The 112,883-nt window shown below is 73.5% G+C and carries 98 protein-coding genes and 2 pseudogenes (1 of these 100 running past the window's edge); 48 read left to right on the top strand and 52 right to left on the bottom strand.

The features are described 5' to 3' along the window. The 3 genes from ABD385_RS08395 to ABD385_RS08385 all read right to left on the bottom strand — a co-directional run. A protein-coding gene (locus ABD385_RS08395) for a DegT/DnrJ/EryC1/StrS family aminotransferase (protein ID WP_344574406.1) crosses the window boundary here: on the bottom strand, positions 1-603 show its 5' portion. It extends 456 nt beyond the left edge of the window; only the first 603 of its 1,059 coding nucleotides appear in the window; it begins with the start codon at positions 601-603; the stop codon falls past the left edge of the window. Between the two features lie 56 nt (positions 604-659). Further along, positions 660-2,048 (bottom strand): glycosyltransferase, encoded by a 1,389-nt coding sequence (locus tag ABD385_RS08390; protein WP_344574405.1) that lies wholly within the window; start codon positions 2,046-2,048, stop codon positions 660-662. A 181-nt stretch (positions 2,049-2,229) separates the two neighbouring features. Beyond that, positions 2,230-3,891 carry a GMC oxidoreductase gene (locus ABD385_RS08385; protein WP_344574404.1) on the bottom strand — a complete coding sequence of 554 codons (1,662 nt, stop codon included), beginning with the start codon at positions 3,889-3,891 and terminating at the stop codon, positions 2,230-2,232. 374 nt (positions 3,892-4,265) lie between these two features. Here ABD385_RS08385 and ABD385_RS08380 point away from each other — a divergent pair, with 374 nt between their 5' ends. After that, a complete protein-coding gene (locus ABD385_RS08380) occupies positions 4,266-4,982 on the top strand; it encodes an HNH endonuclease family protein (protein WP_425585377.1) in 717 nt (238 codons plus the stop codon). After that, positions 4,979-5,272 carry a hypothetical protein gene (locus tag ABD385_RS08375; RefSeq protein ID WP_425585369.1) on the top strand — a complete coding sequence of 98 codons (294 nt, stop codon included), beginning with the start codon at positions 4,979-4,981 and terminating at the stop codon, positions 5,270-5,272. Before ABD385_RS08380 ends, ABD385_RS08375 begins: the two co-directional genes overlap by 4 nt. 74 nt (positions 5,273-5,346) lie before the next feature. Here ABD385_RS08375 and ABD385_RS08370 read toward each other — a convergent pair whose 3' ends face one another. Then, positions 5,347-5,748 (bottom strand): DUF4345 domain-containing protein, encoded by a 402-nt coding sequence (locus tag ABD385_RS08370; protein ID WP_344574402.1) that lies wholly within the window; start codon positions 5,746-5,748, stop codon positions 5,347-5,349. Between the two features lie 897 nt (positions 5,749-6,645). Between ABD385_RS08370 and ABD385_RS08365 the strand changes: the two genes are divergently transcribed. The 4 genes from ABD385_RS08365 to ABD385_RS08350 all read left to right on the top strand — a co-directional run bounded on the left by ABD385_RS08365 (position 6,646) and on the right by ABD385_RS08350 (position 11,172). Then, complete coding sequence (locus tag ABD385_RS08365; protein WP_344574401.1) at positions 6,646-6,849, top strand: hypothetical protein; 204 nt, start codon at positions 6,646-6,648, stop codon at positions 6,847-6,849. A gap of 243 nt (positions 6,850-7,092) precedes the next feature. Continuing rightward, the gene (locus ABD385_RS08360; RefSeq protein WP_344574400.1) at positions 7,093-8,337 is read left to right on the top strand and encodes a helix-turn-helix domain-containing protein; all 1,245 of its coding nucleotides are present in this window, start codon (positions 7,093-7,095) and stop codon (positions 8,335-8,337) included. Further along, complete coding sequence (locus ABD385_RS08355; protein WP_344574399.1) at positions 8,334-8,879, top strand: sigma-70 family RNA polymerase sigma factor family protein; 546 nt, start codon at positions 8,334-8,336, stop codon at positions 8,877-8,879. Before ABD385_RS08360 ends, ABD385_RS08355 begins: the two co-directional genes overlap by 4 nt. Positions 8,880-9,231: 352 nt before the next feature. Beyond that, positions 9,232-11,172, top strand: a complete 1,941-nt coding sequence (locus tag ABD385_RS08350; protein ID WP_425585368.1) for an ABC transporter ATP-binding protein — start codon at positions 9,232-9,234, stop codon at positions 11,170-11,172. Positions 11,173-11,320: 148 nt separating this feature from the next. Here the strand turns inward: ABD385_RS08350 and ABD385_RS08345 are convergent, their stop codons facing one another. Continuing rightward, the gene (locus ABD385_RS08345) at positions 11,321-11,479 is read right to left on the bottom strand and encodes a hypothetical protein (RefSeq protein WP_344574397.1); all 159 of its coding nucleotides are present in this window, start codon (positions 11,477-11,479) and stop codon (positions 11,321-11,323) included. 145 nt (positions 11,480-11,624) lie between these two features. Between ABD385_RS08345 and ABD385_RS08340 the strand changes: the two genes are divergently transcribed. Continuing rightward, the gene (locus tag ABD385_RS08340; RefSeq protein ID WP_344574396.1) at positions 11,625-12,263 is read left to right on the top strand and encodes a GNAT family N-acetyltransferase; all 639 of its coding nucleotides are present in this window, start codon (positions 11,625-11,627) and stop codon (positions 12,261-12,263) included. 28 nt (positions 12,264-12,291) lie between these two features. On the opposite strand, the gene ABD385_RS08335 is transcribed toward ABD385_RS08340, so the two are convergent. After that, on the bottom strand, positions 12,292-13,686 hold the full coding sequence (locus ABD385_RS08335; RefSeq protein WP_344574629.1) for an MFS transporter: 1,395 nt from the start codon (positions 13,684-13,686) through the stop codon (positions 12,292-12,294). A gap of 250 nt (positions 13,687-13,936) precedes the next feature. Here ABD385_RS08335 and cynR point away from each other — a divergent pair, with 250 nt between their 5' ends. From cynR to ABD385_RS08320, 3 genes are all read left to right on the top strand, one after another. Next, a complete protein-coding gene (cynR, locus tag ABD385_RS08330) occupies positions 13,937-14,827 on the top strand; it encodes a transcriptional regulator CynR (RefSeq protein WP_344574395.1) in 891 nt (296 codons plus the stop codon). A 57-nt stretch (positions 14,828-14,884) separates the two neighbouring features. Continuing rightward, a complete protein-coding gene (locus tag ABD385_RS08325) occupies positions 14,885-16,519 on the top strand; it encodes a peptide-N4-asparagine amidase (RefSeq protein WP_344574394.1) in 1,635 nt (544 codons plus the stop codon). 211 nt (positions 16,520-16,730) lie between these two features. Next, the gene (locus ABD385_RS08320) at positions 16,731-16,907 is read left to right on the top strand and encodes a hypothetical protein (RefSeq protein WP_275465992.1); all 177 of its coding nucleotides are present in this window, start codon (positions 16,731-16,733) and stop codon (positions 16,905-16,907) included. 200 nt (positions 16,908-17,107) lie between these two features. Here the strand turns inward: ABD385_RS08320 and ABD385_RS08315 are convergent, their stop codons facing one another. From ABD385_RS08315 to ABD385_RS08305, 3 genes are all read right to left on the bottom strand, one after another. Then, complete coding sequence (locus ABD385_RS08315; protein WP_344574393.1) at positions 17,108-17,704, bottom strand: AAA family ATPase; 597 nt, start codon at positions 17,702-17,704, stop codon at positions 17,108-17,110. Between the two features lie 97 nt (positions 17,705-17,801). Then, positions 17,802-19,004, bottom strand: a complete 1,203-nt coding sequence (locus ABD385_RS08310) for an NAD(P)/FAD-dependent oxidoreductase (protein ID WP_344574392.1) — start codon at positions 19,002-19,004, stop codon at positions 17,802-17,804. Beyond that, positions 19,001-19,321 carry a bifunctional 3-phenylpropionate/cinnamic acid dioxygenase ferredoxin subunit gene (locus tag ABD385_RS08305; RefSeq protein WP_275465995.1) on the bottom strand — a complete coding sequence of 107 codons (321 nt, stop codon included), beginning with the start codon at positions 19,319-19,321 and terminating at the stop codon, positions 19,001-19,003. The genes ABD385_RS08310 and ABD385_RS08305 overlap by 4 nt, the downstream gene beginning before the upstream one ends. Positions 19,322-19,490: 169 nt before the next feature. Between ABD385_RS08305 and ABD385_RS08300 the strand changes: the two genes are divergently transcribed. From ABD385_RS08300 to ABD385_RS08280, 5 genes are all read left to right on the top strand, one after another. Further along, complete coding sequence (locus ABD385_RS08300) at positions 19,491-20,348, top strand: IclR family transcriptional regulator (protein WP_425585367.1); 858 nt, start codon at positions 19,491-19,493, stop codon at positions 20,346-20,348. Positions 20,349-20,603: 255 nt separating this feature from the next. Continuing rightward, a complete protein-coding gene (locus ABD385_RS08295) occupies positions 20,604-21,689 on the top strand; it encodes an S-(hydroxymethyl)mycothiol dehydrogenase (RefSeq protein WP_344574391.1) in 1,086 nt (361 codons plus the stop codon). Continuing rightward, positions 21,686-24,181, top strand: a complete 2,496-nt coding sequence (locus tag ABD385_RS08290) for a GcvT family protein (protein ID WP_344574390.1) — start codon at positions 21,686-21,688, stop codon at positions 24,179-24,181. The genes ABD385_RS08295 and ABD385_RS08290 overlap by 4 nt, the downstream gene beginning before the upstream one ends. Before the next feature lie 87 nt (positions 24,182-24,268). Then, on the top strand, positions 24,269-25,456 hold the full coding sequence (gene solA / locus ABD385_RS08285) for an N-methyl-L-tryptophan oxidase (RefSeq protein ID WP_344574389.1): 1,188 nt from the start codon (positions 24,269-24,271) through the stop codon (positions 25,454-25,456). A gap of 11 nt (positions 25,457-25,467) precedes the next feature. After that, complete coding sequence (locus ABD385_RS08280) at positions 25,468-26,628, top strand: aromatic ring-hydroxylating oxygenase subunit alpha (RefSeq protein ID WP_344574388.1); 1,161 nt, start codon at positions 25,468-25,470, stop codon at positions 26,626-26,628. Between the two features lie 61 nt (positions 26,629-26,689). Here the strand turns inward: ABD385_RS08280 and ABD385_RS08275 are convergent, their stop codons facing one another. Then, entirely contained in the window at positions 26,690-28,660 is a 1,971-nt protein-coding gene (locus tag ABD385_RS08275; protein WP_344574387.1) for a heavy metal translocating P-type ATPase, read from the bottom strand. Positions 28,661-28,767: 107 nt separating this feature from the next. On the opposite strand from ABD385_RS08275, the gene ABD385_RS08270 reads away from it, so the two are divergent. Then, positions 28,768-29,151 (top strand): ArsR/SmtB family transcription factor, encoded by a 384-nt coding sequence (locus ABD385_RS08270; protein ID WP_344574386.1) that lies wholly within the window; start codon positions 28,768-28,770, stop codon positions 29,149-29,151. A gap of 49 nt (positions 29,152-29,200) precedes the next feature. Here the strand turns inward: ABD385_RS08270 and ABD385_RS08265 are convergent, their stop codons facing one another. The 3 genes from ABD385_RS08265 to ABD385_RS08255 form a co-directional block, all read right to left on the bottom strand. Beyond that, positions 29,201-29,995 (bottom strand): carbon-nitrogen hydrolase family protein, encoded by a 795-nt coding sequence (locus tag ABD385_RS08265; RefSeq protein WP_344574385.1) that lies wholly within the window; start codon positions 29,993-29,995, stop codon positions 29,201-29,203. A 173-nt stretch (positions 29,996-30,168) separates the two neighbouring features. Continuing rightward, positions 30,169-31,578, bottom strand: coding sequence for an aspartate ammonia-lyase (gene aspA / locus ABD385_RS08260; RefSeq protein WP_344574384.1), 1,410 nt, complete (start codon positions 31,576-31,578; stop codon positions 30,169-30,171). A 76-nt stretch (positions 31,579-31,654) separates the two neighbouring features. Continuing rightward, entirely contained in the window at positions 31,655-32,395 is a 741-nt protein-coding gene (locus ABD385_RS08255; RefSeq protein WP_344574382.1) for a FadR/GntR family transcriptional regulator, read from the bottom strand. 301 nt (positions 32,396-32,696) lie between these two features. On the opposite strand from ABD385_RS08255, the gene ABD385_RS08250 reads away from it, so the two are divergent. Then, positions 32,697-34,151: a glyceraldehyde-3-phosphate dehydrogenase gene (locus ABD385_RS08250; protein WP_344574379.1), complete on the top strand. Its 1,455-nt coding sequence runs from the start codon at positions 32,697-32,699 to the stop codon at positions 34,149-34,151. Between the two features lie 508 nt (positions 34,152-34,659). Further along, a complete protein-coding gene (locus ABD385_RS08245) occupies positions 34,660-36,273 on the top strand; it encodes an adenosine deaminase family protein (RefSeq protein ID WP_344574378.1) in 1,614 nt (537 codons plus the stop codon). Positions 36,274-36,351: 78 nt separating this feature from the next. Here the strand turns inward: ABD385_RS08245 and ABD385_RS08240 are convergent, their stop codons facing one another. The 3 genes from ABD385_RS08240 to ABD385_RS08230 all read right to left on the bottom strand — a co-directional run bounded on the left by ABD385_RS08240 (position 36,352) and on the right by ABD385_RS08230 (position 39,670). Beyond that, complete coding sequence (locus ABD385_RS08240; RefSeq protein WP_344574377.1) at positions 36,352-37,743, bottom strand: pyridoxal phosphate-dependent decarboxylase family protein; 1,392 nt, start codon at positions 37,741-37,743, stop codon at positions 36,352-36,354. Positions 37,744-37,906: 163 nt separating this feature from the next. Further along, a complete protein-coding gene (locus tag ABD385_RS08235) occupies positions 37,907-38,779 on the bottom strand; it encodes an alpha/beta fold hydrolase (RefSeq protein ID WP_344574376.1) in 873 nt (290 codons plus the stop codon). Positions 38,780-38,878: 99 nt separating this feature from the next. Next, entirely contained in the window at positions 38,879-39,670 is a 792-nt protein-coding gene (locus tag ABD385_RS08230; RefSeq protein WP_344574375.1) for an alpha/beta fold hydrolase, read from the bottom strand. 150 nt (positions 39,671-39,820) lie between these two features. Here ABD385_RS08230 and ABD385_RS08225 point away from each other — a divergent pair, with 150 nt between their 5' ends. Continuing rightward, positions 39,821-40,747: a LysR family transcriptional regulator gene (locus ABD385_RS08225; protein WP_344574374.1), complete on the top strand. Its 927-nt coding sequence runs from the start codon at positions 39,821-39,823 to the stop codon at positions 40,745-40,747. 22 nt (positions 40,748-40,769) lie between these two features. On the opposite strand, the gene ABD385_RS08220 is transcribed toward ABD385_RS08225, so the two are convergent. The 9 genes from ABD385_RS08220 to ABD385_RS08180 all read right to left on the bottom strand — a co-directional run bounded on the left by ABD385_RS08220 (position 40,770) and on the right by ABD385_RS08180 (position 51,068). Beyond that, on the bottom strand, positions 40,770-41,423 hold the full coding sequence (locus ABD385_RS08220) for a LysR substrate-binding domain-containing protein (protein WP_344574373.1): 654 nt from the start codon (positions 41,421-41,423) through the stop codon (positions 40,770-40,772). Next, a complete protein-coding gene (locus ABD385_RS08215) occupies positions 41,416-42,159 on the bottom strand; it encodes a DUF6182 family protein (RefSeq protein WP_344574372.1) in 744 nt (247 codons plus the stop codon). The genes ABD385_RS08220 and ABD385_RS08215 overlap by 8 nt, the downstream gene beginning before the upstream one ends. Next, a complete protein-coding gene (locus ABD385_RS08210; RefSeq protein ID WP_344574371.1) occupies positions 42,156-43,343 on the bottom strand; it encodes a hypothetical protein in 1,188 nt (395 codons plus the stop codon). Before ABD385_RS08210 ends, ABD385_RS08215 begins: the two co-directional genes overlap by 4 nt. Next, complete coding sequence (locus ABD385_RS08205; protein WP_344574370.1) at positions 43,343-44,782, bottom strand: FAD-dependent oxidoreductase; 1,440 nt, start codon at positions 44,780-44,782, stop codon at positions 43,343-43,345. Before ABD385_RS08205 ends, ABD385_RS08210 begins: the two co-directional genes overlap by 1 nt. A 4-nt stretch (positions 44,783-44,786) precedes the next feature. Then, entirely contained in the window at positions 44,787-45,644 is an 858-nt protein-coding gene (locus tag ABD385_RS08200; protein WP_344574369.1) for a class I SAM-dependent methyltransferase, read from the bottom strand. Beyond that, positions 45,641-47,344, bottom strand: coding sequence for a GH3 family acyl-acid amido synthetase (locus ABD385_RS08195; protein WP_344574368.1), 1,704 nt, complete (start codon positions 47,342-47,344; stop codon positions 45,641-45,643). The genes ABD385_RS08200 and ABD385_RS08195 overlap by 4 nt, the downstream gene beginning before the upstream one ends. After that, on the bottom strand, positions 47,331-48,026 hold the full coding sequence (locus ABD385_RS08190) for a hypothetical protein (RefSeq protein ID WP_344574367.1): 696 nt from the start codon (positions 48,024-48,026) through the stop codon (positions 47,331-47,333). The genes ABD385_RS08195 and ABD385_RS08190 overlap by 14 nt, the downstream gene beginning before the upstream one ends. Positions 48,027-48,672: 646 nt before the next feature. Next, positions 48,673-49,365: a response regulator gene (locus ABD385_RS08185; RefSeq protein WP_344574366.1), complete on the bottom strand. Its 693-nt coding sequence runs from the start codon at positions 49,363-49,365 to the stop codon at positions 48,673-48,675. After that, positions 49,362-51,068 carry a sensor histidine kinase gene (locus tag ABD385_RS08180; protein WP_344574365.1) on the bottom strand — a complete coding sequence of 569 codons (1,707 nt, stop codon included), beginning with the start codon at positions 51,066-51,068 and terminating at the stop codon, positions 49,362-49,364. Before ABD385_RS08180 ends, ABD385_RS08185 begins: the two co-directional genes overlap by 4 nt. A gap of 258 nt (positions 51,069-51,326) precedes the next feature. Between ABD385_RS08180 and ABD385_RS08175 the strand changes: the two genes are divergently transcribed. From ABD385_RS08175 to ABD385_RS08165, 3 genes are read left to right on the top strand one after another with little or no spacing between them, the layout of a single operon-like run. Next, positions 51,327-52,142 carry an ABC transporter ATP-binding protein gene (locus ABD385_RS08175; RefSeq protein ID WP_344574364.1) on the top strand — a complete coding sequence of 272 codons (816 nt, stop codon included), beginning with the start codon at positions 51,327-51,329 and terminating at the stop codon, positions 52,140-52,142. Continuing rightward, the gene (locus ABD385_RS08170; RefSeq protein ID WP_344574362.1) at positions 52,132-53,004 is read left to right on the top strand and encodes an ABC transporter permease; all 873 of its coding nucleotides are present in this window, start codon (positions 52,132-52,134) and stop codon (positions 53,002-53,004) included. Before ABD385_RS08175 ends, ABD385_RS08170 begins: the two co-directional genes overlap by 11 nt. A 55-nt stretch (positions 53,005-53,059) precedes the next feature. Then, positions 53,060-54,091, top strand: a complete 1,032-nt coding sequence (locus ABD385_RS08165) for an ABC transporter substrate-binding protein (RefSeq protein WP_344574361.1) — start codon at positions 53,060-53,062, stop codon at positions 54,089-54,091. Between the two features lie 108 nt (positions 54,092-54,199). Here ABD385_RS08165 and ABD385_RS08160 read toward each other — a convergent pair whose 3' ends face one another. Beyond that, a complete protein-coding gene (locus ABD385_RS08160; RefSeq protein WP_344574360.1) occupies positions 54,200-55,270 on the bottom strand; it encodes a trypsin-like serine peptidase in 1,071 nt (356 codons plus the stop codon). 104 nt (positions 55,271-55,374) lie between these two features. Continuing rightward, the gene (locus ABD385_RS08155) at positions 55,375-55,563 is read right to left on the bottom strand and encodes a DUF6381 family protein (RefSeq protein ID WP_344574359.1); all 189 of its coding nucleotides are present in this window, start codon (positions 55,561-55,563) and stop codon (positions 55,375-55,377) included. Between the two features lie 224 nt (positions 55,564-55,787). On the opposite strand from ABD385_RS08155, the gene ABD385_RS08150 reads away from it, so the two are divergent. The 3 genes from ABD385_RS08150 to ABD385_RS08140 all read left to right on the top strand — a co-directional run bounded on the left by ABD385_RS08150 (position 55,788) and on the right by ABD385_RS08140 (position 58,125). Further along, the gene (locus ABD385_RS08150; protein WP_344574358.1) at positions 55,788-55,961 is read left to right on the top strand and encodes a hypothetical protein; all 174 of its coding nucleotides are present in this window, start codon (positions 55,788-55,790) and stop codon (positions 55,959-55,961) included. Between the two features lie 10 nt (positions 55,962-55,971). Further along, a complete protein-coding gene (locus ABD385_RS08145; RefSeq protein WP_344574356.1) occupies positions 55,972-56,796 on the top strand; it encodes a VOC family protein in 825 nt (274 codons plus the stop codon). A 237-nt stretch (positions 56,797-57,033) separates the two neighbouring features. Then, entirely contained in the window at positions 57,034-58,125 is a 1,092-nt protein-coding gene (locus ABD385_RS08140) for a hypothetical protein (RefSeq protein WP_344574355.1), read from the top strand. Between the two features lie 88 nt (positions 58,126-58,213). Here the strand turns inward: ABD385_RS08140 and ABD385_RS08135 are convergent, their stop codons facing one another. Next, complete coding sequence (locus ABD385_RS08135; RefSeq protein ID WP_344574354.1) at positions 58,214-58,966, bottom strand: TetR/AcrR family transcriptional regulator C-terminal domain-containing protein; 753 nt, start codon at positions 58,964-58,966, stop codon at positions 58,214-58,216. A gap of 168 nt (positions 58,967-59,134) precedes the next feature. Here ABD385_RS08135 and ABD385_RS08130 point away from each other — a divergent pair, with 168 nt between their 5' ends. Beyond that, entirely contained in the window at positions 59,135-60,586 is a 1,452-nt protein-coding gene (locus ABD385_RS08130) for a serine hydrolase domain-containing protein (RefSeq protein ID WP_344574353.1), read from the top strand. A gap of 116 nt (positions 60,587-60,702) precedes the next feature. Here the strand turns inward: ABD385_RS08130 and ABD385_RS08125 are convergent, their stop codons facing one another. After that, a complete protein-coding gene (locus ABD385_RS08125) occupies positions 60,703-63,285 on the bottom strand; it encodes an ATP-dependent Clp protease ATP-binding subunit (protein ID WP_344574352.1) in 2,583 nt (860 codons plus the stop codon). A 574-nt stretch (positions 63,286-63,859) separates the two neighbouring features. Between ABD385_RS08125 and ABD385_RS08120 the strand changes: the two genes are divergently transcribed. Beyond that, positions 63,860-64,036 carry a hypothetical protein gene (locus ABD385_RS08120; RefSeq protein ID WP_344574351.1) on the top strand — a complete coding sequence of 59 codons (177 nt, stop codon included), beginning with the start codon at positions 63,860-63,862 and terminating at the stop codon, positions 64,034-64,036. Between the two features lie 508 nt (positions 64,037-64,544). Beyond that, positions 64,545-65,915 carry a cytochrome P450 gene (locus tag ABD385_RS08115; RefSeq protein WP_344574350.1) on the top strand — a complete coding sequence of 457 codons (1,371 nt, stop codon included), beginning with the start codon at positions 64,545-64,547 and terminating at the stop codon, positions 65,913-65,915. Here the strand turns inward: ABD385_RS08115 and ABD385_RS08110 are convergent. Then, positions 65,893-66,714: an N-acetyltransferase gene (locus ABD385_RS08110; RefSeq protein ID WP_344574349.1), complete on the bottom strand. Its 822-nt coding sequence runs from the start codon at positions 66,712-66,714 to the stop codon at positions 65,893-65,895. The two genes, ABD385_RS08115 and ABD385_RS08110, sit on opposite strands and share 23 nt — an antisense overlap. A gap of 314 nt (positions 66,715-67,028) precedes the next feature. On the opposite strand from ABD385_RS08110, the gene ABD385_RS08105 reads away from it, so the two are divergent. After that, entirely contained in the window at positions 67,029-68,438 is a 1,410-nt protein-coding gene (locus ABD385_RS08105) for a M64 family metallopeptidase (protein WP_344574348.1), read from the top strand. Here the strand turns inward: ABD385_RS08105 and ABD385_RS08100 are convergent. Further along, positions 68,416-69,123, bottom strand: coding sequence for an SDR family NAD(P)-dependent oxidoreductase (locus ABD385_RS08100; protein ID WP_344574347.1), 708 nt, complete (start codon positions 69,121-69,123; stop codon positions 68,416-68,418). The genes ABD385_RS08105 and ABD385_RS08100 overlap by 23 nt on opposite strands. Before the next feature lie 103 nt (positions 69,124-69,226). Between ABD385_RS08100 and ABD385_RS08095 the strand changes: the two genes are divergently transcribed. Continuing rightward, positions 69,227-70,066 (top strand): helix-turn-helix transcriptional regulator, encoded by an 840-nt coding sequence (locus ABD385_RS08095; protein ID WP_344574345.1) that lies wholly within the window; start codon positions 69,227-69,229, stop codon positions 70,064-70,066. Between the two features lie 43 nt (positions 70,067-70,109). On the opposite strand, the gene ABD385_RS08090 is transcribed toward ABD385_RS08095, so the two are convergent. Continuing rightward, complete coding sequence (locus ABD385_RS08090) at positions 70,110-70,430, bottom strand: NIPSNAP family protein (protein WP_016574943.1); 321 nt, start codon at positions 70,428-70,430, stop codon at positions 70,110-70,112. Between the two features lie 106 nt (positions 70,431-70,536). Here ABD385_RS08090 and ABD385_RS08085 point away from each other — a divergent pair, with 106 nt between their 5' ends. After that, positions 70,537-70,851 carry an ArsR/SmtB family transcription factor gene (locus tag ABD385_RS08085; RefSeq protein WP_344574344.1) on the top strand — a complete coding sequence of 105 codons (315 nt, stop codon included), beginning with the start codon at positions 70,537-70,539 and terminating at the stop codon, positions 70,849-70,851. Positions 70,852-70,983: 132 nt separating this feature from the next. Then, a complete protein-coding gene (locus tag ABD385_RS08080; RefSeq protein WP_344574343.1) occupies positions 70,984-71,961 on the top strand; it encodes an ATP-grasp domain-containing protein in 978 nt (325 codons plus the stop codon). A 69-nt stretch (positions 71,962-72,030) separates the two neighbouring features. On the opposite strand, the gene ABD385_RS08075 is transcribed toward ABD385_RS08080, so the two are convergent. Then, positions 72,031-72,822, bottom strand: coding sequence for an SDR family NAD(P)-dependent oxidoreductase (locus tag ABD385_RS08075; protein WP_344574342.1), 792 nt, complete (start codon positions 72,820-72,822; stop codon positions 72,031-72,033). A gap of 264 nt (positions 72,823-73,086) precedes the next feature. Between ABD385_RS08075 and ABD385_RS08070 the strand changes: the two genes are divergently transcribed. After that, positions 73,087-73,551: an SRPBCC family protein gene (locus ABD385_RS08070; RefSeq protein WP_344574341.1), complete on the top strand. Its 465-nt coding sequence runs from the start codon at positions 73,087-73,089 to the stop codon at positions 73,549-73,551. A gap of 53 nt (positions 73,552-73,604) precedes the next feature. On the opposite strand, the gene ABD385_RS08065 is transcribed toward ABD385_RS08070, so the two are convergent. Beyond that, positions 73,605-74,219, bottom strand: coding sequence for a GOLPH3/VPS74 family protein (locus ABD385_RS08065; RefSeq protein ID WP_344574340.1), 615 nt, complete (start codon positions 74,217-74,219; stop codon positions 73,605-73,607). Between the two features lie 228 nt (positions 74,220-74,447). On the opposite strand from ABD385_RS08065, the gene ABD385_RS08060 reads away from it, so the two are divergent. After that, positions 74,448-75,566 carry a baeRF2 domain-containing protein gene (locus ABD385_RS08060; protein WP_344574339.1) on the top strand — a complete coding sequence of 373 codons (1,119 nt, stop codon included), beginning with the start codon at positions 74,448-74,450 and terminating at the stop codon, positions 75,564-75,566. Positions 75,567-75,600: 34 nt separating this feature from the next. Here the strand turns inward: ABD385_RS08060 and ABD385_RS08055 are convergent, their stop codons facing one another. Further along, positions 75,601-76,011 (bottom strand): SHOCT domain-containing protein, encoded by a 411-nt coding sequence (locus ABD385_RS08055; protein WP_344574337.1) that lies wholly within the window; start codon positions 76,009-76,011, stop codon positions 75,601-75,603. Between the two features lie 252 nt (positions 76,012-76,263). Here ABD385_RS08055 and ABD385_RS08050 point away from each other — a divergent pair, with 252 nt between their 5' ends. Together ABD385_RS08050 and ABD385_RS08045 are read left to right on the top strand one after the other, a co-directional pair. Next, positions 76,264-76,974 (top strand): hypothetical protein, encoded by a 711-nt coding sequence (locus tag ABD385_RS08050; RefSeq protein WP_344574336.1) that lies wholly within the window; start codon positions 76,264-76,266, stop codon positions 76,972-76,974. A 93-nt stretch (positions 76,975-77,067) separates the two neighbouring features. Then, positions 77,068-78,930, top strand: a complete 1,863-nt coding sequence (locus ABD385_RS08045) for a glycoside hydrolase family 15 protein (RefSeq protein ID WP_344574335.1) — start codon at positions 77,068-77,070, stop codon at positions 78,928-78,930. Here ABD385_RS08045 and ABD385_RS08040 read toward each other — a convergent pair. The 5 genes from ABD385_RS08040 to ABD385_RS08020 form a co-directional block, all read right to left on the bottom strand. Beyond that, a complete protein-coding gene (locus ABD385_RS08040; RefSeq protein ID WP_344574334.1) occupies positions 78,920-80,155 on the bottom strand; it encodes a cytochrome P450 in 1,236 nt (411 codons plus the stop codon). The two genes, ABD385_RS08045 and ABD385_RS08040, sit on opposite strands and share 11 nt — an antisense overlap. A 53-nt stretch (positions 80,156-80,208) precedes the next feature. After that, a complete protein-coding gene (locus tag ABD385_RS08035; protein WP_344574333.1) occupies positions 80,209-81,603 on the bottom strand; it encodes an NAD(P)/FAD-dependent oxidoreductase in 1,395 nt (464 codons plus the stop codon). Next, positions 81,593-81,826 (bottom strand): ferredoxin, encoded by a 234-nt coding sequence (locus tag ABD385_RS08030; protein ID WP_344574332.1) that lies wholly within the window; start codon positions 81,824-81,826, stop codon positions 81,593-81,595. Before ABD385_RS08030 ends, ABD385_RS08035 begins: the two co-directional genes overlap by 11 nt. Before the next feature lie 198 nt (positions 81,827-82,024). Beyond that, positions 82,025-84,748 carry a SpoIIE family protein phosphatase gene (locus tag ABD385_RS08025; protein ID WP_344574331.1) on the bottom strand — a complete coding sequence of 908 codons (2,724 nt, stop codon included), beginning with the start codon at positions 84,746-84,748 and terminating at the stop codon, positions 82,025-82,027. Positions 84,749-85,100: 352 nt separating this feature from the next. Beyond that, the gene (locus ABD385_RS08020) at positions 85,101-86,624 is read right to left on the bottom strand and encodes a glycoside hydrolase family 3 N-terminal domain-containing protein (protein WP_344574330.1); all 1,524 of its coding nucleotides are present in this window, start codon (positions 86,622-86,624) and stop codon (positions 85,101-85,103) included. Between the two features lie 570 nt (positions 86,625-87,194). On the opposite strand from ABD385_RS08020, the gene ABD385_RS08015 reads away from it, so the two are divergent. Genes ABD385_RS08015 through ABD385_RS07995 form a run of 5 tightly spaced genes read left to right on the top strand, consistent with a single transcriptional unit; the run spans position 87,195 to position 92,570 of the window. Continuing rightward, positions 87,195-88,259: a phytanoyl-CoA dioxygenase family protein gene (locus ABD385_RS08015; protein ID WP_344574329.1), complete on the top strand. Its 1,065-nt coding sequence runs from the start codon at positions 87,195-87,197 to the stop codon at positions 88,257-88,259. After that, positions 88,241-89,572 (top strand): DUF6271 family protein, encoded by a 1,332-nt coding sequence (locus ABD385_RS08010; RefSeq protein WP_344574328.1) that lies wholly within the window; start codon positions 88,241-88,243, stop codon positions 89,570-89,572. Before ABD385_RS08015 ends, ABD385_RS08010 begins: the two co-directional genes overlap by 19 nt. Beyond that, positions 89,569-90,771: a type III PLP-dependent enzyme gene (locus tag ABD385_RS08005; protein WP_344574327.1), complete on the top strand. Its 1,203-nt coding sequence runs from the start codon at positions 89,569-89,571 to the stop codon at positions 90,769-90,771. Before ABD385_RS08010 ends, ABD385_RS08005 begins: the two co-directional genes overlap by 4 nt. Then, positions 90,768-91,376, top strand: a complete 609-nt coding sequence (locus ABD385_RS08000) for a GNAT family N-acetyltransferase (protein WP_344574326.1) — start codon at positions 90,768-90,770, stop codon at positions 91,374-91,376. Before ABD385_RS08005 ends, ABD385_RS08000 begins: the two co-directional genes overlap by 4 nt. A 6-nt stretch (positions 91,377-91,382) precedes the next feature. Then, a complete protein-coding gene (locus ABD385_RS07995; protein ID WP_344574325.1) occupies positions 91,383-92,570 on the top strand; it encodes an MFS transporter in 1,188 nt (395 codons plus the stop codon). Between the two features lie 87 nt (positions 92,571-92,657). Here ABD385_RS07995 and ABD385_RS07990 read toward each other — a convergent pair whose 3' ends face one another. The 4 genes from ABD385_RS07990 to ABD385_RS07975 all read right to left on the bottom strand — a co-directional run bounded on the left by ABD385_RS07990 (position 92,658) and on the right by ABD385_RS07975 (position 99,357). Then, the gene (locus tag ABD385_RS07990; protein ID WP_344574324.1) at positions 92,658-94,181 is read right to left on the bottom strand and encodes a glycosyl hydrolase family 18 protein; all 1,524 of its coding nucleotides are present in this window, start codon (positions 94,179-94,181) and stop codon (positions 92,658-92,660) included. Positions 94,182-94,459: 278 nt separating this feature from the next. Continuing rightward, positions 94,460-95,695: a cytochrome P450 family protein gene (locus ABD385_RS07985; RefSeq protein ID WP_344574323.1), complete on the bottom strand. Its 1,236-nt coding sequence runs from the start codon at positions 95,693-95,695 to the stop codon at positions 94,460-94,462. A gap of 412 nt (positions 95,696-96,107) precedes the next feature. Beyond that, on the bottom strand, positions 96,108-97,745 hold the full coding sequence (locus ABD385_RS07980) for an amidohydrolase (RefSeq protein WP_344574322.1): 1,638 nt from the start codon (positions 97,743-97,745) through the stop codon (positions 96,108-96,110). Positions 97,746-97,848: 103 nt separating this feature from the next. Further along, positions 97,849-99,357, bottom strand: a complete 1,509-nt coding sequence (locus ABD385_RS07975; RefSeq protein WP_425585366.1) for an APC family permease — start codon at positions 99,355-99,357, stop codon at positions 97,849-97,851. Positions 99,358-99,465: 108 nt separating this feature from the next. Here ABD385_RS07975 and ABD385_RS07970 point away from each other — a divergent pair, with 108 nt between their 5' ends. Further along, complete coding sequence (locus ABD385_RS07970; protein ID WP_344574321.1) at positions 99,466-100,188, top strand: TetR/AcrR family transcriptional regulator; 723 nt, start codon at positions 99,466-99,468, stop codon at positions 100,186-100,188. Positions 100,189-100,216: 28 nt separating this feature from the next. Here ABD385_RS07970 and ABD385_RS07965 read toward each other — a convergent pair whose 3' ends face one another. Together ABD385_RS07965 and ABD385_RS07960 are read right to left on the bottom strand one after the other, a co-directional pair. Then, positions 100,217-101,653, bottom strand: coding sequence for a S53 family peptidase (locus ABD385_RS07965; RefSeq protein ID WP_344574320.1), 1,437 nt, complete (start codon positions 101,651-101,653; stop codon positions 100,217-100,219). 99 nt (positions 101,654-101,752) lie between these two features. Beyond that, on the bottom strand, positions 101,753-103,138 hold the full coding sequence (locus ABD385_RS07960) for an FAD-dependent monooxygenase (RefSeq protein WP_344574319.1): 1,386 nt from the start codon (positions 103,136-103,138) through the stop codon (positions 101,753-101,755). A gap of 85 nt (positions 103,139-103,223) precedes the next feature. On the opposite strand from ABD385_RS07960, the gene ABD385_RS07955 reads away from it, so the two are divergent. The 3 genes from ABD385_RS07955 (at position 103,224) to ABD385_RS07945 (ending at position 105,928) form a co-directional block, all read left to right on the top strand. After that, a complete protein-coding gene (locus tag ABD385_RS07955; protein ID WP_344574317.1) occupies positions 103,224-103,820 on the top strand; it encodes a TetR/AcrR family transcriptional regulator in 597 nt (198 codons plus the stop codon). A gap of 200 nt (positions 103,821-104,020) precedes the next feature. Then, the gene (locus ABD385_RS07950; protein WP_344574316.1) at positions 104,021-104,224 is read left to right on the top strand and encodes a cold-shock protein; all 204 of its coding nucleotides are present in this window, start codon (positions 104,021-104,023) and stop codon (positions 104,222-104,224) included. 87 nt (positions 104,225-104,311) lie between these two features. Beyond that, entirely contained in the window at positions 104,312-105,928 is a 1,617-nt protein-coding gene (locus tag ABD385_RS07945) for a DEAD/DEAH box helicase (protein ID WP_344574315.1), read from the top strand. Between the two features lie 168 nt (positions 105,929-106,096). Here ABD385_RS07945 and ABD385_RS07940 read toward each other — a convergent pair whose 3' ends face one another. Further along, positions 106,097-106,585: a GNAT family N-acetyltransferase gene (locus ABD385_RS07940; protein ID WP_344574314.1), complete on the bottom strand. Its 489-nt coding sequence runs from the start codon at positions 106,583-106,585 to the stop codon at positions 106,097-106,099. A gap of 99 nt (positions 106,586-106,684) precedes the next feature. On the opposite strand from ABD385_RS07940, the gene ABD385_RS07935 reads away from it, so the two are divergent. Further along, complete coding sequence (locus ABD385_RS07935) at positions 106,685-107,584, top strand: bifunctional helix-turn-helix transcriptional regulator/GNAT family N-acetyltransferase (protein WP_344574313.1); 900 nt, start codon at positions 106,685-106,687, stop codon at positions 107,582-107,584. Here the strand turns inward: ABD385_RS07935 and ABD385_RS07930 are convergent. After that, positions 107,562-108,251, bottom strand: a complete 690-nt coding sequence (locus ABD385_RS07930; RefSeq protein ID WP_344574312.1) for an MOSC domain-containing protein — start codon at positions 108,249-108,251, stop codon at positions 107,562-107,564. The genes ABD385_RS07935 and ABD385_RS07930 overlap by 23 nt on opposite strands. A gap of 66 nt (positions 108,252-108,317) precedes the next feature. Then, positions 108,318-108,923, bottom strand: a complete 606-nt coding sequence (locus ABD385_RS07925; RefSeq protein ID WP_344574311.1) for a TetR/AcrR family transcriptional regulator — start codon at positions 108,921-108,923, stop codon at positions 108,318-108,320. A 58-nt stretch (positions 108,924-108,981) separates the two neighbouring features. Here ABD385_RS07925 and ABD385_RS07920 point away from each other — a divergent pair, with 58 nt between their 5' ends. Then, complete coding sequence (locus tag ABD385_RS07920; RefSeq protein WP_344574310.1) at positions 108,982-109,524, top strand: GNAT family N-acetyltransferase; 543 nt, start codon at positions 108,982-108,984, stop codon at positions 109,522-109,524. Positions 109,525-109,922: 398 nt separating this feature from the next. Here the strand turns inward: ABD385_RS07920 and ABD385_RS07915 are convergent, their stop codons facing one another. After that, positions 109,923-110,861 (bottom strand): alpha/beta hydrolase, encoded by a 939-nt coding sequence (locus tag ABD385_RS07915; RefSeq protein ID WP_344574309.1) that lies wholly within the window; start codon positions 110,859-110,861, stop codon positions 109,923-109,925. Positions 110,862-110,991: 130 nt separating this feature from the next. On the opposite strand from ABD385_RS07915, the gene ABD385_RS07910 reads away from it, so the two are divergent. Next, positions 110,992-112,023 carry a GlxA family transcriptional regulator gene (locus ABD385_RS07910; protein WP_344574308.1) on the top strand — a complete coding sequence of 344 codons (1,032 nt, stop codon included), beginning with the start codon at positions 110,992-110,994 and terminating at the stop codon, positions 112,021-112,023. 106 nt (positions 112,024-112,129) lie between these two features. On the opposite strand, the pseudogene ABD385_RS07905 reads toward ABD385_RS07910, so the two are convergent. Continuing rightward, a pseudogene (locus ABD385_RS07905) lies at positions 112,130-112,338 on the bottom strand (RidA family protein); the annotation flags it as partial. A gap of 419 nt (positions 112,339-112,757) precedes the next feature. Then, positions 112,758-112,883: pseudogene (locus ABD385_RS07900) on the bottom strand (IS630 family transposase); the annotation flags it as partial.

The raw sequence follows: 112,883 nt of genomic DNA, 5'->3' as shown, positions 1-112,883 counted from the left end.
CCGCAGGTGCGCGATCTGGTCCGCGAGTTTGGGGTCGTCGGTGAGGCAGATGCCTCCCTCACCGGAAGTGATGATCTTGTTGGCGAACAGCGAATAACAGGCGATGTCCCCGGTCGGCCGGACGCCGTGCGCCTCGGCACTGTCCTCCACGACCTTCAGGTTGTACTGGAACGCGATGTCCATGATGGCGTCCATGTCGCAACGCCGCCCGTAGATGTGGACGGGCATGATGACCTTCGTCCGCGACGTGATCTTCTCCTCGATGCGGGAGACGTCGATGTTGAGGTCGTCCCCGCAGTCGACGAAGACCGGCGTCGCACCGGTGTACGTCACCGCCCACGCCGAGGCCACCATCGTGAACTCCGGGACGATCACCTCGTCGCCCGGACCCACGCCCAGGGCCCGAAGTGCCAACGTCAGTGCGGTCGTTCCGGACGAACAGGCCACGCCGTGCGCGATCCCGTTGTACTCGGCGAAGGCCTGCTCGAAGCGCCTCACCATCGGCCCCTGCGACGATATCCACCCGTCCTCGACCGTGGCGGTCAGGTATTCCAGCTCGCGTCCGTTCAACGCGGGTCGGGAAACGGGATATGTGAACGACATCCGCTACCTCATCCTCTTCGTATTTCCCCACGCCCGCGCCACGCGCACGGGCTTCCTCACTGCTGGGCCCCGGCGAGAACCGGCAGCCCGAGGATCAGATCGGCGGCTGCCGCCCGACCGCCCGCCGCCCGCTGCAGCGCACCGAGCCGCTCCGCGTTCTTGCGGAAGGAGGGGGTTTCCAGCACCTGGGTCAACTTGTCGACCACGTCGTTGACGTCCATGTCCCGTGGCTTGTCGAGCGTCAGGCTGATGCCGAAGTCCCGGCCGCGGACGGCCTGGTCGTAGCAGTCCACCCACAACGGCCGGACCACCAACGGCTTTCCGAAGTACATGCCCTCGTTGTAACCGTTGCCGCCGGCGTGCGTGAAGAACACCTTCACGTTCGGATGCGCCAGGACGTCCAATTGGGAGGGCACCCAACTCTCGATGCGCAGATTTCCCGGCAGCGTTTCCTTCGGCGGCAACAGGTGCTGTTGTTCCGACGGCAGCTTCCACAGCACCTGATGCCGACCTTCCAGGCGCCGGACCACCTCCACCATGGAACTCACCTGATCCCGGGTCAGCCGGGTGATCGTCCCGAATCCCGCGTAGACCACCGAGGACTGCGCGTCCAACCAGGCCGACAACTCCTCGTCGTCCGGCGCCTCCGGCAGGGGCGGCACCATCGCCCCGACCAACTGCATCTGCGACGGAATGCGCACCGGATAGTCCAACTCGGCAATCGAATTGCACAGCACCAGCTCGGAGCTCTCGATCCGCTCCATCGGGCTCATCGACGGCAGCCCGTGGGCCTTCCGGCGCCGGGTGTCCTGCGCGACGACCTTGCTCATCCGCGGCGTCATGAACATCGCCAGGGTCCGCCATTTGAACAGCTGGTTGGCGATCTGCTGCGCCAACGTCATGCGGTACGGCAGTCCGGTGTGCGGGACGGGGAAGCCCCGGGGCGTGTACCGCTTCCCGAAGGGCGTGAAGGCCGTCAGCACGTTGCTCGGTGCGAACGGCACGCTCAACACGAACGGAATTCCCCGCGAGATGGCCAGCTCGATGGCGAACCCGCTGATGCAGTCGATGACCATCAACGCCGGCTGGACCTCGTCGACGATGGCCGCCAGCTTCCGGAACTTCGCATCCTGGGCCGCCGGCACGAACGACTGCCTGATCACCGCGCGATGCGCCTTGAACCGCGACGACTGGGTGATCTCCCGGTAGACCTCGTCGCTCCACGTCACCGCCGACAGCTCGCTGACGACCTCCCCCAGCGAGCCGAATTCCACCGGGGAGCCCACCGATATCTTCTTCACGTCCTGGCGCCGCGGCTCGTCGGTGGCGAACCACAGATCCGGCACGTTCCGGCGGGAGAGTTCCTCGGCGAGCACCAGCAACGGATTTGCCAGCCCACTCTCCGGAAGGCTGACGAAAAGGATCGGCCGTCGGGCGGAGTCCATGGATTCCCTTTCAGCGATGACATACGGGGTTCGGCGAGCACGCCCCTGCGCGTTTCGGCTGGCCGCACCCTCCTTTGATCTCACGCCGGCCACCGGAAAATCCGTAGACCCGGGGGAGGGGAGGAGCGGAAGGGGCGGCCCTCGGCGTCCGCGGCCGACCGGCGCCGTGGGCCGCCGCCGACTAGGACGCGGCCTTGACGTCCTCCGCGATGATCCGCTCGATGTTCCGCTCGGCCAGCGCCGTGATGGTCACGAAGGGGTTGACTCCGATGGACCCCGGAATGAGCGCGCCGTCGGTGACGTAGAGGTTGTGGTAGCCCGCGACCCGGCCGTACCCGTCGGTGGCCTTGCCCAGCACGCAGCCGCCGAGCGGGTGGTAGCAGAAGTCGTCGGCGAAGTTCTTCAGCTGCGGCCCGAACAGGTCGTAGCGGTACATCGTCGTGTTGGCCTTGTTGATCCGGTCGAACAGCGACTTCGCGGCCTCGACCGCGGGCGCGTTCTGGGCCCGGGTCCAGCGCAGCACCGCCCGGTCGGTGGCCTTGTCGTAGACGAACTTGCCGCGCTCGGGGTTCTTGGTGATCGCCAGGTAGAGGCTGACCCAGGTCTCCAGACCGGCCGGCATCGGCGCGATCTCCGCGAAGACCGGGGCGGTGGGGTTGTCCCAGTCGTCGATCCCCAGGGCGGGGATCGACGACTGGTGGGCACCTGTGGGGTTCCACACGTGGTTGGCCCGTCCGGTCATGATGTTGCCGTTGGGACCCCAACCCTCCCCGACCTCGGAGTTGAGACGGGGCAGCGCGCCGGTGTCCCGGGCCCGCACCAGCAGCTCGGTCGAACCGAGGCTGCCGGCGCCGAGGAACAGGTGGCGGCAGGAGATCTCCTTGTGGGCGATGACCGTGCCGTCGGCGTCGCTCTGGTCCACGGACAGCACGTAACTGCCGTCCGCCTGCTCCCGGATCGCGGTGACCCGGTGCAGGGTCTCGATGGTGACCTTCCCGGTGCCGAGGGCGGCCGCCAGGTAGGTCTTGTCCAAGCTCTGCTTGCCGTGGTTGTTGCCGTAGATGACCTCGCCCGCCAGCGCGGACTTGGGCGCCGTACCGGCCGCCTCGCCCTTCATGTGGTCGAAGTCGTAGACGTTGGGGACGAAGGTGGTGCTCAGGCCCGCCTTGCCCGCCTGCTCGCGCGAGACCCGCGCGAACTTGTACCACTCGGTGTCCTCGAACCAGGCCGGGTCGATGTGGTTCACCTTCAGCGCGGCGTTGGCGCGCGGGAAGTACCGCTCGTACATCTGCGCCGCGTCCACCTGCGGCAGCACTTCCTCGAAGTACGTGCGCTTCGGCACGACCGCCATGCCGCCGTTGACCAGCGAGCCGCCGCCGACGCCGCGCCCCACGTACACCGACATCTCGTCGAAGTGCACCCGGTCCAGCACGCCCGCGTACGGGTCGATGTTCCGGTTGATCACGTCCAGCCACAGGAACGAGCCGAGCGGCGCCTCGGTGCGCGACTTGAACCAGCTGGAGCGGCGGTCCGGCGTGAGCATGCCGCAGAAGACGTTGCCGTCCTCCGCCGGCTTGTTCCACAGCTGGCCCATTTCGAGCATCAGCGTCGGGACCCCGGCCTCGCCCAGCCGCAGCGCGGACACCGCCGCGCCGTATCCCGTGCCGATGACCACGGCCGGTACGAACGAACCGCTGTCGGCCCGCGGACTCGCCTTGTCGGCGGCGGTGGCCCGCGGCGCGGCGGAGATCGTGGTCAGGCCGGCGACGGCGGCACCGCTGAGGGCCGCCAGTCCGAGCAGACGACGTCGCGACAGTTGCGGGTTCTGCTGGTTCTCGAACACGTTGCTGGTACCTGGCCTTCGCCGAAAGGGCTGTCCCCACAGGGCTGGTCCGCGGGGGCCGTCCCGAGGGGAACCGCGGGCCGTCCAGCAGCCCGAGCCGCCGCGCGCACCATCCTGATCACGAAAGACTGCGGGAAATCGCAGAGGTTTGGGCCCGTCGACCGGCTAGAATCCGGCGCCCTTCCGGGCGTCGCGGACCTGCCGGGCACGCCCCGCCGAGCGCGCCGCGCAGGTGCCCAGCGGCGCCCCTGCGGCGGCCGTAGGCGCCTTATACCGGCCCGCATCCCGCAGCGGAATACCGGCTTCCAATCTTGCCCACCAAGGAGTGAAAGCGCGGATGCCGAACCGTTTCTCCTGGTGATGCTCTCCGGGTGTTGACCAACGCCTGGTGGCGCCGCGCCGCCACCACCACAGCCCTGATCATCGCCGCCGTCCTCCCCGCCGCCTCGACGACGGCGATAGCCGATCCGGCTCCGCGCCCCGCCCCGGCCCCCGCGGCCCGGCCCGCCCCGACCGCGTTCGACGCCGCTCCGCTGAAGCTCCCCGAGCCACCGTCCGCCGCGGTGGCGCGCTCCGAACTCGCCGGACTGCACGTCGCCGCCCCGCACTCGATGAACGGCTACAGCCGCGCGAAGTTCCCGCACTGGATCAAGCAGCACGGGGAGTGCGACACCCGCGAGGTGGTGCTCGCCCGCGACGGCGAGGACGTCAAGCAGGACGAGAAGTGCCGCGCCATCTCCGGGACGTGGTTCAGCGAGTACGACGCGAAGGTCTTCCACGTCTCCGGTCAGCTCGACATCGACCACGTCGTGCCGCTGGCCAACGCCTGGCGTTCCGGCGCCGACGAGTGGACCACCCCCGAGCGCCGGACGTTCGCCAACGACCTGGTGCACTCCCAACTCATCGCCGTGTCCGCCTCCTCCAACCGACAGAAGGGCGACCAGTCACCGGACCAGTGGGCCCCGCCGCGGCACGCCTACTGGTGCACCTACGCGCGGGCCTGGACCGACGTCAAGCACCTCTACCACCTGAACGTCACCGAACCGGAGAAGGCCAAGCTCTCCGAGATGCTGGACACCTGCGAACGGTGACCCCCTCCGCACCCGACGCGCGCACCGACCGGGTCACGGCCGGACCCGGCGGCGCGATGACGGTCCAGGTCGGCGTCATCACCGGCGACCTGACCGTCACCACCACCGACCGGGGCGACGGCACCGCCGCGGTCGTCGTCCAGTACACCGGCGCCGAGGAGCACTACGACCTCGAAGGCGGCCCGGTCCGGGTGCCGCCCGGCGGTGTGGCCGTGCTGCACCGTTCGGTGCTGGCCGCGGTCCGCGCCGGCGGCGCCGCCCAGATGCCGGGCACCACCCCGGAGCCCTGACCCGGCACCGACGCGACACCCGACGGGGGCCCGGTCGACCGACCGGGCCCCCGTCTTCGCATCCGCGAAGTGCGTCAGCCGCGGGCCGCCGCGACGGACCTCTCGTCGGCGTCCGCGAGCCAGAAGTAGAGCGGCGGCAGGAGGAGTTCGAGGGCCGCCAGCGGGACCTGGAACCAGTGCGGCCAGCCGTGCACGAAGAGCGACAGCACCCGGCCGACCCCGCCGAGCAGGAAGACCGCGGTGAGCAGCCGCACCGCGGCGGCCGGGACCGGTGCCTGGCGGGCGGCCCAGATCCAGGCCAGGCCGAACCCGATGAAGATCGCGTTGTAGAAGCGCTCCCGACTGTCGACGGTGGCGCCGGTCGCCTCCTCGCCCGGCACCGACGCGATGCCGAGCACGAGGTGGTAGACGCCGATGGCGACGCAGGCCACCCCCATCGCCCATGCCAGTCCCTTGAGGGCCTTCGCCTTGTCCATGCGCACCGTCCTCCTCGTCCTTCTCCGTGCCGTCCCGTCGCCCGGCGGACCGTTGTGCCGGTCCGTGCGGTGCCGGATGTGCCGGTTCCGCCGAGGGGGTTCCCCGGCGCGCCGCTCGTGCTGCCGGCGGACGACGCCCACCGCCCGGTCGGCCGGCACCCCGTCGAGCCCGGCGGGTCGGGCCCGCGCGGTGCCGGCCCGGCCGCAGCCACCGCCGCAGGCCGGCCCGATCCGCTCCGCCGTCGCCCGTCCCCGTGCCTCCCGCAACGCCCGCCGGGCCGCCGCGCGAGCGGCCGGCCGACGACCGCCAGTCGCCCGCAATCACCGTGCTGCGCAAGGGACTTGGCGTGTCCGGTGGCCGAGCGGCTGCACGGGCGGACGGGTGGCGGGCCGGCCGGGAAGGGGCGGCGCGGGTCGCGCCCGAGGGGCGGGCGACCGGAGGGTGGGCGCGGGACCCCGAGGGCGGTGGCGTTCCGGGGTGCGGTCACCCGTGCACCCTAGTTCTCGCGCGGGGTTGAGGCGGGTGAGCCGGGAAAGCGGGGGCGTTGCGGGCGCGCTTCTTCGGGGCGGAAAACCGAACGGACGTTGCACCCGGCGATGGATTCGCAATCGGGAAGGCGCCGGCAATCGCAATCGTGCCATTAACCGACCGTAGCGTTGGTGGATCGGATCTGTGACGATGTACCGTCCCGGAACACGAGGTAGCCCTGGCAAGGCGGGAACCGGAGCCAGGGCCACTCGTTCGCATCGCACTCGATCGAGGAGGGACAGATGCCCCCTGACCGAACGCCTCACTGGCGCCCGGAGGCAGCCCAGTTGAAGCGCTACGAAGCTAACATCCCTCACAGGGGCCCGGTTGAAACCGGGGACCGGCGTGACTTCCCGGTCAACGACCCCGTGCAGGCCCGGTACGCGGCCCGGATCGGCCTCCGCTGCGACGTTCAACTCGCCGCTCCCCTGGCCGCGTTCCTGGCCGTCGAGCACCTGGGGAACGTCCTGGTGCAGGGCGTCGACGTCCGCTGGATGTGGGGCGCCGCACTGGCCGCGCTGCTCGCCGCCCGCCGCCCCCGACCCCGCCACCAGCGCCGACGCACCGGCTGACACGGTGCGGGGCGCAGCCGTCCCCGGTAGGGGGCGGCGCGCGGACGGCGGGTCGGAAGCCGGGCCCGTCGCGGTGCCGGAGGTCCTCTCCGGTGCCGCGGCGGGTCGCCCGGCACGACACCGAGGCGTCCCGTGGTGCCCGACGGCCCGCGGGCCCCGGCCGCCTCCTCGGCGGGCAAACCGCAAATCGCCCAATTCTGCGGCGAGTTCACGGTGGCACATCCCCCAGAAGGATTACAGCTGATGACTCCAAAGGATCCCGGACCGGTCCCCTGCGCCAGGGTCGGTTGCCGCAACGAAGTGGAGAGCGGGTCCGGTCCCGGGCGGCGCCGCAAGTACTGCAGCGAATACTGCGGGCGGGTCTTCCGCAAGATCCGCAGTTCGCAACGGACCCCGGACACCAAGGCGCACGACGAGGACGCCCGCCAGGCCACCGACGACATGGCCTTCCGGATCGCCCTGCTCCAGCACCAGATACGCGACGGCGACGCGCTCGCCGGACTGCGGCAGGTCGTGGAGCTCTCCAGCGACCTGTCCTGCGTGACCGCCGCCGTGGTGCAACAGGCCCGCGACCGCGGCCACAAGGGCCCGGCCATCGCCGAGGCCCTGCGCATCACGGTGGACAAGGTCGGCCGGGCGTACACGGCGGAGAGAATCGCCCGGAAGATGACCCAGCGCCGGGCGCGCCGCGCGGCGCTGGCCGGTACGTCGCCGCCCGGTCGGGCGGAGCAGCCGCCCGCCCCCGCCCGGCCGGAGCCCCCGGCCGCCGCGAACCGCTCCGACCCGCCCGGGCCGGCCCCCCGGACGGACGGCGAGCGGCGGCGGGTCGTCGCCGTCCGCGCCGCCCCGCCGCGCCGCGCGTACCCGGAGGGCGAGGGCGGCGGCGAGGGCGGGGGAAGAGCGGGCGGCGACGCCGAGGGCGGCGGCGCGGCCGGACCGGACGGCGGACCACCGGGCCAGGACTCCCACACCGCGCTCGCGTCGGCGCTCTCCCACCTCCAGCGCGCCAGCGACAAGACGCTCCGGGCCCTCGCCGTCGAGGCGCGGGTGAGCGCCTCGTACGTCTCCCGGATCCTGTCGGGCGAACGCAGCCCCTCCTGGAAGGTGACCCGTCGGATGGTGCACGCCTGCGGCGGCGATCCGGAGACCGTCCGCCCGCTGTGGGACGCCGCCCACGGACGGCGACTGGCCCGGGCCGGGAGCCTGCACGCGGCGCTGCGCGGGCTGTACCTGTCCGCCGCGTGCCCGGACCCCGCCGCGATCTGCCGCTCCAGCGGGAACGCCCTGACCGAGTGCGAGGTCAACGGTCTGCTGCACGGTTCCCTGGTGCCGGACTGGGAGACCGTCGGTGCGGTCGTCGGCGTGCTGCACGGCCGCCCCGACGACATCCGTCCGCTCTGGGACCACGCGCGGCTCACCCAACTCTCCCGTTTCACCTGTGGGTTGGTGTCCGAGCGCCGTACGCCGCGGGCGGAGGCGTTCGGATGAGGGCGCCGGCCCCCTTCCGCGCGCCGGCCCCGGGCGGCCGTCGGCCCGTCGTCCCGCCCGCGGTCACCCTGCCGCCGGCCTTCGAGGCCCTCTACGCCCTGCACGGCGCGCGATACCTCGGCTACGCCCTGGCCCACGGGGCGGAACCGCTGGCGTCCCGGGTCCTCGGGGAGGCGATGGGGGAGGTCGCCATCCGGTGGGCCGACATCGTCCGTCGGCGCAACCCGGCGGCCTGTGCCTGGACCGTGGTGAGCGCCCGGATCCGCGCGCGCAGCGGCGGGCCCGGGCAGGCTCCGGCAGAGCTGACGCCGGGGCTCTTCGAGCGGGTGGGGTGGCGCCATCCCGCCCTGGAATACGACGCGTTCGTCCTGCACGACGTGCTCGGCTACTCGGTGGAGGAGACGGCGGAGGTGATGGGGGCGGAGGCCAGCCGGGTCCGCTACGCGCTGCTCGTCGGTCCCGGCCGGGGACGCCCGGCGGTGGTGGGGCACCGGCCTGCGGGCCGCCTGCCGGCCGCGGCCCGCAATACCCCGCACGAGTGACCCACGCTGTTCGAGTGGTCGTCGGCGCCCGGTCGCCAGGTCCCCCATGGGCTCCGGCGCGCGAGGGGAACGTGCGTGCATCGACTGCCCCCGGATCACCCGTTACGGGGGCCGGTGCGGTCCGTTCTTTAGGGCATCTGTGCCCATCGCGCGCCATGGAGGGCGAGCGGGCGCCGGACGTTCCGCGGCCGAGCGGGGCCCGGTTCCGTTCGAATCCCTCCGTGGTGGCGCGTGCCGGCGCGGCGCGCGGTTGACGCCGCGGGACCGGACCGGCCCCTGCCACGGAGCCGGCGGCCCCGGCGCGCCGCGTCGGAGGGCACCAGCCGATGACCGTGGAAGGGGAACGAGGACGATGCGGATCAGGCGAGTCGGGGTGGCGGATCGTGCGGCGGAGGAGAAACCCGGGCCGGTGGCCGATGAAGTGGCCGCCGACGCCGAGGAGTTGCAGTACGTCGATCGGACGGGCAGTCGGGAACGGGCGGCGCGGCAGATCCGCCTGGTGGACATGGCCCGGCGGCTGCCGCAGCTGGTGCGCCGTTCGGTCGCGTTGGCCTGGCGGATCGACCGGTGGGCGGCCCTGGGGCTGTTGGTCTGCCAGGCCGCCTCCGGCGCGATGCAGGCGTTGGGACTGCTGGCGGTCAGCGGGACGATCACCGCCCTGCTGTCCGGCGGGGACATCTACGGCCGGCTGCTCGGGGCCTGGCCGTCGGTGGTGCTGCTGGCGGTCGCCGCCGGAGTGCGGTCGGCCCTCGGGATCGTGGTCGTGTGGCTGTCGTCCCGGCTGGGGCCGCAGATGTCCCGGGAGGCCGAACTCCGGCTGTTGCAGGCGGTCACCGAGGTCGAGCTGTCGGCGTATGACGCGCCCGGATTCACCCACCGCAAGGAGGCGGCGGACCGCGGTGCGGAGATCGTCCAGGACCTGGTGGGGGAGGGCCAGGACCTGATCGCCTCGGTCGCCTCCCTGGCCGCCGGCGCGGCGGTGCTGACCGCTCTGCACCCGGCGCTGCTGCCGCTGTTGGCGCTGGCCAGTCTGCCCCAGGCGGTGGCGCAGGTGGGCGCGGCCCGGGTGCGCTACCTGGCCCGGCTGCGCGCCGGCGGGGACTACCGGCTGCTGTCGATCCTGCGGTGGCACGTCTGCGACCGGTACGCCGCCGACCAGGTCCGGGCCGGCACCATGGCCGACTTCCTCGTCGGCCGCTACCGGCAGATCACCGAGCGCATCAACCGCGCCGACCGGCGCGCGGCGAACACCGGGGCCCGGATGTCCGCGGTGGGCGCGGTCTGCGGCGGGTTGGCGTCCGCGGTGGTCTGGGGCACGGTGGTGTGGCTGCTGGCCACCGGCCGGATGAGCGTCGGGCACGCCGGCACCGCGGTGTTCGCGCTGCAGACGGTCGGCACGGCGCTGCGCGGTCTGGTCGCCGGCGGCGCCCGCATCATGCGCACCGGGCTCTACATGGACGACTGGTCGGAGTTCCTCACGGAGGCCGGCGGCTTCCGGATGCGCCGCGGCACCCTCGTGCCCACGGCCCCGCGCGAGATCCGCGTCGAGGACCTCGTCTTCCGCTACGAGGAGGCCGCCCACGACGCGCTGCGGGGCGTCTCGTTCGACGTGCGGCGCGGTGAGGTCGTCGCCCTGGTGGGCTACAACGGCAGCGGCAAGACCACGCTGGCCAAGCTGCTCAGTGGGCTGTACCTGCCGACCACCGGCGCGGTCACCTGGGACGGCGTCCCCACCGGCGACCTCGATCCGCACGCCATGTGGTCGCAGGTCGCGCTGGTGCCCCAGGAGTACGCGCGCTGGCCGCTGAGCGCCCGCGAGAACATCACCCTGGGCCGCCCCACCGAGGGCGGCGACGCCGACGTGCACGACGCCTGCGCGCGCTCCGGCGCCGACGAGGTGATCACCGAACTGCGGTCCGGGCTCGACACGGTGCTGGCCCGCGACTGGCTCGGCGGCCAGGAACTGTCCGGCGGACAGTGGCAACGGATCGCCCTCACCCGGGCGTTCCACCGGTCGGCCGGACTACTGGTCCTGGACGAGCCGACCTCGGCGCTCGACCCGCTCGGCGAGCACCGCATCTTCGCCGGCCTGCGCCGGATCGCGGCGACCCGCGCGGTGGTCCTGATCACCCACCGGCTCACCAACGTGGCCGTGGCCGACCGCATCCTGGTGCTGGACAAGGGCCGCGTCGTCCAACAGGGCACCTTCCCCGAACTGGTAGCGCAGGACGGCCTGTTCCGCGAACTGTGGACCTACCAGCACACCCGCGAGACGCACCAGCCCGAGCTGTAGGACCGCATCCCGAACCCCGCCGGCAACGACCGGCCTTCCGCCCGCACCGGACCGGTGGGCCCGCGTGACGGGAGGAGGGTCGGAGGCGCCGGCGGGGCGGGACCGCACGGTGTGCCGGCCGGAGCGCAGGCGCCCGGCGGCCGTGGCCTCACCCCCGTTCGACGCGGCCCCGGACGGCGAGTGCGGCGAGGCCGAGGAGGACGGGCTCGGTGAACCGTGCGCCGGCGGGCAGCGTCAACTCCGGCTCCCTGGAGTCCACGTCGAGCGCGAGGCGACTGCCGACCGGTGGCACGTATCCGGGCGCCATCGGATGCGGCGAGGTTTCCGGCAGTCCGAGGCCGGGGTGGCGGTGTGCGGTACGGGCCCTCGACGGTGACCGTGAGCGCCCGCCACCGCTCCTCGCCCGTCCGAATGCGCTGGACCTCCGGGCACAGTCTTGGCAGGCTCCCGTCATGGACGTGCATGCCTGGCCCCCGTACCGCCTGCGGATCACCACGCCGCGCCTTGAGTTGCGGCTTCCCGATCTGACGTGGTTGGACGAACTCGCCGCGGTCGCTGCCGCGGGAGTGCACGACGCGGCCCGGACGCCCTTCACGGTGCCGTGGACCGACGGCACCCCGCCGGAGCGCGCGCGAGCGACGTTCCAGCACGTGCTCGGCACCGTCGCGAACTGGCGCCCCGAGGAGTGGACGCTCAGCCTGGCCGTGCGGTGCGACGGCCGGGTGGTCGGCCGGCAGGACGTCAGCGCCACCGACTTCGCCGTGACCCGAGAGGCCGAGACGGGCTCGTGGCTCGGCCTGGCGCACCAGGGCCGCGGGATCGGCACGGAGATGCGGGCCGCCGCCCTGCACCTCGCCTTCGCCGGCCTCGGCGCGCGGGCCGTGACCTCCTCGGCGATGACCGACAACCCGGCCTCGCTGCGCGTGTCGGAGAAGCTCGGCTACGCGCCGGACGGGGTGTGCACGGTGGCCGTGCGGGGCGCCGTCCGCACACTGCAACGGCTGCGCCTGGACCGGGCGTCCTGGGAGGCGCACCGCACGGTTCCGGTCGAGGTGCACGGTCTCGACGCGTGTCGGGAGTTCTTCGGGTAGGCGGGGCGGCTCGCCTACCGGTGCCGGGTCAGGCGGTGGACGCTGCGGTGCGGTCCGGGCGGGCCGCGCCGGTCGGCGGGCGCACCAGGAGCCAGGCGAGGAGCAGGACGCCGGCCCCGCAGGCGGTGATGATCCACCAGGCGGGGCGGGCGACGCGCAGGAAGGCCGCCGTGCCGCCGGCGGGGGCGTCGACCGCGAGGACGGCGCCGATGGCCGCGACGCCCAGCGCGTTGCCGACCTGCCGGCTGGTGGCGGTGAGTGCCGAGGCGACGCCGACCTGTTCGCGGGGCACGCCGGAGATCGCGGTGTGCGTGATCGGGGCGTTGATCAGGCCGAAGCCGATGCCGAAGAGGGCGTAGGCGGTGATCAGGAGCGGGCCGTGGGCCTCGGCGTGGAAGGCGGCGCAGAGCAGTCCGCTCAGCGCGGTGGCGGCGCCGGCGGCGAGCAGCGGCGGGCGCGGCCCGTAGGCGGCGGTCAGGCGGCCCGCGAGCGGTGGGCAGACGATCGTCATGACCGCCATCGGGAGCAGCCGGAGCCCCGCCTCCCCGGCGGAGAGGTGGCGGACGTTCTGCCAGTACAGGGCGGCGAGGAAGAGGAAGCCGCCCATCGCGGCGAAGGCCAGTACCGCGCCCAGCACCGCTGCGGTGAACCACGGTTGTCGGAAGAAGCGCAGCTCGATGAGCGGTTCGTGGCGGCGGCCCTCGATCCGCAGCAGTGCCGGGAGGGCCAGCAGGGCCGCACCCGTGCAGGCCAGCACGGGCGGGGCCGTCCAGCCGGTGACGGGGGCCTGGATGATGACGTAGACGAGGGCGGCGAGGAGCACCATCACCAGGACCTGGCCGGCCGGGTCGGGCCGGCGGGCGTGCCGGGCGCGGGCCTCCGGGACCCGGCCGGTCAGGGCGAGGGCGAGCAGCCCGACGGGCAGGTTGAGCAGGAAGATCCAGCGCCAGCCGGCGGCGTCGGTGAGCACTCCGCCGATCAGCGGCCCGACCGCCATGGTCACGCCCTGGACGGTGCTCCACACCCCGATCGCCCGGGCCCGTTCGCGCCGGCCCGTGAAGACGCCGGTCAGCAGCGCCATGGCCGCCGGGTTGAGCATCGAGCCGCCGACGGCCTGCACGATCCGGAAGGCGATCAGCCAACCGGCGTCCGGGGCCAGCGAGCAGAGCAGGGAGGAGGCCGTGAACAGCGCCAGGCCGGTGCGGAAGACCCGGCGGTGCCCGATGCGGTCGCCGAGCGCACCGGAGAACAGCAGCAGGGCTGCCAGCACGATCAGATAGGCGTCGACGGTCCACTGGAGGCCGGTGACCGAGGTGTGCAGGTCCCGTTGGACGGCCGGCAGCGCCACGTTCAGGGCGGTGTTGTCGAGGCTGACGAGGAACAGGCTCGCACAGCACACGGCCAGGACGAGCGGGCGCCGGATGCCGGGCGGCGCGGTGGCGCCGGGGGCGGACGGGGGTGCGGAGGCCGGGGCGGTGGCGGGTTGCGCCGGGGCGGCGTCGGACTGTGGCAGGGGCACGGGCGGTCCTCGGGACACGGGTGGTCGGTGGTTGGGTCCGTCCGGGGCGGTCGGGGCTCGGGACGGCGCGGACTTCCACCCTGCGCGAACTGTGCGCATAACGTCCAAGACCGATAACTCATGATCGCCATTGCTGCTGCTTATAGTCGCTGTCATGGCCCTGGAACTCCGGCACCTGCGCTCGCTGCTCGCCGTCGCCGAACACGGCAGCTTCACCCGCGCCGCGGAGGCGTTGCACCTCTCCCAGCCGGCCCTCTCGCAGCAGATCGGCCAGCTGGAGCGCACCGTCGGGGCGCAGCTCCTCGACCGGTCCGGGCGGACCGTCCGGCCGACCGACGCCGGCACCGTGTTCCTGCGCCACGCCCGCTCCGCCCTGACGGAACTGGACGCCGGCACCCGCGCCGTGCTGGACGTCCAGGACCTCGCGCACGGCCGCCTCCGCCTCGCCCACACCCCGACGTTCAGCACGTACCTGATCGGGCCGTTGGTCCAGCACTTCCGGGCGTGCTGGCCCGGCATCACCCTGGACGTCCGGGAGACGACCCAGGACGCCATCGAGGCCGGACTGCTCGCCGACGAACTGGACCTGGGCCTGGCGTTCCGGGGCGACCAACTGCCCGGGATCACCGGCGAGACGCTCTTCGTCGAGCGGCTCGGGATCGTCGTCGGCATCGACCACCCGTTGGCCGGCCGACCGGATCCGGTCGGCATGCGGGACCTGGGGCCCTATCAACTCGCCCTCTTCACCGGCGGGTTCACCACCCGGGCCCGGATCGACGCGCACTTCGCCGGACACGGCATCCGCCCGCCGCACGCGGTGGAGACCAACTCGCTCACCGCGCTCGTCGACGTCGTCCGGCGCACCACCCTGGTCACCGTGCTGCCGGACCGCGTCACCCGGGAGCACCCGGAGCTGTGCACCGTGCCGCTCGACCCCGCCCTGCCCGCGCGCACCGCCGTCCTGCTCCGTCGCGCGGCCGCCCACGAGAGCGCCGCGGCCCGGGTGTTCGGCCGCCTGGTGCGGGATCGGTGCGGTGCCCCGTAGCGATCAGGCCAACGGGGCACTGGTGCACGGCGGTGCGAGGCGCTTCACTCCTGATCCATGAGACGAGCGCTTCTCGCACTGTGCGCCGCGGTCCTCGGTCTGGCGCTGGGCGTGGTCCCGGCCGTGGCCGCCGCGCCGCCCTCCGAGTTCGGCAACGACTGGCACGATCCGATCACCGCGGGGCCACCCGTGCCGGTGCCGGACGCGCCCTCCTGCCGCGTCACGGTCGCCGACACCGCCTTCCGCGACTACACGCCCTACAAGGGCACCTACACGCCACCCGGGGGACCCGGGGCCGCCGACCCGTGCGGGCACCGCTGGAGCAAGGTCGTCCTGCGGCTCGAAGGGTCCGTGGCCGGGCGGCAGTTCGACCGCCTGGGCTACCTGCACATCGGCGGGGTGGAGGTCCTGCGCACCTCCACCCCGGAGCCCTCGCCCCGAGGCGTCACCTGGCACGTGGAGAAGGACGTCACCCGGTACGCCTCGGTGCTGCGCACGCGGCAGCCCGTCGAGATGCTGATCGGCAACGCCGTGGACGGCACCTACACCGGCGTGATCAAGGTCAAGGTGACGCTGACCTTCTACGCGGCCCAGGGCCGGGTGAAGGCGGCCGCCGTCCCCGACGAGGTCCGCACCCTCCAGGGCGCCCACACCCAGGACGGCGCGTACCAGGGGAGCCTGACCACGCCGCGCAACAGCGAACGCATCGTCGCCGAGGTCTACGCCACCGGATCGGGCGGCGGCTGCGAGGAGTTCTGGTACTTGACGGTGCCGGCCGCGGTGCCCTACTCGTGCCGGGCCGGGGACGGCCCGTACCGCGAGGTGCAGGTGCGGGTCGACGGCCGACTGGCCGGCATCGCGGCGCCCTTCCCGACCGTGTGGACGGGCGGCTGGTCCAACCCCTTCCTGTGGTACGTGATACCCGGCCCGCGCGCCTTCGACGTCCGGCCGTTGGAGTACGACCTCACCCCGTTCGCCGGTCTGCTGAACGACGGGCGGCCGCACCGGGTCGCGGTGTCGGTCACCGGCGTGCCGGCCGGCCAGGAGGGCTGGAGCACCCCCACCAACGTCCTGGTCTGGCGGGACGCCGGCGCGGCGCGGGTGACCGGCGCGCTCGTCACGGACCGCGCGGACGACCCGGTCGCCCGGACCCGCTACGAGCCGGGCACCGAGCGCCGGTTGACCGCCCGGGGCGGGCACGCGCTCACCGTCGCGGGCTACCTGGACACCTCGCACGGCCGGGTCACCACGACGGTCGCCCGCCGGGTCGCCGCCACCTCCACGCACCGCTGGACCGCGGACGAGAAGACGGACGCGCTCCGGGCGCGGTGGCAGGACGCGGAGACGGTGACCGTACGGGGCCGCGGGCCGGCGACGACCCACCGCACCGAGCGCACCTTCACCATGGACGGCGCGACCACCGTGGACACCGCCGACCGCCTGCGCACCACCATGACCATGGGCGACCACGACCACCGCAGCACCCTGCGCGGCGCCCGGCGCACCGACTGGGCGCGGCTGGACGACACCTACACCGGCGACGCCGCGTACCGCCAGAACGTGCCCCGCGAGCAGCGGCACGCCACTGGCGTCTCGCGCGAGCGCTACCGCCTGCGGACGCCAGGGGATTGTTACGACCGTCTGCTGGCCACGGCGCAGGGGGAGTTGACGGCGGACCGGTACGGCTGCTGACCGGTGGCGGTGGGACGCGCGTGACCCCTGATGTTTGCTTGGTCGCGAAAGTGAATCCCCAGGGGGCTGACTTTCGGTCAAGTTGGGTCGCGGGTGGCCGGCGGGCCGCCACTCTCTTCCCTCTTGGCGCACGTTCCGTAATAAGTTTCCTACGCACCGCAGTCGGCGGGAGAGGCCCGTCGCCGAGATCTGTCCGTCCACGGAGGAAACGATGCCGCAGGGAACCATCGTGCTGTTCAACAAGAGCGACTGTGTGGGCATCATCGCCGACGAGCACGGAGAACGGCTCCCGTTCTCGGGGATGGAGACGCAGACCACCGACGTCGGCAAGCAGGTCATCTTCGACGTGCACGGCGCGAAGGCCACCAACGTGATGGCACTGCGCTGACGGACCGGTGGCCGTGGACGGCGTCGCCCCCGGGCCGTCCACGGCCACTGCCACGCCGGCGGGAGCCGGTCCGCCGCACGGGCAACGACCCGAGCGGGGGTCGACGGTCCGGCGCCGCCGTCCCGTCCCGCTCCGCGGGGTTGCTGACGCACATGCGGCGACGGGCGGGCGGGTCGGTGGCGTGAGCCAACGGCGGCCCGTCAGGCCACCGACCCTTCGGCCCAGGCCCGTTCGAGGAGGGCGTCCACCGTCTCGTCGACGGTCTGCCGCGAGGTGTCCAACCACAGCCCGAGGTCCCGGGGCGTCTCCGACCGCAGCAACACGTCCAGGTCCCGGACGCTCCAGTCCGGCCCGTACGCGGTCTTGGACCGGCCGGCCTCCCGCGCGGCGACCGCCTCCGGATCGGGCAGCAGCGCGACGACGGCCAGCGGGCGGGTCACGATGTCGTCGGCCAGCTGGGCGAGGTGCTCGCCCAGGAGGATGTCCTGCACGACCACGGTGAACCCGGCCCGGGCGTACGCGTCGGCGCAGGTGGCCGTCAGCCGGTGGCGCAGGCGCAGTTGGGCGAGGGCCTCCGGCCCGGCGTCCGGGGTCATGCCGACCTGGCCGCTGACGATGTTGCGGCGGAAGCCGTCGCCGCGCAGGTGCACCGCGCGCGGCAGGCGTTCGGCGAGGGCCTGCGCCACGGTGGACTTGCCGGCGGCCTGGATGCCGGTGATCACCACGATTCCGGGTGCCAGCCAGGGACCTCGTGGGGTGACCCGCCCGGGGGCGGTGTCGGGGATGTTGGCGGTCATGGCGCCGATCATGCCCGCCAACGCCCCGCTCCTGCCCGGAATTTCGCCGCGACGTCCGGCCGGAGCGGGCGCCGGCCGGTCGGCTGGCGTGGGCCGGTCAGCCGGTGCGGGCCGGTTCGGCGGCGCGGGCGAGTTCGCGGCGCAGGCGCAGGAAGGGGCGCGCCCGGTTGAGGGCGAGGACCGCGGTGGTGCGCCCGTCGCGTTCGTAGCGGGCGAGGAAGCTGCGGTCGTCCGGCGTGCCCTCGACGATGCGCGGCACGTCGCCGGGCGCCCGGTGGCCGGCGAACTGGATGCGGACGCCGTACTGGTCGGACCAGAAGTAGGGCAGTGCCCGGTGGGTGCGGACGGTCCGGCCGGCGAGCAGGTTGTGCACGGCGGTGGCGGCCTGTTCGGTGGCGCTGGTCCAGTGTTCGGCGCGGGCGCCGGCCACGTGGGCGACGTCGCCGGCGGCCACGATGGTGGAGATCGGCGTGACGCAGCCGGCGTCGCAGCGCACCCCGTCGTCGAGCGGGAGGCCGGAGCCTTCGAGCCAGGCGGTGGTGGGGCGGACGCCGATGCCGGTGACGACGACGTCGGCGGGGAGCAGCCGGCCGTCGACGAGTTCCACGGCGGTGACCCGGTCGTCGGCGCCCGCACTGCGCAGCCCCCGGACGCCGGTGCCGGTGCGCAGCGCGACCCCGTGGTCGCCGTGCAGTCGGGCGCACAACTCGGCCATGGCGTGGCCGAGTTGGGGCACGAGGGGGAGGGGTGCGGCCTCGACGACGGTGACGTGGTGGCCGAGCGCGGCGCACGACGCGGCGACCTCGGCGCCGATGAACCCGCCGCCGATGACCACGACTTGGGCCTGGCCGCCGCGGGACAGGTCGGCGCGCAGCGCGCGGGCGTCGTCGAGGGTGCGCAGGACGTGCGAGCCGGCCGGCGCGGGACCGGGCAGGCGGCGCGGGGCGGCACCGGTGGCCAGCACGATGCCGTCGGTGGTGAGGGTGCGGCCGGTGGTGAGGCTCAGGGTGCGGTGCCGCGGGTCCAGGGCGGTGGCCCCGGTCCCCAGCAGCCAGTCCGCGTCGAGTTCGGCGACCTCCTCGGCGTCGGTGAGGTCGAGCCGGTTGGCCGCGGACGGGTCCTCGGCGCCGTCCGCGCCGGCCGGCGCGGTGAGGAACTCCTTGGACAGCGGCGGGCGGTCGTAGGGTCGGTGCGGTTCCGCCCCGACGACCGTCAGGCGCCCGTCGTAGCCCTGTGCGCGCAGCGCCCGCGCGGCGTGGAGCCCGGCCAGTGACGCTCCGATGACGGTGACCGACTTCATGCGGCGGTGCCTTCCTCGGCGGTGAGGTGGACGTAGACCACGCCGTCCGCCACCGTCACGGGGTGGGTGCGGACCGGGCGACGGGCCGGCAGGCAGGTCGCCGCCCCGGTACGGAGATCGAATGAAGCGGCGTGCAGCGGGCATTCGACCAGACGTCCCTCCAGCCAGCCGTCCGCGAGCGAGGCGTCCTGGTGGGTGCAGGTGTCGTCGATGGCGTACAGCTCTCCGTCGGCGTTGAAGACCGCGATCGGAGGTGTGGTGTCGAGGCGAACGGACTCGCCGGCGGGCAGATCAGCGAGGTGGCAGACGGGTATCACTGGGCCCCCCTGTTACTGTTCGGGACTATCGAGTTTCGTAATCCGCACGACAGAGCGTTATGCGCAACAGAATCCCGACGGTGGACCGGCGCGTCAAGCGGTCTCCGTCAAAGCCGACCCGATCGGGCCGGCTGGCTGGTGGCAGCGAGCTGGGTGGTGACACGGACCTATGACGAAAACGGCCAAGGCGGAGGCGCGGGCGGAGAAGCAGCCGGCAGGTAGGACGGGCCGCACGTCGCACCGCACGGTGGCGGGAAAACCGCCCCGGGGCGCGGCGAGCGCGGTGCAGTCGGTGGACCGGGCGGTGACCGTGCTGGAGATCCTGGCCAGACTCGGCGAGGCCGGGGTGACCGAGATCGCCGAGGAGCTGGGCGTGCACAAGTCGACGGCGTTCCGGCTGCTGGGCGTGCTGGAGAACCGCGGACTGGTCGCCCAGGAGCAGGAGCGCGGCAAGTACTACCTCGGCGCGGGGGTGTTGCGGTTGGCCGGGGCCGCGGCCGTCCGGCTGGACATCTCCCAGGAGGGCGCGGCGATCTGCCGGACGCTCGCCGACGAGCTGGGGGAGACGGTCAACATCGCGGTCCTGGAGAGCGACGCCGCGGTCAACATCATGCAGGCCCGCGGCCCGGCCTCGGTGACCGCCCAGAACTGGCTCGGCCGGCGGACGCCGCTGCACGCCACCTCCAGCGGCAAGGCGCTGCTCGCCTACCAGCCGCCGCCCGTCCGTGAGGCCGTACTGGCCCGGAAGCTGCCCCGGCTGACCGAGCGGACGGTGACCTCCGCCGGGGAGCTGCGGGACCAGCTGGCCGAGGTGGTCGAGCGGGGCTTCGCGGTGGCCGTGGAGGAGCTGGAACTCGGACTGCGCGCGGTCGCGGTCCCGGTACGGGCGCACGACGGCTCGGTGATCGGCGCGATCAGCGTGTCGGTGCCCGCGTACCGGCTGGACGAGCAGCGGCTGCCGGAGGTGGTCAAACGTACCGTCGCCGCCGGTGCGGAGCTCTCCCGGCGGATGGGGTACGCCAGTTGACCGGGGGCGGGCGGTGCGGGCCGGGCGTCCGCTGACCGTTCGCGGGTGGTCGTCGGCAGCGGGGTCGGGTGGGGCGACCGGCCCCGCTGTCGTGTGCGCGGGGGGCGCACGCGACCGGCGCACGGCCCGTCGGCACGTGTCACCGGCCCGTTCCAAACCACCGGCGCGCACCTCTTGACGCTGCCGATGCACGGTTTCCAGTATGTCTCTCATCGCGCAACCAGTCGTGCAATGCGCAACACTGAGGGGTAGGGCATGCCACACGAAGTCCATGCCGTCGTCGCGGCGAAAAAGGGCGCACCCGTCGGTCCACAGCGGATTCTCGTACCGGATCCCGGCCCGGGAGACGTGCTCGTCGACGTCCAGAGCTGCGGTGTGTGCCACACCGACCTGCACTACCGCGAAGGCGCCGTCAACGACGACTTCCCCTTCCTGCTCGGCCACGAGGCGGCCGGCATCGTCGCGGCCGTGGGCGACGGCGTCACCGACCTCGTGCCCGGTGACTACGTGGTGCTCGCCTGGCGGGCACCCTGCGGACAGTGCCGGTCCTGCCGGCGCGGCCGCCCCTGGTACTGCTTCGACTCCCGCAACGCCACCCGGCCGATGACCCTCCTGGACGGCACCCCGCTCACCCCCGCCCTCGGCATCGGCGCGTTCGCCGAGAAGACCCTGGTCGCCGCCGGACAGGCCATCAAGGTCGACCCCTCCGCGCGCCCCGAGGCGGCCGGGCTGATCGGCTGCGGGGTGATGGCCGGGTACGGCGCGGCCGTGCACACCGGGGCGGTCGGCAGCGGGGACACGGTCGCCGTCATCGGCTGCGGCGGCGTCGGCAACGCGGCCGTGGCGGGCGCCTCGATCGCCGGCGCCCGCCGCGTCATCGCCGTCGACGTCGACGAACGCAAACTGGACGGCGCCACCCGCTTCGGCGCCACCCACACCGTCAACTCCCGCCGCACGGACCCCGTCGAGGCGGTCCGGGAACTGACCGGCGGGCACGGCGCGGACGTGGTCATCGACGCGGTCGGCCGCCCCGAGACCTTCCGCCAGGGCTTCTACATGCGCGACCTCGCCGGCACCCTGGTCCAGGTCGGGGTGCCCGAGCCCGGCATGACGATCGAGCTGCCGCTGATCGACGTCTTCTCGCGCGGCGGCGCCCTGAAGTCCTCCTGGTACGGCGACTGCCTCCCCAGCCGCGACTTCCCGGTCCTCATCGACCGCTACCTCAGCGGCCGGCTCGACCTCGGCGGCTTCGTCACCGAAACCCTCGCCCTGGACGACGTCGAGGCCGCCTTCGCCAAGATGCGGGACGGCCAGGTGCTGCGCTCGGTGGTGGTCCTGTGACCGGCCCGCTGCGCCACCCCGTCGAGGCCCGGGTCGTCATCATCGGCGCCGGCGTCGTCGGCTGCTCGCTCGCCGACGAACTCACCGCCCGCGGCTGGCGCCGGGTCACCGTCCTCGACCAGGGCCCGCTGCCCGCCCCCGGCGGCTCCACCTCGCACGCCCCGGGCCTGGTCTTCCAGACCTCCCCGTCCAAGACCATGACCGAGTTCGCCGCCTACACCGTCCGCAAGTTCGGCTCCCTCGACGTCGACGGGCAGCCCTGCTTCGACCCGGTCGGCGGTCTGGAGATCGCCACCACCGAAGCCCGCTGGGCCGACCTGCACCGCAAGGCCGGACTCGCCGCCTCCTGGGGCGTGCGCGGCGAACTCCTCGACCCCCAGCAGTGCAAGAAGCTCTGGCCGATGCTCGACGAGAGCAGGGTCCTCGGCGGCTTCCACACGCCCGACGACGGCCTGGCCCGCGCGGTGCCCGCCTGCCGCGCCCAGATGGCCCGCGCCGAACGCCACGGCGCCCGCTTCCTGGGCCGGCACACCGTCACCGGGATCGAGCGGGCGGCCGGCCGGGTCACCGGCGTCGTCACCGACCGCGGCGTCTTCCCCGCCGACCACGTGGTCTGTGCCGCCGGCTTCTGGGGACCGGTGATCGGTGCCCTCGCCGGCGTCGACGTCCCGCTGCTGCCGCTGGCCCACCAGTACGCCACGACCGCACCACTGCCCGAACTCGCCGGCCTCGACGACCCGCACCGGGCCGCCACCGCGGCGGCACCCGCGGCCGGCCGGCCGATCCTGCGCTTCCAGGACCGCGACCTGTACTTCCGCGAACACGTCGACGCGACCGGCGGCCGCCTCGGCATCGGCTCCTACGCCCACCGCCCCCTGCCCGTCGACCCGTTCACCGTCCCGGCCTTCGACGACGCCCCGGTGATGCCGTCCTCGCTGCCGTTCACCCCGGAGGACTTCGCGCCCAGCTGGCGCGACAGCGTCGCACTGTTGCCGGCACTGGGCGCCTCCCGGGTGGCCGACGGCTTCAACGGCGTGTTCTCCTTCACCCCCGACGGGATGCCGCTCCTCGGCGAGGCCCGCACCCTGCGCGGCTTCTGGCTCGCCGAAGCGGTCTGGGTCACCCACTCCGCCGGCGTCGCCAAGGCCATGGCCGAGTGGCTGACCGACGGCCGGCCGACCCTCGACCTGCACGCCTGCGACCTCACCCGCTTCGAGGACGCCCAACGCTCGCCCGCCTACGTCGCCGAACGCGGCGCCCAGAGCTTCGTCGAGGTCTACGACGTCATCCACCCCCTCCAACCCCCGGAGCACCCCCGCCCCCTGCGCACCAGCCCCTTCTACCCGCGCCAGCAGGAACTCGGCGCCTACTTCCTGGAGGCCGGCGGCTGGGAACGCCCCCACTGGTACGAGGCCAACGCCCCGCTCGCCGAAGGACTCCACCTGCCCGAACGGGACGCCTGGTCCGCCCGCCACTGGTCGCCGATCGCCGCCGCCGAGGCCGCCGCCACCCGCGAACGGGTCGCCCTCTACGACATGACCCCGCTGCGCCGCCTGGAGGTCACCGGGCCCGGCGCGCTCGACTTCCTCCAACGCATGACGACCAACCAACTGGCCAAGAAGCCCGGCGCGGTGACCTACACCCTGCTCCTCGACGAGGCCGGCGGCATCCGCTCCGACCTCACCGTGGCCCGACTGGCCCCGGACCACTTCCAGATCGGCGCCAACAGCCCCGCCGACCTCGACTGGCTGCACCGGCACGCACCCGCCGACGTGCAGGTCCGCGACGTCACCTCCGGCACCTGCTGCGTCGGCGTGTGGGGCCCGCTCGCCCGGGACCTCGTCCAGCCGCTGACCCGCGACGACTTCTCGCACGCCGCCTTCGGCTACTTCAAGGCCCGGCGCACCCACCTCGGGCACGTCCCGGTCACCGCCCTGCGCGTGAGCTACGTCGGCGAACTCGGCTGGGAGCTCTACACCACCGCCGACCTGGGGCTGCGGCTCTGGGACACGCTCTGGGAAGCCGGCCGGGAGCACGGCGCGATCGCCGCCGGCCGCAGCGCCTTCAACAGCCTCCGCCTGGAGAAGGGCTACCGCGCCTGGGGCCATGACATGACCACCGAACACCACCCCTACGAGGCCGGTCTCGCCTTCGCCGTCCGGCCCGAGAAGGGCGACTTCGTCGGCCGGAGCGCCCTGACCGGCCTCGCCGAGCGGACCGCCGCCCGCCGCCTCGCCTGCCTCACCCTCGACGACCCCGCCGCCCACGTCCTCGGCCACGAACCCGTCCTCGTCGACGGCAACCCGGTCGGCCACGTCACCTCCGCCGCCTACGGCTACACCCTCGGCCGCTGCGTCGCCTACGCCTGGCTGCCGGCCGCCGTCGCGGTCCCCGGCACCGCCGTCCACCTCGCGTACTTCGGGGCGAAGCTCGCCGCGACCGTCGCCCAAGAGCCGCTCTACGACCCGAAGATGACCCGCCTGCGCCGCTAGGGCGCTGCTGATGGATCGCCGCGGCGTCGCCCTGGCCGCGGCCGGTCGCCCCTCCGTACCCGTCCGCACGACGAAGGAGCGTGAAGCATGGCTCCCACCTACGACGTCATCGTCCTCGGCCTCGGCGGGATGGGCAGCGCCGCCGCCCACCACCTCGCCGCCCGGGGCGCCCGGGTCCTGGGCCTGGAGAAGTTCGGGCCGGTCCACCACCGCGGCTCCAGCCACGGCGGTTCCCGGATCACCCGCCAGTCCTACTTCGAGGACCCCGCCTACGTCCCGCTGCTGCTGCGCAGCTACGAGCTCTACGACAAGCTGGAGCGCGACACCGGCCGGCGGATCGCCACCCTCTGCGGCGGCGTGATGGTCGGCCGCCCCGACAGTCGCACCGTCCGCGGCAGCCTGGACTCCGCCCGGCAGTGGGACCTCCCGCACGAGGTGCTCGACGCCGTCGCACTCCGCCGCCGCTTCCCGACCCTCACCCCCGCCCCCGACGAGGTCGCGCTCTACGAGGCGCGCGCCGGATTCGTCCGCCCCGAGAACACCGTCGCCGCCCACCTCCAGCTCGCCGTCCAGGACGGCGCCGAGCTGCACTTCGAGGAGCCGGCCACCCGTTGGGAGGAGCTGCCCGGCGGCGCCGGGGTCCGCGTCCACACCGACGAGAACGCCTACACCGCCGGCCAGTTGGTGATCTGCCCCGGTGCCTGGGCGCCCCAACTGCTCGCCGACCTCGGGGTGCCGGTGACCATCGAGCGGCACGTCATGTACTGGTTCGCACCCGACGGCGGCACCGCCCCCTTCGTCCCGGCCCGCCACCCCATCTACATCTGGGAGGACGCCCGGGGCGTCCAGGTCTACGGCTTCCCCGCCATCGACGGCCCCGACGGCGGCGCCAAGGTCGCCTTCTTCCGCAAGGGCACCGCCTGCACCCCGGACGGCATCGACCGGACCGTGCACGACGACGAGGTGCGCGCCATGGCCGACCAGCTCGCCCCGCGCATCCCGGCCCTGCCCGGCCGCTTCCTGAAGGCCGCCACCTGCATGTACTCCAACACCCCCGACGAGCACTTCGTGATCGCCCGCCACCCGGCGCATCCGGAGACCGTCACCGTCGCCTGCGGTTTCTCCGGGCACGGCTTCAAGTTCGTGCCGGTCGTCGGGGAGATCGTCGCCGACCTCGCGCTCACCGGCAGCACCGCGCACCCCATCGACCTGTTCGCCCCGTCCCGTCGCTCCGCCCGGGAAACCCCCGGCCGGCCCGCCGCCCCGGTCGCCTGAGGAGAGCAGCCATGACGACCACACCCGCCGACGCCCGACCGACGGCCGCCGCCCCGCCCGCACCCAGCCTGATCCGCACCCTCCCCGGCCGCGCCTACACCGACCCGGACGTCTTCCGGCGGGAGCAGCAGGCGCTCTTCGAACGGCTGTGGTTCTGCGCCGTGCGCAGCGCCGACCTCGGCCGGCCCGGCGCCTTCCGGACCGTCCGGGTCGGCCGGGAGAGCGTCCTGATCACCCGCAACCGCACCGGTCGGCTCCGCGCCTTCCTCAACGTCTGCCGGCACCGCGGCGCCCAGCTGTGCACCGAGGAGTCCGGCGAGGTCCGCCGCAACCTCCAGTGCCCGTACCACGCCTGGACCTACGACCTCGACGGCCGCCTGGTGGCGGCCCCCAACCTCCAGCGGATGCCGGACCTCGACCGCACCGAACGCGGCCTGGTCACCGTCCCGCTGCGGGAATGGCTCGGCTACGCCTGGGTGTGCCTGGCCGACGAGCCGCCGTCCTTCGAGGACACCGTGATCGGCGCGGCCGTGGAGCGGTTGGGCGACGCCGCGGCCCTCGACCGCTACCGGACCGAGACCCTGGCCTTGGGCCGCCGCCTCAGCTACGACGTACGGGCCAACTGGAAGCTGATCGTCGAGAACTTCATGGAGTGCTACCACTGTGCCACCATCCATCCCGAACTCACCGATGTGATACCGGAGTTCGCGGACGGCCTCGCCGCGCAGTACTACGTGGGCCACGGCGCGGAGTTCGCCGCGGAGGCGCAGGGTTTCACCGTCGACGGCAGCGCCGGCTTCGGCCGGCTGCCCGGCATCGACGACAGTCAGGACCGGCGCTACTACGCGGTGACCGTCCGCCCGCAGGTCTTCCTCAACCTCGTCCCCGACCACGTCATCCTGCACCGGATGTTCCCGCTGGCCGCCGACCGCACGCTGGTCGAGTGCGACTGGCTGTACCTCCCCGAGGTGGTCGACGCCGGTGCCGACGTCGCCAAGTCCGTCGAACTCTTCCACCGGGTCAACGTCCAGGACTTCGACGCCTGCGAACGCACCCAGCCGGCGATGGCCTCCCGCGCCTACCGCGACGGCGGGGTGCTGGTGCCCAGCGAGCACCACATCGGCGGGTTCCACGCCTGGTGGGCGGCGCAGTTGGCGGACGGGGACGGCTGACCCGCCGCGCCACCGGCCGCTGCGTCGGGGCGCGGCGCGCCGCCGGTCGGGCCGACGCACCTCATCCGGCCCGGCCGGCGGCCCGCCGCCACGCCGCCTCGCGCAGCAGTCGCAGCCCGTTCAGCCCCACGATGACCGTCGACCCCTCATGCCCCAACACGCCGAGCGGGAGCGGCAGTTCACTGATCAGGTCCCAGGCCGCCAGCCCCGCGATGAACACCGACGCCAGCACCAGGTTCTGCACGACCAGCTTCCGCGCGGTGCGGGAGAGCCGCACCACCGCCGGCACGGTGGCCAGTTCGTCGCGCACGATCACCGCGTCGGCGGTCTCCAGTGCCAGGTCCGACCCGGCCCGTCCCATCGCGACGCCGGTGTGCGCGGCCGCCAGCGCCGGCGCGTCGTTGACGCCGTCGCCCACCACCAGCACCCGGCGCCCGGCCCGTTCCTGCTCCCGGACGGCGGCGACCTTGTCCTGCGGCAGCAGCCCGGCCCGGACGTCGTCGATCCCGGCCTCCTCGGCGAGCCGGGCGGCGGCCCGCGGATTGTCGCCGGTGACCAGCAGCGGCGTCCGGCCGGTCAGCGCCCGCAGCGCGGCCACGGTCGCCGCCGCGTCCGTCCGCAACCGGTCCGCGATCCCCAACACCCCGACCGGCACGCCGTCCCGCACCACCAGCACCGCAGTGTGCCCGGACTCCTCCAACTCGCCTACCACGGAACGGACTTCACGGTCGTCGCCCGGCAGCAGCCGGGCCGGCGCCCCGACCTCGACGAGCGCGCCGCCGACCCGGGCGCGGACGCCGGTGCCGGGCGTCGCGGCGAAGTCCGCGACCGCGGGCAGTGCGCCGTCGCGGTCGCGCGCGGCCCGTACGACCGCGCGGCCCAGCGGGTGCTCGCTCGGGTGCTCGGCGGCGGCCGCGCAGGTCAACAGCGCGTCCGGGGAGAGGCCGGCGCCGGGCAGCGGCCGGATCGCGGTCACTCGGGGGGTGCCCTCGGTGAGTGTCCCGGTCTTGTCCAGGGCGACCGCGTCCACCTGGCCGATCCGCTCCATCACCACGGCGGACTTGACGAGCACGCCGTGCCGCCCGGCGTTGGCGAGCGCCGACAGCAGCGGCGGCATGGTCGCCAGCACCACCGCACACGGGGAGGCGACGATCATGAAGGTCATCGCCCGCAGCAGCGCCCCGGCCAGCTCCGCCCCCAGCAGCAGGGGAACGGCGAACACCGCCAGCGTGACGGCCACCAGGCCCACCGAGTACCGCTGTTCGACCTTCTCGATGAACAACTGGGTCGGCGCCTTGGTCTCCGACGCCTCCGCGACCATCGCCACGATCCGGGCCAGCACCGAATCCCCGGCGTCCCGTTCGACCCGGACGCGCAGTGCGCCCAGGCCGTTGAGGGTGCCCGCGAACACCTCGTCGCCGGGCTCCTTGGCCACGGGCAGCGGCTCCCCGGTGATGGTGGCCTGATCGACCTCGCCGACCCCGCTCAGCACCCGGCCGTCCGCGCCCACCCGCTCGCCGGGCCGCACCAGGATCGTGTCGCCCACCACCAGGGCGGCGGTGGCCACCGTCTCCTCGCCGCCGTCACCGGTCAGCCGGGTCGCTCTCGCGGGTGCGAGGTCGAGCAGTCCGCGCACCGAGTCCTGGGTCCGGGCCGTGGCCAGCGCCTCCAGGGCGCCCGAGGTGGCGAAGATGACGATCAGCAGCGCGCCGTCCATCACCTGGCCGATCGCCGCCGCCCCGAGCGCCGCGACGATCATCAGCAGGTCGACGTCGAGCGTCCGCTCGGTGAGCGCCCGCAGTCCGGCCAGGGCCGGTTCCCAGCCGCCCGTCGCGTACGCGAGCGCGTACAGCGGACCCCAGGCCCAGGCGGGGGCGCCGGCGAGCTGGAGCGGCAGCGCCACCAGGAACGCGACGGTGGCCGCGGCGGCCCAGCGGGCCTCCGCCAGGGCCCACACCCGGGTGCGCCGCGGGGCGGTCCGGGGGGCGGTGGTGGCCGCCGGCGACGGCTGCACGGCGGTGGCGACAGGCATGACGGAACGACCCTTCGCGGGCAGGGGCGGATGACACCCTCACCGTACAGGAACAGATGAACAACTCTTCATCCATTCCGGTGGTCGGGCTCCTTAGGATGGCTGCCATGGGCCACGGAATTGATGACACGAGCAGCGCCACCACCCGAGAACGCCTGGACGCCGTAGGGGCCGCCGATGTCGCCGCCACCCTCCAGGCCCTCTCCACCCCTTCCCGGCTCCGCATCCTGGCCCGTCTCCAGGAGGGCCCGTGCGCGGTGGGGGACCTCGCCGCCGCCGTCGGCATGGAGCAGTCCGCCTGCTCCCACCAGCTCCGGCTGCTCCGCAACCTCGGCCTGGTCACCGGCGAACGCAACGGCCGCTCGATCGTCTACGCCCTCTACGACCACCACGTCGCGGAACTCCTCGACCAGGCCCTCTACCACGTCGAGCACCTCCGCCTCGGCCTGCGTGACGCCCCGTCAACCAGCGCCGAGCCACTGGCCGGATGAACGCCGCGGGCCCCGGCGAGAAGCTCCGACCGGGGCCCGCGCCACCCGCTCACATCCGCCGGTTGTCCAACACGGCCACCGCCTGCCGGATCCGCTCGGTCTCCGCCGTGTCCACCTCGACCACCAGCAGCTCCGGCGCGTCGCCCAGCCGCGCCCGCACCGTGCCGTCCGGCCCGATCAGCGCACTGTGCCCCACACCGGTCGGCGCCTTGGTGGGGGCCTCCGGATCGGCGTCCTGGTCCGGTGCCGCCTGGTCCACCGCCGCCAACCAGACCGTCGCGTCCAGCGCCCGCGCCCGCACCAGCAGGTCCCACTGGTCCCGCTTGCCAGGCCCGGCGGCCCAGGACGCGGCCAGCACGGACACCGTCGCGCCGGCGTCCGCGTGCGCCCGGAAGAGTTCGGGGAACCGCAGGTCGTAGCAGGTCGCCAGGCCCACCCGGACGCCGTCCACGTCGACCGTCACCACCTGCTCGCCCGGCGCGACGGTCTCCGACTCGCGGAAGCCGAAGGCGTCATAGAGGTGGATCTTGTCGTACGAGGTCTCCACCCCGGGCCCGGTGACCAGCAGGGTGTTGGCCACCCGGCCGTTCGGAGCCGGGGTGAACATCCCCACGACCACCGTCACCCCGGTCTCCCGGGCCACCGCCCGCACGCCCTCGGCCCACGGCCCGTCCAGCGGTTCGGCCAGCGGCCCCAATGGCGCTCCGAAGGTCACCATCGCCGCCTCCGGCAGCACCACCAGCCGCGCGCCCTCGGCGGCCGCCCGGCGCACCAGGTCCGCGACCTGCGCGAGGTTCTCCTTCGGCTCGGTCGAAGAGGTCATCTGGCACAGCGCGATACGCATCGGAGCCTTCTCCCGTCGTGTCCGGTCCCGCGGCCCGCGCGGGGATCGTGCGGGCCGCCCTGATCAGGACGGTACGCCGTACCGCGGCCGGACCACACCTTTCTTCCGCCGCGGACGCGGACCCAGGGCCGTCGGGGCCGGGGCGACGGCCGGCCGGCCGTCGCCCGCCCGGATCAGGCCGGTGCGCCGCCCGCGCCGGCGATCTCCTCCGGGCGCAGCAGCGCGGCGAGTCGCTCCTCGGGCAACAGCCCCTGTTCCAGCACCAGTTCGGCGACCCCGCGCCCGGTGGCCAGGGCTTCCTTGGCGATCGCGGTCGCCGCGGTGTAGCCGATGTGCGGATTGAGGGCGGTGACCAGGCCGATGGAGTTCTGCACGCTCGCCCGCAGGGCCTCGGTGTTGGCGGTGATGCCCCGGACGCAGCGCTCGGCGAGGGTGCGGCAGGCCGCCCCGAGGTGGGTGATGCTCTCCGACAGCGCGTGCAGGATGATCGGCTCGAAGGCGTTGAGCTGGAGCTGGCCGGCCTCCGCGGCCATGGTGATGGTGACGTCGTTGCCGATCACCTCGAAGGCGACCTGGTTGACCACCTCCGGGATCACCGGGTTGACCTTCCCCGGCATGATGCTCGAACCGGCCTGCACCGGCGGCAGGTTGATCTCCGCCAGCCCGGCGCGCGGCCCGGAGGAGAGCAGCCGCAGGTCGTTGCAGCTCTTGGAGAGCTTGACCGCGATCCGCTTGAGGACGCCGGACAGGTGGACGAACGCCCCGCAGTCCTGGGTGGCCTCCACGAGGTTGGCGGCGGTCACCAGCGGCAGCCCGGTGATCCGGGCCAGATGGCCGCGGGCCGCCTCGGCGTAGCCCTGCGGCGCGTTGAGGCCGGTGCCGATGGCGGTGGCTCCGAGGTTGATCTCGTGGATCAGGGTGACCGCCTCGGCCAGCCGACTTTGGTCCTCCTCCAACATCACCGCGTATGCCGAGAACTCCTGGCCCAACGTCATCGGCACCGCGTCCTGGAGCTGGGTGCGGCCCATCTTCAGGACGTCCCGGAACTCCGCCGCCTTGTCGGCGAACGCCTCGCGCAGCACCGTCATCGCGGCCAGCAGTTCGCGCACCGCGTTCACCGTCGCCACCTTCACCGCCGTCGGGTAGACGTCGTTGGTGGACTGGCTGAGGTTGACGTGCTCGTTGGGGTGCAGCCGGGCGTAGTCGCCCTTGGCGTGCCCCAGCAGCTCCAACGCCCGGTTGGCGATGACCTCGTTGGCGTTCATGTTGGTGGACGTGCCGGCGCCCCCCTGGATCACGTCGACGATGAACTGGTCGTGCAGTCGGCCGGCGCGGATCTCCCGGCAGGCGGCGGCGATGGCGTCGGCCGTCTCCGGAGCGAGCAGGCCCAGGTCCGCGTTGGCGCGCGCGGCGGCTTCCTTGACGGCGGCGAGCGCGTCGATCAGGTGCGGGTAGCCGGCGATCGAGGCGCCGGTGATCGGGAAGTTCTCCGCGGCGCGCAGGGTGTGCACGCCCCAGTAGGCGTCGGCGGGTATCTCACGGTCGCCGAGCAGGTCGTGTTCGCGGCGGTGGCCGGACGTCATGACGGGAGGTTCCTTCGTGCGGAGGGGTGCGGTGGGTGAGGGGTGCGGTGGACCGCCGGGCACGAGGGGCGGTCGGCTACGGGCGCTCCGGCGGGGTCTTCGCGTGTGCGGGCCCGACGATGGTCGACAGCGTCGACTCGACCCGTGCGAGGTGGTGCTTCATCGCTTCGACGGCGTCGTGCTCGGACCGGTCCACGAGGGCCTCCACGATCGCCCGGTGCTCCCGGTTGGCCTGCTCGCGCCGGCCGCCGACGTCGTTGAGGAAGGCCGACTGGCGGGCCAGCGCGTCCCGGATCTCCTCGATCACCCGCCGGAAGACCGGGTTCCGGGCGGCCTCGGCGACCGCCAGGTGGAAGAGCGTGTCCATGGCGACCCAGGCGGTGGTGTCGGCCTCCCGCTCCATCCGTTCCAGCAGGTGCGCCAGGCGGTCGAGGTCCTCCGGAGTCCGGCGCAGCGCCGCGTACCCGGCCACCGGGACCTCGACGTGCCGGCGGACCTCCAGCAGGTCGCTGGCCGCGTAGTCGCCGAAGGTCGGGTCGGCGACCGCCCCGTCCGAGACCACGAAGGTGCCCTTGCCGGTGCGGGAGACGGTGAGCCCCATCGTCTGGAGGGCGCGCAGCGCCTCGCGGAGCACCGGCCGGCTGACTTCGAGGCGGCGGCACAGCTCGGCTTCGGAGGGGAGCTTGTCGCCGACGGCGTACTCGCCCCGTTCGATGGCCCCGCGCAGATGGCTCAGCACCGCCTCCATCGCGCTCACGCGGCGCGGGACGGGTGAGGTCGGCGGGAGACCGGCTGTCTGGCTGTCTGACAGGTTCACCCGAGGATCGTCGACCGGCGGCAGGGGAGCTGTCAAGCGCGGGGCGGGTGGGCTTCGCGGCCCGCGCCCGGGGGAGCGTGCGGGAGGCGCGGCCGCCGGATGTCGAGTGTTCTGCGCCACACCCGCTTGCCGGTCGTCGGTGCCGCGGACGGGTGGCGAGATGTCGCCAACACCCATGAAGTGCAGGTGAGTTGGGGTGACGGCGGGCGCGGCGCGGGCCGCTCCGGAGTACCCCCTGAATGGCCGAAATCAGGTGGGGTTAGCATATGAGCACCGCCTAGCTCGATCGAGAGATAAGCCTGTGACTGTCAACGACGACTCGTTCACCAACTGGAAGAACCGCGAGGAGATCGCGGAGTCGATGATCCCGATCATCGGGAAGCTGCACCGGGAGCGGGACGTCACCGTTCTCCTCCACAGCCGCTCCTTGGTGAACAAGTCGGTGGTCAGCATCCTCAAGACCCACCGGTTCGCCCGGCAGATCGCGGGCGAGGAGCTGTCGGTCACCGAGACGCTGCCGTTCCTGCAGGCCCTCACCGCGCTCGACCTCGGCCCCTCCCAGATCGACCTCGGGATGCTGGCCGCGACGTACCGTGCCGACGACCGCGGTCTGTCGGTGGCGGACTTCACCGCCGAGGCCGTCGCCGGCGCCACCGGCGCCAACAAGATCGAGTGCCGCGAGGGGCGCGACGTCGTCCTCTACGGCTTCGGCCGGATCGGCCGCCTCGTGGCCCGCCTCCTCATAGAGAAGGCCGGCTCCGGCAACGGCCTGCGGCTGCGCGCCATCGTGGTCCGCGGCGGCGGCGGGCGGGCCGACGAGGACCTCGTCAAGCGCGCCTCGCTGCTGCGCCGGGACTCCATCCACGGCCAGTTCCAGGGCACCATCACCGTCGACGAGGCGAACAGCACGATCGTCGCCAACGGCAACGAGATCAAGGTGATCTACGCCAACGACCCGAGCGAGGTCGACTACACGACGTACGGGATCAAGAACGCCATCCTGGTCGACAACACCGGCAAGTGGCGCGACCGCGAGGGCCTCTCGAAGCACCTCCGCCCCGGCGTCGACAAGGTGGTGCTGACCGCCCCGGGCAAGGGCGACGTGCCCAACATCGTGCACGGCGTCAACCACGACATGATCAAGCCGGACGAGCAGATCCTGTCCTGCGCCTCCTGCACCACCAACGCGATCGTCCCGCCGCTGAAGGCGATGGACGACGAGTACGGCGTCCTGCGCGGTCACGTGGAGACCGTCCACTCGTTCACCAACGACCAGAACCTGCTGGACAATTACCACAAGTCCGAGCGTCGCGGCCGTTCGGCGCCGCTCAACATGGTCATCACCGAGACCGGTGCCGCGTCCGCCGTCGCCAAGGCGCTGCCCGACCTCCAGGCGAAGATCACCGGCAGCTCGATCCGGGTGCCGGTGCCGGACGTCTCGATCGCCATCCTCAACCTCCAGCTGGCGCGCGAGACCAGCCGCGAGGAGGTCCTGGACTACCTGCGGGACGTGTCGCTGACCTCGCCGCTCAAGCGCCAGATCGACTTCACCAGCGCCCCCGACGCGGTCTCCAACGACTTCATCGGCTCGCGCCACGCGTCGATCGTCGACGCCGGTGCCACCAAGGTCGACGGGGACAACGCGATCCTCTACCTCTGGTACGACAACGAGTTCGGCTACTCCTGCCAGGTCATCCGGGTCGTCCAGTACGTCTCCGGGGTGGAGTACCCGACCTACCCGGCGCCGGCGGCCTGACCCCGGCGGCCCGCCGGGCCGCGGCCTGGTGGGCCCGAGCGCCCTGGGGCGGTCATCGATCCGATCGGGATCGGTGACCGCCCCTTCGCCGAGAAGCCGTCCGGCAGCTGGGGGAAGCCGGTCACGGTGCCGAAACCGGCCAGCGTTCGGGGGATCGAAATCGCCGTGCCTGTCCTTCCCACCTGCATTTGGGGAACCGTGTGCAACGGTTCACGTGAACCACTGGGAACGCCGTCGCCGCCGGTGAACTGCTCGACCCCGCGGGCGAGGCGCCGCTCAACCGCTGGACCGCCGGCACTGGGCCCGGCTCGTCCGCGCTGGCGAGGCGGCGCCGCTGGCGCTCCACGGCCACGTGCGGCAACAAGGTGCAGAGGGCTGAACGCAACGCCGCCCGGCCCGGCGGGAATTGGGCCGCGGCCGGTCCGCACCGGTGCCGGACGGGCCCCGTCCGGCGGGAATTGCCGAAAAGTGCCTGGCCAGAACTTTGTCGGACAGTGACGATGCGAGCGTGAATAGTGATCATCGTCGTGCCACGTACCGTCGCCGGGCTCTCCGGACCGGTCTGGCCACCCTCAGCTTCCTGTCGTTGATATCCGCCGTACCGGCTGCCGCGCAGTCCCCCCGTACCCCTGCTCCCGCGTCGCACTCGACCCGCCCGTCGACCCCGGCCGAGGCCCGCACCGCCGCCCACCTGGAGTCCATCCGCAAGGATCCGGCGCAACTGCGCGACTTCTTCCGGCAGTTGCCCAAGGGCGGTGACCTGCACAACCACCTCTCCGGCGCGGTGCCGACCGAGTACCTGCTCACCCTCGCCGCCGAGGACGAGCTGTGCATCGAGGTGAAGACGATGACGGCCGTGCCGGGGCCGTGCGGACCCGGCAAGCGGCCGGCGGCGGACGCCCGGACCGACCGGGCCTTCCACGACGCGGTGGTGCGTGCCTGGTCCATGGAGGACTTTCCGTCAGGCACTCCGGGCCACGACCACTTCTTCGACACCTTCGGCAAGTTCGGCGAGGTGACCTGGCGCCACCGCGGCAAGCTGCTGTCGCGGATCGCCGACGACATCGTCGGGCAGAACCAGTTCTACCTGGAGACGCTGGTCACCCCGGCCTCCGAGGAGACCAAGAAGGTCGCCGACCAGGTCGGTTGGCTCGGGGACTTCGACCGCATGCACCGGGCGCTGGTCGCCGACGGCAAGCTGGACCGCCTGGTGGCCACCGCGCGCAAGGAGGCGGACGACGCGGACGCCGAGTTCCGCTCGGTCTCCCGCTGCGGCACCGCCCACCCCGCGCCGGCCTGCCGGCTCACCGTGCGGTGGAACTCCCAGGTGTCCCGGGGCAGCAGCCCCGAGCGGGTGTTCGCGCAGATGGAGGTCGGACTGCGACTGGCCGAACGGGACCCGCGCTTCACCGCGGTCAACCTCGTCCAGCCGGAGGACGGCGAGAGCGCGCTGCGCAACTACAGCCTCCAGATGAAGATGCTCGACTACCTGCACCGCACCTACCCGCGGGCCCACATCACCCTGCACGCCGGTGAGCTGTGGCCGGGCCTGGTCAAGCCGGAGGACCTGAAGTCCCACATCAACGAGGCCGTCAACGTCGCGCACGCCGAACGCATCGGCCACGGCGTCGACCTCGTCCACGAGGACGGCTGGCAGCAGTTGGCGCGCACCATGGCCGACCGCCAGGTCGCCGTCGAGGTCCCGTTCTCCAGCAACGCCCAGATCCTCGGCGTCAAGGGTGCCGAGCACCCCTTCGCCACCTACCGGGCGTACGGCGTGCCGATCGTGCTGGCCACCGATGACCCGGGCGTCTCCCGCATCGACATCAGCCACGAGTACCAGTACGCCGCCACGACGTACCACCTCGGCTACGGCGAACTGAAGGACCTGGCGCGGGCCTCCCTCCAGTACTCCTTCCTCTCCGGCCGCAGCCTGTGGCAGGGCAACCCGACCCGGTCCGGCTACCGGCCGGTCGCGGCCTGCCGCGGCCAGCTCCCCGGCAGCGGCACCCCCGGCCTCGCCTGCCGCCTGCTGCTCGCGTCCAGCCCCAAGGCGGCCGTCGAGTGGCGGCAGGAAGCGGCGTTCGCCGCCTTCGAGAAGAAGTTCACCGCCCGCCACTGAGCGCGGACCCGTCGTCCCGGGCCCCCGGTCCCCGTCCACGACGGGACCGGGGGCCCGGCGCTGTGCCCCGGCGGCCGGCTACCGCGCGGGCAGTGCGCGCACCGCCTCCGCCAGGGCCGCGGCGATCCGCCGGACGTCCTCGGCGCTGGTCCGCCAGTTGCTGAACGCGGCCCGCAGGGCGGGCAGCCCGGCGTACACGGTGGGGGTCAGGAAGACCTCGCCGGCCACCGCGTCGGCCAGCGCGGCGAGGCGGTCCGCGGTGGGGGAGTCGGCGAGCGTGAAGCAGACGACGTTCAGCCGGACCGGGGCGAGCAGCCGCAGTCCGTCGAGGGCGGCGACCGTCTCGCCCAGGGCGCGGGCGCCGTCCGCACACCGTTCCACGATCTCGCGGTGGCCCTCGCGCCCGTAGGCGCGCAGCGTGAACCAGGTGGACAGGGCCCGCAGTCGGCGCGAGTTCTCCGGGGTGAGGTGCACCAGGTCGGGGCTGTCGCCCAACGGGCCCAGGTAGGCGGCGGCGTTCTGGAAGACCCGGGCCTGGAGGTCGCGGCGGCGGGTGAACTGGACCGCGCTGTCGTACGGGACGTTCAGCCACTTGTGCAGGTCGATGCAGAGCGAGTCGGCCAGGTCGAGGCCGTCGACCAGGTGGGCGTGGTCCGGGGAGAGCGCGGCGAAGGCGCCGAACGCGGCGTCCACGTGCAGCCAGCAGCCGTAGCGGTCGCGGAGCGCGGCCAGGGCGGGCAGGTCGTCGAAGTCGACGGTGTTGACGGTGCCGGCGTTGGCGACGATGACGCACGGCCCGTCCGCCTCCTGGAGGGCGCGTTCCAGAGCCGCCGGGTCCACCGCCTCCCGGTCGGGGAGGGTGGGGACGGTGACCAGCGCGGACCGGCCGAGGCCCAGCACGGACAGTGCCTTGGCCACGCTGGAGTGCGCGGCGCCGGACAGCACCCGCACCGGGCCCAGCGCCGCCGCGCCGTCCTGCGCCGGCGAGACGCCCCGACGCTCCCCGAGCCATTCCCGGGCGATCGCCAGGCCGACCGTGTTGGACATCGTCGCACCGCTGACCAGCGTGCCGTCGTGGGCGTCGGAGAGCCCGAAGAGCGTGCGCAGCCAGCGCACGGTCTCGGCCTCCAGATGCTGTCCGGTGGCGTCCAGGGACGACATGGAGTTCTGGTCGGCGGTGGCGGTCAGCCAGTCGCCGGCGAGGGCCGCCGGGGTCACGCCGCCGGTGACGAAGCCGAGGTACCGCGGGCCGGCGCTGGCCGACAGTCCGGGCTGCCACCGCGCGGTGAAGTCCCGCAGCGCGTCGCGCAGTCCGGTGCCGCGCTCGGGCAGCGGGGCCGGTTCCGGGGCCGGCCGGGCGGGGACGACCGGTGCCCCGGCGAGCCCGTCGAGGTGGGCCACGGCCTGCCGCCGGGTGGTCTCCAACAGGTCGGGCAGGGCGGCGAGGTCGGCGGCGAGCTGGGGGTGCACGGTGCGCTCCGTTCGTCGGTTCGAGAAGCGGTCCCGGCCGACGCTAGCCGGGAGAGTGGCCCCGACTCCTGGTCCAATTCGCAAGAGGTGGACTGGAATAGCCGGAAGAGGTGGACCGGAAAACGGCGCCGGGGCGGGAAGGGACGCGGGCCCGGCGCCGGCCCTACGCCCGCGCCGCGACGCCCGGTCCGACCGGGACGCCCGGCGCGTCCGCCGCCGCTTCCGCGGCACGGCGCTCGTCCAGGAACCCGGCGATCAGCGCCGCGAATCCGGCCGGGTCCTCGCCGGGAGCCCCGTGCCCGGCGTCGATCTCCTGGTAGCGGCTGTCGCGGATGCCGGTGAGCAGCGCCCGCTGCTGGTCGGCGCCGATGATCCGGTCGTGGGCGCTGGCCAGCACCAGCGTCGGTGCCGTGACCCGACCGAGCAGCGGACGCAGGTCCACCGAAAGGTCCACTTCGGTCTGCCGGGCGACGCCGGGTGCCAGCGTCGTGGCCAGTGCCCGCACCAGTTCCTCGTTCGCCGCGGTGTCGGTGCGTGCCCAGTACCGCGGGCCGAACGCCGCCAGCGGCAGCATCCGGGCGAAGTGCGCGGTGCCGTGCGCGGCGTCGGTGCGCAGCAGGTCGAGCCAGTGGGTGAACTCGGCCCGCAGCCGGGTGTCGGTGTGCACCCAGCCGGCGTGCAGGACCAGCGAGCGGACCCGCTCGGGCCGGTGCGCGGCGAGGTGGGTGGCGATCGCGGCGCCCAGCGAGTGGCCGACCAGGTGGAAGCGGTCCAGCCCGGCGTGGTCGGCGGCGGCCAGCACCTCGTCGGCGAGGTCGGTCAGGGTGAGCGGCCCGCCGTGGTCGGTGGTGTCGCCGGAACCCGAGTAGTCCGGCGCGACCACCGTGAAGCGGTCGGCGACCGCGTCGGTGAGCGGCAGCCACTGGGCGCGGGTGGCGCCGGTGCCGTGCACCAGCACCACTCCCGGGCCGGTCCCGGTGCGGTCGTAGGCGACGGCGGCCGGACCGCCGCTGAGGGGGACGTGGATGACGGGCACGGGAGTCTCCTTGCGGGGTGGGGAAAACGTGGCGGGAAGGGGCGCGCGGCCCGTCGGTCAGGGCCGGTCGTGCGCCGGGTCGAGCGGGGGAGCGGGTGTTCAGGCGGTGGCGCGGGCGGCCGGCGCCATCCGGTCCAGCGCGGCGCGCAGTGCGGCGTTGAACTCGGCGGGCCGTTCCTGGTGCGGCAGGTGGCCCGCGTCGGCGATCACGCTCAGCCCGGCGCCGGGCGTGAGCGCGGCGCAGGCCCGGGGCACCTCCAGCGGGATCTCGGTGTCCGACGCGCCGTGCAGGTAGTGGATCGGCACCCGGAGCGCGGGCAGCACCGGCCGCGGGTCGTAGGCGGCGGCCGCGGCGAAGTGCGCGTCGATGTGGACCCCGGAGTCCAGGATCTGCCGGACCGTCCAGTCGACCAGCGCGGGCGAGGTGCCCGGTGCGTACCACTTCGGCACCCAGGCGGCCAGGGTGCCGGCCCGGTCGCGGCGCAGGCCGGCCGTCAGCTCCGCCAGCGGCATCCCCGTGGACGGCCAGTACGCCGGTCCGTCCACCGCGATCACCGCACCGGTCAACTCCGGCCGCCTCAAGCCCAGTTCGGTGGCGAAGGTCGCACCGATCGACGAGCCGACGACCGCCGGCCGGTCCAGCCGCAGCGCACCGATCAGCGCCACCAGGTCGCTGACGACCCCGGCGGTGGTGTTGCCGCGGACCGGCCGGGCCGACCGCCCGCAGCCCCGCCAGTCGACGGTGACCACCCGGTGGTCCCGGGTGAGGTCGGCCAGCTGCGCGCCCCAGGTGCGGGCGCTGGTGCCCCAACCGTGCAGGAGCAGCAGGGCGGGGCCGGTGCCCTCGTCCTCGTAGTAGAGGGTGGTGTCGTTGACGTCCAGGTGGGGCACGGCGGCTCCTCCTCGCCTCGTCGGACCGCTGCGGGCCTGCGGTCCGTGGTGCGCCCAGCCAACCCCGATCACCTCCGCCGACCAATGGGCGAACCGCGCTTACACTGATCGCGAACGGTGATCAATGCGGGTCACGGCGAACGGGGGACCATGGAGATCCGACAGCTGCGCTACTTCCTCACCGTGGCGGAGGAACTGCACTTCGGCCGGGCCGCCGAACGGCTGCACATCGTGCAGTCCGCGGTGAGCCAGCAGCTCCGCCGGCTCGAACGCGAGCTGGGCACCGACCTGTTCACCCGCACCACCCGCACGGTCCGCCTCACCGAGGCCGGCGACCGGCTCCTGCCGTACGCCCGGGAGATGCTCGCCCTCCAGGCCCGCGCCCGCGAAGCCGTCGACGCGCTGCGCGCCGAGCAGGCGGCGCGGGTGCGGCTCGGCACCAGCTCCGGACTGGGCGAGCGACTGGACACCCTGCTGGCCGCCCTCGCGCGCTCCGCCGGCCACGCGCCCCTGGAACTCGTCACCGGCAGCACCGAGGAGCGCCTGGCGCAGGTGCGCACCGGCGAACTGGACGCCACCCTGCTGCGCGGCGAACGGACCGAACCGGGGCTGGAGTTCCTGCCGCTGTGGCAGGACGCGCTGCGGGTGGCGCTGCCCGCGCACCACCCGCTCGCCGCCCGGGAGGCCGTCGAACTGGCCCGGCTCGCCGAGCTGCCGCTGCGGCTCTCCCCGCCCGCGCGCAACCCCGCGCTCCACGACCTGGTCCTGCGCTCCTGCCGGGAGGCCGGCTTCGAGCCGGTGCCCGGGCCGGAGTTCACCAACGCCCAGGACACCCTCGCCGCCATCGGCTACGGCACCCCGTCCTGGACGGTCTTCTACGCCCCGCACGCCGAACAACTCCCCGTGCCTGGCGTGGTGTTCCGCCCCCTGCGGGACCCCGAGCCGACCCTGCGGACCTACCTCGCGGTGCGGCCCGGACCGCCGCGGGCCGCGCTGCGCGCCCTGATCGACGCCTGCAACGCGGCGGCCGACGAGGCCCCCGGCACCCCGGCGGCGCCCCAGGACGCGCGCCGCTGACGGAGTTCCGGATGAGTGGTGCTCACGCCCCACCCGACCGGGCGGGCACTGCGGCCGGGGCCGCGGCGGCGACGAACTCCGCCACGTGCCGGGGCAGTTCCCGGTGCCGGTACCACGCCAGGCGGACCTCGACGGGCGGCAGGTCGTGGACGGGCACGACCCGGACGGCCGGTGGCGCCAGGTCCGCCAACGACGCGACCGAGAGGTGCACGGCGTCGGACTCCACCACCAGGGCCAGCATCTCCGCGATGCCGTTCACCCGGTGGCGCCGGTGGATCGGCCGGCCCTGCGGGGTGCGGTGCGGCACCAACTCGTCCCACAGGTACGCGGGGAACTCCCCGGGACGGTCGAAGGCGTCGTACGCGGCGACCTCCTCGACGGAGACGGTGTCGCGCCCGGCCAGCGGATGCCGCGCGCCCACCACGACGGCGCGTGACTCGAAGTGCAGCACCCCGCTCGTGACGAGGTCCGGCTCTTGGATGCCGAACTTGACCAGCAGCACGTCGAATTCGTCGCGGCGCAGCGCGGAGAACGGGTCGGTGAGGTCGTAGGGGGCGAGCACGGCCCGGTCCTCGCTCAGGCCCGCGGCGGCCAGGACCTCCCGGGCCGTCCGCGGGGAGCTGGGGTAGCCGAAGCGGATCGGGCGGTGCGTGGGAGCGGGGGGTGGTTCAGCCATCGTGGACTTCCTCGGTGAGGGCGGTGTAGGCGCGGAGCTGGTCCGGGCGCTCGGGCGTGCCGTCGATCCGCAGGGCGGCGAAGGGGCCGGCCGAGGCCGGCAGCCAGGGTGCCTGGCGGACCACCAACTCGTCCCCGGGGCCGACGATGCCGTCTGCCACCGCCTCGACCAGCAGGTGGTTGAGGTGGACCAGGCAGCCGGCGATGGTCACCCCGGCCGTGGCCACGTGCAGTTCCCGCCGGACCGGAGCGCGGTCCCGCGGGTCCTGGTCGGTCAGCACCCGCACCACCGCGGAGGGACGGGTCGGCAGTTCGGCCGCCCCGTCGAAGAGCTTCAGCAGCCGGCGCAGGGCGGTGCTCGCCCCGGCGTCGGCCGGGCCCAGCCAGGCGGCCGACCCGTCGTCGGCCACGTGGTCGAAGGCGAACCGGTCCGTGAGGTTGACGGGGTTCCCCGCGAGGAACACGGTGCGGGTGAAGTCGCGGCGCCAGTCCGCGGCCGTCGACGGATCGACGCCGGCGGCGAACGCGCACGTGGCCCGCACCCAGGCCGGCAGGTCGAAGTCGCGCAGCACGCAGACCGCCAACACCTGGGCGTCCGACGCGGCTCGGGTGATCTCCCGCCGTGCCGACAGCAGCCCGTCGGCGGTCAGCAGGTCGAAGCGCGCCGCCAGTTCGGGCCGGGCGGTCAGGATGCGCCGGGCCACCTGTGCGCGGAACAGTTCCTGGGACGTCGTCATAGGTAGACCGCCGAAAGCAGCTCGGGACTCGGTGCCAGCCGGTGCCTGGCCAGCAGACCGGAGGTCAGCCGGTAGGGATTGACGTGGAGATGGGCACTGCGGTGCCGGGCGAGGACCTCCGGCAGCGGCGCGGGATCGGTGGCCCCTTCGTGGGACAGCAGCCGGGCGGCACGGGCCAGGCTCTGCCGCAGCGCCCCGTGGCGGAAGGACTGCCGCTGGCCCGGGCCCAGCCCGGCGACGAAGTACAGCCGCATGCCCAGCCGGAGCACCGCGTCGTCGTACTCGGCCCCGGCCCGGCTCAGCAGGGCGCCGGCGGTGTGGTCGTGCCAGTCACCGTGGCGCGCGGAGCGGATCTGCCCGTCGATGGGCACCCGGCCGAGGGTGATCCGGCGGACGGTCGCTCCGCACACGGACAGCGTGCGCTCCAGGAGCAGGTAGTCGGGTTCCAGCTCACGGTCGTACAGCAGCACCGTCTCGTCGAACCGCGGTGCCAGCGCCACGAGTTCCCGCAGGGCACAGGCCAGGTAGTTGGGCCGGCCCCGGGCGTCGACGATCTGCCGCAGCGGCAGCCCGTACCGGGTGGCGTCCAGGAAGACCGGGCCGCCGTAGGCGCGCTGGTCGAGACACATGCCGACGGTGCCGAGGCGGTCGATCACCTCCTCCAGCCCCAGTTCCGGCGGCTGGTGCGCGAGCAGCCCGGCGTCGTGCATGCCGAGGCGCGCGTAGTGCGCCGCCCACCGTTGCAGGATCCGGGCGCTCGCCGGGTGAACCCAGCCGTGCAGCTCGACCGCCTCCGCGTAGGGACGCAGCGCGGCCGCTCCGGCCCGTCGTCCTTCGGACCGGTAGCCGACGTAGAGTTCGCCGATCTCCTCCTCGGTGAGCACGGAGTAGTCGGTGTCCCCGACGGTGCGGTCGAGGTGTTCCCAGAACCCGAGGGTCTGCTCCGTGAGGTGGTAGGTGGTGGGGCTGTACCGGTAGGTCACCTCGGCCAGTTGCGCGGTGGCCCGGTACAACACGTCGGCCCACAGCAGCCCCTTGAGGTGGCTCGGCGTCAGGGGCTTGGACGGGGTCACGGTGATCGGGGCCAGCAGCACCCGGGGGCGCGCCGCGCCGGGGGGCACGGCGTCGGCGTCCGGGAGCCCGGCCCGGCCGGGGGCCGAGGTGGCCTGGAGACTGGTCTGCACTACGCACCTTCCGCCGCTGCGATCAGCTGGAGGAACGCGTCCCGGTCCGGCGCCGCGGGCAGCAGCGCCGGATCGATCGGGGGCGCCAGTTCCACCCGGGCCCGGAACTTCTCGTCGTCGAAGGTCGCGGTCGGCGTGCTCAACCCCATCACCACGCGGACGACGGAACGCCAGACCAGCCCGTCGGTGAGGGACGCCGCGCGCACCTGCGCGGGGCTCGGCCCGTTGCCGTGCCGTGCCTGCGGCGGCGCGGCCGGCCGGCCGACACCGGTCGTGGCCTTCCACTGCGCGGCCCGTGCCGCGTCCTCGGACGCCGCGAGCGCGTACCAGGGCGCGTAGCACTGCTCGGCGAGCCGGCCGGCCGCCTGGCCGAGCGCCAGGTCGGGGACCGCGTCGGCGAGCAGGTCGGCGAGCCGGAAGGCGTGGTCCAGCGCGAGCGAGAGGCCGCGGCCGTACAGCGGATTGGTGACGCAGGCCGCGTCTCCGACCGCGAACAGCCCCGCCACCGGCCGCTGTCGGGTCGTCACCGTGCCGCGCAGCGTGTTCGGCGGGCAGGTGATGACGTTGACCGGGGTGAGCGGGTCGCTGACACCGGGGGCGAGCCAGGCACCGATGCCGGGGGTGGCGCGGGCCGCCGCGGTGAACGCGCCCGGCTCGCGCAGGCGTGCCGTCGCCCGGTCGCCGGCGGGCACCATCACCGCGACGGCGAAGGTGCCGTTGTCCGACGGGTGCAGCGCCGCGGCGTAGTGCTCCCACACCCCGCCCACCGCGTTGCCGCGGTTGAGCGGTCCGGGGCGCCCGCTGCCGCGCAACCGGTACTGGCGGCTGTACCCGGTGAGGGCGGAGGGCTCGACCAGGTCCTCGGCGACCGGGACCCCGGCGGACGCCAGCCAGTCGCGCGAAGCGGCGCGCCGGCCGGTGGCGTCGATCACGACCGACGCCGGCAGCACCTCGCCGTCCGCGGTGTGCACCCCCCGAACCCGCTCGCCGGTGGAGTCGAGCGCCAGCCCGCGGACCACCTTCCCGTGCTCCGGACGGACCTTCGGCAGGTCCCGCACGTAGCGGTACAGGAGCAGTTCGAGAACGGTGCGACGGCAGGCCAGCGCCACGAGATCGTCGTCGTCGACCTCCCGGGCCCGGTCCTCGACCAACGGCGGCAACGCCTCGATCAGGTCCAGCAGTTCGGCGCCGGCGTCCACCAGCGTGCCGAGGAGCGCCGGGGCCCGCCGGCGCAGCGTCCGCACGCCGACCGAGGTCAGCGAGTGCGAGTGCACCGCCTGCGGAACGGTGGGCCGGTGCCAGTCACGCACGGCCTGCTCGACGGGTCCCTCGGGAGGCGCGGCCGAGCGCTCCAGCACCCGCACCTCGTAGCCGGCGCCGCTGAGGGCGAGTGCGGTGGCCAGTCCGGCGACGCTCCCGCCGACTACTATCGCCCGCACCGTCTCAGCTCCGTCGCCCGTGGACGAAGAACACCCGGCGCACTCCGGTGTCGGAACGGTCCGGCACCGGATCGGGCCACCGTCCGTAGTCGGCGGCCGGCTCGCCGGGCTGGGTGGCCTCGACGGTGAAGCCGTGGGCGTCGAACAGCGCTTCCGGCTCGTCGGTGCCGAACAGCCACGGGCAGCCCCAGCCGGCGAACACGTCGAGCAGCTCACGCATGTTCGGCAGGGTCAGCGCGGCTGCGTTGACGATGTCCGCGGCGATCCGGCTGCCCGGTGTCATGAGCGCGGCCACCCGGTCGAGGACGCGGTGCGTGTCGTCGCCGGGGATGTAGTAGAGCAGCCCCTCCAGCAGCCAGGTGGACGGCTGTTCCGGGTCGTAGCCGGCGGCCGTCAACTCGCGTTCCCAGTCGGGGGACGTGAGGTCGAGTGCGATCGAGCGGTGGTCGACCCGGGGCCGGGTCTCGCCCAGCCGCTCCTCCTTGTAGGCCAGGACCGCGGGCCGGTCGACCTCGAAGTAGCGGATGTGCGAAGGCCAGTCGAGCCGGTAGGCGCGAGAGTCCATCCCGGCCGGTGCCAGCACGATCTGGTGCATCTGTGGGTCCTGGGCGGCCGTCTGGAGGAAGTCGTCGAAGAACCGGGTGCGGATGGCGTTGTAGTCGGGGGTGCTCGGTACGGTGCGTTGCACGTCCTTGGGGAAGGTGGCCTCGCGGACCTCGCGGAGCAGCTCCGGGCCTCCCTCGCCGGCCAGGAGGACGGCGTAGGGGTCGCTGTAGAGCCGGTCCTCGCGGGCGGTCTCCGCCGCGCGCAACGCTGCCGTCAGAAGTGCGGTCCGCTCGACGGCGTCCAGTTCCTCGCTCATGCCGTGCCTTCCTCGCTGACGGGGGCCGTGCCGGTCAGCCGCCCCCAGAGTGTGTGGTCCTGTCGGAACATCCGGTCCTTGACCTGGGTCGGCCGGATGCCGGTGGCGACGCTGGCGTGCCAGTCCCGCAGGAAGGCGTCACCGTCCAGGCGCCGCACGGTCGCGGCGGTCAGCCGGCCGGCCGAACGAGCCGTCCGGTAGCCCGCCGCCTCCCGGCCGACGGCCACGTCCAGTTCGGCCGCGAAGCGCGCCGTCTCCTGCGCGCTCCACGCGTCGCGGGCCGCCACGGCGAACTCGTAGTGCGCGGCGGCGCCCTCGGGCCGGTCCGCGACCCGGCAGGCGGCGTTGCGGACGTCGAGGCCGGTGGCCTGCGCGGCCACCGCGAGCGCGCGGATGACCTGCGCGTCGCGCAGCCGCTCGCCGACCGCGTCCGACCGGGTGCTCCGGCCCGCGTACGCCACCCGCGGCACGCCGCCGACCCGGTCGACGACCCGGACCACGTCGCCGACCGCGTAGCGGTACAGACCGCCGATGTGGCTGAAGATCACGTGGTAGTCCCGGCCCGGCTCCAGTTCGTGCAGGGTCAGGGTCGCGGAGTCGGGCCGGATGTCGGACTCGGCGTCCAGGAACTCGTAGGCCGACGCGGTCACCACCAGGGAGCCGGCGGAGCCGTGCCGGTCGAGCGCGACACCGGTGGGCCCCTCGGACGCGGCGACGGGCGCCGGGAGCGTGGCCACGCCGGGGCCGAACTCCTCACTCAGCCGCGGCAGGTAGAGCGTCGCCATCCCCGTCGTCCAGAGGAACAGTGCCCGCATGTGCGGCCAGACGTGGGCCGGCCGGATCGTCCCGAAGTGCTCGGCCAGCCGCTCCAGGGTGGCCGCCCGTTCCGGATGGGGACTGCCGTACGGCACCCCGCCGAGCGTGCCGTCGCGGATCTCCTTGACCAGCCGGGGCCACCAGAGGTTCAACTGGTAGGGCAGCGCGGCCACCATCGCCGGGTTGATCCCGATGACGCAGCGGACGTCGCTCTCGACCGCGAGGCGCAACCGCAGGTAGGTCTTCTCCAGGTGGTCGTTCTCGTCGACCTGCACCGGCAGCGTGCCCCACGGCGCGAACGTGCCGGGTTCGGCGGACAGCGGCTCGCCGAACCGCGTACCGAGGTCGACCTGACTGGCGCCGACGTGGGGCCGGCCCGAGGCCGTGGTCGGGGGCGCGGGACGCGGGTCGTGCTTCAGGTTCAGCACCGCGTCCGGCCGGTCGAGCACATCGGGGAAGTGCTCGATCAACGGGGCCCAGGCCGCGAAGTAGAACGGGAAGAAGGCCCGGTGCATGAAGCCCTCGGTGACCGGGATCTTCTTGTGGGCGCCGGTGGTGCCGCTGCTGGTGAAGTACACCGCGGGGTCGTCGGCGCTCAGCAGGTTGCTCTCGCCCGCCGCCATCCGCTCGATCCAGGGCGCCAGCGCCGCGTAGTCGTTGATCGGCACCGCCTTGCGGAAGTCGGCCAGGGAGCGGATCGCGCCGAAGGAGTGGGCGCGGCCGTACTCGGTACCCGCGTTGTGCTCCAACAGCTCGCGCAGGACGCGGTGTTGGTGACCCTCCGCATCCGCGAGGGCGCCTTGGAGGCGCTCCCGTTCGCCCAGGACCCGCTCCCGGTAGCTGCGCATCCGAGCCGGATCAGCCCAGGGGTCAACCGATGTCACGGCCCATCACCTCTCCTAACATCTGCACGGTCCGGGGCACGTCGTCCGGCTCCTCGACGACGGTGACCGGCAGGTGCCGGACCTCGTCCAGAAGGGCTTCGCGCAGGTCGGACTGGAACTTCTCGAACGACGCCCGGTCGGGCCGTTCGCCGTAGTACTCAAGGAGGTTGGTCTTGGCGCCTTCGCCGCTGCGCTCCCAGGCCGTGGCCGTCGACACCCCGAGGAAGACCACCTGTTGAGGCTGGGGGAAGCTGCGCCACCAGTCGAACAGGGGGTGACGGTCGACGCCGGCCAGCCGGCACTTGGCGAGGATCTTGTAGTAGTAGGAGTCCACCAGCACCGGTGCGCCGTCCGGGCTGCGCTCGATGCTGTCGCGCAGGTGGACCGTCGCGGTCTGCAGCAGGCTGACCATGAAGTCGAGGGAGTAGCCGTCGTGCAGGTCCGGCAGGACGTCGGCGACCAGGTTCCGGCGCAGCCTTCCGATCAGGGAGTGGCTGGGAGCCAGGAACGCGTCGTCGAGGGAGACCACGTGCCAGGAGGGCGCCCGCTCGGCGAGCTCCGTCAACGCGGAGGACTTGCCGGCGTAGTCGGTGCCGAGGAGCACGACGAACGGGGGTGCACTGCGCGGCGCATCGGACGCGGTGCGGCCGGGGGTCAGCAGGCTCGCGGGGCCCGCGGTCATCGGTGTTTCTCCGTGCCGGGATCAAAATCCCCGGTGTCGTGGAAACCGCGCGGTATGAGGTGCTCGGGTGCGTTCACCGACCGGCGGATCCGGTGACGGCGCCTGCTTCGTCCGGCACTGCTCAACGGGTCCGTAGGTCTGAAAGCGTAACCTGCCGAAGTCGACACGCTTTTCCTCGTTCCTGAAGTGCTCTGACCCCCGGAAACGGTGGTTACTCGGGTTTCTGGGGTATATCGCCGTCTTAGGCAATGGCAGCACCGTAGTGGCGGATATCTATGAATATCCGGAGTCTTTCGGTGCGGTGCCGACGCCCTGCACCGGGCCGAAGCGGCCCGAATTCGGCGTGCGCGACCGACCTCGTCACGGGACGGGAACGTCGGTTTCCCGGCACCGTTCCGCTGCCCCCGCACAGGATTCGGAAGACCCCCGCACAGGATTCGGAAGATGTAATTCCATATTCCTCGGTGTCCGGTCTCCGCGTGGGCCCGAGCAGCACGGACCGCTATCCGGAAATTCTCGGAACGGTCGGCGCCATCGGCATACTCCCGCGGAAGTGGCGCCACCGGCGCGGCCGGCACCACACCACCGCCCGGCCCTGTTCCCACCGAAGAAGAACCAGCTCAGGCGGCGCTTTATCGCCGGAATATCAGCTCGCCCGCACCCAGGCGTACCGGTGTTCCGGGCGCCCGGTGTCGCCGTACTTCAGGGTGAGGCTGATGTGGCCGGCGCGCTCGAGGTGCTTGAGGTAGCGCTGTGCGGTGGAGCGGCTGACCCCGGCGCGCTCGGCGACCTCGTGGGCGGAGAGCGGTAGCCCGGCCTCGTCCAGGATGCGGCGGACCAGGTCCACGGTGGCCGCGGAGTGCCCCTTGGGGAGTTCGCTGTGCGGGGAGTCCGGGGTGCGCAGCGCCGCGAAGATCCGGTCCACCTGCTCCTGACCGGCCTCGCCCCGGCCGCCGACGCCCTCGACGGTGCGCCGGAGCGCGGCGTAGCCGTCCAGTTTGGCCCGCAGCCCCGAGAAGCCGAACGGCTTGACCAGGTACTGCAGGGCGCCGTACCGCATCGCCGCCTGCACCGTGGCCACGTCCCGGGCCGCGGTCACCATGATCACGTCGGAGTGGTGGCCCATCTGACGCAGCCGCCGCACCAACGTCAGACCGGTCTCGTCCGGCAGGTAGTGGTCGAGCAGCACCAGGTCGACGGGGTGGCGCTCCAGCGTGGCCAGTGCCTGGGCCGCGGTGTGCGCGCGCCCCACGACCCGGAAGCCGGGCACCTGGGACACGTAGGCGGCGTTGATCTCCGCGACGCGGAAGTCGTCGTCCACGACAAGGACATCGATCACGGTGACTCTCCTGTGGCCGTGAGCTGACGGGCGGCGGCGCCGGCGGCCGGCGCCGGTCCCCGGGGGGCGGACGACGGGAGGGCGGCGATCGGGCCGCCGCGGCCCACGCGGTCGGGCGTCAGGGCTTCGGGCAGGACGACGGTGAAGACCGCGCCGCCGCCCGCGCGGGCGGTGACCCGGGCCATCCCGCCGTAGCGCTCGGACAGCCGGCGCACCAGCGCCAGACCGATGCCCCGGCCCCGGGACGCGACGGTGGCGCGCTTGGTGGACCAGCCCTCGGCGAAGACCCGTTCGCGCATCTCGGGCGGCACGCCGGGCCCGGTGTCGCTGACCCGCACGACCGCGGTGGTGCCCTCGGCGCGTAGCTCCACCTCGACGAACGGTTCCCCGTCGCGGCGCTCGGCGGTGGCGTCCAGCGCGTTGTCGATGAGGTTGCCCAGGACCGTGACCAGGTCGCGCGGGTCCACCACCGCGTCCGGCAGCAACGTCGCGGGTGACATCCGCAGCGCGACGCCGCGTTCGGCGGCGATCGCCGCCTTGCCGACCAGCAGCGCGGACAGCAGCGGGTCGTGCACCCGCTCGGCGATCTGTTCCGCGGACGCGCGGTGGGCGCTGGCCACCTCGGCGACGAACTCCACCGCCATGTCGTACCGGCCCAGTTCGAGCAGTCCGCGCACCGTGTGCAGCTGGTTGGCGTGCTCGTGGTCCTGGGCGCGCAACGCGTCCAGCAAACCCTGGGTGCTGTCCAACTCGCGGCCCAGCAGCTCCAGTTCGGTGCGGTCCCGCAGGGTCACCACCGCACCGCCGTCCCGGGTCGGGACGCGGTTGGCGACCAGCACCCGGCCACCACTGATCGCCAGCAGGTCGCCGCCGGCGACCCGGCCGGCCAGCACGTCGGTGGTGCGGCCCGGCGGCAGCACCTCGTCGAGGTCGCGGCCCGCGGCACCCGGGCCGAGCCCCAGCAGCCGGCCCGCCTCGTCGTTGACCAGCCGGATCCGGCCCCGCCCGTCGAAGGCCACCACGCCCTCGCGGATGCCGTGCAGCATCGCCTCCCGCTCGTCCAGCAGCGCCGAGATGTCGGCGGTGGCGACGCCGTGCGTGCGGCGCCGCAGGCTGCGGGCGACCACCACGGCGGCCAACACGCCGGCCGCCAGCGCCGCGCCCGCGTACCGCAGCAGGCCCGGGATGGCGCGCAGCAGCAGCCCGTGGACGCTGTCGTAGGCGATGCCGACCGAGACGGCCCCGACGATCGCGCCGCTGTCGTCGCGCAGCGGCACCTTCGCGCGGGCCGACCGGCCCAGCGTGCCGGTGTCGATCTGGCGGACCTCGGCACCGGCCAGCGTCCGACTGGGGTCGGTGGAGACGTGGCGGCCGATCTCGGCGGCGTTCGTGTGCGACCAGCGGACCCCGCGGGTGTCCATCACGACGACGTACAGCGCCCCCGTGGCCCGCCGGATCCGCTCCGCGGCGGTCTGCACCGGGCCGCGTGCGGCCGGCGCGGTGGCCGTCACCTCGCGGGCCAGGTCCGGATCGGCGGCGGTGGTCTCGGCGATGGCCAGGGCCCGGCGCATCGCCTGGTCGTCCAGGGAGTGGCCGAGCGGAGCCAGGAACAGGCCGGTGGCCAGTACCGTCACGCCGGTGGTGATGACCAGTTGCGCGGTGAGGACCTGCGCGAAGACACGACGGGGCCAGTGGATCCGCATGCGGTCCCCCTTGTTCCGGCCGCCCTCCGCACGCGGCGGAACCGACACTGCTGTGTGCTGACGTTCGCTGTTCATGACGCTCTTTGTCGCTCTCGGGTAAACGCAACGTAAGCCGCCGTGGCCCGGCTGCCCAGCCCCCGTCGAACTTTTGTTGTTCTAGCGTGAGCAAAATGGGCACAACAGGGTTTGCGCGCAGAAAGACTGCTTGCGCCCACAAGGCTGCCGCCCGGGCCCGGCTCGCTCCTAGCCTCCCGGTCCATGAACAGCCACACCAGCCCCGCCATCGAGCTACGGGGCGCGAGCAAGACCTTCCGCACCCCCTCGGGCGGACTGCACACCGCCGTCCGGGACCTGGACCTGACCGTCGGCCGCGGCGAGTTCGTCGCCGTGGTCGGGCCCACCGGATGCGGTAAGTCCACGACCCTGACCCTGGTCAGCGGCCTGGAGGAGCCCACCGAGGGCGAGGTGCTGGTGGCCGGCGAGCCGGTCCGCGGCATCGGCGACAAGGTCGGTTTCGTCTTCCAGCAGGACGCCGTCTTCCCCTGGCGCACCGTGCTCTCCAACGTCATGGCCGGCCCCCGCTTCCGCGGCGTGCCCAAGGCCGAGGCCAGGGAGCGGGCCCGCGAATGGCTCGCCCGGGTCGGCCTGTCCGCGTTCGAGGACCGCTACCCGCACCAGCTCTCCGGCGGCCAGCGCAAGCGCGTCGCGCTCGCCGCGACCTTCGTCAACGACCCCGAGATCCTGCTGATGGACGAGCCGTTCTCCGCGCTCGACGTGCAGACCCGGGCGCTGATGTCCGACGAGCTCCTCGACCTGTGGTCCGGCACCGGCGCCTCGGTCGTCTTCGTCACCCACGACCTGGAGGAGTCCATCGCGCTCGCCGACAAGGTCGTGGTGATGACCGCCGGTCCCGCCACCGTCAAGGAGGTCTTCACGATCGACCTCCCGCGGCCCCGCCGGGTCGAGTCGGTACGCCTGGAGCCGCAGTTCCTGGAGATCTACCGGGAGATCTGGTCCTCGCTCGGCGAAGAGGTCCGGATCACCCGCGAGAGGAGTGCCGCCCATGTCGCCTGAGACCGTCACCGCACCGGCCGCGACCACGTCCGGCACCAGGGGGGAGCGCAGCGAGGCCCGCGCCCGCGCCGCCCGCCACCACAAGCTCCTGGTCTACGGGACCCGGGCCGCGCTCCTGGTCGGCCTGCTCGCCCTGTGGGAGGGGCTGGCCCGCGCCGCGGTCATCGATCCGTTCAACTTCTCCATGCCGTCGAAGATCTGGGACCAGATCGCCCAGTGGGCCGTCGACGGCACGCCGCAGGGCACCCTGTGGGAGCAGGTCTGGTACACGCTCTACGAGGCGCTGCTCGGCTGGGTCATCGGCGTCATCGGCGGCGTCGTCCTGGGCATCGCGCTCGGCCGGATCCGGTTCCTGGCCGACGTGCTCGGCCCGTACATCAAGGTCCTCAACGCGCTGCCGCGGATCGTGCTGGCACCGATCTTCCTGATCTGGTTCGGTCTCGGACCGGCCTCGAAGGTGGCCTCCGCCGTCGTCCTGGTCTTCTTCCCGGTGTTCTTCAACGCCTTCCAGGGCGCCCGCGAGGTCGACCGCAACCTGGTCGCCAACTCCCGGATCCTGGGCGCCAGCAACCGCCAGGTCACCCTCCAGGTCGTCATCCCCTCCGCCACGTCCTGGATCTTCACCAGCCTGCACGTCAGCTTCGGCTTCGCGCTGATCGGCGCCATCGTCGGCGAGTACATCGGCGCGACCAAGGGGCTTGGCCTGCTGGTCTCGGCCTCCCAGGGCACCTTCAACGCCGCCGGTGTCTACGCCGCCATGGTGATCCTCGCCGTGGTCGCCCTGCTCGCCGAAGGTCTGCTGGCCTTCCTGGAGAAGCGGCTCTTCCGTTGGAAGCCGGCCGACGCCGGCGACGCCCGCTGACCCCACCGCCGCCCCCCCCCGCACCCGCACCGCCCCACCTCACAAGGACGTGACCATGCGCACCCACTTCAAGTCCACGGCCGCGGTCGCCGCCGCGGCGCTCGCCCTGACCGCCCTCACCGGCTGTGGCGGCGGTTCCGCCGGCGGGTCGGGGGACGCCGCGGACGGCCGGATCCAGATCATGGTGGGCGGTCTGGACAAGGTCATCTACCTGCCGGCCCGCCTCACCCAGCAGCTCGGCTACTTCAAGGCCGAGGGCCTCAACGTGACCCTGCTGACCGAACCCGCCGGCGTCCAGGCCACCACCTCCCTGGTCTCCGGCGACGTCCAGGGCGTCGTCGGCTTCTACGACCACACCCTCGACCTCCAGGCGAAGAACAAGCAGGTTGAGTCGGTGGTGCAGCTGGCCCACGCGCCCGGCGAGGTGGAGGTGGTCGCCAACAAGGCCGCGTCCGAGCTGACGTCGGCCAAGGACTTCAAGGGCAAGAAGCTGGGCGTCACCGGCCTGGGCTCGTCCACCGACTTCCTCACCAAGTACCTGGCGGTCAAGAACGGCGTCCAGGTCAACGAGTTCACCCCGGTCGCGGTCGGCGCCGGCCAGACCTTCCTGTCGGCGTTGCAACAGGGCTCCATCCAGGGCGGCATGACGACCGACCCGACCGTCGCCCAGGTCGTCAACAAGAAGATCGGCAAGGTGCTCATCGACATGCGCACCCCCGAGGGTTCCAAGGAGGCGCTCGGCGGCCCCTACCCGTCCTCCAGCCTCTACATGAACACGGACTGGGTGAACAGCCACAAGGACACCGTCCAGAAGCTCGCCAACGCCTTCGTCAAGACCCTCAAGTGGATGTCCACGCACACCCCCGAGCAGATCGCGGAGAAGATGCCGGCGGACTACGCGCAGGGCGGCAAGGAGCTCTACGTGCAGGCCATCAAGGACACCCTGCCGATGTTCACCAAGGACGGGGTGATGCCGGCGGACGGCCCGGCCACCGTCGAGCGCGTCCTCAAGGCGTTCAACCCCACCCTGAAGAACGCCACCATCGACCTGAACAAGACCTACACGACCGAGTTCGTCAAGAAGTGACGGAGGTGACGGAGGTGACGGAACGTCAGGCGACGTCGTCGGGCTGACCCCCGCCGGGACCGGGCGCGCACACCGGCGCACCTGGTCCCGGCGGCCCGTCGACGCCCCTCACACGAAGTTGACCCCGCCCCGCACCAACAGCGGATCGTCCACCAACTGCCACAGCGGCACCGCGTAGTTGCCCCGCCCGTACCGGCCGCCGCAGTGCAGTGCGAGCACGCGGTGGTCGGCGACGTCGATGACCGGCGCACCGCTGGTGTCGCCCAAGGTGGAGCAGTCGTGCCGCAGCACGGTCCCGTCCGCCGCCAGTCCGGTCGCGGTCCCCGGCTGGAGCCGCTTGACGCCGTAGACGTCCAGGAAGATCCGCCGCATGGACTCCGGTTCGTTGCGGCGGCCGTCCCAGGCCGGATAGCCGACGCAGTACACCGGCCGCCCCGGCAGGTCCGGCGGCGCGTCCGCGGCGACAGCCAGGGGCGGGGGCAGCGCGCTGCCGCCGAGGTACGGGGCGATCCGCAGCAGCGCCAGATCGACCTCCTCGTGGATCCCCAGGACCTCGACGACCTCGTACGACGGACCGCCGTCCACCGGCTCCGGACCGCCCGCGCACTCCTCGCCCACGTCGAGGGCGGCACCCAGGCCCTGCCGGAACACCCAGCCCCCACCCGCCCGGCGCGCGAACTCCACCGCCACGTGCCGGTTGGTCAGCACCGTCTCCGGACCGACCAGGAAGCCCGTCCCCAGCCAGTCCAGGCTCAGGTGTCCGGAGACCTCCACCCGGCCGACCCGGACCAGGGACTGCCGGATCGCCGCCCGGTGGACCTCCAGCACCGCCCAGTCACCCTCCTGCGGGGCGAAGTCCTGGTGCCGCACGGGGAGCGACGGGCGCCCTTCGAGCAGGACCAGCGCCGCCATCCCGAACGACTCGTCGTCGCCGATGTCGTCGGCCCGTCCCCGGGCGAGCTTCTCCAGGCCGTTGGCGCCGGCCCACAGCACCCGGGTGCGCTCCTGCCGGGCGCACAGGGCGATCCGCCCGGCCGCCCGCTCCTCGGTGGGCAGCGCCACCGCGGATTCGGGCTCCTCCCAGGACAGCCGGTCCCGCACCCGCGCCGCCACCGCGCGCAGATCGGAGAAGACCTGCTCGGGCCCGGTCGCCACCGGTGAACGGCTGGCCTGTGCCATCCCGTCCTCCTCGTGCAGGTCGAGTCGACCGGCGGCCGGCGCCCGTGCGGAACACCGGCGGCCCGGCGGTCCGTGCCCACCGGCACGGACCGCCGGGCGACCGCTCACTCCGACGGGTAGATGTCGCCGCTCCGCATGGCGCTCTCCTGCTCGCTCCGGCTCTCCAGCCGGCGGGACTTCTCCTGGAGCCGCTGCCGTTCCTTGGGGTCACTGGTGCGCTCCGCGGCGTCGGCCAGTTGCCGGGCCTTCTCGCGCATGTGCTGAAGGCGTTCGCGTGTCTCGTCCGATCCCATGACCGTTCCTTCTCGTCCCGTGCCGATACCCGGCGTCCCCGGTGGCGTCGAGCCCGGCGCCCGGTGAGCCGCTGCTACCAGCGAAACAGGGCCCGCCGCCGTCGGCACCTCGAAGCGTCCCGGGCGGCCCGCCCGGGACCCGCCGCGGCCCCGAGAGGGCCCGGCGGCGGAAGCGCATAATGGTGGCCAGGTAGGGAACCAGCCCGTCCGGAGGTGGATCCCCGATGGCCCCTCTGCTCCTCGTCCTGCTCCTGGTGCTGCTGCTCGCGGGCGCCGGCTTGGCCGTGAAACTGCTCTGGCTCGTCGTCCTCGCCCTGGCAGCCGTCGCGCTGCTCGGCTTCCTCCTCCGTCCGTCGGGCCCGCGCGGCACCCGGGGGCGCCGCCACCACCACGGGTAGGCGCTGTCCGATGCCCGCCATCAAGGCCCGCAAGGCCCGCGACACCACCGCGACCGTCGGCGGCGCACCGTGCTGGGTGAGCCTGATGACGCACGACGTGAAGGGCGCACAGGACTTCTACGGCAGGGTCCTGGGCTGGCAGTTCCGGCCCGGCACCCGGGGGGCCGAGTTCTGCTCCATCGCGCTGGCCGAGGGCCGGCCGGTCGCCGGGATCGGCACGCTGACGCCCCAGCGGCACGTCCCCGTCGCCTGGACCCCGTACTTCGCCGTGGCGAACGCCAACGACACCGCCGCCCGGATCCGGGAGCGCGGCGCCACGCTCGCCGTCGGCCCCCTCGAAGTGGGCAAGGGGCGCGGCGCCCTGGCCGCCGACCGGGACGGTGCGGTCTTCGGACTCTGGGAGGGTCAGACGCTCTCCTGGTCCGTCGGGCAGGGCGGCGCACCCACGTGCCTGGAGCTGCGCACCCGCGACGCCTTCGAGTCGGCGATCTTCTACGGCGAGGTCTTCGGCTGGGCCCCCGACCGGCCCGGCGGCTGCGACATCAGCTACGAGCACGACGAGGTGATGGTCCGCGACGAGGGCGGGCACACCGTGGCCGCGCTGCGCGGCGGCGCCGTCGAATCCGCCCCCGACCCGCACGTCCGCCCCCGCTGGCACGTGTACTTCCCCGTTCGCGACATCGAGGAGGTCACCGCGGCGGCCGTGGCCGCCGGCGGGTTCGCGCTGCCGGTGACCCCGATGGTGGACGGCGGCTGCGAGGCCGTGATCCGCGACTCCCAGGGCGGGCTCTTCACCGTCGCCACCGTCCAGGGCACCGTCCCGGACGCTCACTAGCCCCCGGCGAGCGGCCCGGCGCGGGGCCGCCCCGCCCCACCGACACGCCCGGTCGTTCCCCTGCCCCGCGGCGTGTCTCCACCGGATGGCCCGCCTGCGTTGGCGCGCGCGGCCAAGAGGGACGTTGGCTGAACCACAACAGACACAACCGGCACGTAACAACGCGCCATGACCACGCCCGATGAGCGCCGGCACCTCCGGTGCGGACGCTCCCACCCCGTTCAGTGGAGTAGCTACATGTCACCTGAACCAGCTCCTCGTGGGGGCCAAGCCGATCTGTCCCCGACGGAACACGGCGAACACGTTCCGCGCACCAGCCAGGACAACGTCTCGTTCCGCACCCTGGTGTGGACGGCCGCCACCACGAGACCCGTGGAGGAAGTCGCCGCTCTCGTGGAACTGCTCAAGCGCAGCGGCGACGACCCCAACCCCGGCGACGAAGCGTTGCGGGTGGCGGCGATGACCCGCCCGGTGAGCGAGGTCGGGCCGCTGCTCGCCCTGCTCGGCGAGGCACCGCACACCGCGGAGGCGAGCTACGAGGCCCTGCGCGCGGCCGCTGTAGGCCGCTCCGTCGACGAGGTCGCCCAGCTGATCAAGCTTTTCGACCGGGCCCAGGACGGCCAGGTTCCCAGCGTGGAACCTTCGGACGGCGACCCGTACCACGACAGCCACGCCGACACCGCGAGCATGGCCACCACGTCCCTGCCGGTCCACAACGACCCCTACGCCGATCCCTACGGCGACCCGTACGCCGACCCCTACGGCCACCCGGGCCCGGACCACGGCTACGCGGCCCAGGACCCCGGCGGGGGCGAGCCGGCGATGCGGGACGCCCCGCCGCGGCCCCAGCGCGTCCCCTGGCCGGGCGCCAACGCGCCGCACCCCGGCTGGCCGGGGCACGGGGGGCCCGCGCAGCACGGGCCGGCGGTCGGCGGCGTGTTGCGGTCCGTCCTGCGCTGGCCGGCCGCCGCGGCACTGGCCCTGTGCGGGTTGAGCCACCTGCCGCTCGGCGCGGCGGAGACCCAGGGCGGTGCGTCGGACGCCCTCTCCATGGCCATCGCGGTGGTGTACCTGCTGCTGGCCGGTTTCCTGGCGGTGCGCGACACGTCGGCCGTGTGGATCGCCAGCGCCGCGGCCGCGGTCACCGTGATCATCCTGCACGCGCTGTCCCGTGCCGGTGTCCTGGTGCCGCTGCGCAGCAGCCTGGGCAACGCCTCGATGTGGCCGGAGCTGTTGGCCGTCGGGCTCGCGATCGTCAGCGCCGGCCTGGCCGGCGCCGCGCTGCTGCTGCGGCCGCGTCGGGTGAGCCCCGCGACGGCCGGTGTGTGAGCGGCGCGCGGATGCGGCGGCCGTCCCCCCCGGGGGGACGGCCGCCGCATCGCGTGTCCGGACCGACGTCCTGCCGGTGCGCCTCCGGCTACCCGGCCCGCTGCCCGACCGCGCCCGCCAGGCCGTCCAGCACGCGGTCCAGGCCGTAGCCGAACTTCTCGTCGCGGAGCGTGCGCGGGTCCTTCGCGGGCAGCGCCGCGTAGCGCTCGCGCAGCCCGGGGTGCGCCGCGGCGGCCGCCTCGGCGGCCGGCCACAGTTCGGCCGCCCAGTCCTGCTCGCTGCGGCCGCTCCGGGCGAGCGCGGTCAGCCAGGACGCCTCGCTGATGCTCATCCCGATGACGTACGCGGCGAGGGTGGAGAACGCGAGGTCGGCCTCGTCCGCGGGCAGTCCGGCGGCCTGGAAGATGCCCAGCATCCCCGCGGAGACCCGCATCACGTTCGGCCCCAGCTGCGACACGCCCACCTCGCCGAGCACCGAGGCCATCCACGGGTGGGCGAGGAGGGCGGCCCGCAGGCTCTGTGCGCACCGGGCGGCGTCGGCCCGCCAGTCGGCGGGGGCGCCGGCCTCCGGTACCGCGATTTCGCCGTAGACCTCGTCCACGACCAGTTCGATCAGCTCGTCCTTGTTGGCGACGTGGGAGTAGAACGAGGTGGCCCCGGCGTTGAGCCGGGTCCCCAGACGCCGCAGGCTCAGGGCGCCGATCCCCTCCTCGTCGAGCAGGCGGACGGCCTCCGCCACGATCTGACTCCGGCTCAGCGCGGGCTGGTCGCGCTTGCGCCGTTCCGGCCGGGTCCACACGGATGCGATCGGCTGCTTGTCGTTGGCTCTGCTGGCCGCCATGACCGGCTCCTTTCCTCCGGGCCCAGGGTAGCCCGACTCCGCACGCCGTACGTGCTTGCGAACAGTGTGCGGAGTCCGTACAGTGTTCGGCATAGCGCACGGTGTGCGGCGAGGGCGGAGGTCGTCCTCGGGCCACCGGCACACCGACGTCACAGTGGGGGAGAAGCCATGACCGAGAACCTGGGCCGCGAAGAGGCCACGCACACCGAGGCCGGGGAGCCGAAGCGGGACGCGGTGACGTTCGACCGCGTCCGCTGGCAGGCCCGCCTCGACGCACTGCTGCGGCAGCACCGCGTCCCGGGCGCCGCCCTCGCCGTCCTCGTCGAGGGGGAGGTCCACGAGGTGGCGGGCGGGATCCTGCACCGCGAGACCGGCGTGCCGACGACCCCGGACTCCGTCTTCCAGATCGGCTCCGTCAGCAAGGGCTACACCGCCGCACTGGTGATGCAGCTGGCGGACGCCGGGAAACTGGACCTGGACGCCCCCGTGATCGACGTGCTGCCGGAGTTCGCCGTCGCCGACCCGGAAGTCACCCGCACGGTCACCGTCCGGCAGTTGCTCAACCACACCAGCGGCATCCAAGGCGACCACGTCAACGACACCGGCCGCGGCGACGACTGCCTCGCCCGCTACGTGGCGAGCACCCGGACCGTGGGCATGACCAACCCGCCCGGCGCCACCATGTCCTACTCCAGCACCGGCTACAACGTCCTGGGCCGCATCGTGGAGGTGCTCACCGGCACCACCTTCGACGACGCGCTGAAGGACATGATCTGCACCCCCCTCGGGCTGACGCACACCATGACCCTGCCCGAAGAAGTGCTGCGGTTCCGCGCCGCCATGGGGCACATGGGCGAACCGGGCGAGGACCCGGTGCCGACCCCGCGGTGGGACATGCTCCCCCGCTCGGCCGGCCCGTACGGGGGGATCAGCGCGACCGCCGCCGACGTGGCCCGCTTCGCCGGGCTCTTCCTCGACGGCGGCACCGCACCGGACGGCACCCGGGTGCTCTCGGCCGAGGCCGTCGAGGCCATGCTGACGCGCGAGGTCGAGATGCCCGACCAGTGGTTCCTCGGCGCGCACTGGGGCCTGGGCTGGGGCCTGTTCGAGTGGGACGGCGTCCGCGGCTTCGGCCACGACGGCAGCACCTTCGGGCAACTGGCCTATCTGCGCGCGCTCCCCGAGAAGGGCCTGGCGATCGCCCTGCTGACCAACGGAGGAGCGGCCGCGCCCAAGGTCTTCGACGCGCTCTGCCGCGAGCTGACCGCCGCACTCGCCGGGGTGGCCGTACCGGAGTTCGCCCCGCCGCAGCAGCAACCGACCGTCGACCCGCAGCCGTTCACCGGCAGCTACCCCCGCGAGGGGTTCCTCATGACCGTCACCGACCGCCCGGACGGCGAAGGCGTGCTCCGGCTGACGTACGAGGGCGCCGACGGCCTGGCGGGCACCTTCGAACCGCTCCACTGGAACCTCGTCCCCGTCTCGGACACCCCGACGAAGACGGTCTTCGCCGGCCGCCGCAATGCCGACGACGGGTGGATACCGGTGGTCTTCTACGCCCTCGCCGACGGCTCCCGCTACGTGCACTTCGGCGTGCGGGCCACGGCCCAGGCCGGGTGACCCACCCCGACGGGACGCCGGGTCCGGGCGGCCACCGCCCGGACCCGGCGTCCCTCACGGCTCGCTCCACCGACGGGCCGCGCGCCGCCGCGGCGTCTCGCCCCCGACCCCGCCGCTCACGCCGTTCGCTGCGCCTGGTTGGCCTGGAACGCCAGCTCGCCGTCCGTGACGTCCACCCGCACCCGGTCGCCGGCGGACAGCGCCCCGTCGAGCAGCATCCGCGAGAGCCGGTTGTCGACCTCGCGCTGGATGGTGCGGCGCAACGGCCGGGCCCCGTACTCGGGTTGGTGGCCGCGGCGGGTGAGCCAGTCCACGGCGGCGGGGGAGAAGTCCACGGCGATGCCCTGGGCGTGCAGCCGCTGGCTGGTGCCCTCCAGGAGCAGGCCGGTGATCTGGTGCAGCTGCTCGTCGGTCAGTTGGCGGAAGACGATGATCTCGTCGAGCCGGTTGAGGAATTCGGGCCGGAAGTGCGCGCGCAGCGCCCCCAGTGCCCGCTCCCGGGCACCGTCGTCCGCGCCCGTCTCCGCCGACCCGAAGCCGAGCACGCCCCGGCCGCCGCTGAGCGCCTCCGAACCGAGGTTGCTGGTCATCACGATCACGGTGTTCTTGAAGTCGACCGTGCGTCCCTGAGAGTCCGTCAGATGCCCGTCCTCCAGCACCTGGAGCAGCATGTTGAAGACGTCCGGGTGCGCCTTCTCCACCTCGTCCAGCAACAGCAGCGAGTACGGGTGGTGCCGGATCGCCTCGGTGAGCTGGCCCGCGTCCTCATGGCCCACGTATCCGGGCGGGGCGCCGATCAACCGACTGACCGTGTGCCGCTCCTGGTACTCGCTCATGTCGAGCCGTACCATCCGGTCCTCGCTGCCGAACAGCGCCTCGGCGAGCGCCCGCGCCAGTTCGGTCTTGCCCACCCCGGTCGGGCCGAGGAAGAGGAAGCTGCCGATCGGCCGGTTCGGGTCGGCCAGGCCCGCCCGCGAGCGCAGCACCGCCTCCGACACCGCCGCCACCGCGTCCTGCTGACCGATCACCCGGTCCTTGAGGCGTCCCTCCAGCCCCAGCAACCGGTCCTTCTCCTCCTCCGTCAGGCTGCTGACGGGCACCCCGGTCTGCCGCGACACGATCTCCGCGACGTCCTCGGCGGTGACCTCCACGATCCGCCCGTCGCCGCCCACCGGTCGTTCGTCCTGGGTGTCCTGGACGGTCCGGATCCGCTCGGTGAGGGCGGCGATCCGGTCCCGCAGCTCGGTCGCCCGCTCGTACTGCTCGGAATGGACCGCCTGGTCCTTGTCCCGGACCAGCTGCTCCACCTCGCGCTCCATGTCGCGCACGCTGGGCGTCTTGGTCGCCGACCGCAGCCGGACCCGGGCGCCCGCCTGGTCGAGCAGGTCGATCGCCTTGTCCGGCAGGAACCGGTCGGTGATGTACCGATCCGACAGCTCCACGGCCGCCAGCACCGCCTCGCGGGTGTACCGCACCTGGTGGTGCGCCTCGTAGCGGTCCTGCAACCCGCGCAGGATCTGCACCGTGTCGGGCACCGTCGGCTCCGGCACCAGGATCGGCTGGAACCGCCGGGCCAGCGCGGCGTCCTTCTCGACGTACCGCCGGTACTCCTCCAGCGTGCTGGCGCCGATGACGTGCAACTCCCCGCGCGCCAGCGCCGGCTTGATCATGTTGCTGGCCTCCAGGGCCCCACCGTCCCCGGTGCCGCCACCGGCCCCGACCACGGTGTGCAGCTCGTCGATGAAGACGATCAACGCGTCCGAGTGCGCCCGGACCTCCTCGATGATGTTGTTCATCCGCTCCTCGAAGTCGCCGCGGTACCGCGTCCCGGCCACCACCGCGGTCAGGTCCAGCGCCACGATCCGCCGGCCGGCCAACGTCTCGGGAACCTCCCCGTCGGCGAGCCGTTGCGCCAACCCCTCCACGATCGCGGTCTTCCCCACGCCCGCGTCGCCGACCAGCACCGGGTTGTTCTTCCCGCGCCGCGACAGCACCTCGATGGTCTGCTCGATCTGTTCCTCCCGCCCGATGACCGGATCGATCCGGCCGGCCCGGGCCAGGTCCGTCAGGTCCCGGCTGTACTTGTCCAGCGTCGGGGTGTCGTGGTGCGGCACCGCACCGTGCTCGGCGCTCGATCCGGCCGGCTGGTGCGGCCCCGCGCCGCCGGGCCCGGTGGACCCGGCCTGCGGGTCGAAGTGGGCGAGGTGCAGAATCCGCCCGGCCGCCGAATCCGGATTCGCGGCCAGCGCCTCCAGTACGTGCTCCGGCCCGATGTACGACGCCCCCGTGCCGCGCGCCAGCTCGTGCGCCCCCAGCAGCGCCCGTTTGACCGCCGGGGTCACCGCGACGCTCTTCTGCAGCGGCCCGGACCCCGCGTTGCGGTCGATCTCGGCCGCCAGCGCGTCCGGGTCGGCCCCCGACTGCTGCATCAGGCTCCGGGTCGGCTCCGTGCTGAGTGCCGCACGCAACAGGTGCTCGGTGCCCAGTTCGGGGCTGCCGTGTTCGGCGGCGTACGCGGCGGCGGAGGTCACCAGGTCCCGGGCCGGACCGCTCATCAGCCGGGCGATGTCGGCCTGCCGCGGCATCGGGGAGCCGCCCTCCTCACCCGGCGACTGCGCGGAACGCCCGAAGAACCGGGCGAGAAAGTCACCAAACGAGTCCGGGCCGTAACCCTCCGGACCCATGAATCCGTTGCCCATGTGCGTCCGTTCCGCTGTCACGACGGTGCCGCGACACGCTGCCTGTGTGCGGGTGCGTAGTACTCGTTCCCTGTGCTGTCGTCCGCTGCGTGGTCGCCGCGACGTGCGACTCCTCTGCTACAGGATCGACGCCACCGGTGCCGTTCGCACCTCCGGCGCGTCGCCGCCGGGCGCCCGGGGGCCCCGCTGGCGCGGCCGACGCCCCGCCGGCCGCGCCGCACGGGCCCGGCGCACGTCCTCCCCTGAATGGCGGTCCCGCGGTCGCGGCCGGCCGGCGCGCGGCTGTTCGGGGCCGCCCACCCGACCCGCTCCGCACCGGCCCGCCGCCCGGCCCGTCCCGGCCTCGGCGGGGCGTCCCCGAGACATCGCGGCGCCCCGGGCCGGGACCCGCGTCCCTCGGGTCCGCCCCGTCCGCCCGCACCGGCCCCGGCAGTGCGCGGCGTCCGCCCGTGGCCGCGCCGACCGTCGCGCCGGGCGGTTCGCCTCTTCGGGTTGCGGCGGACGGAACGGAGTTCAAGGGTCCGCCCGGACCGCTATCTTGGACAGCTTCACCCTGCGGGACCGGGAGGAAGGTATGAGCACCGTGCCATGGACCATCGAGCGTATTCGTGAGGCGCTAGCCAGCCCGTCCCTCGCCCGGCGGTTCGACGCCGAGCTGGATCGGGCACCGGCCGACGAACTGCTGTCGGTCTTCGCGAAGTGGCAGCGGATCGCGGGCGGCCTGCGGGCGCCGGCGACCACCGACGCCTGAGGGACGGGTTGTCCGCGGGGGCCGAGGGCGTCCGCGGACACGATGCGGCCCGCCGCCCTCCCGACGTCCGTCGGGGACGCACGCCGGGCCCAACCACGGCGACGCGCGCCCCCGAACCCCACCCACCGGCCTCCGGGACCGACCGGTTTCCAGGACCAACGCCGCACCATCCGAATGGTCACCACGAACGCCCGTCACCGGGACGCGCAGTCGAGCCGCCCCCGCACCCCGCCCACGGCCCCGTGCAGCGGAACCGCCCGCGCCAGCAGGAACAGCCCGAAGAGCGTGATCGACCCCCGCGGGCCAGGCCGGCCGACGGCGGCCCCAGCGGCGTCGCCTCCGGTATGCGGGTAAGTCACCACGACGGGCGGCGAGTTGGTCGGGGTACTGGGCACGTTCCGGCGGCGGTGTTCCACTGGGGGCCGGCGGGAATCCGGACCCATCCGGACCCATCCGGACCGGGACGACGAGGCGGTCGCCGCGACCGCCGTTGCGAGGGGAGTCGAGGATGACCTCTGAATCGGGCCGTCAGACGGGTGGGGCGGCCAGGGCCCTCCCCGGCCCCGAGCCCCGGGCGGACGGCGGGGCCGGCGCCATCGCGGCGGCCGGCGGACTGCACGCCTACCAGCTGCGGCTGCACGACGCGTACGGACCCGTCGTGCGGTTCCAACTGCCGGGCACGGAAGTGGCGGTGTCGATCTGTGATCCCGTCCTGCTGGAGGCCACGGCCGGTCTCGACGAGCGGCCGGTGCGACCGTTCGCGTTCTTGGAGCCGCTGTGCGAGGCGGGCAACCTCCAGGTGCTACCGGCCGCCGAGCACGGACCCTGGCGGCACCTGCTGCTGTCGGTGCTGGCCGGACGCCCGTCCCACGAGCGGCACTTCGGGCAGTTCACCGCGCTGACCACGGCGCTCGCGGACCGTTGGGCCGAGCAGGGGGACCGGACACCCGTCGCGTTGCAGCAGGACCTCACCGCGCTGTCCCTGCGGATGATCTGCGCGTACGCGTTCGGCGGCGAGGTGACGGACCCGGAGGGCGTCGTCGCCGCGTTCGAGGAGGTGCTCACCGAGCACCTGGGGCGGCTCTACGAGGTGCCCGGCGCGGTCGGGCCGGCGGAGCGCGCCCAACGGGCCGAGCGGGCGGCGGCGGCCCTCGCCCGGCTGCGGGCGACCGTCGACCGGGTCGTCGCGGCCCACCGCATCGACGACCGGACCGACCCCAGCGATCTGATCGGCGCGCTGGTGGCGGCCGGCGAACGGCCCGCGCGGATCCGCGACACCGTCATGATGACGCTGCTCGCGGCCCACCACACGACCGGGGTCGCCGTCTCGTGGACGCTGTACCTGCTGGCACGGCACCCCGAGGTGGCGGCCCGCGTCACCGAGGAGGTGGACCGGGTGCTCGGCGACCGGGCGGCGCCGGAGTACGCCGACCTCCGGCGTCTGACGTACCTCGGCATGACCCTCAAGGAAGCGATGCGGCGCTACCCGCCGGCCCCGTACGGCGCCCGGGAGACGGCCGAGGACCTGGCCGTGGGCGACTACCTGATCCCCGCCGGGGCCACGGTCTTCTACCCCTTCTGGGCCGTGCACATGAACCCCCGGTACTGGCCGGAGCCGGAGAAGTTCGTGCCCGAGCGGTTCACCCCGGAGGCGGCGGCCGGGCGGCCGAAACTGGCCCACGTCCCCTTCGGGTTCGGACCGCGCAGCTGCGAGGGCGCCGCTCTGGCCGTCGTCGAGGCCGAGTTGGTGCTGGCGGTGCTGCTCAAACGGTTCCGGTTCCGCCCGGTCGCGGGGGACGAGGTGACCCCCGTCGAACGGTTCGTCCTCTGGGCCGCCGACGACATCCGCATGGTCGTCAGCCCACGGAGCCCCGGGTAGGCCGGGCCGACCACGGCGCGGGCGCACCGGCGTCCGGCCGCACCGTGCGGTGCCGGACCCAGACGTTCGGTTCGACGTAGACGGCGTGGTCGTGCGCGGTGTCGCAGTGCACCGGGACGAGGGCGCCGGGCACGACGATCCGGCCGTCCCGGTCGAAGGGCAGGCCGGTCCACCGCCGCCACTGCTCCAAGGAGCCGCTGACCGTCATCGACGCCGGAGCGATCCGCCCGACGGTCCCGCCGGCCCGGACGTGGACCCGCAGCCACGGGTCGGTCGGCAACCCGTCGGTGCGCCGCCGACGGACGTATTCGGCCATCGGGACGTGCGGTTCGCGGTGCTTGACGGTGGGCCGCACGGGGGCCAGCAGGACTTCGTGCCCCTGCTGGCCGGCGGCGCTGCGCAGCGCGCCCAGCAGGCGGGCGGAGAGCCCGCGCCGCAGGTACCCGGTGTCCACCGTGACCTCCAGCGCGCCGGCCGTCGCGGGAGTGCGCGGGAGCCCCCGGCGCCGATCGCGGTAGGCCCAGGTCAGCACCCGGTCCCACCCGCGGTCCGGCATCTCCTCGCGACCGTCGAGCGTGGCGTCGAACGGCACGCTCAGCCCGCGGGCCACGACCCGGTCGCCGTCGGTCGCCACGACGCAGTGCGCGGGGAAGTCCTCGGCCACCCGGCCCAGGAACGCGGTCGCGACCGGATCGTGCGGGATGAAGGCCGGCCAGGTCTCCGCGATCTCGTAGAGCCGGGGGAGCAGCGCCGGCCGCTCGGCGAGCGTGCTGATCCGGAGGGTGTCGACGTCCGTCATGACCGGTCACCCTGCCAGCGGACGGCCCCGGCGGGCCAGCGGTTTTGCCGTGTGGCCCGGTGGCCCGGTGGGCGACGCGCGGGCACGCCCGCCGGCCACCGGACACCGCCTGTGAAATTCCCGTTGCGGCGCCCGTACCGTCCGCCCGGTGCCCGCAGGCCGCGCCCGCAGGGCGCTCCGCATTCACAACCGGCCGCCGGATTCACACGGCCGCCCCGCGGCAGGACGCCCCCGGCCCGGAACGGGTTTCCCGTGCCATGGTTGCCTCGCGTCCGGCCGGGTGCAGCCAACCCCCCACCCCAGAGGAGCACTTCGTGCACATATCGATGCGTCGCCGCGGTCGGCTGGGTGCCGTCGCCGCGGCCTGCGCGCTCGCCTTCGCGGGCCTGTCCGCCCCCGCCGCGGCCGCGCCCGACCCCCACGTCCGGGTGGAGGTCCCCGGCCCCGCCGGTGGTGCGGCGGGCGCCGGCTACCGGAACGTCCCCCGGACCTTCCCGACCGCCCCGGGCGCCACTCCGAAGGCGCTCGCGGGCGGCGCCGACGGCCGGGTCACCAAGGTGATCGACAACGGCGACACCAAGGACCGGCTCGACGTCGTCGTCCTCGGTGACGGCTACACCGCCGGGGAGTTGGACCGGTTCCACACCGACGCCAAGGAGAAGTGGAACGACTTCCTCGGCGTGGAGCCCTACCGCACGTACCAGAAGCTCTTCAACGTCTGGACCGTCGACGCCGTCTCCGCGGAGAGTGGGGTCAGCGGCGACCCCGGCAAGGACGTCACCCGCAACACCGCCCTCGGCGCGCACTTCTGGTGCGACGACACGGAACGCCTGCTCTGCGTCGACCAGCAGAAGGTGGACGCCTACGTGGCCAAGGCGCCGCAGGCCGATCTGGTGCTGGTGCTCGCCAACAGCAGCAAGTACGGCGGCGCCGGCTACAACGAGGCCAGTCCGACCCTCGGCTACGAGGGGATCGCCACCGCCTCCGCGCACGACCGGGACTCCAGCCAGGTCGCCGTCCACGAGACCGGGCACTCCCTCGGCAAGCTCGCCGACGAGTACGCCTACCCGGGCGTCCCCGAGTACGAGCAGTACAGCGGCCCCGAGAAGCCCGAGGCCAACTCGTCGGTGCTGGACGCGGCGGCCATGGGTGGCGCCCGCACCAAGTGGTACCGCTGGCTCGGCGAGACCTCGCCGGACGGGGGCGCCGTCGGCGCGTACGAGGGCGGCAACTACTACGTCAAGGGGCTCTTCCGCCCCACCGAGGACTCCCTGATGCGCACCCTCGGCAAGCCCTTCAACCTGCCCGGCGCGGAGGCCATGGTCGCCGGGTTCTACCGGCACGCCACCCCCGCCGCACCGGCCGACCGCTCCCGTGCCTGGCGCACCACGGCCCGCCTCGCCCTGCCCCGCACGCCCGACGGCGCCCGCGGCCCGCTGACCGTCCGTTGGTACCTCGACGGACGCGAACTGCCCGGCCAACGCGACCGCGACCGGGTGGCGCTCGGCGAGGTGGCGGTGGGTCGCGGCGACCACCGCCTGACGGCGACCGTCACCGACGGCACCACCGCCGTGCGCGACCCCGCCCTGCGCGCCGCGCTGACCGGCGTCACCGGGTGGACGCTGCGGCGCGCCGCCGGCTCCGCGGGCCGCGACGCCCGGGTGGTGGCGCGCCCGGACGCCGCACCGGCGCGGAGCGCGGTCACCACGGGAGGGGACCGCTGACGTCGAAGTAGCCGCCGGTGGGTCCGTCCGGGCCCACCTGCGCCATCCGGACGATGATCTCGGCGCCCTCCTCGACGGTCTGGGTGCCGGTGCGCCCGTTCAGGTCGGTGGCGGTGTAGCCGGGCTCCACGGCGTTGATCCGGATGTTCGGGAACGCCTTCGCGTACTGCACGGTGAGCATGTTGACCGCGGCCTTCGACGCCGGATAGGCGACCCCCGGGTACCCGTAGGCCGGGGAGTCCGGATCGCTGGCGTGGGACAGCGAGGCCAGGCCGCTGCTGACGTTGACCACGACCGGCGCGGCCGACCGCTGGAGCAGCGGCAGGAACGCGTGGCTGACCCGCACCACGCCGAAGACGTTCGTCTCGAACACCCGCCGCACCGCGTCGGCGGTCGCGTCCGCGGCCCCGATCACGCCGGCGTCCTCGGTCCGGCCTTCGACGCCGGCGTTGTTGATCAGTACGTCCAGTCCGCCGTCCGCCGCCACGGTCCGCGCCGCGGCGGCGACGGACGCGTCGTCGGTCACGTCCAGGAGGACCGTCCGGGCCCCCAGCCGCTCGGCGGCCCGGCGTCCGCGCTCGGCGTCCCGGCTGCCCACGTAGACGGTGTGCCCGGCGGCGACCAGCCGCCGGGCGGTCTCGAACCCGAGACCCTTGTTCGCTCCGGTGATCAGTGTTGTCGTCATGCCTCCAGGCTCGTCCCGGGCGGTGCGGGCAGCCAGCCGTCCCGCCTTCCTGGGACCAGCAGTACCAGGCAGGCGGGCGCACGGCGGGGGCACAATGGTGGGCATGGCGACGGCGGAGTTCGGGCGGGCGGTGCGGCGCTGGCGCGACCGCATGCCGCCCGGGACGGCCGGACTGCCCGCCGGCGGCCACCGCCGCGCGGCCGGACTGCGCCGGGAGGAACTGGCGCTGCTCGCCGGCATCTCCGTCGACTACGTCACCCGGCTCGAACAGGGCCGGGCCGCCCACCCCTCCACCCAGGTCGTCGAAGCCCTCGCCAGGGCCCTGCGGCTGTCCGAGACCGAACGCGCGCACCTGTTCCGGCTGGCCGGACTGGCGCCCCCGGGCCCGGAGACGGTGCCCACCCACCTCACCCCCGGGGTGCAGCGGCTGCTGGACCGGCTCACCGGGACACCCGCCGCGGTCTACGACGCGACCTGGACGCTGCTGGTGGCCAACCCGCCCTACGCGGCGCTGATGGGCGACCCCTCCGGGTGGCGCGGACACCAACGCAACGGCGTGTGGCGGCACTTCCTCGGCCCGGGTACCCGGGCCAGGCACACGCCGGACTCCCGGCGCGCCTTCGAGGCGGCACTCGTCGGGGACCTGCGCGCGGCGGCGGCCCGCTATCCGTCCGACCGGAGCCTGCGGCGGCTGGTCGCGGAACTCCGGGCGGACAGCGACCGGTTCGCCGAGCTGTGGGACTCCGGTGCGGTCGGCCACCACGACGCCGCCCGCAAGACCATCGACCATCCGCACGTGGGCGCCGTGACGTTGGACTGCGACGTGCTCACGGTGGCGGGCAGCGACCTGCGGATCATGCTCTACACGGCCGAGCCCGGCACCGAGGACGCCGAGCGCCTCGCCCTGCTGACCGTTCTGGGCACCCAGTCGCTGGTGGGCTGACCGGCCGTCGCGCCGTGGGCCGCGCCCGGCGGCCCCGCCAGCGTCACGGAACGGGGGAGAAGTCGGTCGGCGCGAGGATCCGGTTCTCCGCGCTCAGCAGCAGGCCCTCCCGCTTCATCTCGGCGAGGTACGCCTGCCATTCCGGGTCCGCGTAGAGCGCGGCCCGGCGCCGCTCCCGGTCGGCCTGGTCCTCGTAGGCCCACAGGTGGACGACCTGGTCCAGTCGGCCCTCCACCGGGACGTACCAGCCCACGCAGCGGCCCAGGTGTCGCGCCTGGAGCGGGTAGCCCTTCTCCCGGTAGAGCGCCACCCAGTCCGCGACGCGGGTCGGTTGGACGGTGTAGACGCGGTGGTCGACGATCATGACGTTCCCCTCTCGTCGTGCTCGGTCTCCGGCGCAGCCCGCGGGCCGTGCCGCGCACAGTATATCGATGTTCGTCGATAATCGATGAACTGTCTACACTGGGCCCATGCGCGCACCCGACCACCCGCAGCTCTCCACGGTGTCGCTCTCCGACGCCCTCGGGGCCCTGGCCGACCCGACCCGCCGCGCCGTCGTGCGGGTGCTGACCGACGGCCGGGAACACCTCGCCGGCGACTTCGACCTCGGCGTCGCCCAGTCCACCCTCAGCCACCACATGAAGAAGCTCCGACAGGGCGGCATCACCCACAGCCGACCCGACGGCACCCGCTGCTGGGTCTCGCTGCGCCCGGAATTCGACGAGCGCTTCCCCGGCCTGTTGCGGACCGTGCTCGGCCTCGACACCGAGCAGGCCCGATCCTGAGCGGGCACCGTCCGGGGTGAGTCGGCGGACCGGCCCGCCGGCCCCCGATCGTGCGGCTGGGCCGATGACGTGCGCGGCGCCGCGCGCCGCGGCTACCCTCGGACGCACGTCAGTTGCGAAAGAGGAGCGTGGATGCCGTCGGCGATCGTCGAGCCTGCCGAAGTCTGGGTGTTGGCGCGGGAGCACCCGGCGCCCCTGATGCGGGCGACCTACGCACTGAGCCAGGCACTGGAGCGGGCCCACGGCCCGCGGTTCGCCGTCTGGCACTCCGACGAACTCCTCTTCGGCGTCCGGGACGGCCGGTTGGTGTTGCAGACCCTGGGCGGCCAGGACGTGCCGCCGCCCAAGGTCGTCCTGGTGCGGCAGACCCCCGGCTCCATGTCGGAGCACCGTGAACTGACCCTGCTCCGGCACCTGGAACGCCTGGGCGCGGTGCTGATCAACTCGGCCGCCGCCCACCACCGGTGCGGCAACAAGCTCTGGCAGTTGCAGGAGTTGGCCGCGGCCGGACTCCCGGTGCCCGACACGCTCTCGTACGCCACCGCACCGCTCGCCGGCGTGGTGCGCAGCCCGCAGGTGCAGACGCCGTGCGTGGTGAAGACCGTCAACGGCCGGAACGGTTCCTCGGTGTTCCTCGCCCCCGACACCGAGCTGCTCCGGGCGCTGTCCGGCAGCCTCGCCCAGGACGTGCCGCTGCTCCTCCAGGAGTACGTCGCCGCCTCCCACGGCCGGGACCTGCGCGTGGTCGTCGTCGACGGCGTGCCGGTGGCGGCCCAGATCCGCAGCTCCCGCGACGGGTCGCTGGCCTCCAACCTCGCCCGCGGCGCCGCCGCCGAACTCTGCCTGGGCCGCCATCCGGAGGGCGAAGCCCTGGCGGTGCGGGCGGCAGCGGCGCTCGGCCTGTCCGTCGCCGGGGTCGACCTGCTCTTCACGGCCGACGGCGGCCACACCCTCTGCGAGGTCAACGCCGTGCCCGGCTGGCGCCCCCGCATGACCTCGGTCATCCCCGCGATCATCGCGTACGTCGACCGGCTGCTGGCCGGCGCGGGCGCCCCCGCCGTCGAGGGACGGCGCGTCCCCGTTCCCGGCACCGGGGCCACCACGCCCTGATCCGCCGCCCGGCCCCCGCGCGCAGTCGCCCGCGGGGGCCGTTGTCCCAGGTGGCCGGTGCCGACGGCGTCACCGGTGCCAGAGGTAGCGTCCGAGGGCCCGCCGCAGCGGTCGGGGGGTGATCGGGAGCAGCGACGTCGCGGCCTTGTAGGGGACGCCGGGCACGCACCGCCGGGTGCCGGCCGCGACGGCCTTGAGCGCGGCGGCGGCGACCTGGTCCGCCTCCAGCCAGAAGAACTTGGGCACCCAGGCCGGGGCGAGGCCGTTGGAGGCGAAGTAGTCGGTCTTGGTCAGCCCCGGCAGCACCACCGTGACGTGGACGCCCGAGCCGCGGTTCTCGATGGCCAGGGTCTCCGAGAAGTGGGTGAGGAACGCCTTGGTCGCGGCGTACGTGGCGAGCGACGGCGACGGCAACTCGCCGGTCAGGGACGACACGTTGAGGACGCCGCCGTGCCCCGCGGCCCGCATCCGGGACAGCACGGACCTGGACAGGCGCACCACCGCCTGGTTGTTCAGCTGGACGGTGGCCTCTTCGAGGTCCACCGGCAGGTTGGCGAAGACGCCGGACCCCCCGGAACCGGCGTTGTTGACCAGCAGTTCGACCGGTCGGTCCGGATCGGTGAGCCGGGCGGCCACCCGCGCCGTCTGCTGGGTGTCGGTGAGGTCGGCCGGCAGCGCTGCCACCTCGATGCCGTGGGCGTGCCGCAGCTCTTCGGCGAGGTCCCGCAGGACCGTTTCGCGGCGCGCGACGAGCACCAGGGAGACGCCCCGGGCCGCCAACTGCCGGGCCATGGCCGTGCCGATGCCACTGGAGGCGCCGGTGATCAGCGCGGTTCGGTAGGGATAGGGTCGGTCAGCCAAGGGAGGTCTCCCCACGCGCGAGACTCGGTCCTGACGCGGCGCCCGTCGTGTGGGCCGGAGCACTGCACACAGTGCGTCGGTCGAACGACGAACGTACCTCGGCGGACGGCACCCGCGGCAGGGCGTACGGGAGCACGGCACGCCCCGGGGCGTGCGCCTCGCCGCCTGCACCGGGCTGCCGCCACGGGATTGAGGACGCGCCGCCGGTGGTAGCGGGCGGCGCCACAGCCGCCGGAACGCGACCGCCGGTCCTAGGGTTGCCCCATGTACGCGACAGAGGTGTCCCGTTACGTCAGCGCCCCGCCCGCCGCCGTCTACCGGGCGCTGCTCGACGCCCGGGCGGTCGCCGACTGGCGGGTCCCGGACGGCATGACCGGCCGGGTGCACGCGTTCGACGTGCGGGTCGGCGGCGCCTTCCGGGTCTCGCTCACCTACGACGACGGGCGGCCCGGCGCCGGGAAGTCCACGGACCGCACCGACACCTACCACGGCCGCTTCGCGCAGCTGGTGCCCTTCGAGAAGGTCGTCGAGGTGGTGCAGTTCGACACGGACGACCCGCGCTTCGCCGGCACGATGACGATCACCACCACGCTCGTCCCCGCCGGCGCGGGCACCACCGTCGTCATCGTCCACGAGGGCGTGCCGGACGCCGTCCCGGCGGACGCCAACGCGGCCGGTGCGCGCACGGCGTTGGCGAAGCTCGCGCGCTGGGTCGAGGCCGCGGGGTGAGCCGCCGGCGCCGCGGCGGACGCACCTCCGCCCGGCGAGCGACGCCCGGCGCGTCAGTCGCCGCGCCAGATGTTGTCGAAGGCGGCCTGCTCGATGGCCCGGCGTTGGCGCAGGGCCTCCAGCTGCATCAGCGCGTCGTGAACGGCGGCGAGCACGGTGTCCACGCCGTCGTCGTCCACGCTCGGTGAGGTGGTGTCGCCGGTCCCGCCCGCGCCGCGGAGCCCCAGGGCCGCCCCCAGGAAGGCCAGGACGGGCTCGTCCGAGGCCCAGCGGGCGGCCGCGGTGCGCCGGTCCGGGGAATCCGCCAGCACGACGTTGCCGGCCCGGAAGCGCATCCCGCGGCGCGGCTGCCGAGTGACCAGCCCGTCGGATTCGAGGGCTGCCAGGTAGGCGGCGGACAGGCCGCGGCCCCGGCGCCACAGCCAGTCGTCGACCGACTCGTACGGCGACTCGCGGACCAGTGCCGCCGCGGCCCGGGCCAGCAGCGGATCGGTGTGGGTGGGGCGGTAGCCCGGCACGATGCGGTCGTCGTCCAGCCGGACGGCCTCGGCGGCGAGGAGGTCGATCGCCTCCGCCCCGGCGAGCGCGAGCGACAGGTCGCCCTGCTCCACGGGGCGGCCGGGCGCCACGTCCAGCGCGGTGATCATCAGGTCCCGTGATGTGGTCATGGCTCTGGTCCACCTCGTTCGGAGGCTCCGCCGGGAGCGCCGTCCACGGCGCGCTCGGACGTCGGGCGCGCCGGCCGTCAGCCTCCAGCAGACCAGTTCCGGGCGGATCGTGCGCGCCGAGGACCGACCTCGGCGCGCGGTGCCCGGCCCGTCGGGCTGTACTGGGGGAGAGGCACGCCGAACGCGGGGGAACGGGGACGGGGGAACGTCGCACAGTGTGGAGGCACCGTGGAACTGGCCTTCCTGAATGCGGTGTACGCGAGCGGGGGACCGTACGTCTGCGCCTATCTCGACACCTCACGGGACACCGCCCAGCCGGACCGGGAGATGGCCCACCGCCGACGCCGGGTCCGGGTGACGCTCGCGGAACAGGGCGCCGACCCCGCCACCGTGGACGCGGTGGTCGCCGTCGCGGGCCGGGACCGGGAGATCGCCGGCCGGCACGGACAGGCGATCGTCGCCAGTCGGGGCCGGGTGGTGCTGACCGAGGAGCTGCCCGAGCCGCCGCGGCGCGACGAGGCGGCCTTCACCGCGCTGCCCGACCTGTTGCCGCTGGCGGTGCAGCACGCGCCGGACATCGGCTACGTCGCCGCCACCGTGCACGGCCGGCCGCGCCCGGAGGCGGCGCTGCCGGGCGAGTTGGAGGTGGCGTTCCAGGCCGGGACGTGGCCGAGCAGTGCGGTCGCGCCCGGCGTCTGCCACCGGGTGCGCGGCCCCGCCGGGTGCTGGCACGACGGAGCCGGGCCGGCCGCCGACCGGATCTGCGACCTGGCCCGGCGGACCGGCGCCGAGACCATCGTGCTCGGCGGGGTGGCCTGGGCCCGCGACGCGCTGGCCGACCACCTGTCGGTGCGCTGGCGCAAGCGCCTGGTCACCGGCTGCGGCAACGGCCACCCGGTCCCCGAGGGCCGGGCCCTGATGGAGCACGACCTCGCCGCGGCGTTCCAGGGGCAACTGCGCCTCGCCGACCGGGCCCGCCTCGACTTGTTCCGGGCCCGCCGGACCAGCCGGCACGGGGCCGTCGAGGGCCTGCCGGACGTCGTGACCGCACTGCGGCGGGCCCAGGTGGGCACCGTGCTGCTCAACGTCCCGCTGGGCCTCCCGGACCGACTGCCGGTGTCGGCCCCGTCGCCCGACCCGGCCGACGCGGACCTGGAGCCCTACGGTGCGCTCGGCTTCCACGCCGGACCGGCCCGGGCCGCACTGCTCGGGGCCGCGGTACGCACCGGTGCGGAACTCGTCGTGGTGCCGCAGCGGCAGCTGCCGCTGGCGGACGGCCTGGGCGCGCTGCTGCGGTACGCCGGTCCGGAGCGCACTGCCTACTTCACGCGCCTGCTCCGCCGCTGAGGCGGCGGAGCGGGCCGCCCGGTCGGCCCGTGCGTCAGTGCAGGATCTTCTCCTTGGCGCGGGCGAACTCCTCGTCGCTGAGGTCGCCGCGGGCGCGGATCTCGGAGAGCTTGGCGAGCTGGTCCGCCGCGCTGGTGCCGGTACCGGCGGTGTCGCGGAGGTACCGCTCGACCTCCTCGCGCTGGGCCCGGACGTGCTGCTGTTCGCGGCGGCCCATGTCCCGCCCGCGGACGACGACGTACACGAAGACGCCGAGGAAGGGCAGCACCAGGACGAAGACCAGCCATCCGGCCTTGGCCCAGCCGTTCATGGTGTCGTCGCGGAAGACGTCCAGCACGACCCGGAACAGCAGGATGACCCACATGATCCACAGGAAGACCCACATCGCGGTCCAGAAGGCGCCGAGCACCGGGTAGTCGTAGGCGAGGTTCACGTGACCGGCCATGGCTCTCTCCTCCTCGGGGCGGTCGTCACTCCCAGCGTGGCAAGGCCGGCCCGGCACTGCCACACGAGTCCCGCGCCCGTCCGGCGCGGCCGCCCGGGTGCTCACCCGAGTGGCCCGGACGAACCGGTGCGGGGCGCCGCCCGGTCGTAGAACTGGCAGTCAGGCGCTTGCCGCAACCGCCGGTGGACCGGTCGGTCCGGGCCCGCCGCGCGGTCGCCGGACGGCGTGCGCGACGAGCAGCGGGAGAACGCGATGCCAACGACCGACGGGACCACGGCAGCGACCCGGGCGCTGCAGACACCCAGGGTCGCAGCGGTGGCCGGGATCGTCGCCGCGGTGCTGTTGGGGATCGCCATCCTCCTGGTGCGCCTGGCGGTCCCCGCGCACCCCGAGGACGCCGCCGACTGGATCCACGACACCTCCCAGCGGAGCTTCCTGCACACCGCTCTGATGCTGTTGCCGTTCGCCGGGATCTTCTTCCTGTGGTTCATGGGCGCGGTGCGGGACTTCGTCGGCGACGCCGAGGACCGGTTCTTCGCGACGCTGTTCCTCGGCAGCGGACTGCTCTTCGTGGCGATGCTGTTCGTGCTCGCGGCGACGGCCGGCAGCCTGCTCGCGGTGACGGACGTGTCCGCCTCGGCCTCGGCGGGGGAGCGGGCGCTCTGGCAGTACGGCCGCCACCTCGTCCTGGAGCTGCTGACCAGCTACGCGACGCGGATGGCCGCCGTGTTCGTGGTGTCGACCACCACCATCGGGCACCGGCTCGGCATCTTCCCCCGCTGGCTGGTGTGGCTGGGCTACCTCGTCGCGCTGGTGCTGCTCTTCGCCGTAGGCGGCGAGAGCCACGTCGAACTCGTCTTCCCGCTGTGGATGCTGGCCGTCAGCAGCCACGTCTTCGTGATCACCCTGCGCCGCCACCGGGGCGGCGGCCGACCGGGCCCCACCGGGGCGGACGCGGCCTGAGCCCCCGCACCGGCCGGCCCGGGCCGCCGCTTTCGCGCGCCCGTCGGTGGGGGCGGACAGTGGAGGTACCTGCCCCACGGAAGCGGGATGATCATGGAACGGTATCCAGCCATCGCGGACCACGGCGTCGTCGGCGACCTCCAGACCGCGGCGCTGGTCTCGTCCGAGGGGGTCGTCGACTGGTTCCCGGCGCCCCGGTTCGACTCGCCCAGCGTCTTCGCCGCCCTCCTCGACCACGAGCGCGGGGGCCACTTCCGCTTCGCTCCGGAAGGCCGGGGCAGCACCTGCAAACAGCTCTACTACCCGGACACCGCGGTGCTCGTGACCCGCTTCATGTCCCCCGACGGCGTCGGCGAGGTCTTCGACTGCATGCCACCGGACCGCACCGGCACGCCGTCCGACCGGCACGTGCTGCTGCGCGGTGCCCGGGCGGTCCGCGGCACGGTCCGCTTCGACCTGGAGTGCCGGCCGCGCTTCGACTACGCGCGGGCCGCCCACACCTGCGACCTGCACGACGGCACCGCCACCTTCCGGGCGCCCGGCGTCACCGCGCACCTGCAGACCACCTTCCCGCTGCACCGCGACGGTGACGACGCGCGGGGCACCGTCACCCTGCGCACCGGACAGCTGGCCGGGGCCGTCCTCACCGTCGACGCCGCGCCCGACGCGCCCGCCCCGCCGCCGCTGACCCCGGACGCCGTGGCGGAGCGCTTCTGGGAGGTCGTGGACTTCTGGCAGCGCTGGGTGCGCACCTCCCGCTACCGGGGGCGGTGGCCGGGGGCCGTGCACCGCTCGGCGATCACCCTCAAGCTGCTCACCTACGCCCCCACCGGCGCACCGGTCGCCGCCGCCACCATGGGGCTGCCGGAGCAGGTGGGCGGCGAACGCAACTGGGACTACCGCTACACCTGGGTCCGCGACGGCTCGCTGTCCGTCCGGGCCCTGCTCGACCTGGGATTCGCCGAGGAGGCCGCGCAGTTCACCCGTTGGCTGGGAAACCGCCTCCAGCCCGCGGCGGACGACCGGCACGAACCGCTGCAGATCATGTACCGGGTGGACGGCGACCCCGACCTCCCGGAGGAGGTCCTGTCCCATCTGGAGGGCTACCGCGGTTCGGCTCCGGTGCGCGTCGGCAACGCCGCCACCGACCAGTTGCAGCTGGACATCTACGGCGAGGCGCTCTACGCCCTGTCGGAGGGGCGGGAGATCGCCATGCGGGCCGGCTACCACGGCTGGCAGAACCTCGCCCGCACCCTGGACTGGCTCGCCGACTCCTGGGACCGCCCCGACGAAGGCATCTGGGAGACCCGCGGCGGGCGCAAGGAGTTCACCTTCAGCCGGATGATGTCGTGGGTGGCCTTCGACCGGGGCCTGCGGCTGGCCGCCGCGTACAGCCGGCCCGCCGACACCGCCCGGTGGACCGCGGCCCGCGACGCCATCCTCGAACAGGTCATGCAGCGCGGCTGGGACGCCGAGCAACGGGCGCTCGTCCAGCACTACGACGGCACGGTGCTCGACGCCTCGCTGCTGCTCCTGCCGCGCGTCGGCTTCCTCGCGCCGCAGACCGAGAGCTGGCTGTCCACCCTGGACGCGATCGAACGCACCCTGGTGTCGGACAGCCTCGTCTACCGCTACGACCCGCTCGCCTCGCCCGACGGCCTGCGCGGCTCGGAAGGCACCTTCAGCCTGTGCACCTTCCTCTACGTCGACGCCCTGGCCCGGGCCGGCCGGCTCCGACCGGCCCGCTACGCCTTCGAGAAGATGCAGACCTACGCCAACCACGTCGGCCTGTTCGCGGAGGAGATCGGTCCCGGCGGCGAGCAGTTGGGCAACTTCCCGCAGGCGTTCACCCACCTGTCGCTCATCATGGCCGCCACCACCCTGGACGACGCCCTCGACCGGCAGCGGGACGACGAGCCGTGGCGGGGCGGCCCGCCCGGGCGCCTCAGTCCCTGATCCCGCCGATGGCCAGCCGCAGGTGGCGAGGACCGCGCAGCACCGCGTTCTGCCGGTACGGCGGCGGGTCCTCGACCAACTGCGGGGCGTCCAGCCGGCGGACGAGTTCGGTCAGCGCGAGCTGCGCCTCCAGCCGGGCGAGCGGCGCACCGAAGCAGCTGTGCAGACCGTGGCCGAAGCCCAGGTGCTGGTTGTCGGGGCGGTCGGGGACGAACCGGTCCGGGTCGGCGAAGCGCTGCGGATCCCGGTTGCCGGACGCCACCATCAGGTAGACGGACGCCCCCTTGGGGATGACCGTGCCGGCGACCTCGATCTCGGCCAGCGTCGTGCGCTGCGGCAGCATCTGCACGGGCGGCTCGAACCGCAGCAACTCCTCGACCAGCGGCACCGCCAGATCGGGCTCGGTGCGCAACCGCTGGAGCACGTCCGGGTGCCGCAGCAGGGTGAGCATCCCGTTGGTGATGAGGTTGACCGTGGTCTCGTGGCCGGCGATCAGCAGCAGCACCGAGGTGGTGATCATCTCCACCGGGGACATCTGCCCGTCCGGCCCGTGCTCGGTGGCCAGCGCGGACAGCATGTCGTCCCGGGGAGCGTGCCGGCGCTCCTCGATCAGCCCCGCCAGGTACATGGCGAGGTCGCGCCGGGCCTGCTGGACGGCCTGCATCTTGGCCGCGCGCTCCTCGGCCGTGCCGACCGGGTCGAGGCCGGCGGCGATGGTGTCGGCCCACTCGTGGAAGTGCGTCTCGTCCTCGCGCGGCACGCCCAGGATCCGGCAGATCACGGTGACCGGGAACGGATAGGACACGTCGTCGACGAGGTCGAGGGAGTCCCGTCCGCGCAGGTCGTCGATGAGCCCCGTGACGATCCCGGCCAGCTCGCCGTGCATCTCGAAGACCCGGCGCGGGGTGTGCGGCGGCCCGAACGGGCGCATGGCCAGCCGGCGCAGCCGGTCGTGCTCCGGAGGGTCGAGCCTCAGGAACGACGGCGGCAGGTTGGGGTCCTGCTCCTGGCCGGTGGCCTCGGCCGCCTCGGGCGTCAGGTTGCGGGCGTCGGAGCTGATCCGCGGGTCGTGCAGCAGCCCCCTGACCTCCCAGTAGGTGCTGACCAGATAGGGCCCCGCCTCGTCGCGCACCACCGGCGTCCTGCGGAGCTCGGCGTAGAGCGGGTACGGGTCGGGGCGGTTGGCGTAGTCGAGGACCTGGCGCAGGAGTGCGACCGACGTCATGGGGTGTCCTTCCAGGGTGCTGCGGCCGGGGACGACCGGTCGGCGTACGCGGGTCAGGCGCGGCGCGGGGTGAACGCCACGCGCCGGTCGGTCGGGGAGTACCCGCTGAGGGTGACGGTGGGGCCGTGGCTGGGCTGCGAGGGGTCAGGGAAGCCGGCCGGCACCGGCTGCCGGCCCTCGGGGCGCCGGTCGACGGTGGTGAACTCCGGCGGGAACGGCGCGACCTGCTCGATCTGCCGCTCGTAGAAGTCCAGCCACTTCGCCTGGTCGAAGGTGACCGCCGCGATGACCCGCCCCTGGAAGCCGTAGGCCGCGGTGAAGCGCTGTTCGGCGAGCGACCCCTGGGTGACCATGATCTGGTCGGCCATCGGCGGCACGCCGACGGACTTGATGTTGACGCCGAACTGCGCCGACCAGAAGGACGGCATCCACAGGTGCGGCCGCCGCTCGGCACTGGCACTGACCATGTTGTGGGCCGCGACCTCGGCCTGTGCCACCGCGTTGCCCCAGTGCTCCAACGACAGGAACTGGTAGCCGAAGAGTGGATGCGGCGAACGGGCCACGTCACCGGCGACGAAGACGTCGTCCGTGACGATGCCCCGGACGTCGAACGCGCGGCACCCCGCGTCGCAGGCGATGCCGCGCGGGCCGGCGCCCAGCCCGGAGTCCGCGAGCCATTCGGTGTTGCGGGTGGCGCCCAGCGCGACGACCACGACGTCGCAGTCGACCGCGGTGCCGTCCGAGAAGTGCGCCGTGCGCACCCGGCCGGCGGAGTCCCCTGTCAACCCGGTGACCTGCACCCCGCACCGCAGGTCGACGCCGTGCGCGCGCTGGAGTTCCGCGGCCACCTCGCCGACCACCTCGCCGAGCGCGCCCACCAGCGGGGCCGCGCCGCGTTCGGCCACGGTGACCGGCACGTCGCGCTCGCGGCAGGCGGAGGCGATCTCCGAGCCGGTGAAGCCGGCCCCGATCACCAGCACCCGCCGCGGCCCGCCCGCCAGCCGGTGGTGCAGTTGTACGGCGTCGTCCTGCGTGCGCAGCACGAACACCCCGTCCAGTTCGGCCTCCAGCTCGTGGGGCCACGGACGGGCCCGCACCCCGGTGGTGATCAGCAGCCGGTCGTAGTCGAGCACGTCGCCGTCGGCCAGCCGCACCCGCTTGCCCGCCAGGTCCAGCCCGGTGGCCGCGGACCCGAGCCGCCACTGTGCGTCGATCGGACGCACCCTGGGCAACCGCGTGTGGTCCGCCGGCACCTTGCCCAACAGGACCTGCTTCGACAGCGGCGGCCGGTCGTACGGCTCGTGGGGCTCGTCGCCGACCAGGGTGAGCGTGCCCGCGAAGCCCTCTGCGCGGAGCGCCTCGGCGGCCCGCAGACCGGCCAGCGACGCACCGACGACGACGATGCGCCCCTCGCGCCGGAACGCCTCCAGATACCCGTCAATCGTCACGGGACGCACCCGCCTTCCCCTCGCCGTCCAGGTCCGCGTAGTCGAGGGTGATGGCCTTCACGGGGCAGGCGTCCGCCGCCCGGCGCACGTGTTCCCGCTGGGAGTCGTCGGCCTGCGGGTCGTACATCAGCGCCTCGTCCCCGTGCATGGTGAACACGTCCGGTGCGAGGAAGGCGCACTGGGCGTACCCCTGGCACCGGTTGAGATCAACCACAAGCCTCATGAACTCTCCGCTCCTCCGCGACGTGATCGGCGCTCGGCGGCCGTGGGCGCGGGTGCACCACCGGATCGGGGCCGGCCCCGGTCCAGCATGGGGAGCCCGTCGGCGCGTCGCACGTCCGCCCGGCCGTCGGGGTGAGTCACCGGCCGGCGCGACGGACCGGCCGGCGCGACGGGGGACCGTCGGCCGCGGGCTGCGGGGCTACGGAGCGGGCTGCGGTCCCTCGGGCGCCGCCGGGTCCTGCGCGCCGTTCGGCGGCAGTGGCTGTTCCGCCCAGATGACCTTGCCCTGCGGGGTGTAGCGGGTGCCCCAGCGTTCGGTGAGCTGGGCGACCAGGAACAGGCCGCGTCCGCCCTCGTCGGTCGTCGCCGCGTACCGCAGGTGGGGCGAGGTGTTGCTGCCGTCGGCCACCTCGCAGACCAGGCTGCGGTCGCGGAGCAGCCGGGCCTTCACCGGTGGTGAGCCGTACCGGATCGCGTTGGTGATCAGTTCGCTGATCACGACCTCGGTCGCGAAGGCGAGGTCGTCCAGGCCCCACTCGGCGAGCTTGGCGGAGAGGGTGGAGCGCATCCCGGCGACGGCCGCGGGGTCGAACGGCACCTCCCAGGAGGCGACGCGGTCCGGGCCGAGCACCCGGGTGCGGGCGATCAGCAGCGCCACGTCGTCCCGCGGGCGTTCCGGGAGCAGCCGTTCCAGGACCGCCCGGCAGTTCTCCTCCGGGGACCGGCCCGGCCGGGACAGCGCCCCGCGCAGCATCTCCATGCCCACGTCGATGTCCCGGGTGCGCTCCTCGACCAGCCCGTCGGTGTACAGCACGATCTGGGTGCCCTCGGGCAGGTGCAGTTCCGTGGTCTCGAACGGCACGTCGCCCAGCCCCAGGGGCGGGCAGGCCGGCAGCTCGGGGAACTCCACGGTGCCGTCGGGGTGGACCAGCGCCGGCGGCGGGTGGCCGGCCCGGGCCATGCCGCAGCGTCGGGAGACCGGGTCGTAGATCGCGTACAGGCAGGTGGCACCGGTGATGTTGGTGTCGCCGCCGGCCTCGGCCTCCTCCTGGTCGATCTGGTCGACGAGGTCGTTGAGGTGGCCCAGCAGCTCGTCGGGCGTGAGGTCGAGGGTGGAGAAGGTGTGCACCGCGGTGCGCAGCCGGCCCATGGTGGCCGCGGCGTGCAGGCCGTGCCCGACGACGTCCCCGACGACCAGCGCGACCCGGCTGCCGGAGAGCGGGATGACGTCGAACCAGTCACCGCTCACGCCCGACTGGGCGGGCAGGTAGCGGTGGGCCACCTCCATGGCGCTCTGCTCGGGCAGGGTGCGCGGCAGCAGACTGCGTTGCAGGGTCACCGCCAGCGCGTGTTCGCGCGTGTACCGGCGGGCGTTGTCGATGCTCAGCGCGGCGCGCGCGACCAGTTCCTCGGCCAGCGACCGGTCCTCCTCGTCGAACGGTTCCGATCCCTGGGCGCGCCAGAAGTTGGCGACGCCCAGGATGTTGCCGCGGGCCCGCAGCGGGGTGGTGATCAGCGAGTGGATGCCGCACGCCAGGACCTGCCGGGCCCGGTCGGGGTCCTGGAGCTGCCAGGTGGGGGTGGTCGACAGGTCCGGAACGACCTGGGAGCGTCCGCTGGCCATCCCGCGGGCCTGGGGCGTGCCGTCCACGAAGGTGATGGGGGTGCCGGCGGGCAGGAACGGGTGGTCGGCGCGGACGCCGTGCGCGGCGGTGCGGCGCATCTGCTGGGCGCCGCTGCCGGTCGGCTCGTCGCCGTGCAGGACCGGGGCCGCCAGGTCGACGGTGACGTAGTCCGCGAACCGCGGGACGGCGACGTCGGCGAGCTCCTCGGCGGTCCGGGCCACGTCGAGGGTGGTGCCGACGCTCACTCCGGCCTCGTAGAGCAGCCGCAGGCGCTCGTGGGCGACCTCGGCGCGGCCGGACAGCAGCCGCAGCTCCGTGGAGTCGCGCAGGGTGGTGACCGTGCCCATGCCGGCGGCGTGCCGGTCGGTGGGCCGCTGGTTCACCGCGAGGAGCCGGCCGCCCGTCTGGTGGATCTCGTCGGAGGCGGACCGGCCCGACGCCAGGAGGCCGGCCAGTCCCGGGGCGAGGCCGGGCAGCTGGGACACCGCCCGGCCCTCGGCGTCCTCGGGCAGCGCCAGCAGCCGCCTGGCCTCGTCGTTGGCCAGCAGCAGCCGCCCGTCGGCGCTGGTGATGACCACGCCCTCCCGCACGGCGTGCAGCACCGCCTCGTGGTGCTCGTACATGCGGCTCATCTCGACCGACCCCAGCCCGCGGGTCTGGCGCCGCAGCCTGGTGGTGATCACCGCCGTGGCGGCCGTGGCGAGGGCCAGTGCCCCACCACTGATGATGAAGATCACCGGGAGGTGCCCGGCGATCGCGCGGCTCACGCTCGCCACCTTCATCCCGGCGGCGACCAGGCCCACGACCGTGCCGTGGGAGTCGTCGACCGGCACGATGGCCTGCACCTCGTGGCCGAGCGGCCCGGACACGCTCTCGACGTGCACCCGACCGGCCAGCGAGGGGCCGATGTCGCCGACGAACGGCTTGCCGATCTCCTGCGGGATCGGGTGGGTGTAGCGGATGCCGTGGGTGTTCATCACGACGATGAAGTCGACGCCGGCGCGGGTGCGGGCCGCCTCGGTGAGGGGCTGGAGGACCTTCGACGGGTCCGGGGAGCGGAGCGCGGCCTGGACGCCGGGGGAGTGGGCGAACGTCTCCGCGACGGCCACCGAGCGGCTGCGCGCCTCCTCCTCGGCGTCGTGCCGGGACGTCAGCAGCAGCGCCGCCAGCGCGCCCAGGACGAGCAGGAGGCCGACGGTGAGTTGCAGCAGGAAGACCTGCCCCGCGAGACTCTGCGGGCGTCGTTCGGTCAGTGACCGTACTGTTGCGCGCCGGTATCGGCCGGACCCTGCGGCCATGGTGCCATTTCTAACACTCCCCGGGCGGGCCCGCCGCCCTGCCGCCCCTCGTGTACGCCGTCGGCGCCGTTCAGCCACCCGGGCACGCACCCTGACCGGTCGGCCGCCTCCGGTGACCGCGGGGCGGCGGGCGGCCGCTCACCGCGGACTTCCCGAGGCGGGGGCCGCCCGTTCCGTACGGACGCGGTGCGTCCGGAGTGCGCACCCGGCCGCGCCGGCGCCCACTGGGCCGACCGGGACGCCTACCGCGCGGATCCCCTGTGTGCACGTGCTGCCGCCCCCGTCCTTCGTGCGTCGCCGTCCCCCACGGTAGGCGGCGGCTGCGCCGCTCGGGTAGGGGAGGGACCGCCGGCTAGGCGGTGCCGCCAGCGGGGCCGAGGGCCAGGACCTCGGCAGCGGCGACGCCGGAGGCGGCGGTGGCGCCGTGCGTGAAGATCCGGACGGCTCCGGGGAGCGCGTCGCTCGGCAGGCCCATCTCGACCACGACGGCATCGGGACGGGCCGTGGTCAGGTCGGCGAGGGCGCGGCCCATCCAGGCGTGCCGGGCGGCGTCGCGGACGACGACGACCAGCGGGCGGCCGGCCGCGGGCGCCAGTGCGTGGTCCGTCAGTGTGCCGGGCCGGTCGAGTTGTTGGTGCGGAAGGCGGACGGAGGTGGTGCCGGGCAGCCGTTCGCGCAGCGGTGCGGCGACGCCCCACGGCGTCTCGTCGCCGATGGCGAGGTTGGTCGAGGGGACCAGTTCCACCACGTGCGGCGCGGCGGCCAGGGGCAGGACGTCGTCCGCCGGGCCGCGGGTCCACAGGGCGCGGCGGGCGGCGACGAAGCCGATGTCGCGCCGGACGGGAGCGAGCGGGGCCTGCTGCCCCAGCTGGTGCGACCAGGTGGCGAACGCCCGGACGCGGTCGGCGGCCTCGGCGAGGCGCTCCGCGGCCAGTTCGCCCCGGGCGGCGGCGTCGACGAGCGCGGCGGTGAGCAGCGCGGTGGTGGACTCCTCGGCGTGCTCACCGCCGACGCAGACCGCGTCGGCGCCGGCGGCGACGGCCATGACCGCGGCGCCGCCGAGGCCGTACCGGTCGGCGACCGCCCCCATCTCGATGGCGTCGGTGACGATCAGGCCGTCGAAGCCGATCTCCTTGCGCAGCAGGTCGTTCAGGAGCCGGGAGCTGAGGGTGGCCGGCAGGTCCGGGTCGTGGGCCGGCACCAGGAGGTGACCACTCATCACCGCGCCGACGCCCGCTTCGACGGCGGCCCGGAACGGGGGCAGTGCCTGGGCGGCGATCTCGTCGGCGTCGGCGTCGTAGCTGGGCAGGCCGTGGTGGGAGTCGACCGCGACGTCCCCGTGGCCGGGGAAGTGCTTGGCGCAGGCGGCGACCCCGGCGGCCTGGAGCCCCCGGACCCACGCGGCGGCGTGCCGGGCGACCAGGGCGGTCTCGGCGCCGAACGAGCGGACCCCGATGATGGGGTTGTCCGGGTTGGAGTTGACGTCCACGCTCGGCGCGTAGTCGAGGCTGACGCCGGCGGCGCGCAGTTGGCGCCCCAGGTCGCCGGCGACGGCCGCGGTGAGTTCGAGGTCGTCCACGGTGCCGAGGGCGAAGTTGCCGGGCCGGGTGGCGCCGGTCGCGGACTCGATGCGGGTGACGTCGCCGGCCTCTTCGTCGATGGCGACGATCAACTCGGGGTTCTCCGCGCGGAGTTGGGCGGTCAGTCGGGCGACCTGTGCGGTCGAGACGATGTTGCGGGCGAAGAGCACGACGGAGGACAGGCCGTCGTTGATGGCCCGCAGTACCCAGTCCGGAGCCTCGGTGCCCACGAATCCCGGCTGGAGGACGGCGAGTGCGAGGCGTCGCAACTCCTTGCTGTGCTGGCTGGAGGTCATCGACGGGGCCTTCCGGGTCGTGGCGACGCATCGATCGGGGCGTTGGTACAGACCAGCGGATATTGGCCTAGTCCAATCCGGGATGTCAAGGGATCGTCCGCGCCTTCTCGGACGACCGGCCGCTCGCGGCGGATCCGTGGCCTCCGGCAACTCCGGCCTTGACATGGCGAGTTGGTCTAGTCCACTTTGTTGGGGCGTGAGTGAAGCAAGTGACCCACGGTGCCTGAGGGGCGGAAGTGACCGTCCTGGGCGGGCCCACGGGCCGGTGCTGCACTCGCGGAGACCACCACTCCCACGCGGTGACCGGCGGGTGCGCGGACGCGCCCCCACCACCTCTGGCCGCCCCGCCCCTGCTCACTTCCGGCAACGACACCCGCCGCAGCGCGGACCGACTCCCCACCGACGGCGCGCCCGCCGGCACCGTGCCCCGACGCGGCACGGGCGCCGCACCGCGCGAAGGCAATGCTGCCGGCCGCACGGCCCGGGCACCGCCCGACCACGTCCCACGCCGTCGGACCCGAGCGGGAGCGCCCGCGCCGGCACCCACCGACCCGACCCTTGGAGCGCTGCATGCCAGCGACTGACGAGTACTTGCACCGAGCCGCCTCGGACGTGCCCTACTTCAGCGCGGACGGCGAGACCTACCTGGCCCGGACACCCCTGCGCGATCTCCGCAAGACGCGGGAGCTGCGGGTGCTGTCCGAGGAGCAGTTCGCCTTCTGGCAGACCTACGGCTACGTCGTCGTCGAGCAGGCGATCCCGGCGGACGCGGCCCGCCGCCTGCTGGACTTCGCCTGGGACTTCCAGGGACTCGATCCGGATCGCCCGGAAACCTGGTACGAGGAACGCGAGTTCCGCTCGGAACTGGAGCGGGACCTGCACGTCTACGGGTTCGTCGAGGCGTACCACCACCAAGCCCTCTGGGACAGCCGCCAGACCCACCGGGTCTACGACGCGTTCGTCGACGTGTGGGACTGCGAAGAGCTCTGGGTGACCCTGGACCGGCTCAACCTGAACCCGCCCAACGTCAAGAACCGCGACCGCGGGCTCATCGCACCGACCGAGCGCGGGTTCGACATCGACCTGCACTGGGACGTCGACACCTCGCTCGGCGTGCTGCCGCAACGGGTCCAGGGCATCATCGCCCTGAACGACACCGACGCCGACTGCGGCGGATTCCAGTGCGCGCCCGAGCTGTTCCGCCGGTTCGAGCCCTGGCGGGCCCTGCAACCGGCCGACCGCGACCCGCTCCGCCCCGCCTTCGACCGGGCCGAACTCCCCGTCGTCCGGCCCGAACTGGCCGCCGGTGACCTGCTGATCTGGAACGGCCTGCTGGCCCACGGGGTCGCCGCCAACACCTCGCGGGACAAGGTGCGCGCGGTCCAGTACCTCGCCATGATGCCGGCGCTCGCCTCGCACCGCGCACTCGCCGACTCCCGGATCGACTCCTGGCGGCACCTGCGGACCCCGGACTGGAACGCGACGCTCGTCGGCGACGCCACCCGGCACGAGTCCCTCAGGTACGGCAGGCCCGACCTGACCACGTTGGGCGCCAGGCTCCTCGGCCTGGAGCCGTGGCACGGGCGGGAGCCCGCCGAACCCATGGGGGCGGGCGCATGCGCAGAATCTGTCTGACCCTGCCCACCAACCGGGCCTGCACCGCCATGATCCGGGCCATCGGCGCGGAGGCCGCCCACGCGGCCGAGCACTTCGACGTCGAGGTCCACCTGCTGGTCCTGGACTCCTGCACCGCCCCGGTGTTCGCCGAGCACGCCCGGGCCCTCGGGGAACTCCCCCCGGTGCCGCACGTCGTCGTGCACCACCTGGACGAGGCCGCCCAGCGCGACTTCCTGCGGCGGGTGGTCGGCGACGCCGGCGTCACCAAGCCGGAGCTGGTGCTGGACCTGATGCTCCCGGCGGAAACCTCCTACGGCGCCTGCACCAACCGGGCGTTCCTGATCGCCGCCGCCCTGGGGTGCCGGTCGGTCCACCGCCGGGACTCGGACAGCCGCTACCAGACCCTGGGCGGCGCGCCGGTCTTCCCCATCCACCACGAGCTGCGCTCGCTCGGCAAGCGCGCCGGCGACGCGGCACCGGGCGTCTCCCGAGACGCACTGGACCCGCGGCACGCCCACAAACCCGTTGCCATGGTGGGCAGTTCCTTCGTCGGCGAACTGTCCGTGGACGTCGCCGAGATCCACCGGGCCGACCCCGCCGTCTACGCCGACGTGGTCGGTCTGTGGGCGCCCGGTGACTGGTCGGCCCAGGCCAGGCAACAGCTCGTCGACGAGTCCTTCCGGGGCGCCGGGACGGAGCCGTTCCGCCGGGACCACTCCGTGCTGACGCTCGTCGATCCCATGCGGGTGGACATGTGCAACATCAGCTTCCACCAGGTGCACGAACGGGTGCCGCTGCCGCCCGCCACCAACACCATCGGCAGCGACTACTTCCTCATCCACCTGGTGCACGACGCCACGCTGCCCGGCGTCCTCCACAACCGCAACATCGTGAACTTCCACACCGGCGAACGCCGGACCGGTCCGGGCTTCCTGGCCTACCAGACGCGGTTCGCCAAGTTCTTCCTCTCGATGCTCTACTTCAACTTCGTCTACGACCGGATGGCCCGCGCCGACCAGGCACTGCTCGACGACGACCAGCAGGTCCGCGCCGCCGCGATCGCCGGGTTCGTCCGGGAGAGCACCGAACTGGACCCGGCGGAGAACGTCCGACGACTGGACGTCCTCGACGCCTCCTACCGCCAACTCGGCGGAAAGTACGCCGCGTTCGCCGACGCCCTGGCGCCCCGCCGCGACCGGCTGCTCCACGAGGCCCGCCAGGACATGGCCGACTTCGCCCTGCTCATCGAGGCGTGGGCGGCGCTGGTGGCGGCGAGCCGGGCCGCCGGCCCGCAGTGGTCCGCGCCGCAACCGGACCGGGCGCGCCGATGAGCCACCCCACCCCGGCCCTGCACGCCGCACTGGCCGCCGCGACCGAGGACCAGATCGTCCTCGACCTGGCCGGCATCGCCGACAACCTCGCCACCCTGCGACGGGAACTGCCCGGCGTGGCCGTCCGCTTCGCCATGAAGTCCTGTCCGTTGGACGCCGTGCTCGCCTGCCTGGCGGAGCGGGGCGCGGGCGTCGACGCGGCCAGTCCGCGCGAGATCGCCCAAGCACTGCGCGCCGGCGTGCCCATCGAGCGGATCCACTACGGCAACACCGTCAAGTCCGATCGGGACCTCGCCGAAGCCCACCGGCTCGGCGTCCGGGACTTCGCGACGGACAGCCCGGAGGACGTGGCGGCCGTCGCCGCCCACGCCCCCGGCGCCCGGGTGTTCTGCCGGTTGGCCACCGACGGGGACGGCGCCCTGTGGGGGCTCAGCAACAAGTACGGCTGCTCGCCCGCCGACGCGGTGCGCGTGCTGGCCGCGGCCCGGGACGCCGGACTGGTCCCGAACGGCCTCTCCTTCCACGTGGGTTCGCAGCAGATGACGGCGGACGCCTGGCGCCGGGCCCTCGACCGCACGGCCGAGACGATGGCGGCCCTGCGCCGCCGGGGGCTGGACGTGACGCGGGTCAACCTCGGCGGCGGCCTGCCGGCCGTCGGTTACACGGACCGGCACGGGCGCCCCCTGGACCCGCCCGTCGACAAGATCTTCGCGGTGATCCGGGAGGGCCTCGAACGTCTCGTGGAGGTCGGCGGGCACCCCCTGGAGTTCTTGGTGGAGCCCGGGCGCTACCTCGTCGCGGACCACGGCGCCGTGCGCGCGCACGTGGCCCGGCTGACCACCCGCGAGCAGCCGGACGGCACCCGACAGCGCTGGCTGTACCTGAGCGTGGGGAAGTTCAACGGCCTCTACGAGATGGACCAGTTGCAGTACCGGCTGGTCTTCCCCGCGCACGCCGACACGCCCCGACTGCCGGCCGTCGTGGCGGGACCCACCTGCGACGGCGACGACGCCTTCGCCTCGGACGGCGGCCTGGTCGAGGTGCCGGCGGACCTCGCGTCCGGCGACCCGGTCTGGGTGCTGTCCTGCGGCGCCTACGCCCTCAGCTACCTGACGCAGGGCTTCAACGGCTTCCGCCCGCTGCCCGCCGCCTGGATCCACGGCGCGGCCCCAACGCGGCGGGAGGTGCCCGGCAGATGAGCCACCACGCCCGCATCCGGCAGATCGCGGACGACGACTGGGCCGGCATCGCCGCGCTGGAGTCCCGGGCCTACGCCGCGCTCGGCCTCTCGGAGGAGCCGGCCGCGCTGCGGTCCCGGGCCCGCGCCTCGCCGGACACCTGCTTCGTGCTCGACCTCCAACACCGCCTGGCCGGCTACCTGTTGGCGCTGCCCTATCCGATGTTCCACTACCCGGACCTGGTCCGAGCGGAAGGCACCGGAGCGGGGAGCGCCGATGAAGCGGCGGCCGGGACCGTCGTCCCGTCGGGCAACCTCCACCTGCACGACCTCGTCATCGCCGAACCGCTCCGCGGCCGGGGGCTCGCCGGGCGACTGCTGCGCCACCTCACGGCCACGGCGCGGGCCGGCGGCTACGAGCAGCTCTCCCTCGTCGCGGTCGCCGACAGCGGGACCTTCTGGGCCGCGCACGGGTTCGTCCGGCACCCCGGGGTGGTCCCGCCCGACGAGTACGGCGGCCAGGCCGTCTACATGTCCAGGCCGGTGCGGGGCGTCCGCACCGCAGCCCCGAAACCGGCCGGCGCCACGCTGCGCGGTCCGGCACCACACCACCACGAAGGGGAATGATTTCCGGTGTTCCGCGTGCACGATCCCTTCCTGCGGGCGCAGTTGGCGATCGCCGCGCTGTTCTGCTCGCTGGGCTTCCAGTACGCCACCTGGGCGTCCCGGATCCCCGCGATCAAGGCACAGCTCGGCCTGACCGCAGCCGAAGTGGGGGTGCTGCTGATGGCCACCGGAGTGGGCGCGGCGGTGTCGTTCCCCCTGGTCACCTTGTTGATGAACCGACTGGGAGCGAAGCGCCTGGCGCTGCTGTCCGCGCTCTGCCTGGCCCTGTTGCTGTTCGCGTTGGCGGCGGCGCCCAACTACCCGACGGCGCTGGTGGTCATGGGCGTGGACGGGGTGCTGGTGGGCGCGCTGAACGTCGCGATGAACGCGCAGGGCGCCGCGCTCGAAGCCAGGCACCGGCGCCACGCGATGGCCAAACTGCACGCGACCTTCAGCGCCGGTTCCCTGGCGGCCGCGGTCCTGGCCTCGGCGGTGACCGCGGTGACCCCGGCCGTGACCGTGCACTTCGCGGTGGCCGCGGCGGTCCTGCTGCTGTTGGTGGGCTGCGCCGGGTCGGGCCTGCTGACCGAGGAGCAACCGGCGGCCCCCAAGGAGCAGAAGGGTCGCCGCCGGTGGGCGCTGCCCTCCCGGCTGACGCTGTGGATGTGTTGCGCCATGGCCTTCGGCACGGTGACCGAGGGCGCCATGAACGACTGGTCCGCGCTGTACCTGAAGGACGTCGCCCAGGCATCGGCCCAGCTGGCGCCGATGGGCATCGCCGTGGTCTCCGGCGTGATGGTGCTGGCCCGGCTGTTCGCCGACGGCTGGCGCGGCCGCTGGGGGGACGGGGCCGTCGTCCGCGCCGGCAGCGCACTGGCCGGGGTCGGGTTGGCCCTCGCCCTGTTGAGCGGCGGCGCGGTACCGGCCCTGCTCGGCTTCGCCTGCGTCGGCCTGGGCATCGCGGCCGTCACCCCGTGCGTGTACGTGGCCGCGGCCGGCCAGGGCGCCCGGGCGCTGACGCTGGTCGCCGCGATGGGCACGCTCGGCCTGCTGGCCGGGCCGCCGTTCATCGGGTTCCTCGCCAACGCCGTCGGCCTGGCCTGGGGCATGGGGGCGGTCGCCGCCTCGGCGCTCGTCGTCACGCTGTGCAGCACGCGGATCAGCTGGCCGTCCCGCGGCACGCCGGCCGCCGCAACCGCCGCAGAGCCGGCCTGACGTCGCTGCGCCGCAGCCGCCGGCACACCCGGTCGGGGGTGCCGGCGGCTGCGGGCCGTGCGGACGGGGGCCGGGGCGGCCGGTGCCTCAGCAGGCGCCGAGGTCCTGCCAGACACCCCAGTCGCCGGTGGCGCCGGGCGCCTCACCCGTCGTCCACCACTTGGCCTTCCAGGTGTGCCCCTGGTACGAGACCTGCTGCCCGCCGGTGTAGACCGTGCCGCTGGTCCACGGGCTGGCCGTGCACTGGCTGCCGCTCCCGCCGGTGACGGTCAGTGCGAACTCCGCGCTGTGGCTGCCGGACGGACCGGTGCCGGTGACGGTGAGGCGGTACGTGCCGGAGGCCGCCGCCGCGGTGGTGCTCACGGTCAGCGTCGAGGAGCCGCCCGCCGACACCGTGGCGGGACTCAGCGCGGCGGTCACGCCCGCGGGTGCCCCGCTGACCGTGAGGCGCACCGACTGCGCCGCGCCGGCCGTGACCGCGGTCCGCACCGTCGCGGTGGCCCGGCCGCCGGCGGCCACCGAGCCGCTGGCGGGATCGGCGGTCAGCGAGAAGTCGTCGGTCGGTGCGGTGGCGCCGCCGGTGAACGGCTCGAAGACGTGGCTGAAGTCCCACGTGTTCTGCGGGATGCTGGAACAGGTGTCGCCGGACGGGGCGCCGGGGCAGCTGCCGTTGTCCCGCTGCAACGCCCAGAACGACAGGGTGTTGACGCCCTTGGCCACCGCCCAGTCGTACACCTCTTTCGCGTTGGCCAGGGAGAAGGTCTCGGCCGGGCCGAAGTCGTCGACGCCGGGCATCTCGATGATGCCGATCATGCCCCACAACTGCGCCGGGCTCTTTTCCGGGTAGAGCGGTGCGAGCTGGTCGTACAGCCCTTGGGCCGCGGTCTGGGTGTCCTTGGCCATGTCGTGGCTGGCGTTGTCGTAGTAGTCGAACGTCATGATGTTGGCGACGTCGACCCGGGCGCCGTTGCGCACCGCGCTCTGGAGCACGGCCAGTCCGGCGTCGGTGAGCCCGTGGGTCGTCGTCGGCAGGGTGTAGGAGATCTCGACGGTGCGTCCGTTGGCCTTCGCCCAGTCCTGGACGAGTTTGATGGCCTGGTTGCGCCGGTCCACGGCGGCGGAGTCGTCCAGGGAATCGGCCTCGATGTCCATGTCGAGCCGGCTCACGTCGTACGTCGTGATGACCTTCTCGTACGTGGCGGCGATCTGGTTGACGTCGGTGCAGCTGTCGGCGATCTCGGTGCCGGTGGTGTCCGCGGTGTACCCGCCGAAGGAGGGGATGACGTCACCCCCGTTCGCCTTGATCGTCTTGATGTCGTCACCGAAGGAGGCGGGGGAGACCGGGGTGTCGGTGCTGCCGTTCCAATAGGCGGTGCAGGACCCCTTGGTGGCGGTCTGGAGGAACGCCATCGTCAGGTGCTTGGCGCCGGACTGGGCGGCGAGCGCGGCGGGGCTCTCGCCGGTCCACGACTCGAAGTAGGGCGCGAACACATGGGCCGGTAACGGGGTCGCCGCGTGGGCCGCGCCGCCGCCCAGGGCGGTCAGGCCGGCCGTGGCCACGGCGGTGACGGTTGCGGTGAGGACCGCTCGGAGGGTGCGCCTGCGTGTCATGACTGTCCCGGGGGTGAGGAGGTGGGCCGCCAAGTCCCCTTGCCGGCAGCGGCGTTGCCTCTGGAATAGCCCTGAGGTCAGGAGCATGTCAATGGACTGGACCAAGATAGGACTAGACCAATTCGCGGTGCCGGTCGCCACCGCCCTGTCCAGCGCGGACCCGCCGCGCTGGACCACGTTCGAGGGCGTCCGACGGCGCCGCACGCCCTCGGACCCGCGCCGGCCGCGGGCCCCGGGTGCGCGCGTACCGGCCGGTCCGGTCCTCGGGAGCGGCCGGGTCAGGCCGTCGCCTCCGGACCGACGAGGGCGGGCAGGTTCACGTGGCCGTTGGTGAGGAACGACGGCAGGGGGACGAGCGCGTCGGCCGGCACCGCGAGGGACAGTTCCGGGAAGCGGGCGGTGAGCATCCGCAGCGCCGTGGTGGCCTCCAGACGGGCCAGCGTGGCGCCGAGGCAGAGGTGGACGCCGTGCCCGAACGAGAGGTGGGTCTTGTCGGGGCGGGTGGGGTCGAACCGGTCCGCGTCCGGCCCGTGTAGCGCGGGGTGCCGGTTGGCCGCGGAGTACGCGGCGAGGATGGCCTGCCCCTTGCGGATGACGGTGCCGTCCGCCACCGGGATGTCCGTGGTGGCGAACCGCATCGGCAGCAGGGGGACCGGCGCCTGCCAGCGCAGCGTCTCCTCGACCACGTCGCCCCAGGGCAGCGCACCGGACCGGGCGGCGGCGAGGTGTTCGGGATGGCCGAGCAGCGCGACCAGGGCCTGGTCGATGAGGTTCACCGTGGTCTCGTACCCGGCGCTGATCACCAACAGCAGGGTGTCCCGCACCTCCTGGAGGGTGAGGCGGTGCCCCTGGCCCTCGGGGGCGCGGGCCTGGAGGAGACGGGTGGTGAGGTCGTCGCCGGGCCGGTCCTGTTTGAGGGCGATGAGGGCGTCCAGGGTGGCGTAGAGGTCCCGGGTGTTGGCGGCGGCCGTCGCCGCGGTGACGTTGGTGGCGAAGACGCCGTTGACGGCGCGGCGGAAGTCCGGCAGCAGGTGTGCGGGCAGGCCCATCAGGTGGGTGATGACGCGGATCGGCAGCGGAGCGGCGAACCGTTCGCGCAGGTCCACCGCCTCGCCCGGCCGCGCGGTGGCGAGGTCGTCCAGCAGCTCCCGGGTGAAGCGCTCGACGTCCGGCTCCAACGCGGCGATGTTCCGGGCCGCGAACGCGGGGGCGATCAGCAGCCGCAGGCGACGGTGCTCGGCGCCGTACGCGGTGAACATGTTCTCGACCGCCACCCACAGGTTCAGCGGCCAGTCGGCGGTCCCGTTGGGGAAGCGGTCCCAGTGCCGGTGCGGGTCCTTGGACACCCGCTCGTCCAGGAGCAGGCTCCGCAACAGTTCGGGGTCGGTGACCGCCCAGGCTTCCTCCCCGAGCACGTCGACCCGGGCCAGCGGGCCGCGGGCCCGTAAGGAGGCGTCCTCGGTCCGGCGGTCGTGGCCGGCCGGGTCGAGGACGTGGGGGGACTGCTCAGCCATGACCTGCTCTCCTTCAGGACGGCGGCCGCGGACGCGGAGCGCGGGTGGTGGGAGTGCAGGGGGAGTACGGCGCGGCCGGGGCGGATCTGTGGTGTGTGCGGAATCCGGGCACCGCGTCCGAGCAGCGGGGGGTGGGGGGCGGATCGTGAGTCCGCGATGACGGTGGTCGAGTCCTGGCAGGCACGGGCACCCTGCCCCTATGGCTACCCGCGCGAGGCGCCCGGCGGCACTCCCGGCGCCGCCCCGGCCGTACTCGACCGGATGCGGTGCGCGAAGGTCGTTCCGGGCGGGGCGGGAGTGGGGGTTGGGGCCACCGGGGGGCCGGTTGGGGCGTGCGGGACGGGGGCGGCGCCGGGCGCCCGCCGCGCCTGACGCGGATCGGCCACCGGCGCCGCCGGGCGCGCCCGCGCGGTCAGCCGGCGGTGTGCACGCGCCGTCCGCCGACGTACGTTTCGAGGACGGTGGCCCGGGCGATCTCCTCCGGGGGCGCGGTGAAGATGTCGCGGTCGAGGACCACCAGGTCGGCGAGGTGGCCGACGCGGAGCGTGCCGGCGTCGTCGAGGCCGTTGACGTGCGCGGAGCCGGCCGTGTAGGCGGCGACCGCGGTGCCGAGGTCCAGGCGCTGTTCGGGCAGGAACACCCGCTCGTCGGTGGCGTCCGGCTCCCGGCGGTTGACCGCGACGTGCAGGCCGGCGAGCGGGTCGGGGCTGCTGACGGGCCAGTCGCTGCCGGCCGCGAGGGTGGCGCCGGCGCGCAGCAGGGAGCCGAACGGGTACTGCCAGCCGGCCCGTTCGGGGCCGAGGAAGGGGATGGTCAGCTCGTCCATCTGGGGTTCGTGGGCGGCCCAGAGCGGTTGGATGTTGGCGACGGCGCCGAGCCGGGCGAACCGCGGCAGGTCGTCGGGGTGGACCACCTGGAGGTGGGCGAGGTGGTGCCGGGTGGCGCGCCGGCCGTTGGCGGTGCGGGCCGCCTCGACGGCGTCCAGCGCCTCGCGGACCGCACGGTCGCCGAGGGCGTGGAAGTGCACCTGGAAGTCCCGTGCGTCCAGCGCGGTGACGTGCCCGCGCAGCGCCACCGGATCGACGAAGCTCAGTCCGGTGTTCGTGGTCGCGCAGCCGCAGGAGTCCAGGTAGGGGCTGGTCATGGCGGCGGTGAAGTTCTCCGCGATGCCGTCCTGCATGATCTTCACCGCCCGGGCCCGGAACCGACCGTGGCTCAACTCGGCCCGCCGGGCCACCAGTTCGGGGATCTGCTCGGCGCCGCGGGCCCGGTCCCACCACAGCGCGCCGGTGACCCGGGCGGTCAGGCTGCCGTCCCGGGCGGCGGTCAGATAGGCGTCCGAGGGGTCGCACTGACCGTGGAAGGAACCGAGCAGCGCGTCCTGCCAGGCGGTGATGCCGAGGGAGTGCAGCAGTTCCTGCGCGCGCAGCAGGCCGGCCAGGCGGTCGGCGGCGGTGCGTTGCGGCACCAGGCGGGCGATCAGGCCGGTCGCGCCCTCCTGGAGAACGCCGCTCGGCGTGCCGTCGGGCTCGCGCTCGATCCGGCCGTCGACGGGGTCGGGGGAGTCCTTGGTGAGGCCGGCCAGTTCGAGCGCACGGGTGTTGACCCAGGCGCCGTGGTGGTCGCGGTTGGGCAGGTAGACCGGGCGGTCCGGCACGACGGAGTCGAGCAGGTGGCGGGTGGGCAGGCCGCCGGCGAAGCTCTCCAGCGACCAGCCGCCACCGGTGATCCAGGCACGTTCGGGGTGCGCGTCGGCGTACTCGCGGATCCGCCGCAGGTACTCGTCGACGCCGACGGTCCCGGTGAGGTCGCACTCGGCGAGTTCCAGGCCGCCGAAGACGGCGTGGACGTGCGCGTCCTGGAAGCCGGGCAGCAGCAACTTACCCGTGAGGTCGACGACTTCGGTGTCGGGACCGATCAGCTCCCGGACGTCGTCGTGGCCGACGGCCGTGATGCGGTCGCCCGTCACGGCGAGACTGCTCGCCCGGGTGCGGGCGGGATCTGCGGTGTGGATGGGACCGCGGGTGAAGACGAGGTCGGCTGGGGTCATGGGAGTACTCCCGTCAGGTGGGGGTCCGCGCACGATCCGCGGAGGCGGGGGACGGATGCCGGGGTAGGAGGGGCTGGAGGGATCGGAGGGGGCGGCGGGTCGGTCACCCGCCCGGTGGCGCCGCGTCCCCGGAGGACCGCGGCAGGAAATAGGGTGCCCGCCGCCGCCAGCGGGCCCACGCCGCGAACGGCAGACCGGAGACGAGCATCAAGGCGACCACCGCCAACTCGAACCAGCCGTTGTCCGCGGCCAGCGCGAAGTGGTCCGTCGACCGGTAGAAGTCCCAGGCGAGGTACCCGCCGACGGCGAGCAGGACGAGCGCACCCAGCAGCGGAGCCACGACCACGCGCAGCGCCTCGCCGGGCGCGGTGCGCAACAACGGGCCGAAGCGCACCGCCGCCGCGATCGCGGTGAGCGCGTAGTACAGCGCGACGACGATGCCGATGGCGTTCACCGCGGCGGAGATCAGTGCACCGACGGTGGGGATGACCAGCGACACCAGGGCCAGGGCGGCGGCGATCGCGGTGATGAGCAGGGTCCCGACGGCCGGGGTCCGGTGACGGGGGTGGAGCCGGGTCCACACCCGGCCCACGGTGCCGTCGCGGCCCATCGCGAACATGCCGCGCGCGGTGGGGATGACCGCGGCCTGGAGCGACGCCGCGGCCGAGCAGGTCAGGGCGATCAACGGCAGGGCGGCGAGCGGCTGGTGGGCCAGCTTCGTACCGAAGTACGTCAGCCCGTGCGCCCCGTTGTCGGCCAACTCGCCCAGTGGCAGCACCCGTTGGAAGGCCGTGCCGGCGAAGACGAACAACAGCAGCATCAGGACGAGGGAGAGGAAGCCGCCGCGGGAGGCGTCGCGCGCGGTGCGCACCTCCTCGCCGACGCTGAAGACCGACTCGAACCCCCAGTAGCAGAACACCGCCAGCACCATCCCCTGCGCCAGGGCCTGGAGCGAGGGGATGGCGAACGGGTCGAACCAGTCCGGCGACAACGGCTGGTCGCCGGCGAACAGGCCGTAGCCGCAGAAGCCCAGCAGCACCGCGTACTCGAAGACCAACAGGTGCCGCTGGAGCCGGGCGGCCAGGTCGAGTCCCCGGACGGCGACCAGGGCGGCGGCGAACAGGACCACCAGTCCGATCAGGGTCGACTGGAGGGTGGAGTCCGGATCGAGGACCAGCCCGCCGATGCGGTGGACGGTGGCCTCGCCGAGGAGTTGGAGGACCGCCGAGCCGGTCACCGCGGTGGTGTAGGCCATGAAGACGACCGTGCCGACGACGTTGACCCACCCCGTCAGGAAGCCCAGCCAGGGGTTGAGTATCCGGCCCACCCACCGGTAGCTGCTGCCGGCGTCGGGTTCGACGCGGTTCAGGCGCCCGTACGCGCCGGCGATGGCGAGCACCGGCAGGAACGCCACCAGCATGATCGCCGGCAGGTGCAGCCCGACGACCCCGGCCATCAGCCCCAGGCCGATGCCGATGCTGGAGGTGGCCGCGGTGCTGGACGCGGCGATCACCAGCGCCCCGCCGACCCCGACGGACCTGCGCATGCCGGCCGGTGGGGACCCGCCGGCCGGCTCCCGCCGCGCGCTCGTGTCCTTGACCTTGGCTGTCAACGGATCACCGCCGTATTCATGAGGAATCCGACCGGGCGGCCGGTTGGCTCGAAATGAAAGCCGCCGCGCACTTCTCACGTCAATGACGTTGTCGTAAGGTGCGGGGCCATGGCAGAACGAGTGGTGCCCGAGCCGCAGCGACGACGCAGACGACCGACCAAACAAGGCGTCGTGCTCTCCCGCCAGTTGATCGTCGAGACCGCGCTGCGCCTGGTCGGCCAGCACGGCGCCGAGGCCCTGACGGTGCGACGGTTGGGCGCCGCGCTCGGCGCCGATCCCAGCGCCGTCTACCGGTACTTCCGCAACACCGACGACCTGCTCCTCGCCGTCGCCGACGAACTGGTCGGACGCGCCCAGCACGGCTGGCGGCCCACCGGTGACTGGCGCGCCGACCTGCGGGAGATCGGCCTGCGCATCCACCGCGCGTACCAGGCACACCCCCAGGCGGCGCTGCTGGCGGCCCACCGGACCACCGGGCGCACCCACGAGATCCGCGCGGTCGAGGCGATCCTGGGAGTCCTGCGCGCAGCCGGGTTCCCGGACCCGGAGGCGGTCCGGATCTACCACGCCTTCGTCGACCAGAGCCTGGGCTTCGCCGCCCTCGACGCCGCCGCGCTGGCCCTGCCCCCCGCCGCACGGGCCGCCGACGACGAGGTCTGGCAGGCCGCTTACGGGCGCCTGGCGGCCGACACCCACCCCAACATCGCGGCCACCGCCCCCCTGTTGGCGGCCGACATGCGCCGCAGCGGCTACCCGTACGCGCTGGAGCTGCTGTTGGAGGCCGCGGCGAGCCGCCTACCGCGACCGGGCGGGCGCCCTCCGCGGCCCTGACGCCGGGAACCGGGCGCCGTCGCGGCGCTCAGCGCCTGGGTCGGACCCGTGCGGCCAGTTGCGGCACCAGGACGGAGGCGTCGACCGTGCCGAGCCCGGAAGCCAGGTCGTAGCCCGGGCCCGCCTGGAAACCGTAGGGGCCGTTGTCCCCTTCGGTGATGTCGACGACGCCGCCGTGCGGATCGTCGGCGAGGTCGTAGAGCGCCTGGTGCAGGGCGCCGAGCCGGCGGCCGGCCTCCTGGTTGGCGAGGGCGACCAGCGCCGCGAACATGGGTGCGGCCTCGCTGGTGCCGCCCACCGGCAGCCAGCCCGCGCCCGCCGGGAGGAACCCCTGGTAGACGAGGGTGCCGCCGGCTGCGGAACCGTCCATGGAGACGTCGGGGGTACCGCGGCGCCCGCCCACCACGTCCGCCACCCGGTCCTGGTAGCGGGGGCGTTCGAAGGTCTGCGAGGGGCCGCCCCCGGTGGCGCCGGCCCGGTCGTGCCAGACGGTGTCCGGACCGGTGCGCCGGCCCTCGGCGTCGAGGTGCAGGCGGGAGCCGCCCAGGGCGAGCACGCTGGGGTCGGAGGCGGGCCAGGAGGCGGACCGGACGCGCTCGCCACCCGGGCCGACGGGCGGCGCGGCACCGAAGTCGCCCGTGCTGGCGGTCAGCGTGGTGCCGCTCGCCACGACCTCGGCCAGCGCCGGGCTGAACGCGGCCAGGTCGTCGGCGGGTGCCTGGCTGTTCCCGGCGGCGGTGTACTCCTCGATGCCGTAGCTGATCGAGATCGCGTCGGGGCGGTGGTTGCGGACGCTCTGGACGATCCCGTCGAGGATCAGCGTCGCGCCGACCGCCGCCGCCCGCCTGGTCTCCTCGGCGGACGGGGTCCGTGGCGTGCCGGGGGCGGGCGAGGCGTACGCGTGCTCGGGCAGCCCGATCTGGGTGACGACGACCTTCGCGTCCGGCGCCAGCATGTGCACCATCTGCGTGTCGAGCGTGGTCTCCATGGCGGCGTCCGCCATCCGCTTGTTGTGCACGTCGAACGGCGCGATGTGGCCGGCCGGCGCGTACCGGTCGACGGTCAGGTCCGGCCGGGGCAGCTTCATGCCCGTGCTGAACGTCTCCAGGTCCGCCCTCAGGGTGTCGGGCACGACCTCCTCGTAGACCACCACCGTCCGCCCCTTGCCGGTGATGCCGGCGGCGTCGAGCTTGTCGACGCCGTACGCCCGGCGCACCGCGTCGGCGGCGTAGCAGGCGGAGCCGAGCGCCCGGCGGCAGACGGCCTGGGTCGGCACGTGCTGGAACGGCCGGGGCGTGGCCGTCGGCGCGGTCGACGCCGAGGAGGCGGCCCGCGCCGCCGCCGAGGGCGCCGTCCCGGGTCCGGGGCCGGCACCGCCCGCGCAGCCGGGGAGGGCGGCGATCAGGGCTGCGACCGACGCGGCGGTGAGGCGACGGCACAGGGGCAGTGAGCTCGGGAAGATCACCCTTCGATCATGACCAGTGGCGGGCCCCGGCGCCCCTCGCACTGGTCCGTCGGTGCCGCACCGCCCCGTCCGACCCGCGGCTGCCCGCAGGGGCAGGCGTCAGTTCCGCCGCCCTACGTAGCCGTCGGGGCGCACGAGCACGGAGCTGCCCGCCGAGGCGTCGTACGCGCGGTGGGCGTGGCCGTGGGTGTCGACGACGTGGGGGCCGGACGGGGACTGGCCGGGGCGCAGCACCGCGAAGGCGTGCGGCGCGTCCGGGGCGGGGACGCCGAACGTCAGGTGGGTGGCGTGCGGGCCGCGGTAGAGGTCGAAGAGCCGGACGGGCCGGCCGTCGGCGTCGGTGACGGGGGCGTCCGGTGCGCGGTCACCGGCCACGACGCTTCCCTCGGCGGTCCGGTAGCTCACGTCCAACTGGCGGGTGTCCGCCCCGCGTTCGTGGGCGTCCTCGGCGCCGTCCCGGTGCTTGCGCAGCAGTCGGGAGCTGATCGCCAGGACCCGTTCGGCGGTCGCGCGCCGTTCGGTCTGGTAGCTGTCGAGCAGGTCGGGCGAGCCGTCGGCCAGTTTCCAGCCGAGGTTGTAGGCGTCCTGCACGCCGGTGTTGAGGCCCTGGCCGCCGGTGGGCGGATGGACGTGCGCGGCGTCACCGGCGAGGAAGACCCGGCCGCTGCGGAAGCGCTCGGCCAGGCGGATGTTCGGCCGCCAGACGGTCGACCAAGCGAGCCGGTCCAGTCGGACCCCCGCGCCGAATGCGTCCAGCTTGCCCTGGAGGGTCTCCAGCGAGGCTTGGTCGTCGTCCTCGGAGAGCGGTGCGTTGAACTGGAACAACCCCGGGGTGCTGGGCAGCGGGCTCAGGCCGACTCCGGACCAGGGGGCGTCGGCGCGGGCGAACCAGTAGCCCCAGTCGTGGTCCAGGGCGGCGGCGCGCACGTCGCCGAGCAGCATCCGGACGCTCTCGTCCGTCGTCCCCAGGAACGGGATGCCCAGGGCCTTGCGGACGGTGCTGCGCCCGCCGTCGGCGCCCACCAGGTAGGCGGCGCGGACGGTCTCGCCGTTGGAGAGGCGGGCCGTCACGCCGTCCGCGTCCTGGGTGAAGTCGACGAGTGCGGTGCCGAGTTCGACACGCACGTCGAACTCGGCGAGGCGGTCCCGCAGGATGCGCTCGGTCTGTGACTGGCCGAGGACCCAGGCATTGGGGTACGGCACGTCGGGGGTGGGGTCGAGGAGCGCGGCCGTCCGCCGGTCCCCGACGTGCGCCCCGTCGAGGTGCACGCGGACCGTCGCCACCACCTGCCCCTGCTGGAGGACCGCCTCGAGCACTCCCAGGTCCTCGAAGACCTCCAGGGTGCGCGGCTGGAGGCCGTCGCCCCGCGAGCCGTCGAAGTGCGCGTCCGCCTGGTCGACGACGCGCACGGCGAGTCCCCGTCGAGCCAGGTCGATGCCCAGGGTCAGTCCGGTGGGACCGGCGCCGGCGATGATCACGTCCATGGTGGAACCCCAATTCCTGAATCTCGATTCACTGAATACGGATTCAGTATGTTGGTTGGTACTGTTCCCGGTCAATGGAGGTGCCGTGAAGCGCAAGGAGAGAGCGGCGGAGACCGAGGCCGCCCTGAAGGCCGCTGCCGGGCGGGTGTTCGCCGAACGCGGCTACCTCAACACGAAGATCACGGACATCACCGCCGAGGCCGGCCGCGCGGCGGGCTCCTTCTACAACCACTTCGCCGGCAAGGAAGCCCTGCTCGAAGCGCTCCTGGCCGACCTGGCGGCGGACAGCGACTCGTGGGCCGCCGGCCCCGGGCACCGGTCGGACTTCACCGATCCGCAGGCGGTCCGCGAACACGTCGCGGTGTACGTCCGCCTCTACCGCGAGCACGCCGCGACGCTGCGCGCCGTGCAGGAGGCGGCACTGGTCAGCGAGGGCTTCGCCGCCACCGTCAACCGTTTCGCGGCGGGCCAGGCGGCCGACCTCCTCGGTCACGTCGCCCAGGTCGCCGAGGCGGGGCGTCGGCTACCCGCCGCTCCGGAGACCGCCCTGCGCATGACCTTCTCCCTGGTCCACGCCTTCCTCAGGGCCCGGCAGCAGCAGGCCGACCCGGCCACCGACGAGGAAGCCACCGAAGCCCTGACCCGCTTCGTCTACCGCGGCCTCAACGGTCGCGACTACTGAGCGCCGGCCGACCCCTGTCACCAGGCACTCTGTGACACGGACGCCCCTCATGGACCGCCGAGCTGTGCTACGGTTTAAAAGTTGCAGTTGTGGTACCCATGAACCCATGTGCGCCTGACGGGAATGTTCCTCCATCAGGCGCCTTGTTTGTTTTTCCGGCATCTCCGGATGGGGCCTTTGTTTACCAGAAGGAGAAAGTCATGGCACAGGGAATCGTGAAGTGGTTCAACGCCGAAAAGGGTTTCGGCTTCATTCAGCAGGACGGCGGCGGCCCGGACGTCTTCGCCCACTACTCGAACATTCAGTCCCAGGGCTTCCGTGAGCTCCAGGAGGGCCAGCGGGTCTCCTTCGACGTCACGCAGGGCCAGAAGGGCCCGCAGGCGGAGAACATCATCCCCGCCTGAGCGCCGGACGCGTATCCGCTAGCCGGGGTCCGCACCGCCGTGGTGCGGACCCCGGTTTGCGCTGTTTCCAGGAAGGCACATAACCGCATGTCCCGCAGGTCCCAGAAGTCGAACCGGCGCGCCGCGTCGCCCGCGTCGTCCGCACCGTCGTCGAGGGAGTTCCGGCTGCCGGAAAACACGACACCCGCACTTCCCGCCGTCGAGGACTTCGCCGGCCTGGACATGCCCGCGGGTCTGCTGAAGACCCTCACCGCACAGGGCGTGACCACCCCGTTCCCCATCCAGGCGGCCACGCTGCCCAACTCGCTCGCCGGCCGTGACCTGCTGGGACGCGGACGCACCGGGTCCGGCAAGACCCTCGCGTTCGGACTGGCGCTGCTGGCCCGCACGGCCGGAATGCGGGCGGAGTCCAAGGCTCCGCTGGCCCTCGTGCTGGTGCCCACCCGTGAACTCGCGCAGCAGGTGACGGACGCGCTGACCCCCTACGCGACCGCGGTGAACCTCCGCCTGGCGACCGTGGTCGGCGGGTTGTCCATCACCAAGCAGGCGAGCACGCTCCGGCGCGGCGTCGAGGTGCTCGTGGCGACCCCCGGCAGGCTCAACGACCTGGTGGAGCGCGGCGACTGCGTGCTCGACGGCGTCCGCATCACGGTGCTGGACGAAGCCGACCAGATGACCGACATGGGCTTCCTGCCGCAGATCACCAAGCTGCTCCAGCAGGTGCGGTCCGACGGCCAGCGCCTGCTCTTCTCGGCCACCCTGGACCGCAACATCGACCGCCTGGTGCAGCGGTTCCTGACCGACCCGGTGGTGCACTCCGTCGACCCGTCCGCGGGCGCGGTGACCACCATGGAGCACCACGTGTTCCACGTCCAGGACGAGACCGACAAGAAGGCCGTCACCACGCGCATCGCGGCCCGTGACGGCCGGGTCATCCTCTTCCTCGACACCAAGCGGTCCGCTGACCGGCTCGCCAAGCGGCTCCTGGCCGTCGGTGTCCGGGCGGCGGCCCTGCACGGCGGCCGTTCCCAGCCGCAGCGCAACCGCACCCTGGAACAGTTCAAGAACGGCCAGGTCACCGCGTTGGTGGCGACCAACGTCGCGGCCCGCGGCATCCACGTCGACGACCTCGACCTGGTCGTGAACGTCGATCCGCCGACCGACCACAAGGACTACGTGCACCGAGGCGGTCGCACCGCCCGTGCCGGTGGCTCCGGCAGCGTGGTCACCCTGGTCCTGCCCGCGCAGAAGCGGGAGGTCACCCGGCTCATGTCGGACGCCGGCATCCGTCCCCGGACGGCCCGCATCACGTCCAGTGACACGGAACTGACCACCATCACCGGTGCCCGGGAGCCCTCCGGCGTGGCCGTTGCCCTCGAAGTTCCCCAGCAGGCGGCACCGTCCGCGGCCCGCTCGGACCGCAAGCCCGGCACCGAGGGCGGTCAGCGGTCCGGCCGCCGACGCCGGAGCGGCGCCGCGACCGGAACCGGAACCGGCGCGGCGGCGACCGCCGCCGGCGCGGGTGCGGGGCGTCGGGGCCGCCGGGGCGCGGCCGTGGGCGGCGCAGCCGCGGGTGGCGCCGGTACCAGCGGCGGACGTGGCGCGGCCCGCCGCAAGACGGGTGGCACGGCCACCGGCGGTGCCGGTGGCGCGGGTGGCCGCGGCACCGACCGGCGGGGTGGCCGCCGTCCCGCCGCCTCCTGAGCCCCGTCGCCGGGGACGCGGAAGCAACCCCGCCCGGCGGTCTCGAACCCGGGTGGGGACACGGGCCCAAGTCCGCCGCCGCTGACGGTGGTTGAGGGTTCGTCGAGAGGTCTGGAAACCGGCCCGCCACGCGCTTGCGCGTGGCGGGCCGCGTCGTGGGGGCGGGCCTCACCCGGCCGGTTCGGTGCGCGCCATGGCGAACTCCCGGCGGGGCTCGCCCGCGCGCACCGGCTGCACCCGCCCGGTGCGCTGGAAGCCGTGCCGGGCGTAGAGGCGCTCCGCGTGGTCGTTCTCCTGCGCGACCCAGAGTTCGACCCGGGGGCAATCGTGCTCCTTCGCCCACCGCAACGCCGCCCGCACCAGGAGATCGCCCACCCCGCGCCCGCGGCCGTCGGGGTGTACCCACATCGAGACCAACTCCGCACGGCCCGCCTCGACCGGCACGATGCCGATCAGCCCGCACGTCCGGTCGCCGTCCTGTGCGACGAACCTGCTGCGCCGGGCGAGGCGTTCGCGCCACCCGTCCTCCGTGAGCGCCCGCTCCGCCTCCCACGTGGAGCCGAACGCCTCCGGGGCGTCCGCGAGTGCCGCCAGTCGAACGGTGCGGTACAGGGCCCAGTCCTCGGTCGAGAGGGGGCGCACGGATAGCGTCGTCATGCGCGAGACCCTGACGGCCGCGGCGATCGCGCGCAAGGGAATTTCGTGACGGTGCGCGGTGGACTGGTTCCGGCATGATCCTCTGACTAAGGTCAGAGGATGGATGCGACGCAGATCGACCAGGTGCGGCGCTTCAACCGTGCCGTCACGGAACGCGTGGGCGTGCTGCACGACCACTATCTGGGGCGGGACCGGCCCGTCGGAGAGGCCCGGCTGTTGTGGGAGGTCGGCGAACAGGGCCAGGACGTGCGGTGGTTGCGCGAGCGCCTGGGACTGGACTCCGGGTACGTCAGCCGGCTGTTGCGGTCGCTGGCGGACGACGGCCTGGTGACGGTGCAGCCGCAGTCCCGGGACCGGCGGGTGCGCACCGTGCGGCTCACCGAGGCCGGACGGGCGGAACGCGCTCTGGTGGACCGGCGCAGCGACGAGTTGGCCGGCTCCCTGCTCGAACCGCTCAACGCCGCCCAGCGCGACCGGCTGGTGACCGCGATGGCGGAGGTCAACCGGTTGCTGACCGCCGCGACGGTCGTGCTGCACACCGTGGCCCCGGACCACCCCGATGCCCAGTACTGCCTGCAGTCCTACTTCGGTGAGTTGCGGGAGCGGTTCGCCTCGGGCTTCGACCCGGTGCGCAGCCTGCTCCCCGACGCGGGCGAACTCCAGCCCCCGCACGGCCTGTTGCTGGTCGCCCGGCTGCACGGCGAACCGGTCGGCTGCGCCGGCCTGAAGCTGCCGCCCGGCGCACCGGCCGAGATCAAGCGCATGTGGGTCGCGCCGCAGGCCAGGGGACTGGGACTGGGACGCAGGTTCGTGGCCGAGTTGGTGGCGCGGGCGGCCAGGCACGGCTGCGACCTGCTGCGCCTGGACACCAACGAGGCGCTCACCGCCGCGATCGGCCTCTACCGCTCCTGTGGGTTCGAGGAGGTCGCCGCCTTCAACGACGAGCCCTACGCGCACCACTGGTTCGAGAAGCGGATCACCGGAGTGCCGCCCGGGTGAGGGTTTCCTGGTACTCCAGCACCTTCGTCCGGGCCCCGGCCGGTAGGGGAGCGCCCGCGTCGAGGAGGCGGGGCAGCAGGTCGCGCCGGGTGGTCAGGGCGCGGAACATCAGCGCGACGGTGACGTCGTGGTCGGGCCGGTGGACGATGCGCACCGGGTCGCCGGCGCAGATCTGACCGGACGTCAGGACGCGTAGGTACGCGCCGGGCACGGCGGCCCGGGTGAAGCGTTTGACCCAGCCGGGCTCGTCCAACCAGCCTTGGAAGGTGCGGCAGGGGACCCGCGGTGACGTGACCTCCAGGAGCAACTCCCCGCCGATGCGCCAGCGTTCGCCGATGCGGGCGGTGGTGACGTCCAGGCCGGTGGTGGTGAGGTTCTCGCCGAAGACGCCGTTGGGGAGCGCGCGGTCCAGTTGCCGCTGCCAGTCGTCGAGGTCCTCGCGGGCGTAGGCGTAGACGGCCTGGTCGTCGCCGCCGTGCCGGACGCGGTCCAGCACCGCGTCGCCGGCCAGGCCGCTGCCGCCGATGCCCCTGGGGCCGGGGGCGGCCACGGATACGGGGCCGGGTGCGGGGCGCTTGTCGATGCCGGTGCCGTGGGCGGCGGCATAGGGGGCGGTCAGGCACCGCCCCACGTTCACGGTCAGCAGGGTTGCGGTCTGCGTGCTCATGCGCGAAAGCGTAAGGTGTGCCGATGGCGACGGCCACTTACTTTTGGACTTTGTCTAAAGGTGTTTTCAGTTCAAGTCGGGGTTGCGCAAGGCTGCCAGGAAGCCGTCGACCGTTGCGGTCTGGGTTTCCGCGGGGAAGTGGTGCGGGTCGAACAGAGCCTGGACGGTCAGGCCGTGGACGAACGCGACCACCGTCGCGGCGAGTTGGTCGAGATCGGCGTCTGCGGGCAGTTCGCCCAGGGTGCGGGCGGCGGCCAAGTGCGGGTGGAGCGCGGCGCGGATGCGGGCGTAGCGGTCGGCCTGGTCGGCGTGCAGGCCCGGGTCGGCGAGGGCCTGGTCCCAGGAGCCGACCCAGATCCGGTTGCGGGCGGTGTTCTCCTCGCCGATCGGCAGCAGGTCCAGGAGGGCGGTGCGGAGGGCGGCGAGGCCCGGTCGGGGGTGCGGGCGGCGGGGGCGCTCCGCGCCGTCCTTCTCCAACAGTTCGAGGGCGTGCGCGACCAGGGCCCGTTTGGTCGGGAAGTAGTGCATGACCAGCCCGGTGGAGACCTCCAACTCGGCCGCCACGGCGCGCAGGGTCAGGCCGCCGAAGCCCTTGGCGGCCAGTATGCGCCAGACCGCCTGGGATACCTGCGCGCGGCGGGATGCGTGATCGACGGGGGCGGGAGGAGGCATGGGGATTAGAGTACGTACCGAACGCTTGTTACGTACCGTGGATGCAGACGGAGGACCCATGTTCGCCTTGCCGCTCGATGACGGCGCCCAACTGCGGCCCCTGGAGCCCTGGCAGGCACCGGAGTTCCTGGCCCACATGGAGCGCGCGCGGCCGACGGTGGACCCCTGGATCCCGTGGGCGACCCGCAGCACCGACCTGGTGACCGCGCTCACCGTCCTCCAGGGCTACGCGGACGGCCAGGCCAAGGACGGCGCCCGCATCTACGGCATCTGGTTGGACGGGGTGTTGGTCGGCGGCGTGATGTTCACGCAGTTCGACGCGGCGCTGGGGGTCTGCGAGATCGGCTGCTGGTTGGAGTCGGCGGGGGAGGGGCGTGGTCTGGTGCACCGGGCCAGCCGACTGCTGATCGACTGGGCCTTCCGGGAGCGCGGGATGAGCCGCGTGGAGTGGCGGACGACGCCCGCCAACAAGCGCAGCGTCGCGGCGGCGCGCCGGCTCGGCATGAGTCGCGACGGGGTGCTGCGCCAGCAGTTCCCCTACCGGGGCGTCAGGCAGGACACCGAGATCTGGTCCGTGCTCGCGGAGGAGTGGGACGGGTGAGGGGGCGGGGGCTGCGCGGTGTCGCGGAAGCCGACAGGCGGCCCTGGCTAGGGCCGCCTGGGCGAGAAGGCCAGCAACTCCCTTGTTTTGCACCGCACTTGTCCACGGCCACGCCTTCGACGGGGCTCCACAAACCGGACGGTAAGGGCGGCATCGCCAGAGCCAGGGTGGCGACGATCGCCTCGGACGTCCGGGCGACGAGCGCCGTGTTGGCAGCGCACGTCACCATCCGCTCGACCACATCATGGTCAAGGGGCTTCGCCGTCGAGGACAACCGCGGCAACAACCGGCCGATGGCGTCGGCGAGTTCGCGACTCGCTTCCTTGATGACGGCTGCATGGACGTTCATGCGGCGCGGCTCGTATGTCTCCCGGTCGAAGGCAGGCGGGCACGCCCTGTCAGGGGTGGAGGGCCTCGCGCAGGGTGCGTACCTGGTCGGTGAGGTTGTGTTCGCTGATGTGGGCCTGGGGGAAGAGGATGTCGAAGCCGTGGACGGCGCCGGGGACCTGGACGAGTTCGGTGGTGACGCCGGCGGCGGACAGGCGTGCGGCGTAGTCGCGGCCCTCGTCGCGCAGCGGGTCGATCTCAGCCACGGCGATGTAGGTGGGCGGTAGGCCGCTGAGGTCGGTGGCGCGGATCGGGAAGGCGTACGGGTCGGCGTGGCTGTCCTTCGCGTAGTGCTGCACGGCCAGTTCCATTGCGCCGCGGTTGAGGACCGGGGTATCGGTGAACTCCCGTGCTGAGGCGCTGGTGAGGCTGCTGTCCAGGCTGGGGTAGGTCAGGGACTGGAAGAGCAGGTGCGGGCCCGTCTGGTCGCGGGCGCGGAGCACGGTGGAGGCGGCGATGTTCCCGCCGGCGCTGCCGCCGGCCACCGCGATGCGTGTGCGGTCTCCGCCGAGTTCGGCCGGGTTGTCGGCGATCCAGTTCAGGGCGGCGTAGGCGTCGTCGGCTGCGGCCGGGTAGGGGTGTTCGGGGGCGAGGCGGTAGTCGACGGAGACGACGACGGCGTGGGCGTCGCGGGCGTAGCGCAGGGAGCGTCCCTCTTCGGCCTCGGGGGATCCGTAGGTGTAGGCGCCGCCGTGCACATAGAGGATCATCGGCAGGTCTTCGGCGGCGTCGGTGCGGTAGACGCGCAGCCGTAGTTGTCCTGCGGGGCCGGGGATGTACAGGTCCCGCACCTTGACCTGATCGTCGACGGAGGTGTCGGGGCGTGCGCGCAGGAGTGCGTAGCGCTGGGGGTCGGCGAGGACGGCGTCCAGGCCGTGGACGGGGAAGACGCCGGTGTCGGCGGTGTCGAGCAGGGTCTGGATCTCGGGATCGACGGCGGGGACGGTCATGGCTGGATGGCCACCTTCCGGGTGTTCGACCGGGCGCTGCCCGGTCTGTTGTGCGGAACCGATCTCAGTCTCTGTCGATCACCAACGGCACAGAAGTGGCCCGGTGGCCACTGTGTGCAACTATCGGGCCATGACTGTTGCGACACCGCATCATGTGGCCGTCCTCGCCCTCGCGCCGGTGGTGGCCTTCGACCTGAGCATCCCGGCCCAGATGCTGGCCGCCGTCGAAACCCGCGCGGGCACCGCGGCCTACGAGGTGCGCACCCTCACACCGGACGGCTCCCCGGTACCGACGGTGAACGGGTACGACGTCATTCCCCAGGGCGACCTGTCCCTGCTGGAGGACGCCGACACGGTGATCGTCGCCGGGACCCACTGCCCGGAGGTACTGGACGCTGGCACGGTGGACGACTCCGTCGCCGAAGCGCTGCGCCGTGCGGCCCGGCGCCGCGCCCGGCTGGTGTCCCTGTGCACCGGCTCGTTCGTCCTCGCGGCCGCCGGCCTGCTGGAAGACCGCCGGGCCGCGACCCACTGGCGCTACGCGCAGCAGTTCAGGCGGCTCTTCCCGGAAGTCGTCCTCGACATCGACCCGCTGTACATCGCCGATCGCGGGATCCTGACGTCGGCCGGCGGCGCGGCCGCCATCGACCTGTGCCTGCACCTGGTCCGGGAGGACCACGGCAGTTCCGTGGCGAACCGGGTGGCGCGGTACAACGTCGTCGCGCCCATGAGAGACGGAGGGCAGGCACAGTACATCGAGCACCCGGTCCGGGAGGACGCGGGCACCTCTACGGCCGGGGCACGGACGCTGATGGCGGAGCACCTGGACCGGCGACTGTCCCTCAAGGACCTCGCGGCCCACTGCCACATGAGCGTACGGACCTTCACCAGGCGCTTCCGGCAGGAGACCGGGCTCTCCCCTGCCGAATGGCTCGCCTCGGCCCGCTTGGCGCACGTACGCCATCTGCTGGAGTCGACCGAACTGCCTGTTGACGACATCGCCTCCAGGGCCGGCCTGGGCAGCGGCACCAACCTGCGCAAGCACCTGCGCACCGCGCTGGGCACCACCCCCTCCGCCTACCGGAGGGCATTCCGCTCAGCCACCACTGCCGGCGCGCCGTCCCTCTCCGAGGACCAGCGGGTCCGGCCCGCGGGCACGTGACGCCGTTCGGCGCGGGCCTTCCCGGCAACACGAACGCCCACACGGGGAGTTGGCCGCGCCGGGAGGCCGCGGGGCGCGGGCGGTGCGCCGGCGCCCCGGTCGGCGCGTACGGGGTCTGCGAGACGACCTGGTCCCGGTGGCGCCGTAGTGGTCCAGGACCTTGTCCATGTTGGCGTGGGTCTGCTTGACCTGAGCGGCGAAGCCGCCCGCGTGGAGGAACTCGCCTGCCTCATCGAACGCGAGCTGTCCGGAGACGTGGACCAGCTCACCGGACCTGATCGCCGGTGAGTGGCCGAAGTCGCTCTCCGCCGGCATGTCGTAGCGGAAGACGTCAATGGTGGCCGCAGCGTTGGCCCTTCCCGTCTCGAACTGGGCTCGCAGCCGCTCGGGACACGGCCCGTACTCACCTGTCGGCAGGTATGGATCGATCAACTTCCGCTGCTCATCGGCGAGTTGTCTGTGCGTCACACCCGGCGCCCTGTCAGATTCCGCCCCATGCGGCCGCGAAATCGAAGGACGATCACCACCTCACACGGCCCCTAGGGCGTTTCTGATGGATCTCCGCGGCGTCGCGGCGTCTGGCACGCACTCCCCCACGCCTAAAGGGCGCGGGGGGACCCCCATGCTGCGTTGCCGAAATGTCCCCGTAGCTCCGCTATGGAGACATCCCGGCGCCTTGCGATCGCACGCACCAGACGCCGCTCCTTCCTCCACGGAGATCCATCAGAAACGCCCTAGTGACCTGAGTCGGAGATTCGGTGGCAGTAGGCGGCGACTTTGTCGAGGATCTCGTCGGCTGTCTTCGTCCAGACGAATGGTTGTGGGTGGTCGTTCCAGTCGGCGAGCCAGGCTCGGATGTC

This window comes from Streptomyces lunalinharesii, from assembly GCF_039532155.1.
GTDB classification, from domain to species: Bacteria; Actinomycetota; Actinomycetes; order Streptomycetales; family Streptomycetaceae; genus Streptomyces; species Streptomyces lunalinharesii.
The sequence above is the reverse complement of the archived record's forward strand: the minus strand, read 5'-3'. Positions and strand labels throughout refer to the sequence as shown.

Coding starts and splice junctions, on each gene's coding strand:
- ABD385_RS08100 (WP_344574347.1), bottom strand. CDS start 69,123: ATGACGACAACACTGATCACCGGAGCGAACAAGGGTCTCGGGTTCGAG.
- ABD385_RS08175 (WP_344574364.1), top strand. CDS start 51,327: ATGAACAGCCACACCAGCCCCGCCATCGAGCTACGGGGCGCGAGCAAG.
- ABD385_RS08215 (WP_344574372.1), bottom strand. CDS start 42,159: ATGACGACGTCCCAGGAACTGTTCCGCGCACAGGTGGCCCGGCGCATC.
- ABD385_RS08140 (WP_344574355.1), top strand. CDS start 57,034: ATGTCACCTGAACCAGCTCCTCGTGGGGGCCAAGCCGATCTGTCCCCG.
- ABD385_RS08325 (WP_344574394.1), top strand. CDS start 14,885: ATGAGACGAGCGCTTCTCGCACTGTGCGCCGCGGTCCTCGGTCTGGCG.
- ABD385_RS07950 (WP_344574316.1), top strand. CDS start 104,021: ATGGCACAGGGAATCGTGAAGTGGTTCAACGCCGAAAAGGGTTTCGGC.
- ABD385_RS08030 (WP_344574332.1), bottom strand. CDS start 81,826: ATGAGGCTTGTGGTTGATCTCAACCGGTGCCAGGGGTACGCCCAGTGC.
- ABD385_RS07960 (WP_344574319.1), bottom strand. CDS start 103,138: ATGGACGTGATCATCGCCGGCGCCGGTCCCACCGGACTGACCCTGGGC.
- ABD385_RS08050 (WP_344574336.1), top strand. CDS start 76,264: ATGCCAACGACCGACGGGACCACGGCAGCGACCCGGGCGCTGCAGACA.
- ABD385_RS08085 (WP_344574344.1), top strand. CDS start 70,537: ATGCGCGCACCCGACCACCCGCAGCTCTCCACGGTGTCGCTCTCCGAC.
- ABD385_RS08110 (WP_344574349.1), bottom strand. CDS start 66,714: ATGACGGACGTCGACACCCTCCGGATCAGCACGCTCGCCGAGCGGCCG.
- ABD385_RS08135 (WP_344574354.1), bottom strand. CDS start 58,966: ATGGCGGCCAGCAGAGCCAACGACAAGCAGCCGATCGCATCCGTGTGG.
- ABD385_RS07915 (WP_344574309.1), bottom strand. CDS start 110,861: ATGACCGTCCCCGCCGTCGATCCCGAGATCCAGACCCTGCTCGACACC.
- ABD385_RS08070 (WP_344574341.1), top strand. CDS start 73,087: ATGTACGCGACAGAGGTGTCCCGTTACGTCAGCGCCCCGCCCGCCGCC.
- ABD385_RS08270 (WP_344574386.1), top strand. CDS start 28,768: ATGGGCCACGGAATTGATGACACGAGCAGCGCCACCACCCGAGAACGC.
- ABD385_RS08190 (WP_344574367.1), bottom strand. CDS start 48,026: ATGACCGCGGGCCCCGCGAGCCTGCTGACCCCCGGCCGCACCGCGTCC.
- ABD385_RS08010 (WP_344574328.1), top strand. CDS start 88,241: ATGCGCAGAATCTGTCTGACCCTGCCCACCAACCGGGCCTGCACCGCC.
- ABD385_RS07985 (WP_344574323.1), bottom strand. CDS start 95,695: ATGGCTGAGCAGTCCCCCCACGTCCTCGACCCGGCCGGCCACGACCGC.
- ABD385_RS08180 (WP_344574365.1), bottom strand. CDS start 51,068: ATGCGGATCCACTGGCCCCGTCGTGTCTTCGCGCAGGTCCTCACCGCG.
- ABD385_RS08310 (WP_344574392.1), bottom strand. CDS start 19,004: ATGAAGTCGGTCACCGTCATCGGAGCGTCACTGGCCGGGCTCCACGCC.
- ABD385_RS08120 (WP_344574351.1), top strand. CDS start 63,860: ATGAGCACCGTGCCATGGACCATCGAGCGTATTCGTGAGGCGCTAGCC.
- ABD385_RS07970 (WP_344574321.1), top strand. CDS start 99,466: ATGGCAGAACGAGTGGTGCCCGAGCCGCAGCGACGACGCAGACGACCG.
- ABD385_RS08065 (WP_344574340.1), bottom strand. CDS start 74,219: ATGACCACATCACGGGACCTGATGATCACCGCGCTGGACGTGGCGCCC.
- ABD385_RS08265 (WP_344574385.1), bottom strand. CDS start 29,995: ATGCGTATCGCGCTGTGCCAGATGACCTCTTCGACCGAGCCGAAGGAG.
- ABD385_RS08315 (WP_344574393.1), bottom strand. CDS start 17,704: ATGACCGCCAACATCCCCGACACCGCCCCCGGGCGGGTCACCCCACGA.
- ABD385_RS08040 (WP_344574334.1), bottom strand. CDS start 80,155: ATGACGTCGGTCGCACTCCTGCGCCAGGTCCTCGACTACGCCAACCGC.
- ABD385_RS08370 (WP_344574402.1), bottom strand. CDS start 5,748: ATGGACAAGGCGAAGGCCCTCAAGGGACTGGCATGGGCGATGGGGGTG.
- ABD385_RS08300 (WP_425585367.1), top strand. CDS start 19,491: ATGACGAAAACGGCCAAGGCGGAGGCGCGGGCGGAGAAGCAGCCGGCA.
- ABD385_RS07990 (WP_344574324.1), bottom strand. CDS start 94,181: ATGACACGCAGGCGCACCCTCCGAGCGGTCCTCACCGCAACCGTCACC.
- ABD385_RS08280 (WP_344574388.1), top strand. CDS start 25,468: ATGACGACCACACCCGCCGACGCCCGACCGACGGCCGCCGCCCCGCCC.
- aspA (WP_344574384.1), bottom strand. CDS start 31,578: ATGACGTCCGGCCACCGCCGCGAACACGACCTGCTCGGCGACCGTGAG.
- ABD385_RS08345 (WP_344574397.1), bottom strand. CDS start 11,479: ATGGCGCCCGGATACGTGCCACCGGTCGGCAGTCGCCTCGCGCTCGAC.
- cynR (WP_344574395.1), top strand. CDS start 13,937: ATGGCCCTGGAACTCCGGCACCTGCGCTCGCTGCTCGCCGTCGCCGAA.
- ABD385_RS08025 (WP_344574331.1), bottom strand. CDS start 84,748: ATGGCCGCAGGGTCCGGCCGATACCGGCGCGCAACAGTACGGTCACTG.
- ABD385_RS07940 (WP_344574314.1), bottom strand. CDS start 106,585: ATGACGACGCTATCCGTGCGCCCCCTCTCGACCGAGGACTGGGCCCTG.
- ABD385_RS08225 (WP_344574374.1), top strand. CDS start 39,821: ATGGAGATCCGACAGCTGCGCTACTTCCTCACCGTGGCGGAGGAACTG.
- ABD385_RS07980 (WP_344574322.1), bottom strand. CDS start 97,745: ATGACCCCAGCCGACCTCGTCTTCACCCGCGGTCCCATCCACACCGCA.
- ABD385_RS07930 (WP_344574312.1), bottom strand. CDS start 108,251: ATGAGCACGCAGACCGCAACCCTGCTGACCGTGAACGTGGGGCGGTGC.
- ABD385_RS08095 (WP_344574345.1), top strand. CDS start 69,227: ATGGCGACGGCGGAGTTCGGGCGGGCGGTGCGGCGCTGGCGCGACCGC.
- ABD385_RS08045 (WP_344574335.1), top strand. CDS start 77,068: ATGGAACGGTATCCAGCCATCGCGGACCACGGCGTCGTCGGCGACCTC.
- ABD385_RS08000 (WP_344574326.1), top strand. CDS start 90,768: ATGAGCCACCACGCCCGCATCCGGCAGATCGCGGACGACGACTGGGCC.
- ABD385_RS07910 (WP_344574308.1), top strand. CDS start 110,992: ATGACTGTTGCGACACCGCATCATGTGGCCGTCCTCGCCCTCGCGCCG.
- ABD385_RS08020 (WP_344574330.1), bottom strand. CDS start 86,624: ATGACCTCCAGCCAGCACAGCAAGGAGTTGCGACGCCTCGCACTCGCC.
- ABD385_RS08155 (WP_344574359.1), bottom strand. CDS start 55,563: ATGGGATCGGACGAGACACGCGAACGCCTTCAGCACATGCGCGAGAAG.
- ABD385_RS08355 (WP_344574399.1), top strand. CDS start 8,334: ATGAGGGCGCCGGCCCCCTTCCGCGCGCCGGCCCCGGGCGGCCGTCGG.
- ABD385_RS08080 (WP_344574343.1), top strand. CDS start 70,984: ATGCCGTCGGCGATCGTCGAGCCTGCCGAAGTCTGGGTGTTGGCGCGG.
- ABD385_RS07925 (WP_344574311.1), bottom strand. CDS start 108,923: ATGCCTCCTCCCGCCCCCGTCGATCACGCATCCCGCCGCGCGCAGGTA.
- ABD385_RS07935 (WP_344574313.1), top strand. CDS start 106,685: ATGGATGCGACGCAGATCGACCAGGTGCGGCGCTTCAACCGTGCCGTC.
- ABD385_RS08055 (WP_344574337.1), bottom strand. CDS start 76,011: ATGGCCGGTCACGTGAACCTCGCCTACGACTACCCGGTGCTCGGCGCC.
- ABD385_RS08165 (WP_344574361.1), top strand. CDS start 53,060: ATGCGCACCCACTTCAAGTCCACGGCCGCGGTCGCCGCCGCGGCGCTC.
- ABD385_RS08125 (WP_344574352.1), bottom strand. CDS start 63,285: ATGGGCAACGGATTCATGGGTCCGGAGGGTTACGGCCCGGACTCGTTT.
- ABD385_RS08200 (WP_344574369.1), bottom strand. CDS start 45,644: ATGAGCGAGGAACTGGACGCCGTCGAGCGGACCGCACTTCTGACGGCA.
- ABD385_RS08160 (WP_344574360.1), bottom strand. CDS start 55,270: ATGGCACAGGCCAGCCGTTCACCGGTGGCGACCGGGCCCGAGCAGGTC.
- ABD385_RS08275 (WP_344574387.1), bottom strand. CDS start 28,660: ATGCCTGTCGCCACCGCCGTGCAGCCGTCGCCGGCGGCCACCACCGCC.
- ABD385_RS08005 (WP_344574327.1), top strand. CDS start 89,569: ATGAGCCACCCCACCCCGGCCCTGCACGCCGCACTGGCCGCCGCGACC.
- ABD385_RS08090 (WP_016574943.1), bottom strand. CDS start 70,430: ATGATCGTCGACCACCGCGTCTACACCGTCCAACCGACCCGCGTCGCG.
- ABD385_RS08115 (WP_344574350.1), top strand. CDS start 64,545: ATGACCTCTGAATCGGGCCGTCAGACGGGTGGGGCGGCCAGGGCCCTC.
- ABD385_RS08220 (WP_344574373.1), bottom strand. CDS start 41,423: ATGGCTGAACCACCCCCCGCTCCCACGCACCGCCCGATCCGCTTCGGC.
- ABD385_RS08320 (WP_275465992.1), top strand. CDS start 16,731: ATGCCGCAGGGAACCATCGTGCTGTTCAACAAGAGCGACTGTGTGGGC.
- ABD385_RS07920 (WP_344574310.1), top strand. CDS start 108,982: ATGTTCGCCTTGCCGCTCGATGACGGCGCCCAACTGCGGCCCCTGGAG.
- ABD385_RS08170 (WP_344574362.1), top strand. CDS start 52,132: ATGTCGCCTGAGACCGTCACCGCACCGGCCGCGACCACGTCCGGCACC.
- ABD385_RS08015 (WP_344574329.1), top strand. CDS start 87,195: ATGCCAGCGACTGACGAGTACTTGCACCGAGCCGCCTCGGACGTGCCC.
- ABD385_RS08295 (WP_344574391.1), top strand. CDS start 20,604: ATGCCACACGAAGTCCATGCCGTCGTCGCGGCGAAAAAGGGCGCACCC.
- ABD385_RS08150 (WP_344574358.1), top strand. CDS start 55,788: ATGGCCCCTCTGCTCCTCGTCCTGCTCCTGGTGCTGCTGCTCGCGGGC.
- ABD385_RS08390 (WP_344574405.1), bottom strand. CDS start 2,048: ATGGACTCCGCCCGACGGCCGATCCTTTTCGTCAGCCTTCCGGAGAGT.
- ABD385_RS08340 (WP_344574396.1), top strand. CDS start 11,625: ATGGACGTGCATGCCTGGCCCCCGTACCGCCTGCGGATCACCACGCCG.
- solA (WP_344574389.1), top strand. CDS start 24,269: ATGGCTCCCACCTACGACGTCATCGTCCTCGGCCTCGGCGGGATGGGC.
- ABD385_RS08130 (WP_344574353.1), top strand. CDS start 59,135: ATGACCGAGAACCTGGGCCGCGAAGAGGCCACGCACACCGAGGCCGGG.
- ABD385_RS07945 (WP_344574315.1), top strand. CDS start 104,312: ATGTCCCGCAGGTCCCAGAAGTCGAACCGGCGCGCCGCGTCGCCCGCG.
- ABD385_RS08145 (WP_344574356.1), top strand. CDS start 55,972: ATGCCCGCCATCAAGGCCCGCAAGGCCCGCGACACCACCGCGACCGTC.
- ABD385_RS08360 (WP_344574400.1), top strand. CDS start 7,093: ATGACTCCAAAGGATCCCGGACCGGTCCCCTGCGCCAGGGTCGGTTGC.
- ABD385_RS08350 (WP_425585368.1), top strand. CDS start 9,232: ATGCGGATCAGGCGAGTCGGGGTGGCGGATCGTGCGGCGGAGGAGAAA.